82 protein-coding genes, 1 tRNA gene and 2 rRNA genes (1 of these 85 running past the window's edge) are annotated in these 115,343 nt (G+C 36.6%); 49 read left to right on the top strand and 36 right to left on the bottom strand.

The window, feature by feature from the left end; all coding sequences use genetic code 11:
• The 8 genes from ilvC to ilvA form a co-directional block, all read left to right on the top strand.
• A protein-coding gene (ilvC, locus tag LUA91_RS06080; RefSeq protein WP_231425128.1) for a ketol-acid reductoisomerase crosses the window boundary here: on the top strand, nt 1-1,016 show its 3' portion. The gene continues 466 nt to the left of window position 1, outside the view; only the last 1,016 of its 1,482 coding nucleotides appear in the window; the start codon falls outside the window, past its left edge; its stop codon occupies nt 1,014-1,016.
• Between the two features lie 99 nt (nt 1,017-1,115).
• Complete coding sequence (gene leuC, locus LUA91_RS06075) at nt 1,116-2,528, top strand: 3-isopropylmalate dehydratase large subunit (RefSeq protein ID WP_231425126.1); 1,413 nt, start codon at nt 1,116-1,118, stop codon at nt 2,526-2,528.
• 121 nt (nt 2,529-2,649) lie between these two features.
• On the top strand, nt 2,650-3,456 hold the full coding sequence (locus tag LUA91_RS06070) for a trans-aconitate 2-methyltransferase (RefSeq protein WP_231425125.1): 807 nt from the start codon (nt 2,650-2,652) through the stop codon (nt 3,454-3,456).
• 65 nt (nt 3,457-3,521) lie between these two features.
• Nucleotides 3,522-4,103, top strand: a complete 582-nt coding sequence (gene leuD / locus LUA91_RS06065) for a 3-isopropylmalate dehydratase small subunit (protein WP_231425124.1) — start codon at nt 3,522-3,524, stop codon at nt 4,101-4,103.
• Between the two features lie 124 nt (nt 4,104-4,227).
• Nucleotides 4,228-5,697, top strand: coding sequence for an ATP-binding cassette domain-containing protein (locus LUA91_RS06060; RefSeq protein WP_231425123.1), 1,470 nt, complete (start codon nt 4,228-4,230; stop codon nt 5,695-5,697).
• Between the two features lie 101 nt (nt 5,698-5,798).
• Entirely contained in the window at nt 5,799-6,899 is a 1,101-nt protein-coding gene (gene leuB, locus LUA91_RS06055) for a 3-isopropylmalate dehydrogenase (protein WP_231425122.1), read from the top strand.
• Entirely contained in the window at nt 6,896-8,401 is a 1,506-nt protein-coding gene (locus LUA91_RS06050; protein WP_231425121.1) for a 2-isopropylmalate synthase, read from the top strand. Before leuB ends, LUA91_RS06050 begins: the two co-directional genes overlap by 4 nt.
• A gap of 564 nt (nt 8,402-8,965) precedes the next feature.
• A complete protein-coding gene (ilvA, locus tag LUA91_RS06045; protein ID WP_231425120.1) occupies nt 8,966-10,216 on the top strand; it encodes a threonine ammonia-lyase IlvA in 1,251 nt (416 codons plus the stop codon).
• A 39-nt stretch (nt 10,217-10,255) separates the two neighbouring features.
• Here ilvA and hemA read toward each other — a convergent pair whose 3' ends face one another.
• Nucleotides 10,256-11,482 carry a glutamyl-tRNA reductase gene (hemA, locus tag LUA91_RS06040; RefSeq protein ID WP_231425119.1) on the bottom strand — a complete coding sequence of 409 codons (1,227 nt, stop codon included), beginning with the start codon at nt 11,480-11,482 and terminating at the stop codon, nt 10,256-10,258.
• A gap of 437 nt (nt 11,483-11,919) precedes the next feature.
• On the opposite strand from hemA, the gene LUA91_RS06035 reads away from it, so the two are divergent.
• Nucleotides 11,920-12,726 (top strand): S9 family peptidase, encoded by an 807-nt coding sequence (locus tag LUA91_RS06035; RefSeq protein ID WP_231425118.1) that lies wholly within the window; start codon nt 11,920-11,922, stop codon nt 12,724-12,726.
• 121 nt (nt 12,727-12,847) lie between these two features.
• Here the strand turns inward: LUA91_RS06035 and LUA91_RS06030 are convergent, their stop codons facing one another.
• The 6 genes from LUA91_RS06030 to LUA91_RS06005 form a co-directional block, all read right to left on the bottom strand.
• On the bottom strand, nt 12,848-14,122 hold the full coding sequence (locus tag LUA91_RS06030) for a mechanosensitive ion channel family protein (protein WP_231425117.1): 1,275 nt from the start codon (nt 14,120-14,122) through the stop codon (nt 12,848-12,850).
• A gap of 390 nt (nt 14,123-14,512) precedes the next feature.
• Complete coding sequence (gene ispG / locus LUA91_RS06025; RefSeq protein ID WP_231425116.1) at nt 14,513-16,495, bottom strand: (E)-4-hydroxy-3-methylbut-2-enyl-diphosphate synthase; 1,983 nt, start codon at nt 16,493-16,495, stop codon at nt 14,513-14,515.
• A 65-nt stretch (nt 16,496-16,560) separates the two neighbouring features.
• Nucleotides 16,561-17,163, bottom strand: a complete 603-nt coding sequence (locus LUA91_RS06020) for an RDD family protein (RefSeq protein ID WP_231425115.1) — start codon at nt 17,161-17,163, stop codon at nt 16,561-16,563.
• A gap of 129 nt (nt 17,164-17,292) precedes the next feature.
• Nucleotides 17,293-18,276 (bottom strand): LiaI-LiaF-like domain-containing protein, encoded by a 984-nt coding sequence (locus tag LUA91_RS06015; RefSeq protein WP_231425113.1) that lies wholly within the window; start codon nt 18,274-18,276, stop codon nt 17,293-17,295.
• Between the two features lie 4 nt (nt 18,277-18,280).
• Nucleotides 18,281-18,973, bottom strand: coding sequence for a PspC domain-containing protein (locus LUA91_RS06010; protein WP_231425112.1), 693 nt, complete (start codon nt 18,971-18,973; stop codon nt 18,281-18,283).
• Between the two features lie 25 nt (nt 18,974-18,998).
• Entirely contained in the window at nt 18,999-19,688 is a 690-nt protein-coding gene (locus LUA91_RS06005) for an SDR family oxidoreductase (protein ID WP_231425111.1), read from the bottom strand.
• Nucleotides 19,689-19,834: 146 nt separating this feature from the next.
• Between LUA91_RS06005 and LUA91_RS06000 the strand changes: the two genes are divergently transcribed.
• The 5 genes from LUA91_RS06000 (at nt 19,835) to LUA91_RS05980 (ending at nt 24,835) form a co-directional block, all read left to right on the top strand.
• Nucleotides 19,835-20,569 (top strand): ABC transporter permease, encoded by a 735-nt coding sequence (locus LUA91_RS06000; protein WP_132403625.1) that lies wholly within the window; start codon nt 19,835-19,837, stop codon nt 20,567-20,569.
• The gene (locus LUA91_RS05995; RefSeq protein WP_231425110.1) at nt 20,569-21,321 is read left to right on the top strand and encodes an ABC transporter ATP-binding protein; all 753 of its coding nucleotides are present in this window, start codon (nt 20,569-20,571) and stop codon (nt 21,319-21,321) included. The genes LUA91_RS06000 and LUA91_RS05995 overlap by 1 nt, the downstream gene beginning before the upstream one ends.
• Nucleotides 21,322-21,418: 97 nt before the next feature.
• Nucleotides 21,419-22,300, top strand: a complete 882-nt coding sequence (locus LUA91_RS05990) for a class I SAM-dependent methyltransferase (protein WP_231425109.1) — start codon at nt 21,419-21,421, stop codon at nt 22,298-22,300.
• A gap of 98 nt (nt 22,301-22,398) precedes the next feature.
• Nucleotides 22,399-23,442, top strand: coding sequence for a hypothetical protein (locus LUA91_RS05985; protein ID WP_231425108.1), 1,044 nt, complete (start codon nt 22,399-22,401; stop codon nt 23,440-23,442).
• 58 nt (nt 23,443-23,500) lie between these two features.
• On the top strand, nt 23,501-24,835 hold the full coding sequence (locus tag LUA91_RS05980; protein ID WP_231425107.1) for a hypothetical protein: 1,335 nt from the start codon (nt 23,501-23,503) through the stop codon (nt 24,833-24,835).
• A gap of 10 nt (nt 24,836-24,845) precedes the next feature.
• Here LUA91_RS05980 and LUA91_RS05975 read toward each other — a convergent pair whose 3' ends face one another.
• Nucleotides 24,846-25,934, bottom strand: coding sequence for an acyl-CoA dehydrogenase family protein (locus LUA91_RS05975; RefSeq protein ID WP_231425106.1), 1,089 nt, complete (start codon nt 25,932-25,934; stop codon nt 24,846-24,848).
• A 35-nt stretch (nt 25,935-25,969) separates the two neighbouring features.
• Entirely contained in the window at nt 25,970-26,590 is a 621-nt protein-coding gene (pnuC, locus tag LUA91_RS05970) for a nicotinamide riboside transporter PnuC (RefSeq protein WP_231425105.1), read from the bottom strand.
• 420 nt (nt 26,591-27,010) lie between these two features.
• Here pnuC and LUA91_RS05965 point away from each other — a divergent pair, with 420 nt between their 5' ends.
• The 7 genes from LUA91_RS05965 (at nt 27,011) to LUA91_RS20690 (ending at nt 38,231) form a co-directional block, all read left to right on the top strand.
• Nucleotides 27,011-30,034: a two-component regulator propeller domain-containing protein gene (locus LUA91_RS05965; RefSeq protein WP_231425104.1), complete on the top strand. Its 3,024-nt coding sequence runs from the start codon at nt 27,011-27,013 to the stop codon at nt 30,032-30,034.
• Nucleotides 30,024-30,674: a response regulator transcription factor gene (locus LUA91_RS05960; protein WP_231425102.1), complete on the top strand. Its 651-nt coding sequence runs from the start codon at nt 30,024-30,026 to the stop codon at nt 30,672-30,674. The genes LUA91_RS05965 and LUA91_RS05960 overlap by 11 nt, the downstream gene beginning before the upstream one ends.
• A 184-nt stretch (nt 30,675-30,858) precedes the next feature.
• Entirely contained in the window at nt 30,859-31,350 is a 492-nt protein-coding gene (locus LUA91_RS05955; protein WP_231425100.1) for a T9SS type A sorting domain-containing protein, read from the top strand.
• Nucleotides 31,351-31,380: 30 nt separating this feature from the next.
• On the top strand, nt 31,381-32,523 hold the full coding sequence (gene porV, locus LUA91_RS05950) for a type IX secretion system outer membrane channel protein PorV (protein ID WP_231425099.1): 1,143 nt from the start codon (nt 31,381-31,383) through the stop codon (nt 32,521-32,523).
• A gap of 32 nt (nt 32,524-32,555) precedes the next feature.
• Nucleotides 32,556-32,900: a hypothetical protein gene (locus LUA91_RS05945; protein ID WP_231425098.1), complete on the top strand. Its 345-nt coding sequence runs from the start codon at nt 32,556-32,558 to the stop codon at nt 32,898-32,900.
• 33 nt (nt 32,901-32,933) lie between these two features.
• Entirely contained in the window at nt 32,934-35,897 is a 2,964-nt protein-coding gene (locus LUA91_RS05940; protein WP_231425097.1) for a collagen-like protein, read from the top strand.
• A gap of 126 nt (nt 35,898-36,023) precedes the next feature.
• The gene (locus LUA91_RS20690) at nt 36,024-38,231 is read left to right on the top strand and encodes a tail fiber domain-containing protein (RefSeq protein ID WP_304622633.1); all 2,208 of its coding nucleotides are present in this window, start codon (nt 36,024-36,026) and stop codon (nt 38,229-38,231) included.
• A 79-nt stretch (nt 38,232-38,310) separates the two neighbouring features.
• Here LUA91_RS20690 and LUA91_RS05930 read toward each other — a convergent pair whose 3' ends face one another.
• The 3 genes from LUA91_RS05930 to LUA91_RS05920 all read right to left on the bottom strand — a co-directional run bounded on the left by LUA91_RS05930 (nt 38,311) and on the right by LUA91_RS05920 (nt 45,010).
• A complete protein-coding gene (locus tag LUA91_RS05930; RefSeq protein ID WP_231425096.1) occupies nt 38,311-41,235 on the bottom strand; it encodes a DNA gyrase/topoisomerase IV subunit A in 2,925 nt (974 codons plus the stop codon).
• A gap of 530 nt (nt 41,236-41,765) precedes the next feature.
• A complete protein-coding gene (locus LUA91_RS05925) occupies nt 41,766-42,194 on the bottom strand; it encodes an EamA family transporter (protein ID WP_231425095.1) in 429 nt (142 codons plus the stop codon).
• Between the two features lie 65 nt (nt 42,195-42,259).
• The gene (locus LUA91_RS05920; RefSeq protein WP_231425094.1) at nt 42,260-45,010 is read right to left on the bottom strand and encodes a DUF5695 domain-containing protein; all 2,751 of its coding nucleotides are present in this window, start codon (nt 45,008-45,010) and stop codon (nt 42,260-42,262) included.
• Nucleotides 45,011-45,154: 144 nt separating this feature from the next.
• On the opposite strand from LUA91_RS05920, the gene LUA91_RS05915 reads away from it, so the two are divergent.
• On the top strand, nt 45,155-48,199 hold the full coding sequence (locus LUA91_RS05915; RefSeq protein WP_231425093.1) for a beta-L-arabinofuranosidase domain-containing protein: 3,045 nt from the start codon (nt 45,155-45,157) through the stop codon (nt 48,197-48,199).
• 246 nt (nt 48,200-48,445) lie between these two features.
• On the opposite strand, the gene LUA91_RS05910 is transcribed toward LUA91_RS05915, so the two are convergent.
• Nucleotides 48,446-48,940, bottom strand: coding sequence for a cytidine deaminase (locus LUA91_RS05910; protein ID WP_231425092.1), 495 nt, complete (start codon nt 48,938-48,940; stop codon nt 48,446-48,448).
• 146 nt (nt 48,941-49,086) lie between these two features.
• Here LUA91_RS05910 and LUA91_RS05905 point away from each other — a divergent pair, with 146 nt between their 5' ends.
• From LUA91_RS05905 to LUA91_RS05895, 3 genes are read left to right on the top strand one after another with little or no spacing between them, the layout of a single operon-like run.
• Complete coding sequence (locus LUA91_RS05905; RefSeq protein WP_231425091.1) at nt 49,087-54,078, top strand: translocation/assembly module TamB; 4,992 nt, start codon at nt 49,087-49,089, stop codon at nt 54,076-54,078.
• The gene (locus LUA91_RS05900) at nt 54,062-56,377 is read left to right on the top strand and encodes a BamA/TamA family outer membrane protein (protein WP_231425090.1); all 2,316 of its coding nucleotides are present in this window, start codon (nt 54,062-54,064) and stop codon (nt 56,375-56,377) included. Before LUA91_RS05905 ends, LUA91_RS05900 begins: the two co-directional genes overlap by 17 nt.
• A gap of 8 nt (nt 56,378-56,385) precedes the next feature.
• Nucleotides 56,386-57,417 carry a YihY/virulence factor BrkB family protein gene (locus LUA91_RS05895; RefSeq protein WP_231425089.1) on the top strand — a complete coding sequence of 344 codons (1,032 nt, stop codon included), beginning with the start codon at nt 56,386-56,388 and terminating at the stop codon, nt 57,415-57,417.
• A gap of 66 nt (nt 57,418-57,483) precedes the next feature.
• On the opposite strand, the gene LUA91_RS05890 is transcribed toward LUA91_RS05895, so the two are convergent.
• From LUA91_RS05890 to LUA91_RS05875, 4 genes are all read right to left on the bottom strand, one after another.
• Nucleotides 57,484-58,683, bottom strand: coding sequence for a hybrid sensor histidine kinase/response regulator (locus tag LUA91_RS05890; RefSeq protein ID WP_231425088.1), 1,200 nt, complete (start codon nt 58,681-58,683; stop codon nt 57,484-57,486).
• On the bottom strand, nt 58,658-58,972 hold the full coding sequence (locus LUA91_RS05885) for a hypothetical protein (RefSeq protein WP_231425087.1): 315 nt from the start codon (nt 58,970-58,972) through the stop codon (nt 58,658-58,660). Before LUA91_RS05885 ends, LUA91_RS05890 begins: the two co-directional genes overlap by 26 nt.
• Nucleotides 58,973-59,178: 206 nt before the next feature.
• Nucleotides 59,179-59,421, bottom strand: a complete 243-nt coding sequence (locus tag LUA91_RS05880) for a hypothetical protein (RefSeq protein ID WP_231425086.1) — start codon at nt 59,419-59,421, stop codon at nt 59,179-59,181.
• Nucleotides 59,422-59,668: 247 nt separating this feature from the next.
• Nucleotides 59,669-61,537 carry a DNA topoisomerase IV subunit B gene (locus tag LUA91_RS05875; RefSeq protein WP_231425085.1) on the bottom strand — a complete coding sequence of 623 codons (1,869 nt, stop codon included), beginning with the start codon at nt 61,535-61,537 and terminating at the stop codon, nt 59,669-59,671.
• A gap of 260 nt (nt 61,538-61,797) precedes the next feature.
• Here LUA91_RS05875 and LUA91_RS05870 point away from each other — a divergent pair, with 260 nt between their 5' ends.
• The 3 genes from LUA91_RS05870 (at nt 61,798) to LUA91_RS05860 (ending at nt 66,587) form a co-directional block, all read left to right on the top strand.
• Entirely contained in the window at nt 61,798-63,243 is a 1,446-nt protein-coding gene (locus LUA91_RS05870) for an APC family permease (RefSeq protein WP_231425084.1), read from the top strand.
• Nucleotides 63,244-63,657: 414 nt separating this feature from the next.
• Nucleotides 63,658-64,992 (top strand): MFS transporter, encoded by a 1,335-nt coding sequence (locus LUA91_RS05865; RefSeq protein WP_231425083.1) that lies wholly within the window; start codon nt 63,658-63,660, stop codon nt 64,990-64,992.
• A 293-nt stretch (nt 64,993-65,285) separates the two neighbouring features.
• The gene (locus LUA91_RS05860) at nt 65,286-66,587 is read left to right on the top strand and encodes a DEAD/DEAH box helicase (RefSeq protein ID WP_231425082.1); all 1,302 of its coding nucleotides are present in this window, start codon (nt 65,286-65,288) and stop codon (nt 66,585-66,587) included.
• A gap of 471 nt (nt 66,588-67,058) precedes the next feature.
• Here the strand turns inward: LUA91_RS05860 and leuS are convergent, their stop codons facing one another.
• Nucleotides 67,059-69,884 carry a leucine--tRNA ligase gene (gene leuS / locus LUA91_RS05855; protein ID WP_231425081.1) on the bottom strand — a complete coding sequence of 942 codons (2,826 nt, stop codon included), beginning with the start codon at nt 69,882-69,884 and terminating at the stop codon, nt 67,059-67,061.
• 257 nt (nt 69,885-70,141) lie between these two features.
• The gene (locus LUA91_RS05850) at nt 70,142-70,588 is read right to left on the bottom strand and encodes a hypothetical protein (protein WP_231425080.1); all 447 of its coding nucleotides are present in this window, start codon (nt 70,586-70,588) and stop codon (nt 70,142-70,144) included.
• A gap of 181 nt (nt 70,589-70,769) precedes the next feature.
• On the opposite strand from LUA91_RS05850, the gene LUA91_RS05845 reads away from it, so the two are divergent.
• The 8 genes from LUA91_RS05845 (at nt 70,770) to LUA91_RS05810 (ending at nt 79,391) form a co-directional block, all read left to right on the top strand.
• On the top strand, nt 70,770-71,648 hold the full coding sequence (locus tag LUA91_RS05845; protein ID WP_231425079.1) for an ABC transporter permease: 879 nt from the start codon (nt 70,770-70,772) through the stop codon (nt 71,646-71,648).
• Entirely contained in the window at nt 71,648-71,878 is a 231-nt protein-coding gene (locus LUA91_RS05840; RefSeq protein ID WP_231425078.1) for a DUF3098 domain-containing protein, read from the top strand. Before LUA91_RS05845 ends, LUA91_RS05840 begins: the two co-directional genes overlap by 1 nt.
• A 79-nt stretch (nt 71,879-71,957) precedes the next feature.
• On the top strand, nt 71,958-72,752 hold the full coding sequence (locus LUA91_RS05835; protein ID WP_231425077.1) for an undecaprenyl-diphosphate phosphatase: 795 nt from the start codon (nt 71,958-71,960) through the stop codon (nt 72,750-72,752).
• Between the two features lie 26 nt (nt 72,753-72,778).
• A complete protein-coding gene (gene truB, locus LUA91_RS05830) occupies nt 72,779-73,510 on the top strand; it encodes a tRNA pseudouridine(55) synthase TruB (RefSeq protein ID WP_231425076.1) in 732 nt (243 codons plus the stop codon).
• Nucleotides 73,507-74,367: a YitT family protein gene (locus LUA91_RS05825; RefSeq protein WP_231425075.1), complete on the top strand. Its 861-nt coding sequence runs from the start codon at nt 73,507-73,509 to the stop codon at nt 74,365-74,367. Before truB ends, LUA91_RS05825 begins: the two co-directional genes overlap by 4 nt.
• A gap of 180 nt (nt 74,368-74,547) precedes the next feature.
• A complete protein-coding gene (locus tag LUA91_RS05820) occupies nt 74,548-75,558 on the top strand; it encodes a bifunctional riboflavin kinase/FAD synthetase (protein WP_231425074.1) in 1,011 nt (336 codons plus the stop codon).
• 450 nt (nt 75,559-76,008) lie between these two features.
• Nucleotides 76,009-78,255 carry a cation:proton antiporter gene (locus LUA91_RS05815; protein WP_370633602.1) on the top strand — a complete coding sequence of 749 codons (2,247 nt, stop codon included), beginning with the start codon at nt 76,009-76,011 and terminating at the stop codon, nt 78,253-78,255.
• 101 nt (nt 78,256-78,356) lie between these two features.
• A complete protein-coding gene (locus tag LUA91_RS05810; RefSeq protein ID WP_231425073.1) occupies nt 78,357-79,391 on the top strand; it encodes a DUF2157 domain-containing protein in 1,035 nt (344 codons plus the stop codon).
• Between the two features lie 66 nt (nt 79,392-79,457).
• Here LUA91_RS05810 and LUA91_RS05805 read toward each other — a convergent pair whose 3' ends face one another.
• Nucleotides 79,458-80,111, bottom strand: a complete 654-nt coding sequence (locus LUA91_RS05805; RefSeq protein ID WP_231425072.1) for a LysE family transporter — start codon at nt 80,109-80,111, stop codon at nt 79,458-79,460.
• 8 nt (nt 80,112-80,119) lie between these two features.
• Nucleotides 80,120-82,933, bottom strand: a complete 2,814-nt coding sequence (gene uvrA, locus LUA91_RS05800) for an excinuclease ABC subunit UvrA (protein ID WP_231425071.1) — start codon at nt 82,931-82,933, stop codon at nt 80,120-80,122.
• A gap of 257 nt (nt 82,934-83,190) precedes the next feature.
• On the opposite strand from uvrA, the gene LUA91_RS05795 reads away from it, so the two are divergent.
• From LUA91_RS05795 to recA, 6 genes are all read left to right on the top strand, one after another.
• Nucleotides 83,191-83,775, top strand: a complete 585-nt coding sequence (locus LUA91_RS05795) for an RNA polymerase sigma factor (protein WP_231425070.1) — start codon at nt 83,191-83,193, stop codon at nt 83,773-83,775.
• 89 nt (nt 83,776-83,864) lie between these two features.
• On the top strand, nt 83,865-84,059 hold the full coding sequence (locus LUA91_RS05790; protein ID WP_231425069.1) for a hypothetical protein: 195 nt from the start codon (nt 83,865-83,867) through the stop codon (nt 84,057-84,059).
• Between the two features lie 339 nt (nt 84,060-84,398).
• Complete coding sequence (locus tag LUA91_RS05785) at nt 84,399-84,722, top strand: hypothetical protein (protein ID WP_231425068.1); 324 nt, start codon at nt 84,399-84,401, stop codon at nt 84,720-84,722.
• Between the two features lie 216 nt (nt 84,723-84,938).
• A complete protein-coding gene (locus LUA91_RS05780) occupies nt 84,939-86,135 on the top strand; it encodes an MFS transporter (RefSeq protein WP_231425067.1) in 1,197 nt (398 codons plus the stop codon).
• A gap of 216 nt (nt 86,136-86,351) precedes the next feature.
• Complete coding sequence (gene nth / locus LUA91_RS05775) at nt 86,352-87,017, top strand: endonuclease III (protein ID WP_231425066.1); 666 nt, start codon at nt 86,352-86,354, stop codon at nt 87,015-87,017.
• A gap of 134 nt (nt 87,018-87,151) precedes the next feature.
• Nucleotides 87,152-88,165: a recombinase RecA gene (gene recA, locus LUA91_RS05770; protein WP_056094982.1), complete on the top strand. Its 1,014-nt coding sequence runs from the start codon at nt 87,152-87,154 to the stop codon at nt 88,163-88,165.
• 72 nt (nt 88,166-88,237) lie between these two features.
• Here recA and LUA91_RS05765 read toward each other — a convergent pair whose 3' ends face one another.
• Nucleotides 88,238-88,435, bottom strand: a complete 198-nt coding sequence (locus LUA91_RS05765; RefSeq protein WP_231425065.1) for a hypothetical protein — start codon at nt 88,433-88,435, stop codon at nt 88,238-88,240.
• A gap of 41 nt (nt 88,436-88,476) precedes the next feature.
• Nucleotides 88,477-89,478 carry a tRNA (adenosine(37)-N6)-threonylcarbamoyltransferase complex transferase subunit TsaD gene (gene tsaD / locus LUA91_RS05760; RefSeq protein WP_231425064.1) on the bottom strand — a complete coding sequence of 334 codons (1,002 nt, stop codon included), beginning with the start codon at nt 89,476-89,478 and terminating at the stop codon, nt 88,477-88,479.
• 152 nt (nt 89,479-89,630) lie between these two features.
• On the opposite strand from tsaD, the gene LUA91_RS05755 reads away from it, so the two are divergent.
• The gene (locus tag LUA91_RS05755) at nt 89,631-93,998 is read left to right on the top strand and encodes a translocation/assembly module TamB domain-containing protein (RefSeq protein ID WP_231425063.1); all 4,368 of its coding nucleotides are present in this window, start codon (nt 89,631-89,633) and stop codon (nt 93,996-93,998) included.
• Nucleotides 93,999-94,096: 98 nt separating this feature from the next.
• Here LUA91_RS05755 and LUA91_RS05750 read toward each other — a convergent pair whose 3' ends face one another.
• The 3 genes from LUA91_RS05750 to LUA91_RS05740 form a co-directional block, all read right to left on the bottom strand.
• Entirely contained in the window at nt 94,097-95,308 is a 1,212-nt protein-coding gene (locus LUA91_RS05750) for a bifunctional 3,4-dihydroxy-2-butanone-4-phosphate synthase/GTP cyclohydrolase II (protein ID WP_231425062.1), read from the bottom strand.
• 140 nt (nt 95,309-95,448) lie between these two features.
• Nucleotides 95,449-96,873: an LptF/LptG family permease gene (locus tag LUA91_RS05745; protein ID WP_231425061.1), complete on the bottom strand. Its 1,425-nt coding sequence runs from the start codon at nt 96,871-96,873 to the stop codon at nt 95,449-95,451.
• Between the two features lie 29 nt (nt 96,874-96,902).
• Complete coding sequence (locus LUA91_RS05740) at nt 96,903-97,283, bottom strand: START-like domain-containing protein (protein WP_029284154.1); 381 nt, start codon at nt 97,281-97,283, stop codon at nt 96,903-96,905.
• 136 nt (nt 97,284-97,419) lie between these two features.
• On the opposite strand from LUA91_RS05740, the gene LUA91_RS05735 reads away from it, so the two are divergent.
• A tRNA-Met gene (locus LUA91_RS05735) sits at nt 97,420-97,496 on the top strand.
• A gap of 151 nt (nt 97,497-97,647) precedes the next feature.
• Here the strand turns inward: LUA91_RS05735 and LUA91_RS05730 are convergent.
• Together LUA91_RS05730 and LUA91_RS05725 are read right to left on the bottom strand one after the other, a co-directional pair.
• Nucleotides 97,648-97,851, bottom strand: coding sequence for a hypothetical protein (locus tag LUA91_RS05730; RefSeq protein WP_231425060.1), 204 nt, complete (start codon nt 97,849-97,851; stop codon nt 97,648-97,650).
• 17 nt (nt 97,852-97,868) lie between these two features.
• The gene (locus LUA91_RS05725) at nt 97,869-99,323 is read right to left on the bottom strand and encodes a recombinase family protein (RefSeq protein WP_231425059.1); all 1,455 of its coding nucleotides are present in this window, start codon (nt 99,321-99,323) and stop codon (nt 97,869-97,871) included.
• Nucleotides 99,324-100,158: 835 nt separating this feature from the next.
• On the opposite strand from LUA91_RS05725, the gene LUA91_RS05720 reads away from it, so the two are divergent.
• Nucleotides 100,159-100,704 (top strand): restriction endonuclease, encoded by a 546-nt coding sequence (locus LUA91_RS05720; protein ID WP_231425058.1) that lies wholly within the window; start codon nt 100,159-100,161, stop codon nt 100,702-100,704.
• A gap of 92 nt (nt 100,705-100,796) precedes the next feature.
• On the opposite strand, the gene LUA91_RS05715 is transcribed toward LUA91_RS05720, so the two are convergent.
• From LUA91_RS05715 to LUA91_RS05695, 5 genes are all read right to left on the bottom strand, one after another.
• Entirely contained in the window at nt 100,797-101,918 is a 1,122-nt protein-coding gene (locus LUA91_RS05715) for a PIN domain-containing protein (RefSeq protein ID WP_231425057.1), read from the bottom strand.
• A gap of 346 nt (nt 101,919-102,264) precedes the next feature.
• Complete coding sequence (locus LUA91_RS05710; RefSeq protein ID WP_231425056.1) at nt 102,265-102,453, bottom strand: hypothetical protein; 189 nt, start codon at nt 102,451-102,453, stop codon at nt 102,265-102,267.
• A gap of 154 nt (nt 102,454-102,607) precedes the next feature.
• A complete protein-coding gene (locus tag LUA91_RS05705; protein WP_231425055.1) occupies nt 102,608-103,561 on the bottom strand; it encodes a hypothetical protein in 954 nt (317 codons plus the stop codon).
• Between the two features lie 1,009 nt (nt 103,562-104,570).
• Nucleotides 104,571-106,949 carry an outer membrane beta-barrel protein gene (locus LUA91_RS05700; protein WP_231425054.1) on the bottom strand — a complete coding sequence of 793 codons (2,379 nt, stop codon included), beginning with the start codon at nt 106,947-106,949 and terminating at the stop codon, nt 104,571-104,573.
• Nucleotides 106,950-107,233: 284 nt separating this feature from the next.
• Entirely contained in the window at nt 107,234-108,625 is a 1,392-nt protein-coding gene (locus LUA91_RS05695) for a DASH family cryptochrome (protein WP_231425053.1), read from the bottom strand.
• A gap of 218 nt (nt 108,626-108,843) precedes the next feature.
• Between LUA91_RS05695 and LUA91_RS05690 the strand changes: the two genes are divergently transcribed.
• The 4 genes from LUA91_RS05690 to LUA91_RS05675 all read left to right on the top strand — a co-directional run bounded on the left by LUA91_RS05690 (nt 108,844) and on the right by LUA91_RS05675 (nt 112,611).
• A complete protein-coding gene (locus tag LUA91_RS05690; RefSeq protein ID WP_231425052.1) occupies nt 108,844-109,656 on the top strand; it encodes an MOSC domain-containing protein in 813 nt (270 codons plus the stop codon).
• A gap of 62 nt (nt 109,657-109,718) precedes the next feature.
• Nucleotides 109,719-110,903, top strand: a complete 1,185-nt coding sequence (locus tag LUA91_RS05685; protein WP_231425051.1) for a glycosyltransferase family 87 protein — start codon at nt 109,719-109,721, stop codon at nt 110,901-110,903.
• Complete coding sequence (locus tag LUA91_RS05680) at nt 110,900-111,832, top strand: glycosyltransferase family 2 protein (RefSeq protein WP_231425050.1); 933 nt, start codon at nt 110,900-110,902, stop codon at nt 111,830-111,832. The genes LUA91_RS05685 and LUA91_RS05680 overlap by 4 nt, the downstream gene beginning before the upstream one ends.
• Nucleotides 111,832-112,611 carry a polysaccharide deacetylase family protein gene (locus LUA91_RS05675; RefSeq protein WP_231425049.1) on the top strand — a complete coding sequence of 260 codons (780 nt, stop codon included), beginning with the start codon at nt 111,832-111,834 and terminating at the stop codon, nt 112,609-112,611. Before LUA91_RS05680 ends, LUA91_RS05675 begins: the two co-directional genes overlap by 1 nt.
• A 29-nt stretch (nt 112,612-112,640) precedes the next feature.
• On the opposite strand, the gene LUA91_RS05670 is transcribed toward LUA91_RS05675, so the two are convergent.
• The 3 genes from LUA91_RS05670 to LUA91_RS05660 form a co-directional block, all read right to left on the bottom strand.
• Complete coding sequence (locus tag LUA91_RS05670; RefSeq protein WP_231425048.1) at nt 112,641-114,407, bottom strand: S8 family serine peptidase; 1,767 nt, start codon at nt 114,405-114,407, stop codon at nt 112,641-112,643.
• Between the two features lie 559 nt (nt 114,408-114,966).
• A 5S ribosomal RNA gene (gene rrf, locus LUA91_RS05665) occupies nt 114,967-115,078 on the bottom strand.
• Nucleotides 115,079-115,218: 140 nt separating this feature from the next.
• A 23S ribosomal RNA gene (locus LUA91_RS05660) occupies nt 115,219-115,343 on the bottom strand; the annotation flags it as partial.

Genomic DNA, 115,343 nt, shown 5'->3' with positions numbered 1-115,343 from the left:
GCCCAGGTAGTGAAGTTAGAGCAGAATATGTTCGTGGCTTTGGTGTACCGACTTTAATTGCTGTACACCCAGAAAACGACCCTCAAGGTAAAGGACTAGCGCAGGCAAAAGCTTATGCTGTTGGTACGGGCGGTCACAGAGCTGGTGTTTTAAAATCTTCTTTCGTTGCTGAGGTTAAATCTGATTTAATGGGCGAGCAAACCATTCTTTGTGGTTTATTGCAAACGGGTTCTATCCTATCTTTCGATAAAATGGTAGAGAAAGGAATCGATGCGGGTTACGCTTCGAAACTTGTTCAATATGGTGTTGAGGTAATTACCGAAGCGTTAAAGCAAGGTGGTATTACGGCAATGGTTGATCGACTGAGCAATGTTGCTAAAATTAAGGCTTTCGAAATTTCGGAAGAATTGAAAGATATTATGCGTCCGTTATTCCAAAAACACCAGGACGATATTATGAGTGGCGAATTTAGTCGCATCATGATGGAAGATTGGGCAAATGGCGATAAAAACCTTTTGGCTTGGAGAGCTGAAACTGGCGAAACCGCTTTCGAAAAAACGCCAGCTGGCGATGTTAAAATCGGCGAGCAAGAATATTTCGACAACTATTTATTGATGGTTGCTTTCGTACGTGCAGGTGTTGAATTGGCTTTTGAAACGATGGTTCAGGCGGGTATTAAACCAGAATCTGCTTACTATGAATCGTTACACGAAACACCACTTATTGCAAACACCATTGCCCGTAAGAAATTATTCGAAATGAACCGTGTAATTTCTGATACAGCTGAGTATGGTTGTTATTTATTCGACCAAGCTTGTAAACCTCTATTGGCTGATTTCATGAAAAAAGTGGATACTGATTTAGTTGGTAAAAACTTTAACGAAGGCAAAGATGGTGGTGTTGATAACAGAAAATTAATTGATGTTAACGAGGCTATCCGCTCGCACGAAGTAGAACAAATTGGTGCTACTTTACGCAAAGCGATGACGGCTATGAAGGCGATTAAAACTGCATAGAATAAAAAGAATGTCATCCTGAGCTTGTCGAAGGAATTCTTTTTATTCGTTAAAAGGTCTTCGACAAACTCAGACTGACAACATTAAATACAAAACAAAATGTCAAAAACATTAGTAGAAAAAATTTGGGATGCACACGTTGTAAAAAGTGAAGAAGGGTTTCCTGATATTTTATACATTGATACACACTTAATACATGAGGTTACTTCTCCGCAGGCTTTTGATGGTTTGCGCAAAAGAGGTTTGCCTGTTTTTCGTCCGCAGCAAACAGTGGCTACGGCCGACCATAACGTACCAACTTTAAACCAGTTATTGCCAATTAAAGAAGAGCTTTCTCGCTACCAAGTGGATATGCTGACTAAAAATTGTGCTGAATTTGGAATTGAGCTTTATGGCTTAGGTCATCCTTTTCAGGGGATTGTTCACGTAATCGGCCCTGAATTGGGTATTACCTTACCAGGAAAAACGATGGTTTGTGGCGATAGTCATACTTCTACGCATGGTGCTTTTGGTGCAATTGCTTTTGGTATCGGAACATCGCAGGTAGAGCAGGTTTTCGCAACACAATGTTTATTGCAATCGAAGCCTAAAACCATGAAAATTGAAGTTAACGGCGAACTTGGCAAAGGTGTTGGTGCGAAAGACATTATTCTTTACATCATCGCTCAGATTTCTGCAGCTGGTGGCACAGGATATTTCATTGAATACGCAGGTTCGGCAATTGAGAGTTTAAGCATGGAAGCTCGAATGACTATCTGTAACATGAGTATCGAAATGGGTGCAAGAGGCGGCTTAATTGCTCCAGACCAAATCACTTTCGATTACATTAAAGGTAGAGAGTTTGCGCCAGCAGGTGAAGAGTGGGATAAATCTTTAGCTTATTGGAAAACATTATACAGCGATGCTGATGCCACATTTGATAGCGTTTTAACTTTCGATGCGGCAGATATTGCACCAATGATTACTTACGGAACCAACCCGGGAATGGGAATGGGTATCCAGGAAAATATCCCTGCAACTAGTGCACAACCTGAGAAAGAGAAACTTTCTTATCAAAAGGCGTTGGATTATATGGGTTTTGATGATGATGCATCATTAATCGGCAAACCGGTTGATTATGTTTTCATTGGAAGCTGTACCAACTCTCGTATTGAAGATTTACGTGAAGTGGCTGATTTTGTAAAGGATAAACGCAAAGCGGATAACGTTACGGTCTGGATTGTTCCGGGTTCGAAACAAGTGGAGCAACAAGCTAAAAACGAAGGTTTGGATAAAATTTTCGAAGCAGCTGGTTTCCAATTACGTGAGCCGGGTTGCAGTGCTTGTTTGGGAATGAATGAAGATAAAATCCCAGCAGGAAAATACTGTGTTTCTACATCGAACAGAAATTTTGAAGGTAGACAAGGACAAAATGCAAGAACTTTATTGGCTAGTCCGTTAACAGCGGCAGCGGCGGCTGTTACAGGTGTGATTACGGATGTGAGGGAAATGCTTTTGCAAGAACAAAGATAAAGGAACAAAGATTAAAGACTTCTTGACCTTTACCACTCATCATTGCGAGGCACGAAGCAATCTCACTTATAAAATATATTGCTTCGTACCTCGCAATGACGATAACGCAAAAAAATCTTAGATGACCTTAGGTATCTTAGATGGTAAAAAATTAAAACAAATAAAAATGCCAGAAATAGTTTGGGATGCAACATTATACGACAAGCAACACCACTTCGTATCTGATTACGGAGCGGATGTTTTGCAATGGTTAGCGCCCAAAGCCGACGAACACATTTTAGATGTGGGTTGCGGCACTGGTCAGCTGGCTGCGCAAATTGCCGAAAGTGGTGCAGTTGTTTTAGGCACTGATGCATCGGCAGATATGATTGCCAATGCAAAAGTGGCTTACCCAAATTTAAACTTCGAAGTGGTGGATGGAACGCAACTTCCTTACTATGAAAAGTTTGATGCAATTTTCAGTAATGCGACTTTCCATTGGATTGAAAACCAAAATGCTTTGGCTCAGGCATTATTTAAAAGCCTTAAAACTGGCGGAAGATTGGTTGCGGAGTTTGGCGGCAAAGGCAATGTTAAAAGCATAACCGATGTGATAAAATCTGCCGCTGAACAATTAGGCTTTGCAGATAAAGTGCTGACTAATTTTTGGTTCTTTCCATCAATTAGTGCTTACGCTACGCTTTTAGAATCGAAAGGTTTTGAAGTAGAACAAATTTGGTTATTCGACAGACCAACCAAACTGATTGGCGAGGAAGGAATGTATGTTTGGATTAATCAATTTGCACAACATGCATTTAAAAACTTAACAGAAGAACAAGCTGAATCTATTAAAAATTTAGCTGTAGAAATACTGAAACCCAATTACTTCATCAACGGAGAATGGGTAGCAGATTATAGAAGATTGCGAGTGAAAGCGAAAAAAGAGTAATAAGTTTTAGGTTATACGTTGTAAGTCTAAACAACCAACAAACCAAAGAACAAAAAAACGACACAATGAAAAAATTCACAAAATTAACATCGGCAGTAGTGCCTTTAAATATAGAAAACATAGATACCGACCAGATTATTCCTGCTAGGTTTTTAAAAGCGACAACTCGTGAGGGTTTTGGTGAAAACTTATTCCGCGATTGGCGATACGAAAATGATAATCAACCTAAAGCTGATTTCGTTTTGAACAATCCAACGTACAGCGGTCAGGTTTTAGTCGCTGGCAAAAACTTTGGTTGCGGCAGTAGTCGTGAGCATGCAGCCTGGGCTATTCAGGATGCAGGTTTTGATGCCGTAATCAGTAGTTTCTTCGCCGACATTTTTAAAGGTAATGCCTTAAACAATGGATTATTACCAATCCAAGTGAGTGAAGATTTCCTGGCTCAAATTTTTAAAGCAGTAGAAAACAATGCTAAATCTCCTTTAGAAGTTGATTTAGAAAACCAAACGGTAACTATTATTGAAACAGGCGCTCAGGAATCTTTCGAGATTAATGCATATAAGAAATCATGCTTAATTAATGGTTATGATGATATCGATTTCATCCTTGCCCAGAAAGGTTTGATTGAGGAATTTGAGAAAAGGTAGCACACTCGTCATTGCGAGGTACGAAGCAATCTTAAAGCTATAGATTGCTTCGTACCTCGCAATGACGACCGCCAATAAAAATCATTAAAATCAATGTAATCATCCCGAAGGGAAAAATAAAAGCATGAGAGAAAGTTTCGTCAGTATCCAAGATTTAACCTTAAAATACCAACAAAAATCGGTGTTAAAGAATTTGAACTGGACAATAAATACTGGTGAACAATATGTTTTATTTGGTGAAAGCGGAAGCGGAAAAACTTCTTTAGCTAAAATAATTGCTGGCTTACAAAGTGCCATTGGCGAAGTAAAAATCAACTTTAGTAATGAAAGCGATTTACCAGCTGAAGTTTTATTTGTAGAAAGCTGGTATCAATTTAAAAATTTAGAAGGTGTTGCAAATTTCTATTATCAGCAACGTTACACCAGTCAACAAGCCAAGGACACCTTAACTGTTCATGCAGAATTGGTGAGTTATGGCAAAGAAAAAGGACTTCATTTAGATCAGGTTGAACATATTTTAGAAGCTTTAAATTTTTCTTCTTTTGCCAGTTCGCAATTGATTGAATTATCAAGCGGAGAACACAAAAAACTGCAATTGGTTAAGGCTTTGTGGCTAAAACCACAACTGTTAATCATCGATCAACCTTACACAGGTTTAGATGCAGCTTCACGCAGAAATTTAAACATTTTATTAGATGAGGTTGCTGAATCAGGCGTTCAGTTGATTTTAATTTCTAACGATACTGAATTGCCAAATTCAGTTAATCGCTTTGCGGAGATAAAAGATGGTAAAATCAGCGTTTCAGATTCAAGAGTTGTAACATCAGTTTCTGCTGAAAAACATCTAAAGGAAATTCCAGATTTTTTAAAAGAATCGCCAGTTTATTCTTCGCAAGACATTGTGAAAATGGTTGATGTAAACATCATCTATGGTGAAAAACAGGTTTTAAAAAATATTAACTGGGAAGTTAAAGCAGGCGAAAAATGGTTGTTGCAAGGACATAATGGTTCTGGAAAATCAACTTTATTAAGTCTGGTAAATGGCGACCATCCGCAATCTTACGCCAACGAACTTTACTTATTTGGCAACAGACGTGGAAGTGGCGAAAGCATTTGGGATATTAAACAGCACATCGGTTTAATTTCTCCCGAATTCCATTGGTATTTTGATGCTTCGGCAACTGTTTGGCAAAGTATTGCTTCTGGTTTTTATGATACTGTTGGATTATTTCAACAATTGCCTTACAGCAAAAGCCAGCAGGTTGATGAATTGGTAGCATATTTTGGATTAACCGAAAATAAAAACGAATTGTTAATCTCACTTCCATTAGGGAAACAGCGCCTGGTTTTACTAGCCAGAACAATCATTAAAAATCCTGAACTATTGATTCTGGATGAACCTTGTCAGGGTTTAGACCAACAGCAAACACAACATTTTAACCAATTGGTTGATGAGTTGTGCAGCAATGGAATGACTTTAATTTATGTTGGCCATTTTGAATCGCAGCTGCCAACCTGCATCGAAAAAAGAATATTATTAGAAAAAGGCGAGGTAAAAGCCGTCGAAAATTTGAATATAGAAATACTAAGCTAAAACATAATTGCCACGGAAACACAGAATACACGGAATCAATTTTTTCCCAATTTCCGAGTCTCCGCGGCAAATGATTAGCCGAAAAACAATAGAAGTCGAAAATGAAGAAGAACATTTTAGTAATACCCGGAGATGGTATTGGACCAGAAGTAACCACCTGGGGAAAAGCAGCATTAGAAAAAATTGCAGAAATTTTCGGTCATGAATTTGTATTTGATGAAGCTTTAATGGGCCACGCTGCTATTGAAGTTACAGGCGAACCTTTGCCAGACGAAACTTTAGAGAAAGCAAGAAAAAGCGATGCCATCCTCTTTGGAGCCATCGGCCATGCCAAATACGACAACGACCCAAGTTTGAAAGTTAGACCTGAGCAAGGTTTATTAAAAATCCGTAAGGAACTTGGTTTATTTGCAAACCTCCGCCCGATACTATTATTTGATGAACTTCTTCAGGCATCAAGCATTAAACCTGAAATATTGAGAGGAACAGATATCTTGTTCTTCCGCGAATTAACTGGCGATGTTTATTTCGGCGAAAAAACACGTTCGGAAGATAGAAATACGGCTTCTGATTTGATGATTTACCACCGTTACGAAGTAGAGCGTATTGCACACAAAGCTTATCAGGCAGCTCAACAACGTAGCAAAAGGTTATGTTCTGTTGATAAAGCAAACGTTTTAGAAAGTTCTCGTTTATGGCGTGAAACTGTCCAGGAAATTGCCAAACAATATCCTGATGTAGAAACCGAACACATGTTTATTGATAACGCTGCGATGCAATTAATCAAAAACCCAAAGAAATTTGATGTGGTTTTAACTGCAAATTTATTTGGCGATATCTTAACTGATGAAGCTTCACAAATTGCAGGTTCAATGGGTATGCTGGCTTCGGCATCTGTTGGCGAAAGCACAGGCTTCTTTGAGCCTATTCATGGTTCAGCACACGATATTACAGGTAAAGATTTAGCAAATCCTCTCGCTTCTGTCCTATCAGCAGCGCTGATGTTAGAAATTGGTTTCGGACTAAAAGAGGAAGCTAAATTACTGGTTGATACCATTGATGAAGTTTTGAAAGAAGGTTTTAGAACACACGATATTGCCGACCAAACCACCAACCGATTTAAAGTTTTAGGCACAGCCGAAATGGGCAAATTGGTATTAAAATTTTTATCCCAAAAAACATCTACAACACAAGAATCATGATACACGACCCAAATAAAGTCTATATTTTCGACACCACTTTACGCGATGGAGAGCAGGTTCCAGGCTGCCAATTGGATACTAACCAGAAAATTGAGATTGCTAAAGCACTTGAATTACTTGGTGTTGATGTGATTGAAGCTGGTTTTCCAATTTCGAGTCCGGGAGATTTTCAAAGCGTTGTTGAATTATCAAAAGCAATTAAAAACCCTACCATTTGTGCCTTAACAAGGGCGATTAAAGGAGATATTGATGTTGCTGCTGAATCTTTACAATATGCGAAACACCCACGAATTCATACCGGTATTGGTGCATCTGATATGCACATTCAATACAAGTTTAACAGTACCCGCGAAAAGATTTTAGAAAGAGCTGTTGAAGCGGTAAAGTATGCCAAAAAATTTATAGAAGATGTAGAATTTTATGCTGAAGATGCAGGCAGAGCAGATAATGCCTTTTTAGCACAAATGATTGAAGCAGTAATTGCAGCAGGCGCAACTGTAGTAAATATTCCTGATACAAATGGCTACTGTTTGCCCGACCAATACGGCTCAAAAATTCTTTACTTAAAAGAAAACGTGAAGAATATAGACCATGCTATTATTTCGGTTCACTGCCATAACGATTTAGGTGTTGCAACCGCAAACAGTATTGCTGGTGTTTTAAATGGTGCCCGTCAAATTGAATGTACCATTAACGGAATCGGCGAAAGGGCTGGAAACACCGCCTTAGAAGAAGTTTCGATGATTTTGAAAACACATGCTTTAGGTTTACATACGGGAATCAACAGTAAGCATTTTACCGAAATCAGTGGAATGGTGAGCAGAATGATGCACATGCCTGTGCAACCGAACAAAGCAATTATAGGTAAAAATGCTTTTGCCCATAGCTCTGGTATTCATCAAGATGGATTTTTGAAACACCGCGAAAACTACGAAATCATCAATCCTGAAGATGTTGGTTTAAACAGTGCTGATATTATTTTAACGGCTCGAAGCGGCCGTCATGCTTTAAAACATCATTTGGAGCGTTTAGATTACGACATTGATAAAATTAATATTGATGATGTTTATGAGCGTTTCTTGGTTTTAGCTGATGAGAAAAAAGACATTACAGATGACGACTTGCTTTTCTTAATGAGTAATGGCGAAACTCCATCGTACTTAAATGGCTATAAATTGAATTTACTTCAAGTGGTTTGTGGTGATTTAGTTAGTCCTACTGCTACCATTAAACTTCAATATAACAACGAGGAAAAAGAGGCTAAGGCAGAAGGTAACGGACCAGTTGATGCTACCATAAATGCGATTTCGAGCCTAATTGATAAAGATATCGCATTAAAAGAATTTACCATTCAAGCCATGCATGGTGGAAGTGATGATGTGAGCAAGGTAAATATGAAAGTAGATTACAATGGAAAATCTTTTGTCGGCTTTGGTTTCAGCACTGATATTGTTAAGGCATCTGCTAATGCTTATTTAGACGCGATTAATAAGTTTTTGTAATAGAGCGGAAATCTTAAAGTTGAAAGTGGAAAGTTTAAAGTGGAGAGTTTAAAGTTAAAAGTTTAAAGCAAAATCGTCGTTGCGAGGCACGAAGCAATCTCTTTTGTTAAAAATAATATTTCGAATGAGATTGCTTCAATCGATGAAAAATCGATTTCGCAATGACGGGCATAGGGCAGAATATAATCATGAGCTTCACGAAGTATCAGGACAAGTTGTCGAAGGACAACAATTTTGCTTCTCGATTATAGAATGGTCTTCGACAGGCTCAGACTGACAAAACGCAGATTTGCCACTTAGATATTGAAAACTTTGAGGGACAACTTCTCCGGATTTTTATCGGGAGGTTGAGGGTTGGTTTTTTACTTTCCTGCACAGACCAAAGTTTTTTATACTGATAGCAGTGAAAATACTTTTTGTTACGGGTCTTCGACAAGCTCAGACTGACAATCGCAAAAAGATTGCAACGAATAGCAGGGCTACAATAACCGATTAGCATTAAACTTGCTTTTCAAAAAAATGTACACAATATTAAAAGCCCCTTTAGGGGTTTGGGGTTAAAAAATGAACAATACAATAAAAAATACTTTCGATTTTGAAAATGCTTTTAAGACTTTGGAGGGCGTTGTAAAACGTACGCCGCTGGAGTTCAATGAGGGATTATCGTTAAAATATAATGCAAATATCTATCTTAAAAGAGAAGATCTACAAATTGTACGTTCCTATAAATTGCGTGGCGCTTATAATAAAATCAGTGCGCTAAACGCTAATGCTTTACAAAATGGAATCGTGTGTGCCAGCGCAGGCAATCATGCGCAAGGAGTTGCTTACTCATGTAAAAAACTCGGCATTAAAGGTGTTATTTTTATGCCCGAAATTACGCCCAAACAGAAGATTAAACAGGTAAACATGTTTGGTGGTGATAATATTGAGATTGTTTTGGTTGGCGATACCTTTGATGATTGTTTAAAAGAAGCCTTGGTTTATTGCGAAGAAAAATCATCTACATTTATTCCCCCTTTTGATGACGAAAAAGTAATTGAAGGACAAGCCACCGTTGCGATGGAAGTTTTTCAGGATTTACCAGAGCTCGATGCTATCATTGTACCTGTTGGTGGTGGTGGTTTAGCATCGGGTGTAAGTTCCTATCTTCAAACGGTAAAGCCTGATGTTAAGATTTTTGGGGTTGAGCCAATGGGTGCTCCATCGTTAAGCGAAGCACTTAAAAATGGCGGCCCAATAACAGTTGAAAAAATTGAACGCTTTGTTGATGGTGCAGCTGTGAAAAGGATGGGTTGGATCACCTATAAATATTGTAAAGAGCTTTTGAGTTCTACATACCTAATTCCTGAAGGACAAATTTGCACCACAATTTTAAAGCTTTATAACGAAGATGCCATTGTGGTAGAACCTGCTGGTGCATTATCGGTTGCCGCTTTAGAGCAATTAAAAGATCAAATTAAAGGTAAAACTGTTGTTTGTATTGTTAGCGGTGGCAATAACGATATCGAGCGTATGCAAGAAATTAAAGAGAAATCTTTACTTTTTGAGGGCTTGAAACATTATTTCATTGTTCGTTTTCCGCAAAGACCAGGTGCGCTAAAGTTATTCGTAAATGAAGTTTTAGGTCCGCATGATGATATCACCCGTTTTGAATTTATCAAAAAAACCAACAAAGAAAATGGTCCGGCCTTAGTGGGTATCGAATTAACCGATAAGGATGATTATGCGAGCCTATTGCAACGCATGAAAGATTTTAAATTCGAAATTATCGAGTTGAACCAGGATCAAACTTTGTTTGAATATCTGGTTTAAGAATTAACTGCTCCGAAGAAATTCTTTGGAGCGGTTGAATTAAGATTCTTTAACTAAAATTTCTTTAGCCATAATCATGGGAACGCTAATACATTTTTTTTCCATGTAGTTCATTACGCGTTCCAAAACCTCCCGAGAAGCCTCGTCCATTTGACTAATCTCATCGGCAAAAACACCATTCAGAGCTGTGTTTTTAATTTCTTTTATTTTGCGTGGAACTTCTTGCATCGCCAATTCAATACGGCGCTGTTTTAAAACGGTGAAGAACTCAGTAATGTTGTTGTTGATAATATCTTCGGCATGAACCAGTTCATTATAGCGCTCCTGAATGTTTTTGCGGGCAACTTCTTTTAATGATTCTACTTCAATGTAATGAATCAGATTGTTATGAATAACCGCAGGTTCTACATCATTAGGTATTGCCAAATCAACAATCACCTTTTTGCCTGCATCGCCATTAAGTAATTTAGCATATAATTCTTCATTAATAATGGCTTCGGTGGAACCTGTACAAGTGATAATTACATCAAAACCTTCAGAAAAATTTTCTAATTCGGTAAGTGGATAAGCTTTACCATTCAATTCCTCTGCCAAAGCTTCGGCTTTTGAAAGTGTACGGTTAAAAATTGAAAAGTTGGAATATTTATGCTTATTAAGGTATTTTGCAATGTTCTGATTGGTTTCACCGGCACCAATAATTAAAACGCGTGAGTTGCCACACATATTTAATTCTTTAAGTTTGCGGTAGGCCAAAGAAACTACAGAAACAGGGTTTTTTGAAATGTTGGTGTGTGTGTAAACCTCTTTCGCAGTCTTCACTACCCTATCCATAATCATACGCATGTAATCGCCGGTAAAACCTGCATCGCGACAGTTTTCATAAGCTTTGCGTATTTGAGCAAGAATTTCCTTTTCGCCGACAACCAAACTTTCTAAAGAGCAAGAAGTTCTTAATAAATGATTAAAAGCTTCTTCGTTTTCGTAAACCGTTACATTATCGAGAAAACGTTCCATAAATTCTGCAGGCAAGCCCATGTCAAGCACTGTTAAAAATTTAGTTACAAATTCTTTATCGGTTTTTTCTTTGGTGAGGAAAACGAATTCGACACGGTTACATGTGCCAATGTAAAATATTTCGCTAACCGGAAGCTCTGCTTGAAGATTCTTCAATCTGCTATCTAAACTCTGATCACATATTACCAACTTCCCTAAAGATTTCAGGTCGATGTGATGGTGCGTAAAAGCTATTACCTTTAAATATTCCAAGTGCTCCGTTATTAACTATTATCGGGAAACAAAAGTAACATGGTTAGCGGTTGCGAACGTCATTAATCTGTAATTTACATCAATTTAGAACGGTTTTAAATAGACGTATTTAGCTGACAAAATCTGAAATTGGTTTTTGAAAAGCAAGGCAATGTTTCATTTTAATGTTCGTCCTGCTTTCCCCACAAGCACAATAAAACCTGTGATGACTGCAAGCATACCTTAAATAAATAAAAACAGATGCTTAAATTATGGCTTTTCGTTCAATCATGTTTAGATAATATAGCTCAGTGCATATAAATTAAAACTACCTCGCTATGCAAGGCATACCTACCTGAAAAATAAGTAGCTGAGTTTCATCATCGCTCAAATACTTAGATTGAAATATAACAAAAACATATTTCGTAGGTTTATAAATTGTACCAATTCCTTAAATAATGATTACACAAAATGATTTTAGCCTTAGCGGTTCAGATGGAAAATTAATTATTGGCGACATTACCTTCGATGATAAAAACCCAAATACACCTATTGTACTTTTTATCCATGGCTTTAAAGGTTTTAAAGATTGGGGCGCACATAATTTAGTTGCCCGATATTTTGCCGCGAACGGTTATCGTTATATTAAATTTAATTTATCGCATAGCGGTGTATCAACTGATCATCCAAATGATGTAAACGATTTAGAAACTTTTGCTAACAATACGTTTTCGAGAGAGCTATTTGATATAAACGCGGTACTAGATTTTATTGAAAAATCTTATGGCAGGCAAATCGAAGTGAATGTAATCGGGCACAGCAGAGGTGGCGGTTTAGCAATTATTGAGGCTGCAAATGATTTACGAATCAATAAATTGATTACCTGGAGTGCCATTTCGAGTTTTAATAGTTTGTGGAAAAAAGAGCAGGAAGCAGAATGGAAAACTACGGGAAAAATATATGTTACCAATGCTCGAACTAAGGAACAAATGCCCCTAAACGTTAACCTACTAAATGATTTTGAAGAAAATGCCGAAACACTTAATATAATTGAGGCGGCAAAACGCATCAATATTCCTTGGTTAATTGTTCAGGGAGATGATGATGTTAATGTTCCTTTTGATAATGCCCAAAAACTGGCTGATGCCAATCCAAACAGCAAGCTTATTAAAATTGAGGGCGCAAATCATGTTTATGGCGCATCTCAACCTTATGAAAAAGAAACCATACCACCACTTTTATTTAAAGTGTGCGAAAGGTTTTAACGTTTTTGGGGGAATAATAAATCCTCTGGCTTCACCATTTAAGGGATTGAAGATAATTTAATAAAAACGTGCTTATTGCTCCTAAATTCCTTTATGGTAAAGTTTTATGTTAGCAACAAATTTAATCATTGCCCCTACGCACAAACCCACGCATGTCGCTACCACTAGGACTCTGGAAAATTTCCAAATCAAAATAAGGAACCGCAGCAAGTAAATGATCAAAAATATCTGCTGCTACTTCTTCAAATTTTTTCAATCCTTTTTCTTTGGAAAACACATAAATCTCTATTGGTAATCCGTTTTCTGTAGCTTGTAACTGCCGAACCATAAAAGTTAAATCGGTATTGATATAAGGATTGCTTTCTAAGTATTTTTCTGCATAAACCCTAAAAGTTCCAATATTGGTCATGTGCCTTCCATTTACCAAATTGTTTGGATTTACCGTATTCTCTGCATTAAATGTTTCGATCTGGAGTTGGGTTTCCTTTAAATAATCTTTTAAGAAATCGATACTTTTCAGTCGGTTAATCAACTCTTCATCACAAAATTTAATACTCGAAATTTTAATATTGATGTGGCGTTTTATCCTTCTCCCCTCACTTTCTTCCATGGCCCGCCAATTTTTAAATGATTCACTAACAATGGCATAACTCGGTACAATGGTTACGGTTTTATCCCAATTACGAACTTTTATGGTGGTTAAATTAATTTCGGTTACTTCGCCATCAGCACCGTACTTTTCTACAGTAATCCAATCGCCCACCCGAACCAAATCAATGGCACTCATTTGCACTGATGCCACAAAGCCTAGAATGGGATCGCGAAATACCAATATAAAAACTGCCGTTACCGCACCAAAACCTCCAAAAATATATAAAGGTGATTGATTTAAAATAATGGATAAAATCAATACAAAACCAACAATATAAAATACAATTTTGGCTACCTGCTTGTAACTTCTGATGGGTTTATCAGCATATTTTCTGGAGGCTTCCATAATAGAAACCAATGCATTTAAAAAAGCATTTACGGCAAACATTACGGCAAGTACGATGTAGATTTTAGCTATGATTAATGCATAAAAAAGCCAAAGTTTGAAATCGATAAAGACAAATGGAACAACATTATAAATAATATATGCGCCAAAAATTAATGCAAAAGCCCTGAAAACACGAAATTCATAAAGTGCACTTTGCCAATTTGATTTTGTTTTAGCGCTTTTAACAACAGCAATAAACACCTGTCGGGTAACAAAAATGGTAATGAAAAGGAATAGCGTAACACCAATTAAACCGATAAAAAAATAGGCATAAATCAATTCGCCACCTGTCAATCCATTGCTTAACAACCAGTTTCTAAGTTCACTAAAAATATATTGAAATTCAGGAATGTTCATGGGAGGTAATTTAGATTTTATTAGTTAGTTATTAGATAATGTGTAATGTCGAAGAGATAATTAAGCAATTAGTTATTTTCGATTTGCCTTTCCACTTGGCTAAGCCTAAGCATTACATCTTCGTTCTACTTAAATCGGCCTAACAAATTTTTGGGCAATCATTATCCCTGTCACAGCACAAACTTTAAAACAAAATTTTAAGCCGACACTTTTGTGTTTTCACTAGTTTAAGTTTTTTAAATGTGTTCAAGCTTGCTTTGCAGGTCTTTTGGTGCCAAAAGAAAAAAGCCTGTCTGGCAAAGACAAATAAAAACTTTGTCCTCACACAACAAAATTAATTGAGGTATTAATGGTCTGTGAGGACACAAACCATGAGATAATCGAAAAAAGTTAACTTTTCTCTACCCAATTTCCATCACCCTTAATAATATCAATCAATTCATCTAAAGCAAAAGCAGTATTTACATTTTTCTTTACTACTTCTTGCCCACGATAAAGCGTAATTTTATCTGGCCCGGTTCCTACGTAACCATAATCAGCATCGGCCATTTCGCCAGGACCATTTACGATACAGCCCATAATGCCTATTTTTAAACCTTTTAAATGATCGGTACGCGAACGGATTAATTGAGTGGTTTCCTGCAAATCGAAAAGTGTTCTTCCACAACTCGGACAAGAAATATATTCCGTTTTGCTGATTCGTGTTCTCGTTGCTTGCAAAATCCCAAAACTGGTGGCATTTAATAATGCTAAATTTTGTCCCTGGGCATCAATCCAAATTCCATCGCCGAAGCCATCTGTAAAAAGTGCACCTAAATCTGTCGCCGCATAAAGCTGCAAATGATCAGCATCCAAGTCAGAGTAAGTTCTTCTAATAATTACCGGAGTTTGAATGTTTTTTTCTTGTAAGGCAACGAAGAATGCCCGTTGCTCAGCCATGCCGTGGTTTGCAGTGGTATTTAAAATAAAAACAACATTTATTAACTGATGAAGTGATAAATGATTAAACTGGGTAGCATCAATTTCTACGAAATTTAAATGTTCATCTTTAATAGTTGTATTATTAAATTCATCTAAAGAAAATACAGGATGGCAATTGTTTTTATCCTTTAAACCTAACCAGTTTTGGTAATTATAAATTTGCTTTAAGTTTCCAGGGAAAGAGAATGAGGGCAAGTTATCACCTAAGAAAACCAAATCACAAGCTTGATCTGCTAGATTGTATTTATCTAAACCAGCGCTGTAATTATAGCCCACAGCATTTAAAAAGTATGGATCTTTAAGGTTTTCCTTTGATACATCAATCATCACCACTGGATGATGGTGGCCGCCAATGTGCTGAACAGGCTCTGTTGTTCTACGGGAATATTGGTATGGACTGTAAGTTGGTGATTGTCCTTCGACAAGCTCAGGATGACATACGATAGTATTGCTTTCAACTTTCAACTTTTGACTTTCAACTCTATTCACATATCTATCAGCCAATGCTTTCGCCACAGGTGCTTCAAATTCTGGGTCTTCTGTTAACGAAACACGAATGGTATCGCCCAAACCATCTTCCAATAAAGTTCCAATGCCGACAGCTGATTTAATCCGACCATCTTCGCCATCGCCTGCTTCGGTTACGCCTAAATGCAAAGGATAATTCATACCCTCTTTTACCATCGTTTCAACCAATAATCTATAAGCCTGAACCATTACCTGGGTATTGCTGGCTTTCATAGAGATAACCAAATTGTAATAATTTTCAGCTTCGCACATGCGGATAAATTCCATTGCCGACTCCACCATTCCACGCGGTGTATCGCCATAATGGCTCATGATGCGGTCAGATAAAGAGCCATGGTTAGTACCTATACGCATAGCAGTGCCGTATTCTTTACAAATTTTAATTAGTGGAATGAATTTTTTATTGATTCGTTCTAATTCTGCTGTATAAGCATCTTGGGTATATTCCAGGTTTTCAAATTTCTTTTTATCAGCGTAATTGCCCGGATTTACACGAACCTTTTCTACTATTCTTGCTGCCATTTCCGCAGCGTTCGGAGTAAAATGTATATCGGCAATTAACGGAACATCGTATCCGCGGTAACGCAGTTCTTTTTTAATATTGGCTAAATTTTCGGCTTCTTTAATACTTGGAGCGGTAATACGAACGTATTCGCAACCAGATTCGACCATGCGAATGGTTTGTTCAACAGTTCCAATGGTATCCATGGTATCGGTAGTGGTCATTGATTGGATGCGAATGGGATTATGCCCACCCAAAGCAATGTCGCCAATCTTAACTTCGCGTGTTAGAAACCTTGAATAAGTGGTTAAACTATTACAATAACCACCTGCTAAATCATGCTTTACCGATAAATTTTCCATGCAATTGCAAAGATATAGATAGAATTTTGAATGAGAGAATTTTGAATAACAGAATGACTTTAAATCTATATCAACCTATCCTTTATTACCAGCGAATCTGCAGCAATATCGTGCCAACATTGATTTTTTTTGTTGAGGAAGCTGTACAAATAGCCGAAAAAAACAGGAATTACAGAGAAGATTTTAGATAGGTTTCTAGCCAAAGACCGACCAAATGATACCCTAGATCCTTCCAGATCTGTTACTTTAATATTGAGTAGTTTTTTACCAATTGTAGCTTGCGCTGTTGATGATTCGGCAATACTTCCGTATAAAAGTTTGAAAGCAAAAATAGAAGGAAATGGAATTAAAAAAGCCATTATGCGCTGATCTTTTCCTTCAATAAAAACAAAACTACATAAAATGATAACTGAATAAATACCAAAAATAATAAAGTGATCTATTACAGAAGCCAATAACCGCTGATCAAATGCGGCGAAATATTGCGGCGCTGTTTTTTGATATTTAAAACCCAAAAGCTCACGCAATTCTGGTATTGCGTGAGCTTCTTTATAATCATCCATTCCTGGTTTACGAATGAATGTATTTGGTTTAATTTCTAAATCTTTAAGTTGAGCTAAACTATATGGACCTTGCGGCTTTCCGTTAATTACAACTGTATATTCCATTGGTAGTAAGTTTTACGTGATAAGTTTCAAGTTGTAAGTTTGTAAAATTAAGATGCTTTGTTGATAAACTTACCAGATACTCTAATCTGTCAAATCTGCATCTTTAACTTATAACGTAAAACTTATAACTTAATACCTTGATACCTCAAAGCTACTCAATCCACCATCTAAATTGATAAAAATTTTATTGGTTGATGTTTTATAGTTTGATGTTTCATAAACGCCATCGCTTAATTTTTCAAAGCCGTCAAAATCTTTCGCAGATAAACCTGTTTTCGTTTTAATTCGACAACCAGAATTTGTTGGCACTTTAATTTTAACATCAGCTACGCCTGATTTTACGATCACATCGGTAATTGGTAGCAAATCTCCGAATTTGATATCCAACGCTGCTGCACCACCATCAAAGCGGAAGGTACGAACTTTGTAATCTGCAAAATCGAAGTTTGCTTCACCAGCGCCTAATTTCATCAATATATCCCAGTTGGCGGCTTTGTTTAATTTAAAATCTACATCATTGCCATTTTCGCCAAATTTCCATTTGCTTTTTCTATCATCCATGCTAAATGTTAGCACCGTAGCCGAATCAGTAATGAGTTTTTTCAGAGAGAAGTTACCATGTCTTTTTTTAACGTGAGCATTAATCAATTCAGAAGTTTCACCATCCAGATTGAATGAAATCCCTCCTCCTGATATATTCAAAACTGTTTTCTTGGCATTTTCTGCTGCCACGAATGGTTCGGTTAACTTTAAACTATTAAAGGCTGTATCATTATTATCGCTATCCTCATCGTTGTCATTGTCGTTATCATCAATGTTTATATCAACATCGTTTTTGAATTTATGTCCCCACCATCCATTTTTATTGGGCTCTTGCTGGCCTTTGTAAAATAAAAATGCCAATGCTACAACCAAAACACCAATAGAAACCATGCTGCCCATTTGCGAATTATTTCTGTTGAATAAAATATTTACACCAGCAATAATTAGGAATACAGGCCAAAAACCCCATACGTTTCTCCAGTAAAAATCAATGATTCCAAAGTTTTCCAATAGAAGTACACCGCCAATAAAAAGCAGTAAAATACCCCAAATTAATCTATCTAATTTCATAATGTTATGCTTGAGGGTGAGTGGTTGGTGTAGAATTGTTATCGTTTTTAGGTTCTTCTTCTACCACATTTGTTTCAGTAAAATCGGCAGCTTTTTTCTGTTCTTCCTGCGCTTGCTGGTTTTGGAATGCTGCCCATTCATTTTTCCTTTTAGATTTAGCGATAATGCCAATACCCAAAGCAATAAAAATTAGTGGCCACATGAACTTAAAGAAGTTACGTATGGTAAACCAATCGGGAATAAAATCAAGCTCCCGCATCAAAAAGATGCAGCCAATTACCAATAGAAGTAATCCCGCAACTGTTCTTCCTGCATCATTTGGCTTATTTATTTTACCAAAATCGGGCTGGGTTTCAAAAGGTTTTTTTTCACTTTCGTTTATTGGTTGAGACCAATTGGCATTACCTGCGCCTGTTGTTCCTCCAAAGGGATTTGCATTTCCAAATGGCGGCGTATTCGGATTATTTTTGTTGAAATAATCGTTAAATTTTGTGAATCTAACCGATGGGTCATTATTAACCGGAACGATAATCCACATCACGATATAAGCAATTAAACCAGCTCCTGCCATAAAGATGGTTGATAATACGAATAATAGCCTCACTATGGTAACCTCTACCTGCATATAATCTGCAAGTCCAGAAGCTACACCGGCAATCATCTTATCGTGTTCGTTTCTAAAAAGCTTCTTTTCCATAACGCTGTTCATTTTGTGTGTGTGTTTAAAAATTCAGCGGGGTAATTAAAACCTCATCAACATTTACCCCTTTACTTAAGTTTAAAATGGTGTATAAAGTTTCCGCAATATCTTCGGGTTGAACAAATTTTTCATCCGGAATAGTTGTTCCTTCCCATGATGAAGTTTTGGTTGAACCCGGCAAAAAAGCTGTTACTTTAACGTTGTGTGGTGCTAACTCTTGCCGCAATACATTGTTAAGACTTAACATCGCTGCTTTTGTTACACTATAGCTTCCACCATTTTCAACAGGCGTTTTACTGGCAACAGAACAGATGTTAAATATATGCCCATGCTGCGCTGTACGCATTAATTTACCAAAAAACTTACTCATGTAATAACAGGCATTAACATTTAGCAACTGCTGTTTTTCAAAAGTTTCATCAGCTTCATCCAACAGACTTCCGGGCAAATAAGTACCCACATTATTAACCAAAACATCCGTAAAACCAAAATCAGATTCTATTTCATTTAAAAACTGATAAACCGCATCCTTATCCGAACAATCTACAGCATATATTAAAACTGTTCTTCCAGTAATAAACAGTTCATCACGAAGTTCTTTAAGTTCTTTTAAACCTCTTGCCACTAGCGCCAAATGATAACCTTCTTGCCAAAGCTTAATGGCAATAGCCCTACCAATTCCTTTTGTTGCACCTGTTATTACAGCTTTCATAGTTTATTAATTAATTTTTGTTGACAAAAAACCATATTTATATTCGAAACCACGAATATTTTTGCAATTATCAAAGCGCTCCAACTTTTTTATCGTTTCTTTGTAGTATTATATAATGATCATTTAAATTAAGCAATACATACGGAATGAATTTTACCAATTTCGGCAGATACATCCTGCTACTTAAGTCTGTATTCAGAAAGCCGGAAAAACTGAAAATATATCTTAAAGAAATCGCCAAGCAAATGGATTATGTTGGTGTAGGTTCTTTAGGCCTTATTGCTATCATCTCTACATTCATTGGCGCTGTAATGACTTTACAAATTGCTTTCCAGCTCGTTAGTGATTTCATTCCAAAAACCATTATTGGTTCCGTAAACCGAGATTCGAGTATTTTAGAATTAAGCCCAACCATTAGCGCAATTGTTTTAGCAGGTAAAATCGGATCTGCCATTTCATCTGAAATTGGATCCATGCGTGTTACAGAGCAGATTGATGCTTTGGAAATTATGGGAATCAATGCACCCGGCTACCTCATTCTTCCTAAAATCATTTCAGGCATTACGATGGTACCTATGTTGGTAATCATTTCGATGTTTTTAAGTATCTCTGGTGGTTATATTGGCGGATCAATTTCTGGAGCTGTTACGCCTGCTGAATACATTCAAGGTATTACAACAGACTTTAATCCATATACTATTGTTGTGGCTTTGGTTAAGGCGTTTGTTTTTGGGTTCATTATTACATCTGTTCCGGCATACGAAGGTTTTTATGTTCGTGGTGGTGCACTCGAAGTTTCTCAAGCCAGTACAAGAGCAGTTGTAATCAGCTGTATTTCTATTCTTGTTTGCGATTATTTAGTTACTCAATTGTTATTGTAATGATCGAAGTTAAAGATATATACAAATCATTCTCCGGAAATGATGTTTTAAAAGGCATTTCTGGCAAGTTTGAAGAAGGTGTTACGAATTTAATTATTGGTGGATCTGGATCAGGAAAAACAACTCTGTTGAAATGTATGGTGGGTTTACACCAGCCAGATTCAGGATCGGTTTTATATGATGGGCGTGACTTTACCCCAATGACATACGAACAGCGTATTGAAGTGCGTAAGGAAATTGGAATGTTATTTCAGGGGTCGGCATTATTTGATAGCATGACAGTGGAGGATAATATTATGTTCCCCTTAAATATGTTTACCGATCAAACCAGGGCAGAGAAAATTGAACGCGTAAATTTTTGTTTGGAGCGTGTAAATCTGGCAGGCAAGAACAAACTGTTTCCGGCAGAACTTTCAGGTGGAATGAAAAAACGTGTGGGTATTGCCCGTGCCATTTCCATGAACCCTAAATATTTGTTCTGCGATGAGCCCAACTCAGGTTTGGATCCTAAAACATCCATCGTTATTGATGAATTGATTCAAGAATTAACAGAGGAATTCAAAACTACAACTATTGTGGTAACCCACGATATGAACTCTGTAATGGGTATTGGCGATTACATCCTGTTTTTACACGAAGGAAAGAAATTTTGGGAAGGCAGTAACAAAGAAATTGCCCATACTGATATTAAAGAATTAAACGATTTCGTTTTTGCCAGCCGCTTCATGAAGGCTGCAAAAGATAAGTTTTAAATATAATCGTCATTGCGAGGCACGAAGCAATCTCATTTGGATAATAATTTAATTAGATTGCTTCGTGCCTCGCAATGACGTACTACACAAAAAACACATGATACAATTATTAGCCCCAACTCATTGGAAAGATTATGAACTGATTGATTGCGGGGATTTTGAAAAACTAGAGCGTTTTGGAAATGCAATATTAATTCGCCCTGAACCACAAGCCGTTTGGAAAAAAACATTATCAGAACAGGAATGGAAAAAAACGGCAAATATCACTTTCAGAGGTCGCTCTGCAACTTCAGGTGAGTGGGTTAAAAAAAATCAAGCCATTCCAGATCGTTGGCATGTAGAATATAAAAATAATGAGGTGGCTATCAAACTTCGTTTGGGTTTAACTTCATTTAAACATGTTGGCGTTTTCCCCGAGCAGGCTGTAAACTGGGATTTTATTTCTTCATCGATCAAAAAATTTAAAACTCCACAACCAAAAGTATTAAACCTTTTTGCATATACTGGTGCTGCATCATTAATAGCAAATGCTGCTGGTGCAGAAACTACCCACGTAGATTCGATTAAACAGGTGGTAACTTGGGCAAATGAAAATCAGGAACTATCTGGATTAAAAAATACCCGCTGGATGGTAGAAGATGCATTGAAATTTGTTAAGAAAGAGCTCAAACGCGGCAAGAAATACAACGGAATTATTCTCGATCCACCAGCTTATGGACATGGGCCTAATGGCGAGAAGTGGAAACTAGAAGATCACATTCAGGAAATGATGCAAGATGTTGTTCAGCTCTTAGATGAAAAAGAACATTTTTTGATCTTAAATACTTATTCTTTAGGATTTTCTTCCGTAATTGTAGAAAATTTGATTCGCACATCATTCCCTAGCGTTAAAAATTTAGAAACCGGAGAACTTTATTTGCAAGCTACTGCAGGTGTTAAATTACCTTTAGGGGTTTTTGGCAAATTCTGTAATGTGTAAATGTTGATTACTTTATTTTAAACTATCCGTTTTCCATCCTACTTTCATGCACAACAGATTCGGAAAAACTGTCTAAACTTTAATACTTTATAATATCTATGAAATTTCCTCAATTAGCGGGTACTCTAATCCTTGGTTTTGCCGCAATCAGCTTATTTGCCAACTGTAATGCAGATGGTAAAGGTGGTAGTGGTACAGGCTCAAGCACCGACACTTCCAAAAAGAAAACAGATACTACAGTTAACATCATGAAACCTGTTGACAGAAAACTGTACGATTCATTGGATAAAAAATTAGCTAATGGCGACACAACAGGCAGGTGGCCAGTTAAAAATCAGCCAACTCCATTGGCGGGGGCAATTCTACCTTTTAAACGCATTGTGGTTTATTACGGAAATTTACACTCTAAAAAAATGGGCGCTCTTGGTGAATATGCACCTAAAGAAATGTGGCAACGCTTAAATACCGAAGTTAAAAAATGGGAAAAAGCCGATCCAAGCACTCCTGTTCAACCTGGTTTACATTATATTGCAGCCGTAGCAAGTGGTACAGCTGGTAAAGACGGAAAATACATCAACCGTATGGGCAATAAACAGATCGATTCAGTTTTGAAAATTTCTAAAATGCAGCCTAATACGATTGTATTTTTAGATCTTCAGGTAGCTTTAAGTACAATTAAAGCTGAATTACCTCACATTGAGAAATATTTGCAATTGCCATATGTACACTTAGGTATCGATCCAGAGTTTTCGATGAAAGATGGTTCTCTTCCCGGTAAAAGAATTGGAACCTATGATGCGACGGATATTAACTATGTAACGGGTTATTTAGCAGATTTGGTTAAAAAATATAACCTGCCTCCAAAGGTTTTCGTTTTGCACCGTTTCACTAAAAAAATGGTCACCAACTCACAAAACATTAAATTACGTCCTGAAGTACAAGTGGTTATGCACATGGATGGATGGGGAGAACCAGAATTGAAAAAAGGAACTTACAGGCACTTCATTCAAAGTGAGCCAGTTCAGTTTACAGGTTTCAAATTATTTTATAAAAACGATTTAAAGAAAGCACCAAACAGATTAATGACTCCAGAAGAGTTGCTGAAACTGACGCCAAAACCAATTTACATTCAATATCAATAATATTAAAGCCCGTAGCTTATTGTTACGGGCTTTTACTTTAAATCATGTATCGCTTCTCATGAAAAATCTTCTATTGACGCTCGTTATTTTGATAACTTTTCATTTCACAAGTTATAGCCAAAGAATAAAGACCGCCAGAACATTACAAGCTGCATTTGAAACATCTGCACAGCAAAACAAGCCCCTGATGTTGATAATTCACCATGCGGTGGTAAAAGGAAATCTTGTTAAAAATTATAATCAACCAAGCTTAGTTTATACTAATATTCGTAGTGAAGATTTAACAGAACGCCTAAATAATAATTACATTAACTACACTACTCATAGTGCTGACAGCAATCTTAAGACAATTTCTTCAGAAATTGAAGTTAAGTCGTTTCCAGTATATCTTTTCTTCCGTCCTAATAAGAATTTATATTTCCGTAGTTATGGATATATTAAAGATAAACCTACATACATGAAAATGCTTGATGAAGTTGATCAAGCTTATAAGAAAGAATCGATTGCCGATCTTGAGCAAGTCTATTTATCCGATCAAACGAATAACAATCTTATTCGTAAACTTATTGATCAAAGAAAATCTTTGGGCTATACCAATAATTCAAAATATATTGACAGCTACGCCACCAATTTAAATGTAAGAGACTTTAACGATTATCAAACGGTGCTCTACATCTTGGAAGCATCCCCTTACTCCAACGGTAAGGCGATAAAATTAGCTTATTTAAACAAAGCTATTATTGATAGTATATTTAAATACGAACCAATTAGTAAAAGATTGGATTTAAATGGTCGAATTATTAGGAATACCATGAACGAAGCCATAAGAACAAAAGATCTAGGCATGGCACAATCGGCTGCAAATTTTAGCAGATATAGTTGGAATAAAGATTACGAAAAAGCTTCTCGTGCTTATGCAACTGAAATGTTAAGGTTTTATTCCGAAACTAAGGATACATCTAATTATTTTAAGCTTGCTACGCCTTATTATGATAGACAATATATGATTATCAAGCCAGATTCATTAAAAAAACTCATTGCATATTCATCCAGTAATAGCTCTAATATAAATAAAGATAGCATTTCTAATATTTTAAAAAATCATTCATTATCATATTCAAATGATTTAGCATTTGTCGCGATGAAATTTGATCATTCAGGCACTAAAAACACCAGCTACATTAATAAAGCGATTGCTTGGTGTAATAGGGCTATAGAAGTTAATGCTTTTGGAAGTTATTACAATACCTTAGCGCAACTCCAATATAAAATTGGGAGCTATACCGATGCAATTAAAAATGAACAAATAGCGATAAGACTTATAAAAAAGGATAGGCTTAATACACGTTATTTTGAATCACAACTTAAAAAAATGATTGATAGAACATTGTAAACACCAAACTTTATTCAATAAAAGTCAACAGGGCATGCTGACTAGCCGTATGGATATCTCTCCAAACCCTGTTAATTTCGCTCTCCTTTTTGGCGGCTTCAAGTCCACAATATGGAAATAAGGTATCACTCGCTCGTCGGCATGCATGAGCGAGTTTTCTACTGATTAAGCTTACTTCAGTCAATAAATTTTCATCGATTTCTTCATGATCAAGCAGCTGATTCCAAGATTGATCAAAAGTTTTATAAAATTGATTTCTTAAATCTAAAACCTCGTTTTTACATTGTTCCAATTCTCTTTGGAAAAATAAAACCTGTTTTTCATTATATCTCTTTAAGCCAGAACGCGTAGTAAAAGCTTCTTCTACAAGTGCTATAAAATGTTTGGCCATTCCCAGGCTATTTACTGCCAAAGTAGTTTCCGCCAATTGCAAAAATGGATAGTCAAATCCTTTATCGGCTACTGCGATATTACTATTAATTGTAAATGTTCTATTTGCCGGGACTTCTAAATCAGCGACTTCAAAAGCATGGCTACCTGTAGCAATTAACCCAAAATAAGACCATCCAGCTAAAATTTTTACCTCACCTTTTTTAAGAATAAAAGATTTGATTATTGGTTTACCCTCTGGATCTAAAATATCTGACCCATCAGCATTTTTAAGCATACAGTTGGCGGTAAAAATAGTAGCATGCAAAGCACCACTAGCATATTTCCAATGGCCGTTTATTAAATAACCATAGTCGGTTTTTACCGCTATTCCTCCAACTGCTCCACTACCGGCAAAACAAACTTCACGATTGGCAAATACTTCTTTTGCCAATTCAGGATTTAAGAAACCCGCAAACCAAGCGGCTCCTGCACACAAAGTAATGTTCCAGCCTAAGCTTCCATCAGCTTCGGCAAGCTGTTCTTCCAATCTCAATATTTCTGGAAGTTTTTTTCCAGCGCCACCATAAACCTCAGGCACAAAAAGTTTAAACCAATTCTCTTGATAAGCAAGTTCTAAAATCTCTGGATGCAATTCGCCCAACTGTTCGGATGCAGCTGCAAAGCTCTTTACCTTATCCTGCCAAGTGTCTGTTACAATATTTTCCATAAGGATGGTCTACTTTTAATAATTAAACAAATGGATTAGGTTGTTCTCAAACTCCTTTTACCGATAATTTTCTTCCAATCGATAAAACCAAAAATGGCAACTACGAACAAGAAAATAGTTAAGCAAGCCATTAAAGGCAGCTTTTTATGGAACAGTAGCGGAATGGCCACAATATTTGAGATATTAAGGAAAATCCAATTTTCGATTTTACGCTTTGCCAAAAGCCACATTCCAGCCCAAGCTGTAGAAGATACAAAAGCATCGAGCAATGGAACATCAGAATCAGTATGATTTCTCAAAACAAAATAAAACACAAAAAAGCCAATTACTGAAATGAGAACCGCTATAAGTAATTGATTATTGGTACTCCATGCTACTTGATTTTCACCATCAACTTTTCGTTTTTTCCAAATGATCCAACCATAAATACTCATTATTAAATAGTAAATACTCAGTAGCATTTCGGCATAAAGTTTAACATTTAACAACAAATACATGGAAAGCAAAATAGAGATGATCCCTGTTGGATAAAGCCAAATGTTGTTTCTCTTTGCCAGCAATACCTCCGATACACCAAAACCTACAGCAATCCATTCAATTAAGGAGGTGTGTAAAATTTGCTCTTGAAAAAGCCTAATCCACTCTTGAAAATTCATTAACAATAATTTTGTGTCTTCCGACAAATAAAAAATAATTGAAAACTGCTTTCAGGGCGAAACAGCATGATGGTTAACCTCTTCCCTACGTCGGCATTATCCGAATCAGGTGCATTTAAGTTGAATGTTTAGTGTTAAAGTTGAAAGCTAGAACTTTCGACTTTGGACTTTTTACTTTCCACTTAAAATGGGTGTAATCTCAGCCTTTTAAATGCAAAAGAAATTGCAAAATCAAAAAGCACCCCTTTGAGTAAGGCAAATATAGTTTTATTTTTTTCCATGTTTGATAATAAAATTCCAATTCAGGGCAAGTAGCTGATTATTAATCCATAAATAGTATTTTATTTTATATATTTAGAATAGAAACCGATCAAATAATTTAATATGCGATTTAAAAACGCTCTATCCAAATTAAATTTGATGATATATGTCAGCATCTTTTCCCTTGTTATTTGGGACTTAAACTGCTATTCACAAACAAAACCTACGCTCTTATTTAAACACATAACGCTTGAAGACGGACTAAGCGACCCCGCCATTAGAGCTTTACATATTGATAAAAATGGCTTTTTGTGGATTGGGACTGAGAATGGCTTAAACCGCTTTGATGGTACAAATTGCTATACTTACAAGAATAAAAACAATACTAAAAACTTTCCTGGCAATTACATTACCAATATTATTGAAGACAGTGCCGGTGATTTAATTATAGGTTCACAAAGTAATCTGGTTAAATACAACAGGCAGTTGGATAGTTTTAGCAGTTATAGTTTTACTAAAAACCCCAACCTTAGCGATAACTATTATTCCTTCCCATTTTACATCGATCAGCAAAAGGATTTGTGGGTTTATCTCGCCGGAAACATTTACAAGTACCGCAATAAAGATAAAACCACCCAATATGTTACCACTTACTCTAACGGTTATCAATTTGTTCCAATTCCATTTTACCAGAAGTTAAATTGGTTTATAAGCCGTGGGGTGAAGGGAATTTATATCAACAAAGCTGATGATATTAAAGAAAAAAATGTTCAGGAATTCTTTATGAACAGTAGCTCCAAAGCATTAAACAGCCACGTAGAAGCGGTACATATTGAGTCTGATTCATCACTGTGGCTTGGAACTGATAATGGCTTGGTTCACCTCAATCCAAAAACGAAAAACCATCAAGTATTTAGCGATTGCAAAACCAGCAAAAATATTTCAGTAACTGCGGTTGCTAAATATCCTAAGCAACCTTGGTTACTCATTGGTACTCGAAACAACGGTTTGCTTTTATTTAATCTAATATCCAAAAAATTTTTCGCCGAGTATAGCCATGAATCTGATAATTCATTGAGTCTTTCGGGCAATTATATTAGAAGAATTTATATCGATCAAAAACAAAACCTATTTATTGGAATAGATGGTCATGGCTTAGACTATACCAATTTAAATAAAGTAATATTTACACGTTTTTTAGAGAAATCGAATAATGCTTATATAGGATTTGATAATGACGTAGTTGCCATGTTAAAGCTTAAAAATAATCAGCTTTGGTGTGGCACAAAAAATGGAGGTTTGTTAATTTATCAATCAGATTTAAGGAAACCAATTAAGCATGAATTTGCAAAAATGGGCATTTCGAAACTCGTTGAAATAAATGAAGGAAATGTATTGGTAGAACTTGCCGACGGACATTTTTTTCTTTACGACAATAAAATCGATGCATTTTTTCCGCTTAGCTTAAAGTTTTCAGAAAAGCAAAATGGTAAGGTCCAAATCAACCAAATTTTAAAAATCAACAACGATCTATTTGCCGCTACTGAATATGGTGTTGCAAAGCTTTTCATTAATAAAAATGAACTTTCATTCGTAATGGACAAGGGTTTTAACAACTCGATTACATGGCCCAATATTCAAAGAATTATTGCTTTTAACAACGATGAGGCATTAATTCAAACTTATTACACTTCAATTTATCTGGCTAAATTAAAAAACAATCGATTCATTTTAGAAAAGAAACTGGCTCCAAGCCCTTTTGGTATTAATGGAAACATCACTATTGATCAAAACATTTACCTTGGAACCACTTCTGGACTAATTAAATTTAATGTGGTAAATAAAACGTTAGATCGAACTGCTTTACTGGATGCCAATTGCACTTCAATACTTGCCGATCAGAACCAAAATTTATGGCTTGGCACCAATCATGGCCTATATTTTTATGAGCCCAAAAAACGAAATCAAATACGTTATGTTACTGCCGATGGTTTGCAAAGCATGGTTTTTAATCCAAATGCGGCATCACCATGCAACAGCGGCTTATTATATTTTGGAGGAATTAACGGGATAAACATCGTCAATCCTTCAAAAGCCAATATTTATACCAGTTCTGCAAAACCACAAGTTACGTCGATATTAATAAACGATAAAATGTATGCTTCTATCGGCAATCCTGTAACCACATCAAAACTAAACCTCAGGCATAACGAAAATACCATTACAATTGCTTTTAGTCCGATGGATTTTATTAATCCAAAACAAAGGAAAATTGTTTATCAAATGATAGGTTATGATGACAAAAAGATTAGTGTTTTGGGTAGTAACAGCATTCGTTTCCCAAACATGCCATCAGGAAAATTTAAACTCGTTTTAACTGATGTTTTTAGCAATAAAAAAACCGAGCTAACCATCTTTATTAATGCTCCGTTCTGGCAAAAATGGTGGTTTTGGGCGCTTTGCTTTTTTAGCTTAGTAATTTTTTCGATTATAGGCTTTATCATTTATTTAAGGTGGATAAAACACCTGCAAGTGCTACAATTGCGCCAAATGATTAATTTTCAAAAAGCTGATAGGAAACGAATTGCAGATGATCTTCATGATGATGTTGGCCTTCGCTTATCTTCCCTAAAACACTACCTATTGGCAGGCGATATTAATAAAATGATTGATAGCGGAGCACTTCGCCAACTTTCATCAGAATATATTGATCAAGCGGTAAGTGTATTGCGATCTACACTGATAAATTTAAGTCCTAAAACAATTGATGAGCATGGATTAATAACTGCGCTCGAAGATTTAATTGCAAACATTAACAAACTGAAAATCATAAACATCCATTTTGATCATGCAGGATTTAATATCGCACTTAAAAGCACACAACAATATTCGCTCTATCGCATTTGCCAGGAGTTAATTAACAATACAATTAAACATGCTGAAGCCAAAAACATTTATATCGCCATTATCAACAGAGATGAAAAATTAATTATTTTGTATGAGGATGACGGAATTGGTTATGATTCTATGCTAGTAAAGAGAGGTTATGGCTTATATAATATCGAAGCACATATTAAAGCAATAAAGGCTGATCTCGCTATTGATACGCAAACAGGAAAAGGGGTTGCCGTAACCATTACCATTAATTTGAAACAAGTTTTAAAATATAAAAATGGCAGTTAAAATTTTAATAGCAGATGATCATAAAGTATTGATTAATGGGCTAAAGCTCATTTTGGCAGTGAGGAAAGACTTTAGCGTAATCGCGATTGCCAACAATGGAATAGAGGTGATTGATTTATTACACAATGAAAATCCAGACCTCATTCTGTTGGATATTAATATGCCAATGTTAAATGGTTATCAAACCATCAAGATAATTAAAACAGATTACCCCACAATAAAAGTTATTGTTTTATCCATGCTAAATGATAAACGTAGCGTACTCAATATGTTAGAAGCTGGTGCAAATGGATTTCTTTTCAAAGATACTGATGATAAACATCTTTTTAAGGCAATTGATTGCGTAATGGATGGAAAATATTATGTTTCAGAAAGCTTAAATGATATTTTAGAAGAGTTTTTAAATAACCTTCGACATAAAAAAACCAAAACAAAGCATACCCTATCGGCAAGGGAAATGGAAATTGTAAATTTAATCGTTGAGGGAAATACAAATGTACAAATAGCCGATATTCTTTTTTTGAGTACGAGAACCGTGGATACGCATAGAAAAAACATATTCCACAAGCTTGATTTAAATAATACCGCATCACTAGTTAAATATGCCATTGAAAATAAAATGTTTTTGGGTTATGAGTGATTTGTAGCCCAAAAAATACCGTAAAAAGCGTATTGAATTAACAAATTGATTTATGTCAATTTGTATAGTTCCATCATTAACGCTCCTCTTAAAGTTCTTAAAATAGATAGAGAAAATAGTGATTGGAAAAAATAAGATCAGCAATTGATTTTATACAAATTAACTAATCAAACTCTTACGCTCTATGAAAAAGGTAATTTTACTTTTGCTATTTCTATCTATTTTTATTTTTACAACGAAGGCACAAACTACACTCACCCGTAATGTAATAGCCAGCACTGGCGGCAGTGCACAAGTAGGCAATGTGCTTGTTCAGTATACGGTAGGCGAAGTAGCCATACTCACACAACAAACTGCAGGTATTTTATTAACGCAAGGTTTTCAACAACCTGAATTTACCATTTCTAATATTATCGTTCCTGCTGTAGGCAATATGAGGGTGTATCCTAACCCAGCTGTTGGCAGAACAAAAGTAGATTTTGATTTATTTAGCGATACCAAAGTTCTGATCAATCTGGTAAATAACGCCGGACAAATTGTTCATTCCAGTACGGTATCAAGTTTAGCCGGCAAAGTAGAATACATTATTCCGCTGAATGGACTGGCCTCGGGGATGTACCACGTAGTACTTTATGCCAATTTCAGAACTTATTCTGAAAAGCTTGTGATCCAATAAGATTCTAATCAACCTTCTTAAATACTTTCCATGAAAACGCTTATCAAAAACTCATCTGTTTTGCTGCTCTTGCTTTGTTCGGCAATTTACGGTAATGCTCAGGTTCAAAACCAATATCGCACAGTTACTACCGCAGCATCATTTCTTTTGATTAGTCCGGATGCCCGAAATACTGGTGTAGCAGAAGCTGGTACAGGACTAATTAGTGATGCAAACTCAAACTATGTTAATGGCGCCAAGCTTTCTTTCGCTGATAAAACCGGTATAAGCGTGTCTTATGTTCCGTGGATGCGTGAGGTGGATAAAAACCTGCATCTTGGTAACTTAAGTGCTTATCATAAATTCAGCGATAAAGATGTAATTGGACTTTCGCTAAAATATTTTGACTTGGGAACCATCAATTTTAGAAATGATATTGGAGGATTGCTGCAACAGTACCAAGCGAGCGAATTTGCTATTGATGGAACCTATTCCAGAAAATTCGGGAACGATTTAGCCATTGCGCTGGCAGCACGATACATTAGAAGTGACTTAGGTAATGGAATGTTTAATGGCATGGAGGTAAATGCTGTAAATGGATATTCGGCTGATATCAGTATTTATTCTGAGAAAACTTTAACTAATTCAAGATATGCCTGGGGTGTTAGTTTAACCAACATTGGAACTAAACTAAAATATTCATCGGTATCTGCCGGAGAATCATTTTTACCAATGAACTTACGCATTGGAGGTGGCTATACCATACTTAAGAATCAATCAAACAGCATTACATTTTTAGTAGACATAAATAAATTGATGGTACCTACAGCACCCCGATACAAATTGGATGCAAATGGAATGGCAACAGCAGAAATAGAAAAAGGCAAAGATCCAAACAGAAGTGTACCAAGCGCTTTATTCACCTCATTGTTCGATGCTCCAGGAGGATTTCGAGAAGAAATATCAGAATTTACCATTGCTGGAGGTATAGAGTTTTCTTATCAAAATCAATTTTTCGTACGTACTGGATATTTTTATGAAGATCCTGAAAAAGGCAACAGGCAACACTTTGCACTTGGTTTAGGCCTAAAATTAAAACCCGTGCAATTCGACATGAGTTATATAGCGCCCACAGCTAAAAGATATGTACTTAGAAACGGAATAAAATTCACTTTAAGTTACGCCATTGATTAATCTATAACACTCCACCATAAAAATTCAAAGAAATGAAAGAATTATCATTCTTGCTTTTACTGATTGTTTTCAGTGTAGCAAATGCAAACGCTCAATCAATACCTAGCAGCACGCCTGTTCAAAAAAATACGGAAGTAAAACTTGCAAAGGCATTGGTTCAGCCTACAGCAACAACAGTTGGCAATAATTTAACGTCCGATCAGTCAAACCCTGCTATTATTCAAAAAGCGGGAAAAAAGGATATTTCAGCTACCAAAATGCCAGCAATTAGTAAGGAGCAATCACTTAATGCATCGCCAACTTTGATAAATGAAAAGAAAAAAGAGGTAAAGACTAAAATGCCACCGATGCAAAATTTAGACTCTGGTAAACAGTAAGCATTTAATTATCACTCTTTAATAATGATCAGTATGAAAAATTTTACTTATCTATTAGCCATAACACTAACCCTATTTATTGGAAATGTATGGGCACAAAGTGGCCTAACCGGAATAAATTATCAGGCTGTTGCTCGAAATAATGATGGAACTGTTCTTGCCAGACAAAATGTTAAGGTAAGAATTTCAATATTAGGAGGTAGTGCAACCGGAAATGTACAATATTTAGAAAACCACGATCTAACTACAAATAATTTAGGTCTTTTCACCTTGCAAATCGGACGTGGTACACTTTCAACAGGAACACTGGCTGGTGTACCTTGGCAAAATGCAAACCAATACTTAAAAGTTGAATTAGCCATTGGTGGCGGAAGTTTTACAGATCTTGGCGCTACACAATTAATGAGCGTTCCATTTGCTTTATATGCAGCAAGTGGTAATCCGGGTCCAATAGGCCTTACCGGACCCATTGGACCTACTGGTGCTCAAGGTCCAATGGGTCCACAAGGACTAACAGGTGCTTCAGGCCCCATAGGTCTAACTGGTCCAGCTGGCCCGGTTGGTGCTACAGGTCCACAAGGAGCAACAGGTGTATCAGGTGCCGTAGGTCCAGCTGGTCCTATTGGAGCAACCGGAACGCAAGGGCCTATTGGGCCTGTTGGTCCAGCAGGTGCTTCTGGATCTCAAGGACCTGTAGGTGCAACAGGTCCCGCTGGTCCAATAGGTCTGGCAGGCCCAGCTGGAACATTAACTGGAGCTGCTGGCGGAGATTTAGGAGGCAACTATCCTAATCCAAATGTTAAAGGAATTCAAAATGTTGCTGTTGATGCTATCGTACCATTAAACGGACAAGTGCTAAAATTTAATGGCACCAGATGGGCACCAGCTGCTGATGCGGCAGGCGGTTTTACATTACCTTATCTAACTGTAGAGAATTCTCCAAGTACATTATTATCTATCGCTAACAATGGCGATGGCACCTCGATTGAAGCAGTAAATAATACCACAACTTCAAGCGTAACACCACTTCGAGGCATTATAAATTCCACATCTCCAGGTGGTTTTTCGGCTGGGGTTCGAGGCATCAATAATGGAACGGGCGGATTGGGCATTGGCGTATGGGGAAGTCAGGCAGGAAGTGGATGGGGCGTATATGGCGTAACTCCAACAGGTATTGGCGTATATGGAAATTCAACAGGAGCTGGTTATGGTGTATTCGGCAATAGTTCTTCTGGAACTGGAATATACAGTACGAGTAATACAGGTACGCCTGCTGAATTTTTGATCACGAATAGTGCCAATGCAAATTCAGTGCTTAGTGCTTCTACAAATGGTGATGGAGCTGCTGTTGAAGGGACAACATCATCAACTACCTCTAGTATTGCGGCTGTAAAAGGTACAATATCTTCAACTACACCTGGTGGATTTTCTTCTGCTGTAAGGGGAATCAACAACGGAACGGGCGGTCTTGGCATTGGAGTTTGGGGATCTCAAGCTGGAAGTGGATGGGGCGTTTATGGCGTAACTCCAACAGGATTAGGTGTGTACGGAAATTCTTCAGGGGCAGGAACAGGAGTTTTTGCCAATAGTAGTTCAGGAACTGGACTATATGCCACAAGCAATACAGGAATTGCTGCAAACATTATAATTAACAACAATGCAAATTCAAATGCTGCACTCACCACTAGCACATTAGGCACCGGACGCGGAATAGAAGTTTCTTTACCCAATTCAAGCAGTGGATCTGATGGTGTTAATGTAGACATTACAGGCACTGGACGTGGTGTATTTGCTACATCCGCAGGCGGAACTGCTTTAGAAGGAATTACACAAACCATATCAGGTGCTGGCGTTATTGGCAGAAATGCTACTGGCGAAGCCGTTGTCGGAATTTCTTCCGGTGCATCGGGTGTTGGTGCCGTTGTTGGTAGAAATGATGGAACTGGTTATGGCGTTCGGGGCTTCAACACTAAAGCTGGTATTGGTGTATTGGGTCAGGCAGGTATTTCGGGAGGTACAGGTATAGCCGGACGATTTGAAAACGTAAGTGCAGCAAATAATTCAAATACTTTAGAAGTAAATACAAATGGTGTTGGCAATGGCATTAATATTAATCTCAGCAATTCATCTAATTCTTCCCGTGGAATAAGTGTATCTCAAGCCGGCGTTGGCCCGGGGGTATTTTCTACATCAACTGGTGGCAATGCGGTGTGGGGTATTACCTCATCAATTAGTGCTGCAGGTGTTATTGGCGATAATGCATCGGGTGAAGCAATAGTGGGTAGAAGCCAGGGCGGATCAGGTATTGGTGCGGTAGTAGGCCGCAATGATAATGCTGGCTATGGTGTTCGTGGCTTTAATACCCAGGCCGGTATTGGTGTATTAGGTCAAGCAGGTATTTCGGGAGGTACAGGTCGTGCTGCCCGTTTCGAAAATGTAAACTCAGCAAATAATTCGAATACATTAGAAGTATCCACTAATGGCAATGGAAACCTTGCAGTATTTATAAAAGGCGGAAATGTTGCCCGTATAGATGTTACAGGCAGAGGATTTTTTAACGGAGGAACTCAAGCCAGCGGTGCCGATGTGGCCGAAGCTTTTGATGTATCTGGAGATGTTAAAGATTTCGAACCCGGCGATATTCTAATTATATCAGTTGATAGGGATAGGGCTGTAGAAAAATCAAATGCTGCTTATTCGAGTTTGGTAGCAGGTGTTTATGCAACCAAACCAGGGGTTTTATTAACTGAAGAACATATCGATTCAGAGCTTTTGGATAAGGTTCCAATGGGAGTAATTGGCGTTATTCCAACCAAAGTTTGTTTAGAAGGCGGATCCATTAAACGAGGCGATATGTTGGTTACATCATCGAAAAATGGCGTCGCCATGAAAGCCGATTTGAACAAAGTAAAAGTTGGTCAGGTTTTAGGCAAGGCCCTTCAGGATTATGATCAGAATATGATTGGTAAAATCAAAGTATTGGTCAGTATCAAATAACCATCAATGATACCAATTCAAAAATGCACCACCTATTTCATGTTCATTTTTTGAATTGAGCAGTTTAGTTTTTAAGTGTTCGTAGAATTATAAAATAAAATTACCATCTATCTAAATTTTAGCAAAATGAAAAAATTTACGCTTATCCTCGCCATTACATTCTTTTTATGCATAGGGAAAATATTTGCTCAAAGCGGTCTCACAGGAATAAATTATCAAGCAGTTGCTCGAAATAATGATGGAACAGTTCTGGCTAAACAAAATGTAAGAGTACGGATATCCATTCTTAGTGGAAGCACAAATGGAACTATACAATATCTTGAAAACCACGATTTAAATACAAACGCACTGGGACTTTTTACTTTACAAATTGGTAAAGGAACACCTGCTCAGGGAACGTTTGCTGGAGTGCCCTGGCAAAATGCGAATCAGTATCTGAAAGTTGAATTAGCCATTGGAGGTGGGAGTTACACTGATTTAGGCACCACTCAATTAATGAGCGTACCTTATGCATTATATTCTGCAAATGGAACACCTGGTCCTGCCGGGCCTGCCGGACCGATTGGGCCAACAGGCGCACAAGGTCCAATAGGATTAACAGGGCCAGCTGGCGCAACCGGTACAACTGGTGCACAAGGACCGATAGGATTAACAGGCTCAACCGGACCAATTGGTATTCAGGGACCGATAGGATTGACAGGCACTACCGGTGCACAAGGATCTATCGGATTAACAGGGCCAGCAGGACCAATTGGAATTCAGGGCCCAGCAGGATCAGCAGGTGCTACCGGTACACAAGGACCAATTGGATTAACAGGCCCGGCGGGACCAATCGGAATACCTGGAATACCAGGGGCTATTGGCCCACAAGGTCCGGTCGGCGCTACAGGTCCTGCAGGGCCCGTTGGACCACAGGGTATTCCAGGATCCATTACTGCATCACCTGCTGGTGGAGACCTCAGTGGAAATTACCCGAATCCTGTTGTATCAAAAATTCAATCAATTGCGGTAGCCAATACTGCACCAACTGCAGGGCAGGTACTTAAATTTGATGGAACAAACTGGAAACCTGATAGTGGAGCGGGAGATGATTTTGGCAACCATACTGCTACAACTGCAATTAAATTGAGCAATCAAGCCATTACTAATAATGGCACAAATGGATTGACACTGGAAGATAATGGTGCTTTAACGCTTAAAACTACTATAAACAATACTATCAATACAGCTAAATTCGATAATTCAGGAGGGCTTGTACTACCTGGTAAATATTCAATGGGCACAATTCCAGTAGAAGGACCAGGTCTTCGTTTCATGTGGTATCCTAAAAAAGGTGCACTACGAGTTGGTAATGCTGCTGCAACGGAATGGGATGATTTAAATATTAAAGACTATTCTTATGCTTTTGGAAATCAGGTAACTTCCAGCGGATATGGATCTGTTGCTTTTGGCGACCAAGTTAAAGTATCATCAACAGTTGGCGTAGGATTTGGTTCTGGAGTAACAGTTACTGGAACTGCAGGTTTTTCTGTGGGAGCGAGCAATAATGTTGGTGGATTTTGTGGGGTAGCTTTAGGTTATACCAATATAGCAAACGGCCAAGGAACAGTAGCTTTGGGCTATAGGTTAGAAGCACGAGAAGATTATTCAGTTGCTATAGGTTACAGAGGGCGAGCGATACATGAAGGAGCCTTAGTATTGTCTGATGCTTCTAGTCTCAGTGCCACTTTATCTTCCTATACCACTTCATCTGCTGCGAACCAATTCACTGCTCGTTATGCTGGAGGCTTTAGATTATTCACAAATGATGATATGAATGTGGGTGTTTCTTTAACACCAGGTGATAATTCTTGGAATATTATTTCCGATTCAACCAAAAAGGAAAGATTTGTAACTTCCAATGGAGAAGATATGTTATTAAAATTGAGGCCAATGAGTTTAGGATCTTGGAACTACAAAGTTCAGCGTGGATCCAATCATCGCCATTACGGACCAATGGCACAAGATTTTTATGCCGCGTTTGGTAAAGATAAATATGGTACTATTGGCAGTGACACTACAATTGCCCAAGCAGATATGGAGGGTGTTTTAATGATTATGGTGAAGGCCCTTGAGAAAAGAACTGCCGAACAATCATTAGAAATTTCAAAACTAAAAACCCAAAATCAAGAACTTTCAATGGCACTTTTGGAAGTTAAAAAATTAAATGAAGAATGGAATTTGTTAAAAACAGTTTTAAGTAAACAATTAGAGAATAAGGATTTAACAGAAAAACTAAAGGCGATTAATATTGAATCTAAAAAAAATAAGCCAGAAATAGCTAAGAGTAAATAGTTCATTTTACTTTCACCAAAAACAGCCGCTTAATTTTTAAATAAGCAGCTGTTTTTAGTTTGTTATCTCAGGGATATAATTAAAATAAACCCAACTGTCCTTTTTCATCAATTTCGATATCATCAGGATTTGTGATTTCAAAATCAACTTTTTTAAGCGGCTTATCTTCTGCTTTTGGTTTCTCTACTTCTGCGATTGGCAAATCTTTAATAGGTTCAGTTTTAGCTTTCTCGACTGGTTTTTCTACACTTTTCTTTTCAACGATTTCGTTCTTTACAGTAGGTTCTTGAGTCACAGGTTTTTCCACAACTGTTGGCTTTTCTGCATCTACAACATCTGGCTTACGTTCAAATTTTGGTTTTGGCTTTTCTGCTGGAGCAACTTCTGCAACACGATTAGCTATTTCTTCCGTAGCAATTTCGTTAGTAGCAACCGCCTGTTCTTCACCTTCAACTTCATCAATTACAATCACATTATCTAGTTCTGAATAATCATCCTCTTCAACCACATCAAAATCTTCAAAACTAATTTGCTGAACATCATGAGGCGACAAACGATTACCATTTGCCTTCAAGCCTTTTACATCAATTAAATCAAAAAGTATTGATTCTATTTTTTCTGGCACTTGCGTTTTGCCCTTTAATATATCAATAATGATTTTTGCAGCTGGGTTAGCCGTTAAATAAATCAGTTTCGATTTTTGTTCTTCGCTGATGAAAATTGTTTTTCTACCGATAGACTGCAACTCGAAAATGAATCTTTTAATAAAATAATTTTGAGCTTTCCCATCAAAATGTACAGCAGCAAAAACTTTTTCAGGATCAAACTTATCAATTAAAATCAAGCCATCATCAAAGTGATTACTCAGCTCAAAAGAACTTAATTCGTAATAGCCATCTTTATGCACCTGCAAAATACGGTCGTCGCCATCAAATTCGCCCAGATAATTTCCTCTGCCATCAACATTTAAACGTTTCAGCAAATCATCATACCATATTTTTAATCCTGATAAGGTTGAAACACCTTTACTCTTCAGCAATATTTTCTTAACCGGATATTTCGAAATAATGTTCCCTTGCGAACCACGGCCTTTAATCGCCACTTCAGCAAAATCCTGATCAAACTGAAGCTTACGTAATTTAGAGTGTGGCTTAAGCGCAACATTGATTACTTCAGCCTCGCCATTAGGGTTAGCCGTGAAATATAAAACTTTTGAGCCTTTCGATCCTTTGGTAAGATCATATTCTTTATCGCGGGTTACGCCAACAACTGCAAAACGTTTAATGTAAGCTGTTCCGGAAGAACCATCTTTATAAATCATATTGTAAATGGTACGCTCGTCGTTTTTCTTAAAAACCTGCGCATGAATAATACCTTTGCCAACAAATGTTTTATCAGCTACTTTGGTAATCATACACTTTCCATCCTCACGAAATACAATTACCTCATCAATATCCGAGCAATCGGCAATAAATTCATCTTTACGTAATCCTGTACCAATAAAACCATCTTCACGATTCATGTACAATTTTACGTTTGCCAAAGCCACTTTCGAGGCCTCTACCCTATCAAACAATCGGATTTCAGTTTTACGCTCTCTGCCTTTGCTGTATTTATCCTTTAGCTTTTGAAACCATGCAATGGCATAATCTGTTAAATGTTTCAAGTGATTTTTAACCACTTTAATTTCATCTTCCAGATTTTTCATCTGCTCATCGGCCTTTTTCACATCAAACCGGGTGATGCTACTCATCGGCTTATCGATTAGCTTTTTAAGATCTTCTGGTAAAATTTCACGATAAAGTGATGGCTTAAAAGGATCGAATAACAAATGTAAAACCTCTACTACGGTATCGAAATTGGCAGAATTTTCATATTCAGGATTTTTGTACATTCCCTCCTGAATGAATATTTTAAGTAGTGAACTGAAGAAAATTTTCTCCTGCAACTCGTGCAAGCGAATCTCCAATTCTCTTTTTAATAAACTTTTGGTGTGCTTTGTGTTCTCAATCAAAATATCATTCACACTTAAAAAATGTGGTTTATCATCTTGAATGATACAGGTATTTGGAGAAATGGAAACCTCGCAGGCGGTAAAGGCATAGAGTGCATCGATTGTAACATCAGGTGAAATACCTGGTGCCAAATGCACTATAATTTCTACATGTGCAGCGGTGCTATCTTCAATCTTTTTAATTTTGATTTTGCCTTTATCATTGGCAGCCAAAATACTATCGATGATGGAACTGGTTGTTGTACTATATGGCACTTCGGTTATGACCAAAGTTTTTTTATCCTTCTCAGTTATTTTAGCACGAACACGGATTTTCCCACCACGCTGACCCTCGTTATAATTTGAAAAATCGGCCATTCCACCCGTAAAAAAGTCGGGTAAAATGTTTGGCCTAACGCCTTTTAAGCATTCAATTGAGGCATCTAAAAGCTCAATAAAATTATGCGGCATTACTTTCGTGGCCAAACCCACCGCAATACCTTCTGCCCCTTGTGCCAATAACAATGGGAATTTAACAGGTAAAGTAATCGGTTCATTGTTACGTCCATCGTAACTTAATTGCCATTCGGTGGTGTCTGGATTGAAAACCACCTCGTTTGCAAATTTCGATAAACGGGCTTCGATGTATCGTGGTGCCGCAGCACTATCGCCGGTAATGGGGTCGCCCCAGTTACCCTGCATATCAATCAGTAAATCTTTCTGACCAATTTGCACCATCGCATCGCCAATAGAGGCGTCACCATGTGGATGGTATTTCATCGTATTGCCAATAACATTTGCTGCTTTGTTGAAACGTCCGTCGTCCATTTCTTTAAGCGAGTGCATAATACGACGCTGAACAGGCTTCAATCCATCATGAATATGTGGAACTGCTCGGTCCAGAATTACATAAGACGCATAATCGAGGAACCAATTTTCGTATAAACCGTTTATTGGGGTAATAGTATGTTTATGTTCTTCGTTTATGTTTGGGTCTAATTCTTCACTCATTTATCTACAGAAATTGGCAGCCGTAAATATAATAAAAATGATTGCACAGTGTAAACAGAGGTTATTCACATTTACCAGTTGAAAATAGCTGTAATAAAATTTAGAAAGCAGGTGCAGATGATAATTTGAAAGTTTGTTCCTGCTTTCCGCTGTATCTTTTAGCCATTCTTTCGCTACGCTCAGAATTATGGCTAAAAGGATGCCGCTGCAATCAGGTTTATTTAACTAAGAGTATTGCTACTAGCGATAATCAAACCACCCCCTTACCCCTCCTTGAAAATAAGGAGGGGAGTTTGGACCGTGGTAAACAATTTAGATTATGGAGTTTGTACGATATAGGGCTTAAAGCAAATAGCCCATTGAATATGAACAAGTTTTGCCAAAGCAGAAACTACTCCCCTCCCAATTTAGGAGGGGCGAGGGGTGGTTAAGACCTAACCTAGCTCTTCGAGATATTCTGAAAGATATATCGAAGACTCAATAACCGAGATTTTTAATGCCGTTATTACAAGATTTCTTCAGTATCAAAATTATTCGCTTGGGTCAGATAGTGCGATCAACACTGCTCCTGCGATCATTACCGTACCGCCTACCACAATTTGCCAGGTAATTTTTTCTTTTAAAAAAATGATTGATAACACAATTGCGATAACCAATGAGGTCCGTTCAATTGTTGCCACGTAAGATGCTGGCCCCATAGATAAGGCTTTATAAGAAAATAGCGTTGATAAAGATGTAAATACACCTGCCGAAAGCAAAAATATCCAGGCATTTTTTTCTATCCCCTTCCAGTCGCTAAAATTACCTTGATAAAATACAACGCCCCAGGTAATGAGTAAAATCAATACCGCCTGAATAGCAAAAGCTAAACTCGAATCTACATTTTTTAAACCCGCTTTTGTTAATACAATTACCAGTGCTGCTGATATTGCCGCTAGAATCGCCCATAAAATCCACATAGTTATCTTTTTAAAAGGTTAACAGCTAAAAAGGCAAATGGATTGTAACAAAACACAATACCCCGCTAGTTAATTACAATTTGTGTAGTATCGTGGTTTGAAAGCTTGATTGATGTAGCTCCTCTTTCTTTAATATGGTTTCCTTTTATTTGATAGGTTCGTATTCCTGAAATTTTAGCAGGTTGAGATAGCCTAATGGTTGCTGACTGCGTAAAATCATCAGTTTTTTGCAAGGTTAATTTTACGTCTCCTGAGATCGTATCGTATTGAACAGACTGGATTTTACCAGCATCAAGTGTGATCCATAAACCTATTGGCGCTAGATAAATAGCTGATTTTGCAGCTGTTGTTAAATCTATATTGACAACATTTTTATTTGTAATGATGTTCCCTCCAAAAGCAAGCCATCCAAACTCTTTGTGTTTGATTAGGTAAGTTGCCGTATTAATGGCATAGCCAAAAAATCCTGATCCATAATCGCCACTAATTCCATCATTTTTTAAAGTGGATGGATAGGAATGAAATGCAGCAGGTGCAAAACCATCTTGAGTAATATTAGAGATAGTGCCTAATAAGCCGCCGTAACCTGTTCGCAACAAATAAAAGTTATCAGGATTTTTGCGGTAATCCATCAATACCGGAATGGCATTTAAGCCAGAGCCATAATGATGAATCATGCGTTCGATACGTTGCAGTTTTCCACCGTATAAAAAATCCCAGTAACGACGGGCATTGCCATTATATGCCCAATGTGGCACAACTGGCATATAAGCTAAAATTGCATCGAGCGTTACTTTGGCTTTATCCTCATATCCAAAATAAGTCGACCAAACATAAACTTCTTCCTGCCCGGTAGAATCCCATGGCATTTCGCTGCCAAACGGATAGGCTAATGATCGCCAATGATTCGCCCGGTTTTTCATAGCTAGCTCTAACTTATTCGTCTCCTCAACCAACCCTTCATTTTTTAAATCATTTAGGATCAAGTAAAAAACAGTGCCCTCCATTTGTCCGAATTGCGCATATTCAGGGGCTAGATTAACCATTGCTAAACCCGTTTCATAGGCATTGATAAGATGCGCTTTCCAAGCAGAGGCTTCTGCCAATCCTTTATAGTTTCTGGCCAGGCGATACATTACCCAATGTGCAGCAGCTACGTGTGGATAATTGTATGATCGCCCCAAATTATCAGCTTCTTTTTTTGGCCAAGCCGACCAAGTTTTAAAATTAAGATCTGCTGAATAAGTATTTTTAGGCATCGAATCTGGTTCATAATAAAACAAACTTTTCTTTACGCCATACTTTTCAGGTCCATCTTTAAGCTGTATTTGGCCAAACATAACGGTATCAATAAATTGTTTCAATTTATCTATTTCCAACTTATTGGGCTGCACCAATTGTTTCATCATAGCGCCTAACCATGCACCTGCTCCACCTTCATCACTTAAGCCAGCAATCCAGGCCCTATTGTCTTGCGTTACTTTTTGTTGCTTTTCATAATCGTAAGTAATTGGCGATGGCGATCGTTTGAAAACATCATTGCGATCATTAAACCATTGTTTGGACGTAAGAAAATTTCCATAGTTGGCTATCACTTCGTTTTCTGGTGCAATAATTTTGTATTGAATAGTTTGCTCTAATCCATCAGTATAGGTAATCGATAATTTTGCCCGACCCCACGTATTCCCCTTTATCGCATAGCTGTACCAGCCATTTTTTGTGTTTGGCAAAGTTGAAATACTTAATGCCTCGTTAGGATAGGATTTTATAGATTTAACTTTCTTCGCATATTTAAGGAACAACTTCGAATCAACATTTCGCGGCAATACATAACCTGGAGCGGAAATGGCTACTGGAATATTATTTTCTATTAATTTTTGCTCTGTATCTTGTGCAGTTCCAGACAGGATGAATTGAAGCGCATAGATTTTTACCTCACCAGGTTTTAATATTACAAATGAAGGCGTATTCCACTGATCGGCTGACTTCCATTCGTTTTCTGCATAAGCTTTGCTGTGAACCATCCATTCATAAAATCCTTCAAAAGCAATTCCTCTTGGCGTAGGATCATCATTTAGCGGGTTGTAGGCTTCGAATGGGGTTTTATTTATTGGGGCAACAATTAATGAGGGTGCATGTCCGCTCAATCTGGTTACTTGCAAGTAACCTGCATCATTTCCAATATAAGGATCGTAAAAAACATTTTTTGCGTGTGCCTGCTCAAGGGTTCTCCCATCTAAAATATTATCAAAAATCATTGGGATACCTAGCGCACCAATTTCTACATCTTTTTCAGTGCTATTTCTGATCTCGAACTTTAATGATAGCTTTCCCTTATAAATTTCCCACATTCTATGGATTCGTAATGGAATATCGGCTGGCAATGTAGCTGATAGATCTGCCGCAGCCAATACACTGCCTTTTATGGGTAATGATTTTACTGCTTGACGCTTTGCCGCGGTGCTATAATTCTGCCAAGCGTTTTTACCTTCAATCCTTAAACGGATGTTAATATCCCCAAGGTGATACAATCCATCAGCGCTCCGAACCTTTAAACTATCACTGGGTATAAAATCAAAATCCTTTATATTCTTAGGTTGAAGACCTGCAACCGTTTGTGATGATTTTACGAGTTTTAAATTAAAGCCGCCAACATCAAAAGATAGAAATCCATTGTTTAAATTTAAAGTGGATGGCTTGCCTGCCAGCTTTACCCAGGGAGATTGCGCAAAAACTACATCTGGAAAACATCCATATACTAGAAATAGAAATACAACTGTTTTTACGGTACGATAAAAAAATAGAGATGCATGCATGGGATTAGACGAAGTTGAGATAAACAATGATCAAACTTCAGCAAAAAACTTCACTATTAAAACGAAAAAGAATGGAATAAAATTCAGGTTGTAAATTTTTATCCCGAATTTTCCAGCTATAAATAATGTCAATCTCCTGTTGTTATGAAGATATCTAAAATTCTTGTTTGCATTTTAATTATTGCCTGTTCTTTAGCAACATTTAACCCGGTTAAAGCACAAAGCGGCGATCAGATATTAGATGGCATTGGCGAAACCGCATTAAGTGCAAGGTATTTATTTAGTGGAGATACAAAAGATTGGTCGCGAAACCACTTTAATGCCAATGGAAACCAAGTTACATTTGCTAACGATGATCGATTTGGTAAAGTACTTTCATTATCTGGTGATGATCTTTCTTTCATCACAATTCCGATACAGGCTGTAGCAAATTTAGAGTCGTTTAGTTTTACAAGTTGGATATACCTTAAATCCGATAAGGCTGGTCAGCATTATTTCGACCTAGGGACAAATGAAACAAATCATTTGTTTGCAGCACCGTTCGGAACCTTATTAAAACCTGGTTTTCAAGTGATGATGACTTCCAAATTAAATGAAGAATCTGGTGCAACTTCCAAACCTGTAGAAACGAACAAATGGATCCATTTGGCAATAGTTGTTGATGTTTCTTCAAAATCTATTACCACATTTATTCATGGAAGGCCTGTTGCACGGGGAAAATATTCACCAGAAGCTTTAACACAGATCGTGAGCGGTAAACCTGACGAGAAAAAATTTTTTATTGGAAAATCAATATCAAAAGGGAATCCCAATTTAAAGGCAAACATTCACGATTTTCGTATTTACCGCATTGCCCTAAATGAAAAACAGGTTGCTGCAATCTCAGGAAATTTAAGTAATAATCAGGTTAATACGACGGCAAAACCCGCGGAGGATTTACCACATTTTTCTTCAGTTACGCCACAGCTATACAATCAATACCTAATCAGTGTTGAAGATATTTCGATCAATACAACTGTTGGTAACCTACCACGATTGCCTGGCCATGTAAAAGGTTATTATAAAAGTGGAATCACAGGCCCTGATGTGAGGGTGTTATGGCCTTCGCCAACTGATATTATTGCTGTTTCAAAACCTGGCACTTACACCATAACTGGAAATATTCCGGGAACGAATTTCAAACCAAAAGTTAAGGTAACTGTGATAGAATCGGCCAGCGAAATCAGACCGCAGTTGAAACTGAAATCTTTCCCGTTAAATCAAGTTATACTAACCAATGATGAGAACGGACGCAAAACGAAGTTTATCGAAAATCGAGATAAATTTTTAAATGTTTTGGCGCAAACTGATCCGAATTCTTTCCTATATATGTTTCGCCATGCCTACGGACAAAAGCAACCTGAAGGCGCAAAATCATTGGGCGGCTGGGATACTGAAGACACCAAACTGCGGGGGCATGCAACTGGTCATTATCTCTCGGCAATTGCGCAAGCTTATAAAAGCACAAGTTATAACAAACCACTCCAGGCTAATTTTGAGCGCAAAATTACTTACATGGTAAACACGCTTTATGATCTCTCGCAATTATCAGGAAAACCAGCAAAGGGCAGCAAGGTTCATCAATCCAATCCTAAAGCCGTACCAATGGGCCCAGGAAAAAAAGCTTTCGATTCTGATTTAAGTACAGAGGGCATAAGAACCGATTACTGGAATTGGGGTGAGGGATTTATAAGCGCCTATCCACCAGATCAATTTATTATGTTGGAGAGCGGCGCTAAATATGGCGGACAAAAAAATCAAATTTGGGCACCATATTACACTTTACATAAAATTTTAGCGGGCTTGATCGACGTTTATGAGGCCACCGGAAATAAAAAAGCGCTAATGGTAGCAACAAATATGGGCGATTGGGTTTATCATCGTTTAAATAGTTTGCCCCAAGAAACGCTGATTAAAATGTGGAACACCTACATTGCCGGTGAATACGGAGGAATGAATGAATCGATGGCTCGATTGTATGGAATTACTAAAAACCCTAACTTCTTAAAAACTGCTAAACTGTTTGATAATATTAAAGTTTTTTATGGTGATACGGCTCATAACAGCGGGCTTGCTAAAAATGTTGATATATTCCGTGGCTTGCATGCCAACCAGCATATCCCTCAAATTGTAGGCAGCATTGAAATGTATCAGGTATCTCAAATTCCCGAATATTATAAAATTGCCGATAATTTCTGGCATAAAATGATCGACGATTATAGTTACAGCATTGGCGGAGTGGCAGGCGCTCGCAACCCTGCAAATGCAGAATGCTTTATTGCCCAACCCGCATCACTTTACGCAAACGGGTTTTCTCCCGAAGGCCAAAATGAAACATGTGCCACTTATAATATGCTTAAATTAACTGGTGATCTTTTTCTTTTCGATCAACGTGGAGAACTGATGGATTACTATGAGCGTGGATTGTACAATCACATATTGGCATCGGTGGCAGAAAATTCACCTGCTAATACTTATCATGTTCCTTTAAACCCTGGCGCAGTAAAACAATTTGAAAATGCAGATATGACGGGTTTTACGTGCTGTAACGGTACGGCTATAGAAAGCAGCACCAAATTGCAAAATTCGATTTACTTTAAAACCAATAATAATGATGGACTTTATGTAAATCTATATATTCCATCAATACTAAACTGGAATGAAAAAAATATAACCATAAAGCAAACCACAGATTTTCCCAAAAGTGATGAAACCAAGCTCAGCATTAATGGAAATGGCAAATTTGATGTTAACCTACGTGTGCCAAGCTGGGCAACTAATGGTTTTTATATAAAGATAAATGGCAAATCGCAAAACTTGGATGCAATACCGGGTACTTACCTTAAACTAAATCGCTTATGGAAAAACCGCGATGTGATTGAAATAAAAATGCCTTTTACTTTTCATTTGGATCCAGTAATGGACCAGCAAAATATTGCTAGCTTATTTTATGGACCAATACTTCTTGCCGCTCAAGAACCTGAAGCCCGAAAGGAATGGCGTAAAATTACACTTAATGCAGGTGATATTAGCAGATCAATTAATGGTGATCCTAAAGAATTGTTATTTACAATTGATGGTGTTACTTTTAAACCCTTTTACGATTCTTACGGTCGCCATTCAGTTTATTTGGATGTTACTTTAAAATAATCACGGTTAAGGATTTTAAATGAACTTTATATTAATATTTAGCTTTTTTAATCAAGACTATGTAATATGGTGACGTAAGCATTTTCAATCTTCCCAAAAATTTCTGTATTAAGTACCTAAACCTGATAAAGCGGAAAGCCCGCAGCGAAGAAAAGCATTTTCTGCTTTTATGACAGCGAGGACTTGCAGCGATAGCAGGGCTGAAATTGCCGAAGAGCTGCAAACCGTACATTTTCAAATAAAAAATTAAGCTTTGGCAGCCAATCGATCTTCAACAAAAGAAAACGGCAGTAAACTTTGTACGCTTGGTACTTTCAAAACTTCTCCATTTAAACAATAAAAAATAACTTCGATTGGGCTGCCTTGCTTGCGCTCAAACTCGGCCATTACCTGTAAACAACCTCCGCAAGAAGTTACGGGTTTCAAAATTTCAAAAGCATCGGTTTGTGCTGTAATGGCCATACTTTCGATAACCGCGTTTGGATATGCAGAACCAATTGAAAAGAGCGCAACGCGTTCGGCACACAAACCAGATGGATAGGCTAAATTTTCTTGGTTGCTGCCCAATATGATTTCGCCTGAAGCTAAGCGAATGGCTGTACCTACCCTAAATTTAGAATAAGGAGAATAGGAACTTGCCAAAGCAGTTTCGGCATTTTGGCAAAGTGCTAAGTCTTGCCCACTTAATTCTTCAACGCCAGTGTATTGCTCGAAGGTTATATTTAAGTTTAATAATTTCATTTTTATTGCTTTAACAAACCGCCAATGTTAAATTTTTATAGCGGGCGAACAATTTAGTTTATTTTTTGTATTAAATATAAAATCTGCCTTAAAATTAATTTTAATGGCACGCTTTTAGTATTTGACAACCACCAAACATAATCGCTTTGAATAAATACGTACGTAAAAGTTTAAAAATTCTTCTTTGGGTAATTGCCTCCATCATTATTTTAATTGTGGGTATTGCCCTATCGTTAAATATCCCAGCCGTTCAAAACTTTGTAAAGGGAAAAGCGATTAACTACCTCAAAACCAAAACAAAGACTGAAGTTAGTTTAGAAAGTATTAAAATCGCCTTGCCAAAAGATGTGGTTTTGAATAAGTTTTATATAGAAGATTTAAAAGGTGATACATTGTTATATGCCGAAAAATTGGCTGTAGATATCAGCTTATTTAAATTGTTGGATAATACTGTTGAGATTAATAATGTTGAACTAAAAAATATACGTGCTAACGTAAAAAGAATTGCACCCGATACTACTTTTAATTTTTCTTTTTTGGTGGATGCTTTTATGAGCGACCAGAAAAAACCTAAAGAAAAAGTTGATAAGGATACAACTTCAACAATGAAATTTTCTGTAGATAAAGTTTCTTTTGAAGATATTGGCATAAACTACCGCGATGATGTTGCCGGTAATGATGCAAAGATTTATTTGGGTGCGTTTAAAGCAAAGCTTAAAACTTTCGATTTAGCTGGACAACACTACGTAATTCGTGATCTTAGCCTAAATAACACATCATTAAAATATCTCCAGCAAAAACCTTTGGTAGAGTTGGTGCAACACATTACCAATAGTGTAGATAGTAGCCAAAAAGAAGCTGGGAAACTACCATTGATTGAAGTTGAAAATTTTGCTTTTAATAATGTAAAAGTCAATTACGATGATCAGATATCTACTACCAAAGCGGTAGCCGATGTTAATGAATTGGGTTTGGTTAATTTAAAAGTGGATTTAACAAACAGCAAATATTCAGTTGATGACGCCAAATTGAATAAATCGAATATCCTTTTCGCTTTTAAACCAGCACCTTCAAACAACCTAAAAAAGGTAAAAGATACTGTTGTTCCAGAAAAATCGCCTTTGGGCTTAACCATCAGGAACATCAGTTTAGCAGATAATAATATCCAGTTTGATAATTTGGGTGCAAAAGCTGCCCCAAAGGGGATGGATTTTAATCATTTAAAAATTACTGGTTTAAATTTTGGTGCTGGCGATGTGAGCTACAGTGCCGATGGCATAAAGGCAAATGTTAAAAATGGATCGTTAAAAGAGAAAAGTGGCTTCGCATTAAATGAATTAAAAGGAAATGCGGTTTACAACGACAAGCAAATCAAATTAAGCAACTTCGTTTTAAAAACGCCAAATACCACCATCGAAAACGCAACGGAATTAAACTTTACTTCGATGGATGATTTAACTAAACATCCGGAAAGAGTGAAATTGGCTTTAAGCTTAAAAAACACAACTATTGGTTTAAAGGATGCTGGTTATTTCAGCGATGCCATTCCGGCAAATTACCGAAATGAAAAAATTAAGATAAACGCTGATGTTAATGGATATTTAAATAACCTGAACATCCCACGTTTGCAGATTACTGGTTTAAAAAACACTCAAATCGATATTAGCGGAACGGCTAAAGGGTTGCCAGATATCAATAAAACTTTTCTTGACTTAAATATCAAAAAACTTTACATAACAAAGAGTGATATTTTGGTTGCCGTACCACGCAAATCGCTACCTCCAAGCATTGAGCTGCCAAATGTGATCAATGCCAAAGGTAAATTTACAGGTTCAATGACGGATTTTAACACCAATATGAATATCCAAACGGATTTGGGTGGTGCCATTTTAACCGCAGCCATGAAAGGCCCAAAAGGGAGAGAAAGTTATAAAGCCGATGTTTCATTAAACAATTTTAATGTTGGCAGATTATTAAAAATGCAACCCAAATTAGGTAGGGTTTCTGTAAAAGCTAATGTTGCTGGAACAGGTTTAGATCCAAAAAAGATCAATGCAAAATTCAATGCACGTGTTTTAAGTGCATATTATAACAAATACACCTACCGTAATTTAAATCTTTCTGGCACCTACGCCAATCAAAATGTAGCCATAAAAGGTAGCATGCCAGATAGTAATGCAAACTTTGTACTTGATGCTAAAGCCAGTTTAGCAGGAAAATATCCGGCAGTAAAAGCAGATTTAAACCTAAAACAATTAAATCTTCAGGCTTTGAATTTTAGTCCGACTGTTTTAAGTGCAGCAGGTTTGGTAAAAGTTGATCTGGCTACAGCTGATGCCGATTATTTAAATGGAACAGTTGATATTACAGGGTTGCAATTGGTAAAGGATGTACAAAGAATTAATGTTGATACCATTTCGATTAAAGCAAAAACCACTGAATCGGAAAATGAACTTACACTTAAATCTGAAATCTTATCAGCAAAAATTGATGGAAAATATCAGTTAACTAAAATTGGAAGCGCATTTATTAACGAAATAAATAAATACTATGCCTTTGGTACGGTAACCAAAATCCCTGATCAGAGAATGCGGTTTGCAGTTCAAATCTATGATTCAAAATTATTGAAGCAGTTTGTTCCAGAATTAACCGTTTTTAAACCATCGCAGTTTTACGGATTAATTGATACGCAAAAAGATAGCTTGCAGATTAAAGGAAATTTCCCACAGGTGGTTTATGGCGATTTTAAGATTGACACAACCGTTATCAATATTAATAACGACAACAATAAAATAGATTATGCTTTAACGGTTAAAAGTTTGCAGAGTCCATCAATTGCTTTATTTAATACGGAGGTAAGTGGCGAAGCTGCAAATAATGCTTTGGGTTTAAATGTGTTTTTACGCGATAGGCAACGTAAAGATAAATACGTAATTGGGGGAACTTTTCAATCGATTAATAAAGATTTTAAATTTAGTTTAGATCCTCAAAAACTATTCCTTGATTACCAGAAATGGGTGGTTGCACAAGATAATTATATTCAGTTTGGTCAATCGGGTATATTGGTTAATCAATTCGCCATTAGTAATAACGGCCAGTCGTTATCAATCAATAGCAACCCAACACAACCCAACGCACCATTAAATGTTGAGTTTAAGGATTTCCAATTGGAAACATTAACCAAATTTGCTGAAACTGATACTACATTGGTTGGAGGCCGCTTAAATGGTACGGCTAACGTGAAAGATTTGGCATCAACCCCGAAGTTTGAGGCTAACTTAACCATTGATCAGCTTCGCTATCAAAAAGATCAACTCGGTACTTTGCGAGTGGCTGTTAATAACAACACTCAAAACGCTTTTGAAGTTAATGTTGCGCTTACTGGCGTTCATGATTTAAGGGTAAATGGTTTTTATTACACAGCACCTCAAAGCGCCCTCGATTTAACGGTTAATATCGATAAAATTGAGATGAAAAATATCGAAAGTTTATCTCAAGGTCAATTGAAAAATGGAACAGGAACCTTAACAGGCGCCTTAACGGTTAAAGGTGCTTTAACTGCCCCAAAAATATTGGGCGATTTAACCTTCAATAATGCTGGAATAAATGTGGCTTATGTAAATTCTTATTTCCGAATGCCGAACGAAAAAATATCGTTTACTAATGAGGGAATAGCTTTCAACAATTTTACGTTGATTGATTCACTGAATCAAAAAGCCACAATCAATGGGAAGGTTTTAACAACCGATTATAAAAATTATCGCTTCGGATTGGATATCAAAATGAACAATTTTAGAGCGATTAATTCTACAGCTGCTGATAACGATATGATTTACGGTACGGTTTTCTTAACAAGCGATATTAAAGTTCGTGGAGATTTAAACCAGCCCGATGTTAATATGAACATCACGGTAAATAAAGGCACAAAATTCTTTTTCGCATTGCCTTCAAATGATCCATCGATAATTGATCAGGATGGAATTGTTCAATTTATTGATGCAGATGCACCACCTTTTAACGGGCAAAAAGCATTGAAAGTGGATAGCATTAGCAAAGCACCCATTAAAGGTTTAAATTTAGTTGCAGCTGTAAAAATAGATCCGGAAGCAGAACTGAACGTAGTGGTAGACCCATCAAGTGGCGATAACTTAAATGTTAGAGGCGACGCTGACTTAAATGTAACCATGGACCCAAGTGGTAAAATTAGCATGACTGGTAGGTACGAAATTGTTGATGGATCGTACAATTTAACGCTAGCTGTTGTTAAAAAAGAATTTAAGCTGGTAAAAGGAAGTACCATCATCTGGACTGGCGAGCCTACATCGGCCAATGCAAATCTTACTGCACTGTATGAAGTAAATGCCGCCCCTATTGATTTATTGAATCAACCTGACCTCTACGAAGCCAGAACTAAATTACCTTTTCAGGTTTATTTAATGATGAAAGGTGAATTATTAAAACCAACCATTTCATTTAAGCTCGATTTACCCGAAAATGAAAGAGGTGCATTAAATGGGCAGGTTTACACCAAATTAATCAACGTTAACAGAGATGAAAGCGAGTTGAATAAACAGGTTTTCGCTTTATTGGCATTAAACAGATTCATTGCCAATAATCCTTTCGAGAGTTTAGCAGGAGGTGGCGGTGGCGCTTCTACCCTCGCCCGCTCTAGTGTAAGCCGTTTATTAACGGAGCAGTTAAATAATTTAACTTCCGATTTGATTCAAGGTGTTGATCTGAATTTTGGAGTGAATTCATCAGAAGATTATTCAACTGGATCGATGCAGCAGAAAACAGATTTAGAAGTTGGTTTATCTAAAAAATTATTGAACGACAGGTTAACCGTAACCGTTGGAAGTTCATTTGCTTTAGAAGGACCACAGGCTCCAGGCGAAAAATCAACTGATATCGCAGGAAATGTGAATGTTGAATACGCATTATCTGCCGATGGAAGATACCGTTTAAGGGCTTATAGAAGAAACCAAAATGATGTTATTGTACAGGGCCAGATTATTGAAACCGGATTAGGTTTTACTTTGGTAGTAGATTACAACAAATTCAGAGAAATATTCCAGAAGAAACGCAATAGAAGAACAAGAAACATTGAACAGAAAGCACAAGATGAGAAAACTAACTAGACCTATTTTATTTGTATTGGCCTGTTTAGTTTATGCAGGTTGCAGTAGTACGAAATCATTAAAACCTGGACAAATTTTATATACCGGCGCTGAAGTAAAAATCAATCCCGACTCTGCAGGTAAAATTGAAAATGAAAAACAAATAAAGGCCGATTTAGAAACTAAAACACGCCCACGCCCTAATAAATCATTTTTAGGAATAAAATTTAAATTGGGTATTTACAACCTGGCTGGCGAACCAAAAAAACCAAAAGGTTTACGGAATTGGATTAGAAAGCAAGGCGAACCACCAGTTTTGCTAAGCGAGGTAAAATTAAAATATAACAATGATGTACTCACCAGCTACTTATTAAGTGAAGGATATTTGCAAGCAGCAGTTACTGGAGATACCGTTGTAAAAGACAAAAAAGGAAAAGCCATTTATACTGCCGTTACTGGTGAAAGGTATAAGATTAACAAAATTACTTTCCCACCTGATTCGGGTGTATTAACTAAAATCATCAATGCCAATAAAGATAAAACCTTATTAAAAGTTGGAGATTATTATGATTTAGATGTTTATAAAAATGAACGTGTTAGAATTGATAACGATTTAAAAGAAAACGGATATTTTTATTTTAGTCCTGATTACCTGATTATGCAGGTAGACAGTACAATTGGCAAAAACTTGGTAAACGTTACAGTAAAAGTTAAAGATATTGCTCCCGATGCAGGATTAAAACCTTACACCATTAAAAATATCAATATCTATCCAAATTATTCATTACGTAGAGATACCATACTTCGTAAATTAAAACCTTTGGAGTATCATGATTTTAATATCTATGATGATCGCAATACTTTTAAACCAAGATTATTTGACCGTTTAGTTTTCTTTCAAAAGGGCGAATTTTACAACCGTAAAGATCATAACCAATCTTTAAACAGAATGGTAAATATTGGAGCTTTTCAAGATGTGAGAGCTGAGTTTTTGCCGGTTGATAGTTTTAAAAATAATCAGTTGGATTTGAACATTTACCTCACACCGTTAAAGAAAAATTCACTTACCTTTTCAGTTACCGGAACGAGTAAATCAAACAACTTTGTTGGTTCTGAAGTAAAAGTTACCCAAACCACCAGAAATCTATTTAGAGGTGCAGAGCAATTGGATGTAAGTGTAAGTGGTGGTTTCGAAACGCAAACCAGAGGAACAGCTTTGGGTAGAAATTCGCTGTCGATGACTGCAGAAGGTAAATTAACTTTCCCAAGATTTATTGTGCCATTTTATAAACCGAATAGTACAACAGCCTTTATTCCAAAAACAATTGCATCATTGTCTTATCAAATGTTGAACAGAGGTTCAGAATATACACTACATGCTTTTAAAGGTGAATTTGGTTACAATTTCAAGGAAAACCTTTACAAAGAGCATAATTTAAATCCGATTTCGGTAAGTTATGTTTCAACGACTTTTCCATCCGATACAACAAGAAATAGATTATTTGCTGAAAATCCATTATTAAGAACAACTTTAGAAAATCAATTTATTATTGGAAGTAGCTATAATTTTACCTACACCAACCAAATGGAAACCAACCGCAGGAATAATACGTTTTTCTACGGCGCACTAGAAACAGGTGGTAACTTATGGGGAACGTTTATACCAAAAGATGATGAAGGTAAACGTTCTATTTTTAATGTTCCCTTATCACAGTTTGTAAGGGTTGAAGCTGATTTAAGAGATTATTACAAAATCACCAGAAATTTAACCTGGGCCAACAGATTAAATCTTGGCTATGGTTATGCATACGGAAACAGTACATCATTACCATTTGTTAGACAGTTTTTTGCAGGTGGAAGTAATGATATCAGGGCATTTCCAGCTAGAACTTTAGGACCAGGTACTTATAAAGTCCCGGATGATGCACTTTTTGCAGATCAGGGTGGCGACATTAAGTTGATGCTGAATTCAGAGTTGCGATTTAAAATTGTAAGTATCTTATATGGCGCATTATTTGTTGATGCCGGTAATATTTGGTTGCGCAAAGAAGATACAGGAATTCCCGGAACAACAAATAATGGTAGGCCAGGATCGGAATTCAAGTTCAAGAATGTGCTTAATGAATTGGCTGTAGGTACTGGAGCAGGTCTGCGTGTTGATGCGTCTATTTTTGTAGTGCGCTTAGATGTGGCGTTTCCTGTGCGTAAACCATACCTTGCGGAAGGTCAGCGTTGGGTATTTGATGATATCGCCTTCGGAAACAAAGATTGGCGTAGACAGAATTTAATTTTTAATATCGGGATAGGTTATCCTTTTTAATTTTTTCAATGAAATTAATCAAGAAGATCAAGCAGTTTTTTATTGCACTATATCATTTATTTATTGCAGCAGGGAAGGGATTTATTGAAGATCGCATTACAAAATTAAGTGCATCACTTGCTTATTACACGATATTCTCTCTCACACCACTTATTATCATTGTTTTATCAGCGGCAACTTTGTTTTTCGGCGATAAGATGAATACTGATACGCGACACAAGTTTTTCGAACAGGTTAGTGATATGGTAGGACCTGAAGCTACTTTACAGATTCAAAGTTTTGTTGAAAATGCGAACAAATCTGGTCAATCTACAATGGGCTTAATTATTGGTATTGCAGTTTTAATAGTCGGCTCAACTGCTATTTTTATTGAGATACAAGATAGTATTAATATGATTTGGAAAGTTAAGGCAATTCCAAAAAAAGGTTGGTTAAAAATGCTAACAAACCGACTTCTCTCCTTTTCACTTATCGTTTCAATGGGGTTTTTATTATTGGTTTCTCTGGTAATCAATAGTGTAGTTGTGGGTTTAGGCGATAAACTTGTCTCGCTACTTTCAGAAACTGAAATCGATAAAGTTGTTCCGGTTGCCGATGATACCATGGCACTTATCATTTATATCTTAAACAATGTGATTACATTAGCTGCTGTTACTGCAGTTTTTACTGTAATTTTTAAGGTACTTCCAGATGTGGTAATTAAATGGAGATCGGCCATTATTGGTGCGTTATTTACAGCGGTGTTATTTAGTTTGGGTAAATATCTAATTGGCATCTACATTGAAAAAGGCAATCCAGGTTCTGCATTTGGAGCAGCAAGTTCAATTATTGTGATTTTGTTATGGATTTATTATACCTCTATCATTCTATATTTTGGTGCAGAATTTACGCAAGCCTATGCCGAAAAATACGACGGTGGAATAGCCCCTAGCAAATATGCGGTATTTACAAAAATTACAATTGTAGAGAAAAAGGTTGATGTATTACCCCCGCAACATCCTGAAAACACAGTTAATGAACCTGAGAAGAAGGATGCCTAGTATCTAGTATCTAATATCTAATATCTAATATCTAGTAAAAATGCAATCCGTTGCTTAAGGTTTTAATTATTTGCGAATAAACTTCAGGATTTTCTCTAATAATTCTTGCTCCAAAAATAGTTTGAGCACCAGTTCGTCCATTCCGGAGGCCAGGTATTTTTTACGATCTTCCTGCATTACGTTTGCTGTAACACCCAATATCGATATAGAATTTTTGCTTTTATCTTCACAGCTTCTAATTTTCTGTGTAAGTTCAATCCCACCCATTTCAGGCATTTGAATATCTGTTAATACCAGATCGTAATTATTTTCGTAAAATAAATCTAAAGCTTCCCTCCCATTATAAGCGGCATCAAATGTTACTTTGTACTTTCTTAAAATGGTGCTGGCAAGTAAGATATTCAACATATTGTCATCAGCCAAAAGAACCCGTTTTCCTGCCAATACTTGTGCTTCAATTTCTAATTTGGATACAGGCAATTCTTGGTTAACGGGTTTATTTGTTATTTGATAAGGCAATTCAAATGTGAAAGTAAAATCTTTTCGCTCAATACTTTTCACCTCGATGGTTCCGCCCTGAAACTCTACTATTTTTTTACAAATGGCTAAACCTAGCCCGGTGCCTTGTTGCTTTTCTTTTGTTGAAGCGTAATATACTTGTGCAAACTCATCAAAAATAATTTTCTGATCAACCGGATTGATACCCAAACCTGTATCAGAAATACTTACTTTCAACCTCGTATTGTTGCTTTCAAGGTTTTGTAATGCGGCATTTAGACTTTCTTTACCTTCGGCAGTGAACTTAATCGCATTACTTAACAAATTCATCACTACCTGCTTCAGCCTTAACGGATCGCCTAAAATGTACAGGTCTTTATCAATTTCCATATTTAAATGGAAACCAATTTTCTTTTTTTCAGCCTGAATTTTCATACTGTCGAAAACGTCATGGATGGCAACGTAAGGAGAAAAAGGAATTTGTTCTAGCGTAACTTTCCCGGTTTCGTACTTCGAAAAATCTAAGATATCGTTCACAACATCCAATAGCATTACCGATGAATTTCTAATTGCCCCTACTTGTTCCTTCTGTTCTGCCTGTAAATCTACCTGCGTTAGTTGCTCTGAAAATCCAACTATCGAATTTAAAGGCGTTATGATTTCATGGCTCATATTAGCTAAAAACCGACTTTTTGATAAGGCATATAAAGCAGCCTTATTGCTGTAATCAATCAGCGCCTTTTCATTTTTGTAAAACTGATAAATCATGTAAAAAAACAAAAAGCAGTAATCCACCAGCTAAAGCAAATAATACCCATGTAAATTTGTCCATATTTTCTACCGTATTAAAGGCCGTAACGCTAATAATCTGTTGTACAGATGAATAATAATCCTTTTCTGTTGATTTATATTTCTTTAATCCTTCAACAATGGTAGAGATTAACCGATGATTTACATCAAGTAGCTGTTTTTCTTTGTCTTTAAGTTTTTTATTGGTGCGATAGAGTCGTAAATAGTAATCGTTAATGGCTTTTAACTGCAGCTTATTGTAAGCCACATTGAGTGATGAGGTATCGGCAGTAATGATGGTTTTAATAAATGTTGATTTCGAGCTATCGACACCTTTTTTACCCTTTTCGTTGATAGCGGCAAGAATGCGTCCGAAAAATTTCTTCTTTGGTTGTGCTACTATAGTCGGCTTTATAGTATCTATTTTAACAATGCTTTTGAATTGTCTTGCGGTAAATAATTTGCTTTGAGGATTTATTTTTCTACATCTTTATCTACTGCAACCGAAAAATTGATTAAACTATCAGAAAGCCTTTTTAGCTGTATAAATTGAGCGGTGCGAAGTTTTTTCTGTAATATGAGTTTATCGAAACTATCAGAACTGAAAGCTCTTTCATTATTATTTTGTTGCTCAATAGAATCCATGATCAGGGAAATTTCCCCGATCTCTCTTACAAATTGTTTGTAATAGCTTCGTTCGCCACTAACCACATACATTCTGCAGCTATTTTCTGCATTGTAAAGTTTAAAAATACAGCTATCAAGTTTTGTAAAATCGCTTTGTACCTGGGCAATTTTATTTACAGATTTTAGAAGTGGTATTTTAGAGAAATTAACGAATAAACCTGCCGTTATTCCGAAAATGACTTATATTAAAAATACAACTATTAAATACTTTCCTGCTGAACTTTTAGAAGGTTTCACTTGCGTTGATTTAATTTCATGATTAAATTAACGCCGAATTTTATGCTACTTCATCAATAACTTTGGGTTCTTCCTGTACCTCGTCTTTTTCTACACGCAAATTTCTAATGATGTGCTGCTGCCTATCAGGAGTGTTTTTACCCATGTAATATTCCAGCAAACTTTTGATGGTTTGATCTTTTAAAATAACAGGGTCGAGCCTGATATCCTTACCAATAAACAAACCAAATTCATCAGGAGAAATTTCTCCCAATCCTTTAAAACGAGTGATTTCAGGTTTATTCCCTAATTTTTCAATGGCATTTCGGCGCTCTTCATCACTATAACAATAAATGGTTTCTTTTTTATTTCGAACCCTGAATAATGGGGTTTGTAAAATGTAAACATGTCCTGCTTTTACTAAATCAGGGAAAAACTGAAGAAAGAAAGTCATCATCAATAACCTGATGTGCATTCCATCCACATCTGCATCAGTAGCAATTACGATATTATTGTAGTGCAATCCTTCCAAACCATCTTCAATGTTTAAGGCATGCTGTAAAAGGTTAAATTCTTCATTTTCATACACCACTTTTTTTGTTAGCTCATAACAATTAAGCGGCTTACCTTTTAAACTGAAAACAGCTTGGCAATCTACATCACGAGATTTTGTAATCGAACCTGAAGCAGAATCGCCCTCGGTAATAAATAAGGTTGTTTCGTATCGTTTTTCGTGAGTAGAGTTAAAATGAACTTTGCAATCGCGAAGCTTTTTATTATGCAGCGAAGCTTTTTTCGCCCGGTCGTTCGCTAATTTTTTGATACCAGCAATATCCTTGCGCTCTCTTTCCGATTGATTGATACGTTTTAAAAGTGCATCAGCAACATCTGGGTTTTTATGCAGATAATCATCTAATTCCTTTTTAACGAAATCGTTGATGAAAGTTGCAACCGACGGTCCTTCAGGCCCCATGTTTTGTGAACCTAGTTTTGTTTTCGTTTGCGATTCGAAAACAGGTTCCTGAACACGCACAGAAATGGCGGCAATAATTGATGAACGAACATCGGCGGCATCAAATTCTTTTTTGAAAAACTCCCGAACGGTTTTCACAACCGCAGCCCTAAAAGCAGCCTGGTGCGTTCCGCCCTGAGTAGTATGTTGCCCATTAACAAATGAATGGTAATCTTCGCCATACTGCTGCCCATGAGTCATTGCAATTTCGATATCATTACCAATCATGTGAATGATCGGGTAACGGATTTCTTCTGGCTTATTAAATTTTGAAAGCAAATCGTAAAGACCTCTTTCCGAGAAATATTTTTGATTATTGAAATTTACAGTCAAACCTGTATTCAGGAACACATAGTTCCAAACCATACTTTCTACAAAATCAGGAATGTAATGATAGTTTCTGAAAATGGTTTCATCAGGATAAAAGGTAATGGCAGTACCGTTTCGCTGTGTGGTATCTATTACTGGCTGCTCGTTTACAATTTCCCCTTTCGAAAACTCAACTTTTTTAGTTTTACCATCGCGGTAAGATTGTACAACAAAACTAGTAGATAAGGCATTTACTGCTTTAGTACCCACCCCATTTAATCCAACAGATTTTTGGAATGCATTACTGTCGTATTTTCCGCCTGTATTTATTTTACTTACGCAATCTATAACTTTCCCTAACGGAATACCCCTACCATAATCACGAACATTAATTTTCTGTTCTGAAACGGTAATTTCGATGGTTTTTCCAGTACCCATCACAAACTCATCGATAGAGTTATCTACAATTTCCTTTAACAAAACATAAATACCATCATCTTGTGCAGAGCCATCACCAAGCTTACCAATATACATACCGGGGCGTAGTCTGATGTGTTCTTTCCAGTCTAATGAGCGAATGCTGTCGTCGTTATAAATTACTTCTGCCATAAATTTTGTTATTTGTTGTCAGGTCGATTGAGCTTTGCATTTAACACAAAGCAGCCATACCGAGGGATGTTCGGAGTGAGCTTTAACATTCAACATGACAAGTATTTAGGGATGATTTGATATTGAAATTTTTTGAAGAAACAGTTGTTTGGTTTCGCAAATCTCGAATAGCAAAAATTATTATACAATAATAGATTTATTCTGCGAGGCTAGCAAAAGAAAATTTCAACAAAAAGGATATGTAAAATGTAAAAGGTAAAATGGATGATGGAGAAACTGCAACCCATTCCGCATTTCCCATTTTACATCTTCACCAAACGGCATCCATAATTTCCTTATCTTCAACCCATCAATTTATTATTCCCTTAATGCAACAGAAAAAGCAACTTTCGCTCTTCGATTTATCCATGATTGTGGTCAGTTTGGTAATTGGAATGGGCATATTCCGTACGCCGGTAAATGTGGCTGCAAAAGCCCAAATCCCAGAATTATTTTATATGGCCTGGTTTATTGGTGGTTTTGTAGCTTTTTGTGGCGCTTTAACTTATGCCGAAATTGGCTCACGTTATCCGGTTACAGGTGGTTATTACAAAATTTTCTCCAAGGCTTATCATCCATCGGTTGCCTTTGCCATTAATTGCATTGTACTTATTTCAAGTGCTGCATCGGTTGCAGCTATTTCTATAATTGGTGCAGAATATTTAAGTAAAATTATTCTGCCAACAGAAATGCAGAATGAAACTTATCGTGTTGTAATTGCTATAGCTACCATTTTGGTTTTCTACCTGATTAATTTATTAGGCTTAAAAGCCAGTTCCAAAACCCAGAATGTATTAACAGTTATAAAAATTGTTCTTATTTTAACTTTAATCTGTGCAGTATTTTTTGGCGAACAAACACAAACTACCACACCAATATTTAAAACAACTATTGGTGCTTTACCCAGCTGGACCGATTATGGAAAAGCATTAGGCTTATGCCTTATTGCTGTTTCATTTTCTTATGCGGGTTATGCCCAAACCATTAATTTCGGTGGAGAAGTGAAGGAAGCTAAACAGGTAATTCCACGTTCCATAATCATAGGCTTAACCATAATTGTAGCGTTATACATCATCCTTAATTATGTTTATGTAAAAGTAATTGGATTCGAGGAATTAAAAACAGCAGAAAGCATTGCTGCCATTTTAGCCTCAAAAATTTTCGGCCCAGCAGGGTATAATATGTTTTCGGTTATTATTTTTATTTCCGTAATGGGTTACGTAAATGTGAATTTATTGAGCAATCCGAGGGCGATGTTTGCCATGGGCGAAGAGGGCGCTTTACCAAAAATATTCAGTAAAATGAATAAAAAAACCGAAGTAATTACCTGGAGTTTAACCATTTTTACAGTGGTTGCAGTTGTGATTATTTTTTATGCGAAAACTTTTGATAAGATTTTAAACTATACTATCTTTCTGGAAAGCATCAGCATGGCCAGTTCGGCAGCAACCATTTTTATTCTTCGAAAAAGAACTGCACATCTTGATAAAAAAACCATTTACACAGTTCCGTTATATCCTATATTGCCAATAATATTTATTGCAGCTTACACATTCGTTGCATTAAGCATTTATGCCGACGATCCAAATGCAGCACTAAACGGATTGTATATTTTTGTGGGTTTTTTAATCATTTATTTTATCGGTAGATTGATCAATAAGAAATAATTTAAAATATTTTAAAAGCAAATGCAGTGCTAATCGGTTTCGATAGTTCTCCCCAAAAATGTTGGGGACTATAATCTTTTTTTTAAACTATTGTCATTTTTAGCTACGAAGAATCTGTTTTATCTCTTGCAGATTCTTCGTTCCTCAAAATGACAGCATATTCGAAGTTACGACAACTAAAAAAAGTATTTCGCTCCTGTCGGGTTTAATGGGCAAATTTGCTACCTTAACAAGCGCAACTTTACTCGGCAACAAACTTAAATATTTATGTTATCCCGAGTAAAATAAACCTGATTGGAGTGAACACGGAGGCCAATTTTTCTTTGGCCAGAATAAAACGAAAAGCAGGACTTTCGGAACCGATTTGGCAGGAAATTGCTTTCCAAATAGAAAATATAACCGTTGAAATAATTAATGAATAAAACACTCTCACTAAAACAAGAAATTGCTTATGCAGCAGGCATGATTGGCTGGAGCACGATGACAAATATCATCATCGTAATGCTTCCCTATTTCTATTTACCACCAAGCAATGCTGGCTTACCACCTTTAGTACCACAACTTGTTTTTTTAGGTGCATTTAATATTCTTTCCATTATTGCAGCATCAGGCCGATTAGTTGATGCCATTTTCGATCCTTTTATTGCATCAAGAAGTGATGCCAGTAAAAACCCAAACGGCCGCCGGATGCCGTTTATGAAATGGGCAATTGTGCCTGCAATGATTTTCTGTGCATTGGTTTTTTATCCCATTCAAAAAGGAGAAAGCCTACATAATGCCTGGTGGTTAACCATTACGCTCTGCTTGTTTTTTGTTTCTGTAACTACCTACATCATTCCTTATAATGCTTTATTGGCAGAAGTGACCAATACGCCAAGGCAGAAAGTGAAGTTATCAAGCTATCAGCAAGTTGGCTTTGTTATTGGAATTATTTTATCAGCCTGCACCAATAATTTTGCAGATTTAGTACAAAATAATTTTGTGGTTGCAAACCGTAGCGAGGCTGTTCAAATTGCCATTTGGGGCTTGTGTATTTTATCAGGAATTGTGATGTTGCTACCCATTTTCTTTATCAACGAAAAAGAATTTTCTGTGGCAAAACCAACCCATATTCCCCTATGGCCAGCAATTAAGAATACTTTTAAAAACAGTAATTTTAAATATTACCTTATTTCAGATTTTGCTTTTTACACGGCTTTAAGCATTATCTCTAGCGGCTTATTATTCTTTTGTACCGTACTTCTGGGCTTACCAGAATCAGAAGGCGGGAAATTTATGGGCGCTATGGTAATGGCTTCTTTGTTATTTTATCCTTTGGTAAATTTTGGTTCGGCAAAAATTGGTAAAAAACCATTTGTACTGCTGGCATTTGGTGTACTGTGCTTAATATTTGTAACCATTTTCTTTTTAGGGAAATTGCCATTTGGTCCGCATACCCAAATTTATATTTTGGTTTTATCAGCCTCTTTTCCGTTGGCTGCGTTAGGGATTTTACCAACCGCAATTTTAGCAGATATTGCTCAAAAAGATACACTTGAAACTGGCGAAAACCACGAGGGCATGTTTTTCGCGGTAAAATATTTATTTGTTAAACTTGGGCAAACTTTGGGAATTGCAATTTTTGCCATGCTCACCATTTACGGTAAAGATCCTGGAAATGATTTCGGACTCCGCCTTAATGGAATCGTGGGTTTTGGATTATGTTTAATTGCGCTATTGTTTTTTAGCAGATTTAAGGAAGAGAAGTAGTGCCAGGATTTTAAAGATTAAAGGATTTTAGGATGGAGAAGGCTCACAACTTTTTAGCATCGAATTTCCGATATTTCTATTTCACCTCTATTCCCCATTTACTATTTTTTATTTGCCATCTTCCATTTTCCCCTCTTATATTCTCCCTTTTCCCTCTTCCATATATTATTCGTATCTTTGCCGCTGAAGCAGGAATAAGGGCTTGTCAATCTATTGGCATATTCTCTCCGCAAGTTAGTCCTTCAACAATTGATTGTTCTAGCTTCTTCGATAAATATTACAAAAAAACATACATGTTATTCAAAGAATTAAACCTCATTGAGCCAATTTTAAAGGCTCTTGAGAAAGAAGGTTATACACAACCTACACCAATACAGGAGCAATCCATCCCAACGATTTTAAAAGGAAAAGATTTATTAGGTTGCGCACAAACAGGAACGGGTAAAACTGCTGCTTTTGCTATCCCGATGTTGCAATTGTTGCACGAAAAACACATCAATACTAAAGCCACAAAAAACATAAAAGCTTTAGTTTTAACACCAACACGTGAGCTTGCCATCCAAATTGAAGAAAGTTTTAAAGCTTACGGAAGTAACTTAAATTTACGCCGTTTGGTAATTTTTGGTGGTGTAAACCAACACTCACAAGTTGAAGCGCTAAGAAAAGGCGTTGATATTTTAGTGGCTACACCTGGTCGTTTATTAGATTTAATGAACCAAGGTTTCATTAGCTTAAACACCATCGAACTTTTTGTTTTAGATGAGGCCGACCGTATGTTGGATATGGGTTTTATCCACGATGTAAAAAGAGTGGTGGCTAAGTTACCAGCAAAACGCCAGACATTATTTTTCTCGGCAACCATGCCTGATGAAATTCAAAAGCTAGCGAATACTATTTTATCTAGTCCTACGAAAGTGGAGGTTACACCAGTTTCTTCAACGGCTGAAACCATTAACCAATCTATTTATTTTGTAGATAAACCAGATAAAAAGAAACTTTTAATTCACTTATTGGAAGATAAAGCGATTGAAACGGCTTTGGTTTTTACCCGTACAAAACATGGAGCAGATCGAATTGTAAAGGATTTAGCACACGCTGGGATCAAGGCTGCTGCCATTCACGGAAATAAATCACAAAATGCCCGTCAGAGAGCTTTAACAGATTTTAAAGACAGGAAAATTCGTGTTTTAGTCGCTACTGATATTGCTGCCCGTGGTATAGATATCGACCAGTTATCTCACGTTTTCAATTACGAATTACCGAATATCCCTGAATCTTATGTGCACAGGATTGGTCGTACGGGCCGTGCGGGTGCAAATGGTATTGCCATTTCATTCTGTGATGCTGAGGAGAACGAATATTTATTAGATATTCAGAAACTGATTAAAATAACGTTGCCTGTTGTTGATAACCATCCTTACCCTTTAACCTGGGAAAGTATGTTGGCAAAAAACCAGGTGAAACGTAAACCACAAGCGCAATCGAAAGGTGGTGGTGGCGGCAAAAGAGGCGGTGGTGATGGAAACATGAGCGGTAAGCCTCGTAATGCCAGTAACAACCGTAGATTTGGTGGAAATAGAAACAAGGCGAAGTAAGCTTTTAGCTGAAAGACTAAAGCTCAAAAGATAAAGCTTCTTTGCAAATGATAAAAACCCGGGTTGTAAAAATTACAACCCGGGTTTTTTATGCGACGGCTGAAGCCAGGCGGCCATGAAATTGCAAAGTCCTTTAATAGATTTAATAAGAATGGTCGTCACCCTGAATTTATTTCAGGGTCTTAACTGCAAATAGATGAATTAAATTCAGCAGGACGAAGTGCATAAAAGAATTTTGATAATAAACTTTGCATAAACGGTCGTCATTGCGAGGCACAGTTTATCCCGACCATTCAGGAAAGCAATCTTAATGCGCTCGCTATGAAAACCCTATAGTTGAAGATTGCTTCGTGCCTCGCAATGACGGAAAGCATAAAAAACCCCGAATTGATTTTCTCAACTCGGGGTTTCTTTTTATAAAAATCGTTAGAAAGCTTTCTGCTTTAGTCTTTAACCTTTCAGCTTAAAAACTTAAACCACTACATTAATAATCTTCCCTTTTACGAAAATGATTTTCTTAGGCAACTTCCCATCTAAATATTTAGTGAACTGTTCATCTGCTAACAAAATAGCCTCTGCCTCTGCCTGAGCCAATGTTAAACTCAAATTCAAATTCATTTTCATTTTTCCGTTGATGGAAACAGGATAAGCAAATTCATCTTCTACCAGGTGTTCTGGATTGAAAGTTGGAAATGCTGTGTAAGATAAACTTCCAGCTCCGTTACCCAATTGAACCCAAAGTTCTTCGCAGATGTGTGGCGCATAAGATGAAAGTAAAATCACCATATCCTGCAAGATACTGCGTTTGTTGCATTTCAAATCCGTTAGCTCATTAACCGCAATCATAAAACTGGAAACCGAAGTATTGAAAGAAAACCGTTCAATATCATCTTGTACTTTTTTAATGATTTTATGTAAGGTCTTTAATTCTGCCTTGGTTGGTTCCGCATCAGAAACGCTAAATTCCCAGGCTTCATTATGAAATAACCTCCAGAATTTACGCAAGAACTTAAATACGCCCTCAATACCATTTGTATTCCAGGGTTTGCTTTGTTCCAGCGGACCTAAAAACATTTCGTACATACGTAACGTATCGGCTCCATAACGCTCAATCAAATCATCAGGATTAACCACATTGAATTTTGATTTCGACATTTTTTCTACCTCAACACCACAGATGTATTTTCCACCTTCCAGAATGAATTCTGCGTTTGCATATTCTTCTCTCCAGGCTTTGAATTTATTTAAATCTAAAGTATCGTTTTCTACAATGTTAACATCAACGTGTAATGCCGAAGTTTTGTATTCTTTTCTTAATCCGGCAGAAACGTAAGTATTTGTCGGTTTGCCATCCGCATCATTAATCCTATAAACAAAATTACTTCTGCCCTGAATCATGCCTTGATTAATGAGTTTTTTGAAAGGTTCTTCTTCTTTGATATAACCCAAATCTTTCAAAAATTTGTTCCAGAAACGGCTGTACAATAAATGACCAGTTGCATGTTCAGACCCACCAATATACAAATCAACATCTTTCCAGTATTCAACAGCTTCTTTCGAAGCAAAATCTGCGTTATTTTCTGCATCCATATAGCGGTACCAATACCAGCTACTACCTGCCCAACCCGGCATGGTGCTTAACTCGTAATGGTCACCATCTTTTGGCTGCCATCCTTCAGCCCTCGCTAAAGGTGGCTCTCCTGTTTCAGTTGGTAAATATTTATCAATCTCAGGCAAAATTAAAGGCAACTCCTCTTCGTTGATTAAGTAAGGTAATCCATCTTTAAAATATACTGGAATCGGTTCTCCCCAATAACGCTGGCGACCAAAAATCGCATCACGTTGGCGGAAATTAACCTTTGCTTTACCAACTTTTTTCTCTTCTAACCAATTATTCAAGAATGGAACAGCTTCTTTATAAGTTAAACCATTGATGAAACCAGAATTGATGTATTTTCCCTCTTTTGTAGGGTCGGCTTGTGTTTCAATATCTTTTTGGCCATCCAAAATTTGGATAATCGGTAGGTTGAAATGCGTGGCGAACAACCAATCGCGTTGGTCGCCGCTCGGCACACCCATAACCGCACCTGTACCGTAACCCGCAAGTACGTAGTCGGCAATCCATAATTGAACGCGTTCGCCATTTACGGGATTAATAACATAAGTACCTGTAAAAGCTCCTGAAACGGTTTTCGTATCCGCCATGCGGTCTAATTCCGATTTCTTTTTAGTTTGAGCAATGTAATTCTTAATATCTTGTTTTTGCGCTGGCGTGGTTAATTCAGAAACCCATTCATGTTCTGGTGCTAACACTAAATAGGAAACGCCAAAAATGGTATCAACACGTGTGGTGAAAACTTCGATAAAGTCAGGAGTCGGAAGTCCGGAGTCCGAAGATTCATCTTTCAACTTTGAACTTTCAACTTTGAACTTAACAGATGCACCAACACTTTTCCCAATCCAGTTGCGTTGCATTTCCTTAATCGGTTCAGGCCAATCGATGGTATCCAAACCTTGCAATAATCTATCAGAATATGCCGTGATTCTCATGCTCCATTGCATCATTTTCTTTTGCTCAACAGGAAAACCACCACGTTCAGAAAAACCATCTTTTACCTCATCGTTTGCTAAAACCGTTCCCAAAGCCGGGCACCAGTTTACAGTACTTTCCCGAAGGTAAGTCATGCGGTATTTCAACAACTCGATTTGTTTTTCTTCTTCAGTAAAAGTTGCCCAATCGCTTGGCAAGAAAGATTTCACATCTTCGTCGCAAACCGCTTTAACATCGGTTGTGCCTGAAGCGTTAAATTTTTCGATTAGTGTAGTGATATCTTCTGCCCTATCGTTTTCGATGTTATACCACGAATTGAACAATTGCATAAAAATCCACTGTGTCCACTTGTAATAAGATGGTTCGCTGGTACGCACCTCACGACTCCAATCGAAAGAAAAACCTATTTGGTCTAACTGGCGACGATAAGTTGCAATGTTTGCATCGGTTGTAATTGCCGGGTGTTGACCGGTTTGAATAGCATATTGTTCTGCAGGTAAACCAAATGAATCGTAACCCATTGGATGCAAAACGTTAAAGCCTTTAAGGCGTTTGTATCTCGAAAAAATATCTGATGCAATGTAACCCAGTGGATGACCAACATGTAAACCTGCTCCCGATGGATAAGGGAACATATCTAATACATAGTATTTTGGTTTTTCAGAATTACTTTCAGCTTTAAATGTTTGATGATCGGCCCAAAATTTCTGCCACTTTTGTTCTATTTCTTTGAATTGGTAATCCATTGCAAGTATTAAATTTTTAAAGGTGCGAAATTACGGAAATTAAGGGGTTTAGTAAAACATAATTTTCGCTATGGAAACACAGATTTTCACTGAATTAGGATTTACATGTTTGTTCGATAGATCGTCATTGCGAGGCACGAAGCAATCCACTATTTCTTTAAAAATTGCTTCGTGCCTCGCAATGACGAAAGACTTAAAAAAATGCGCCATTGATTATGATAACCAATGGCGCAAATAAATATTTATTATTTAAATTTTTATCTCGTTAAATAAAAAACCTTAACCACATTTGTTTTATCGAGTTTTGCTGTAATCTGTAATTTGTTGCTTGTAAGTACATCAACTATACAATAAAAATTACCTTCTGCAAAGCTCATGTTTATTGTTTCAACCGCGTCCTGTCCTATTTTTGCATAAGTTCCGATATAGGTTCCAATTGTTCTATTGCCCTTAATACTCAATTCTACCTGGTCATCGTTATCAGCTTTGAAATCCATATAATCGCCACTTAAACCGGTAATTGTACCATTAACTTTACTAGGATCTGATTGGGTATCGGCTGTAGTGTAGCCAGAAACATCTATTTTAGTAACGCTCCATCTTCCGGTTACACGAGCTTTAACTGAAGAATCGTCTTTCTTACAAGAAAAAAGCACAGCGGTAAATACCAGTAATAAACTAAGCAGAGTAATTTGTTTTTTCATTTGAATTTTAATTGGGTTATTAAGATAACGCCGTTTCAACAAATTTCGTACCGCACTATTAAAAAGCCAAAAATTTTTAATTTATTAAAAAAACTAAATTTTCACTATGGCCGTTTATGTTGATTATATTGGTGTTTATCAGGTATAATTTATATTTTCGCAAAAACAAAAGTAAAAATACATGGAAGAATTCGAAGTAAGTGACGCATCTAAGAAAACCAAAACCGTATATATCTCTACGATTATCAGTATTGCATTGGTTTTATTAATGCTAGGGCTGCTTGGGTTGGTACTTGTACATGCCAAAAACCTATCGAACTACGTTAAAGAAAATATCGTTTTAAATATTATTGTTGATGAAGGTGCTAAAGAAACTGACGTTTTGGCTTTCCAAAAAGAGTTGAATTTAAACCGGGCAGTAAAACAAACTCAATATGTTAACAAAGAGTTGGCGGCTAGAAACCTGACTCAAGATTTAGGAGAAGATTTTGTTAACTTTTTAGGCTATAACCCGTTAACTTCAACTTTCGATGTGTATTTAAAAGCAGAATATGCAAATAATAAAAGTATTGACGCATTAAAAGTTGCGATTTCTAAAAACCCTGTTGTTAAAGAGGTAGTTTACCAAAGCTCGCTGATCGATATGGTAAATAAAAATATAAACACCATCGGATTAATTATTCTTGCTTTTGCGGCATTATTGTTAATAATTTCTATTGCACTGATTAACAATACTATACGCCTGGCAATTTATTCTCAAAGATTTTTAATTAAAAGTATGCAGCTGGTTGGTGCAACGAAAAATTTTATCAGACGTCCTTTCTTATTATTTGCGGCATTACACGGTTTAATTGCAGCTTTTATTGCAATTATTATCCTGTTAGCTACATTAATTTATGCCCGTAAAGAAGTTCCTGAAATTATCATCTTAAACAATTACAAAGAATTTGGTTTTGTATTTGTGGCTTTGGTAATCATCGGGATATTTATTACAGGCATTAGTACATGGTTTGCAGTAAGCAGATATTTACGTTTAAAATCTTATAATCTTTACAGATAATGGCATTAGAAAAAAAGACCGTTCCAATTGTTAAGGACGTTAAAAGCGAATTGGTATTTACTAAAAAAAACTATCAATTATTGTTGATTAGCATGGCTATTGTTGCCCTTGGTTTTATCTTAATGATGGGAACAACCGGCGATATTTATGATTTCAGAAGAACCTTGTTGGCACCATTAGTGGTATTATTCGGCTTTGCATTTGGAATATACGCCATTTTAAAAAAGTAAATTTTCCATAACGGAATCCGATATAGAAAACGCTTAACTTAAATTAGGCGTTTTCTATGTTTCTACGCCATTTATATCTATGAACTATTTTCAAGCCATTATCCTAGCCATCATTGAAGGATTAACTGAATTTTTACCCGTTTCAAGTACCGGACACATGATTATCGGCTCTTCATTCATGGGCATTGCCAGTGATCCCTTCGTGAAACTATTTACTGTAGCCATTCAGCTAGGGGCAATTTTATCGGTTGTGGTTTTATATTTTAAACGCTTCTTTAAATCAATAAACTTCTATTTTAAACTGATAGTTGCATTTATTCCTGCAGCTGTTTTTGGCCTTTTGCTGAGTAAAAAAATCGATGAGCTATTAGAAAGCCCAATGGCAGTTGGAATATCATTATTGGTAGGCGGTATCATTTTGCTTTTTGTTGATAAATGGTTTGATAAACCAACCATTAATGAAGAAGAACAGATTTCATATCTCACCGCCTTAAAAATTGGTTTCTTTCAATGTATTGCGATGATTCCTGGAGTTTCACGATCTGGAGCTACAATTGTGGGTGGTATGACTCAGAAATTAAGCAGAAAATTGGCTGCAGAATTTTCATTCTTTTTGGCTGTGCCAACTATGTTTGCCGCTACTGGAAAAAAACTTTTAGATTTTTATAAAGATGGTCACACCATTACACCCGAACAAACAAATTTGTTAATTATTGGAAATGTAGTGGCATTTATTGTGGCTTTGTTGGCAATAAAAAGTTTTATTGGCTACTTAAATAAACATGGTTTCAAAATGTTTGGCTGGTATAGAATTGTTGCAGGTTTAATCATCATCATCCTATTGATGACAGGCCATAACTTACAAATAATTTAATCTGTATCTTTGCGGAAAAAAGATTTGTGAGTACAGAAAATTCAAAGTTTAAAGATTTTAATTTTGCCGAAGGCGAACTGCTGTTAATTAATAAACCATACAAGTGGACTTCTTTTGATGTGGTGGGTAAAATCCGAAACTCTTTAAAACCCTTAAAACTTAAAGTTGGTCATGCTGGTACATTAGATCCATTGGCAACTGGATTATTGATCATTTGCACTGGCAAGCTTACTAAGCAAATTGATACTTTTCAAGCAGAAGAAAAAGAATATACAGGCACCATGATTTTGGGCGCCACTACTCCATCTTTCGATATGGAGACTAAAATTGATAAAACTTTCGATATCAGCAAAATTACCAATGAAGAAATTTATGCTTCCTGTAAGCCATTTATTGGCGATATAGAACAATATCCGCCAGCACATTCAGCTGTAAAGGTTAATGGCGAACGTTTGTACGTTAAAGCAAGGTTAGGCGAAGAAGTTGAATTGCGAAAACGGTTTGTTAGTGTTCCAGAGTTCGAAATTACCAGAATCGAATTACCCGAAATTGATTTTAGAATTGTGTGTAGTAAAGGCACTTACATTCGTTCACTCGTTTCCGATTTCGGTAAACAATTAAATAATGGGGCTTATTTATCAAAACTTACACGTACCCGAAGCGGAAACTTTTTGCTTTCCAATTCGTTTGAGGTTTTAGAACTCGTTAACTATATTCGCAGTAAGAAGGAAGAGTCTAAATCCGAACCTCAACTATGAACAACATTAAAAACCGAAACACTCGATTTGTAAAAGAATTTTTTCTAATCATTGCGGGTGTAACTTCAGCCTGTTTTGGATTGAAGAGCTTTTTAATGCCAAACGAATTTATCGACGGTGGAGTTACTGGGATTTCACTCCTCGTAAGTACTTTAACCAAGTGGAATTTATCATACCTGATTGCCATTATTAACATCCCATTTGTAATTTTAGGATATAAACAAATAGGCAAAGGCTTTGCCATTAAAACAGCAATAGCTATTGCAACTTTAGCCGTAGCGCTCATTTTTGTTCCCTTTCAGCCTATTACACACGATAAATTATTGATTGCATTTTTTGGCGGTTTGTTTTTAGGTGGTGGAATTGGTTTAGCTATGAGAGGTGGTTGCGTAATTGATGGTACAGAGGTATTGGCACTATACATCAGTAAAAATAGCATTTTAACAGTGGGCAATATCATCCTGATTTTAAATATTATCATCTTTGCTTTTGCCGCCTATTTTCTAAACATCGAAACTGCCTTGTACGCAATTTTAACCTACCTTTCTGCTTCCAGCACCATCGATTTCATTGTGAATGGTTTGGAGCAATACACTGGTGTTACCATTATTTCCGAAAATCAGGAAGAAATTAAAGCATATATCATTAACGATATGAAACGTGGTGTTACCATTTACAAAGGTGAAGGTGGCTATGGTGAAAAAAAGGATCTCGATATTATTTTTACCGTGGTTACAAAACTGGAGATGAGCAAACTGCAATCAGCCATTAGGCAAATTGATGCTGATGCTTTTGTTATTCAACAACAAATTGCCGATTTAAAAGGCGGCGTAGTTAAACGTCATGCTTTGCATTAACAATTTAAATAAAAATTTGGGCATGCCCGCAAGCTACACAAGAGGTCGGGCTGTACGCTAAATTACCGATGAAACCTAAGAAACAAGCAAGCATGCCTTCAAAATAATAAACAACAATGATTAAATCGGGTGATAACGCTTCCATCCCTCCTGCAAAACCCAATAATATAAAAATTACCCTTGAAAATATATAATAACCTTTCCGAGTTTAAGAAATTAGATAACGCCATTGTCACCATAGGTACTTTTGATGGTGTACATTTCGGACATCAAAAAATAATTAAACAATTGGTTGCCAAGGCCAAGGCAGATAATGGTGAAAGTGTAATCTTAACCTTCTTCCCGCACCCTAGAATGATCATCGATCCTGAAAACCAAGATCTTAAGATGATTAATACCATCAATGAGAAAGCAGAAATTTTAAAAAGTTTAGGTGTAGACCATTTAATTATTACCCCCTTTACAAGAGATTTTTCCAACCAGATTCCCGAAGAATATATTAAGAATACGCTGGTAGAAAATATTGGCACAAAACACATTATTATCGGTTACGATCATCGCTTTGGAAAAGATCGTTCAGGAAATTTAGCTGATTTAAAGGCAGCTGGCTTACATTTTGGTTTTACAGTAGAAGAAATTAAAGAGCAGGATATTCACGATGTGGCAGTAAGTTCAACCAAAATACGCCAAGCTCTTTTAGCTGGTGATGTGGGTTTGGCAGCGGATTACTTAGGCTATCCATTTTCTATTTTTGGCAGGGTAATTAAAGGCGATAAAATAGGCAGAACCATTGGTTTCCCAACTGCAAACCTATTTGTAGAAGAAACTTACAAGCTTATTCCTGGTGATGGAATTTATGCGGTTACTGTCGAAATGAATTTAGAAAGCGAAAAACTTGAAGATCAAGGTTCAAATGAAGATCTAAAACTTTCAACCTTAAGCCTTGAACTTTCAACTTTTAGAGGCATGGCTTACATTGGTCAACGTCCAACTATAAACGGAATGACCAGAAATATTGAAGTGAACATTTTCGATTTTAATCAGGAAATTTACGGTCAGGATATAAAAATGAACTTCCTTAAGTTTTTAAGGCACGATGTTAAATTTACAGGATTGGATGCTTTGACAATACAACTCCAAGAAGACAAAGAAGCAACACTTGCATTTTTTGCATCATCAACAAGCCATTAAAAAAAATCTTCCTTATAAAAAGCTTCAAATTCGTTATATTAGCGGCAATGAGGCTTTTTTACATCATTCTATTTTTAAGCATACCCTACTGTTTTGTGAGCAACGCATCACAAATAAGAACTGAGTCTGCCATAAATAAAAAGGCTACTTATAGTTTTTTTTCCGCCAGAAAACTATTAAAATTATCTGCAGAAAATGATTTAGGAAGCGAGAGCTTTGAAAGAGATTTAGTATCCAATACTTCACAAAAGATTTCTTCCAGCTTCTTTTTGTTTTCAGTTTTTTCTACTGTATTTCTGAAATACAACTTTATAAATTCGAAAACGATAGTAAAAATATTAAAGCATAATTATTGGTGTTCGTTTAAAATGCTTTATCCAAAACATTTTTTTTGGTAAGCCGTTGGCAGCTTATTGGCTGCAATTTTAACAATCAAGTTCAGCAAAACTTGTGGAATTATTTTACCCATTACCATCATTATCAATGCATTTACCAGATCTAATTGCCGATTTAGGATTAATTCTTGCCGCCGCAGGAATAACCACACTCATATTTAAAAGAATAAAGCAACCTTTAGTTTTAGGCTATATCTTAGCCGGATTATTGGTTGGCCCTCACCTCGATTTTTTTCCATCGGTAACCGACACCAAAAGCATTAACATTTGGGGCGAAATTGGGGTAATATTCTTATTGTTCAGTTTAGGGTTAGAATTCAGCTTTAAAAAATTGGTAAAAGTTGGTGGCTCCGCTTCTATAACCGCCGTTGTAGAAGTTGTTTTTATGTTGCTAATTGGTTTTGCTGCTGGTAAATTAATGAGTTGGAAAACCATGGATAGTATATTTCTCGGCGGTATTCTTTCCGTATCATCAACAACAATTATCATTAGGGCTTTTGAAGAGCTTGGAGTAAAGCATAAAAAGTTTGCGGGTCTGGTTTTCGGTGTACTTATCGTAGAAGATTTAGTGGCAATTCTATTATTGGTTTTACTATCAACCCTAGCGGTTAGTCAGCAATTTGCCGGAAGCGAAATGCTGATCTCTATATTAAAACTTGCTTTCTTTTTGGTGCTTTGGTTTTTAGGTGGAATATTTTTAATTCCTACTTTTTTAAAGGCAACCAGAAAATTAATGAACGATGAAACCATGCTCATAGTTTCATTAGCATTATGCTTAATAATGGTTTTACTTGCAGTTAAGGTAGGATTTTCTCCTGCTTTGGGAGCTTTTATCATGGGTTCTATTTTAGCAGAAACCACACAGGCTGAAAAAATTGAGCATTTAACAAAATCGGTAAAGGATCTGTTTGCTGCAGTTTTCTTTGTATCGGTAGGTATGTTAATCGACCCGAAAATTCTAGTGGATTATGCTTTACCAATCGTAATTGTAACATTAGCTACAATTTTGGGTAAATTTTTAAGTTCCAGCTTAGGTGCATTATTATCTGGCCAACCTTTAAAAACTTCAGTACAAGCTGGAATGAGTTTGGCACAAATTGGTGAATTTTCTTTTATCATTGCCACTTTGGGGCTCACCTTAAAAGTAACCAGCGATTTTCTATACCCTATTGCAGTAGCTGCATCAGCCATAACAACATTTACAACGCCTTACCTTATTAAACTATCCGAACCTTTTTATAATTATTTAAACAGAATATTGCCAAAAAAATGGATTGATGGAATAGCCAGATACAGCTCCAGTACTGCTGGAATAACCACCTTAAGCGACTGGAAAATCCTGTTGCGTAGTTATGCCTTTAATACCATTATTCACTCTGTTATTATAATTGCGGTTATCTTTTTGGCTTCACGTTATGTACAGCCATTTATAGCCAAAAATGTGGTTAACGGTTTAAAGTCTACCATCATTAGTTTAATTGCATCATTTATTTTAATGGCGCCCTTTTTATGGGCACTATCCATTAGGAGAATACAAAAAACAGCCTACTCCCACCTATGGTTGAACAAAAAGTTTACCAGAGGCCCACTGATTGCCATTGAAGTGTTCAGGATAGCGCTTGGTATATTTTTCGTCGGCTTTTTAATGTATGAGTTCTTTGATACCTGGGTTGCCGCCGGAATTGCATTGGGTTTAATCGTTTTGGTAATGGTTATTTTCTCTAGAAAACTACAGGCTTTTTATAACAAACTCGAAAAGCGTTTTATGTTGAACTTAAATGCCAGGGAAAACCAAAAGCCCGACATTTTACCATGGGATACCCACTTAACTGAAATTAAGGTTTCTCCAGAATCTGATGTTGTTGGAAAGACACTTGCGGAGTTAATGATAAGAGAAAAATACGGTGTAAATATCGCTTTAATCGAACGTGGTCGAAATAATATTCCAACCCCAGGACGGGATGAGCGGTTATATCCCAATGATAATTTGCTGCTTATTGGAGCTGATGATCAATTGGCCTCGGTAAAAGCACTTTTAGAAGTCGATTTACCTGATACAGAGCAGGAAAAATCCTTCCCTGATAAGGAAATGACGCTGCAGAAAGTAGTGGTAAGCACAGAATCGCCTGTCTATGGATTAAGCATTAGGAATGCCGGCATCAGGGAAAAAGCTCAGGCATTAATTGTGGGAATTGAACGTGGTGCAGAGCGAATTTTAAATCCTTCTTCTGATTTTATTTTTGATAGTGGTGATGTAATTTGGATTGTTGGAAATAATAAAAAGATTAAAGAAGTAATCTAAAGTCTTGAACTTAATAGTCTGTTTTTAATATAATAATTTCCTAATCAGACTTCCGACTCTATACTACAGACTTTTTTCTATATTCGTACATAACCAAACCTATGAAAGTAGATAGAGAAAAGAGTGAATTTCTTGATGATATGATTGAGCAGTGGCAAACCAGCGGCTTAATTACGGAAGAAACCGGCGGCAAACTTCGAAAAAGCTATGAAGCTAAAAATTTCGATTGGTTACGCCTGGCTCAATATGCATTTTGGGTTGCGCTGGCCTGTGGATTTATCGCACTTGGTTCGCTTTTAATTGATAATTCTATCCTAAACTATCTTAAGCGAGTTTATAATACGCCTAACATAGTTATTGCAATTGTTTCTGGAGGTTTGGCAGCATGGCTCTATATTCTAGGTTTCCGAAGAAAAAAGAAAGTGGCACACTTAAAATTTAGCAATGAGGCCATTGTATTCTCCGCAATATTACTTACTGCAAATGCCATTGCTTACTTCGGAAAAGCGATGGATAATGGCTCTGGCAATTTCTCAATCCTTATCCTGATATCTGTTTTTATTTACGGTGCATTAGGGTATATTTTTAATTCACGGCTGATCTGGGTTTTCGCATTGATATCTTTAGGCGCATGGTTCGGAACAGAAACCGGCTATTTAAGTCGATGGAATTACTATTTTTTAGGAATGAATTATCCTTTGCGCTTTGTTGTTTTTGGTGCAGTTTTAACCGCAGCGTCATTTATTATGAAAGCCCTTCCAAAAACACAACATTTTTTTCAGGTAACTTACATAGCCGGTATGGTTTATTTATTCATTTCACTGTGGGCTTTATCTGTTTTTGGAAATTTTGCCAGCTTAGAAGAATGGTATTCTGTTAGGCAGTTAAGCCTATTTTATTGGGCACTCATTTCGGCTACAGTTTGTATAGTAAGCACTTTATTCGGATTAAAATATCATGATGATATTGCCCGTGAATTTGGGATCACTTTTCTGTTCATTAACCTTTACACTCGCTATTTTGAATACTTTTGGGATAGCTGGCACAAAGCACTTTTCTTTTCTGTTCTTGCTGCATCGTTTTGGTTAATTGGCAGAAAAGCCGAGAAGATTTGGAATGTAGAGTTTTTAAAGTAAATCTGGTTTCTTAAAATAGAAAAGCCGCAGATTAATAATCTGCGGCTTTATAATAAGCTATATATTCTACAACAAAATCACCAATTGCTTTATAATTAAATATGCCGCTAAAACATATAAAAAAATTGCTATTGATTTATTAATAATCAAGCTGCTTAATGCGAACTTCTCTTGAATAAAAGTAGCAAAATGTGCATAAACATATAGCGCTAGCGCCGAACCAACGCCAGAACCAAGACTAAAAACAACTAACGAAAGATAGTCTGTTTCAATCCACTCGTGTAGAATAACATAATTACCAAAAAATAACCAGAATGGAATTTGTACCGGGTTTAAAACCCCAAGTATTAATCCATAAAGTACGCTGCCACTACGCTTATCATCCTTTTTACTACTGGTTTTAGGCGCCTTCTTACGATTGATCCAAGTAATTGTACCCATCGTAATGAACATTAAAATCATGAAGCTATCAACCAGTGTTCCTAATCTTACTTCGCTTACGGCCTCATTCGGATTTATGTCGCTCATAGCCCAACGGGCAAAACGCATCATACCAAACGTAAAAAATACTTCTACGCATGAGAAAGAAATGATGAAATACCACACTTGGCGCATGCCTTTATTTATGGCAAGCTGCGCTACAGTAAGGTTAATATTGCCAGGAGGAATGTACCCCATGGCATTGAGAATGATGCCTATAAAAAACGTTAGAAAAAGCATTGCCGAAATTATGGATTTAAATTCAAATGCGATGCTAAATATTTTCCGGTATAAGAAATTTTCTCTTTGATTAAATCTTCAGGTATACCTTCAAAAACGACTTTACCGCCTCCGTCGCCACCTTCAGGACCAATATCAATTACCCAATCGGCACATTTAATCATATCCATATTGTGCTCAATCACCAAAATGGTATTTCCCTGCTCAATTAATGTATTCAGTGCTTTTAATAATTTTTTGATATCGTGAAAGTGTAAACCAGTTGTAGGTTCATCAAAAATAAAGAGTGTTTTACTTGCATTATTCCCTTTAATCAAGAATGAAGCTAACTTTATACGTTGCGCCTCTCCTCCTGATAATGTATTTGATGATTGACCAAGATGAACGTAACCCAATCCAACATCAACCAATGGATTTAATTTATTTAGGATTTTTTGCTCGTCTTTAAAGAAATCAACTGCTTCATCAATAGTCATGTCCAATATTTCAGAAACGTTTTTCTCTTTATACGTTACATCTAAAACCTGTTGTTTAAAGCGTTTACCTCCACAGGCTTCACATGGCAAATAAATATCGGCCATGAATTGCATTTCAATTTTAACTTCTCCCTCGCCCTGGCAAACATCGCAACGCCCACCTTCTACATTAAACGAAAAGGCAGCTGGTTTTAATCCCGCTGCTTTGGCCGAAGCTAATCCAGAAAATAAAGCACGAATATCATCCCAGGCCTTTACATAGGTTACAGGATTGGAGCGACTGGAACGGCCAATTGGATTTTGATCGACCATTTCGACGGCGCTGATTAAATCATAATTACCAAAAATGCCATCGTAAGCACCAGTTTGTTCGCCGGCATAATTACCAATGGCCTTTTGTAAAGCAGGATATAAAATCTTTTTAACCAAACTTGTTTTACCAGAACCAGAAACTCCACTTACGGCAGTAAAAACACCTAAAGGAAATTTAACATCGACATTTTGAAGGTTATTTTCGCGAGCACCTTTAATCAGAATATGATCCTTCCATTTTCTGCGCTTTTCGGGTATAGCAATTTTTTCTATTCCTGATAAATACCTTCCTGTTAAACTGTTTTTATCTTTTAAAATTTCCTCATAATTTCCGCTAAAAACCAAATTACCACCATGTGTTCCAGCTTCCGGACCAATATCGATAATGTAATCAGCTGCCCGCATCATTTCTTCTTCATGCTCCACCACTAATACGGTATTGCCTACATTTCTTAAAGAAATTAATACTTCAATCAATTTGTTGGTATCACGCGGATGCAATCCAATACTGGGTTCATCCAAAACATAAATAGAACCAACCAAACTACTTCCTAAAGAGGTTGCCAAGTTAATACGCTGTGATTCACCTCCAGATAAGGTATTGGATAGGCGATTGAGTGTTAAATAACCCAAACCAACGTTATTCAAATAAAGAAACCGGTTATCTATTTCTGCCAATAAGCGCTTGGCAACTTTAGCATCAGTTGCATTTAATTTTAATTCGTTAAAGAAAACCAAGGCTTTTGCCAAAGGCATTAGCACTACATCAATTATTGATTTTTCTGCTATTTTAACATATGATGCATCTTTACGCAATCGCGATCCTTTACATTCAGGACAAGTGGTTTTACCGCGATAACGAGATAACATTACCCTATACTGAATTTTATAGGTTTGCTCTTCCAGTTCCTTGAAAAAAGTATCTAAACCGGCAAAATATTTATTGCCTTTCCAAAGCAACTGTTGCTCTATTTCTGTTAACTGACTGAACGGACGGTGAATTGGAAAATCGAATTTTGGCGATGCCTTAACAAAGTTTTGCAACCAAACCCCCATCTTCTCTCCTCTCCAAGGCGCAATGGCATTATCAAAAACACTTTTGCTTTTATCAGGAATAACCAAATCCTCATCAATACCAATTACATTTCCATAACCTTCGCAACGTTTACAGGCACCATAAGGATTATTAAAAGAAAAGAAATTGGGCGTGGGCTCTTCGAATTTTATTCCATCTAGCTCAAAACGATCACTAAAATGTTTTGTCTTGCCTTCTGCTTCAACATAACAATCGCCCTTGCCTTCAAAAAATGCGGTTTGAACTGAATCAGCCAATCGGCTTAATGTTTCTTCTTCTTTGTTGGTTACAATTCTATCAATTAAAATCTGAACCGTTTTGTCATCTGTTAATTCGGCATCCTTAAAATCGGCATCATCTAAAACAGATTCTATTTTTAAAACTTTATTTTCTATTAAAACCCTTAAAAATCCTTTTTGTAATAAAATGGCAAGCTCTTCTTTTATTGTGCGGTTATTGTGTGGGTATAATGGGCAAAAAATAGTTACAGTGGTGTCTTCCGGCAAGGCATTTACATAATCAACCACAGTTGTAACTGAATCTTTTTTTACTTCCTTGCCAGAAACTGGAGAAATGGTTTTTCCAATTCTAGAAAATAGAAGCTTTAGGTAATCATAAATCTCTGTAGAAGTACCAACTGTTGATCTAGGATTTGAAGTAATAACTTTCTGTTCAATGGCTATTGCAGGAGCAATTCCCTTTATGTAATCTACATCAGGCTTATTCATCCTACCCATAAACTGGCGTGCATATGATGATAAACTCTCAACATATCGACGTTGTCCTTCAGCATATAAAGTATCAAAAGCCAGAGAAGATTTTCCAGAACCCGACATTCCCGTTACTACTACCAATTTATTTTTTGGAATGGCAACATCGATGTTTTTTAAGTTGTGCACACGAGCACCTTTTATGATAATATTTTTATGCGGATCTTTTTCGGCTTCTTTTTTGCTCATGTATTGTTAAGATTTTAAATATAACCCGATTAAAACTATTGGGTTTTTAAAACATACAAAAATAGGGTACTGGGACGGTTAATTTATTTTTTAACATTTTATTTTTTGTTTTTTGATAAAAAAATAACTTTCTTTGAATATTAACAACCTCAGAACCAAACTAACATAATCAAAAAACATAGGAGAGAAGCTATAGAAATTAAACATCTACAAATTAATTTTTAGCAAACAGTACGGGATTTAGTGTAGGTAAACCTATGAATTTACAATCATATAGTGATCAGGACCTTGTAAAGTTATATATTACAGGAGATGAGAATGGGCTGCAAGAACTTTTACGAAGGCACAAAAGTAAAATTTATACTTCTATCTACTTATTGGTAAAAGACCAATACTTGGCAGAAGATATTTTTCAGGATGCTTTTATAAAAGTAATTAATACGCTTCGTTCAGGGCGATATAATGAGGAGGGCAAGTTCTTACCTTGGGTGATGCGTATTGCGCATAATTTAGTTATCGATTATTTTCGAAAAGAAAAAAGAACTCCGATCATAACGAGTTCTGATGGGATGGATGTATTCAATATGCTACACTTTTATGATGAAAGCGCAGAGGATAGGATGTTGAGAGATCAAACCCATAAAGACCTTAAGGAAATGATTCATTTGTTGCCTGATGAGCAAAAAGAAGTACTTCTGATGCGCCATTACGCTGATTTGAGTTTTAAGGAAATTGCCGATTTAACTGATGTGAGCATTAATACTGCCCTGGGCCGTATGCGGTATGCATTAAGCAACCTGCGCAAGATGCTCAAGACAAAAGAGATGACCTACAAAGGGTAATAAAAAAGTTACATTAAATATTTTAGGGTTTGAAATAAAGCATCTGAACTATCGTTAAGTTTATAAAACTTATAACAATTTAGTTGCTTATGACAAAAACCTCTACATCAAAAACTAATGTAAATTTACCTACCAACAGTATGTTTCAGCCAAAAACTGATAATGAATCTGATGCAGAAATCGACTTATTTTACGATCAAATCAAAAGTAAGTTAGATCGCCTGGCTAAAAATCCACAAGATGAAACCATCAATAAGATTTTAGCATATAGCAGATCTAAGTAAATTCTACATTTGCCAAAAAGCTGCTTTAAAATAAGGCAGCTTTTTTTATTTGCTTTTTATGAGCTTATTCCATTTAAGGCATACTATTAAAATCAGCTATACTATTCCTAGTGTTGTTTAAAGAGAAAGCATCATTGATCGTGATTTCTTACTATCAAAACTCCAACACTAAATATCAAACATCGTCTATCTGCCTACGTGTATCAAGTTAAAATAAGCGAATATAATTCGGCTATCATAGCCGTAAAACTTTAGTATTAATTTAGGAATGAAGTTAGTTTTCAGGACCATTCTCCAATTTATGACTGAAACATTTTTATTTACCTAAAATTTAATAACATGAAAAATTTACTAATTGCCTTGGTTTTAATATTTACTGGAACCAGTACTTACGCAGCCAATATGAGCCACATTAAATCAACGCCAGTATCATCATTGATATCAGAAATTACAACATCAAACGAGATTAAAGTATCGTTAAAAGAAAATAAGAATATTGCATTATTTAGAAGGCAGATGTGCTTCACCTTTACCGATTTATGTGGGCAAACCTTACAAGTATGGGTGTCGGGCCCAAGTAGTGCTTCAAATTATGATCTGTGGCACACTGCACTTGATTACTCGCACAGTCCAAGTGCAATGAGTTGGGGTTGCTTTAAATAATAGACCTATTGGAGAGTGGTCTTTAATCTTTTTTCAAATAATACCCATCACAGTTTTAAGTGTTTTTAACATCTTCTTCTCAAAACGATGCTTTATATTTATTTAAAATAGCCAATGCTTATTTATCATTCTTTTGCCATCATCTAAATGATTTCCACAATATTTTAGATAAAAACGCATACCTTTACATAGTGTAATTTTAACACTAAGCAAGGCATGAATAAGAACTTACTTCCACTTACTCTAGGTGGCTTAGGTATCGGAATAACAGAATTTGTTATGATGGGCCTACTCCCGGATATCGCAAAAGATTTAGCTGTAACCATTCCTCAAGCAGGATATTTAATATCTGCTTATGCATTAGGTGTGGTTATTGGTGCCCCCTTATTAATTATGATTGCTGGTAAATATCCACCAAAGAAAATATTAATTGCTTTAATGGTAATGTTCACCGTTTTCAATGCATTCTCTGCTTTTGCGCCAACATTTAATACCTTATTTATTGCTCGTTTACTTTCCGGATTACCACATGGCGCATTTTTCGGTGTTGGCTCTGTTGTAGCCAGCCGCATTGCTGAGAAAGGCAAAGCTGCACAAGCGGTTTCACTAATGTTTATGGGATTAACCATCGCCAACATTCTTGGAGTGCCGCTAGGTACTTTTATTGGTCACAATTTTTCGTGGCGAATTTCTTTTGCAGTGGTTGTTTTTGTGGGTTTGGTTACGCTATTAAGTTTAAAACTTTGGTTGCCTGCGCTCGAAGCTACCAAAAACCGCGACTTGAAATCTGAATTAAGTTTTTTTAAGAAAAGAGAAGCCTGGATTATCATATTCATGATTTCAATTGGTACAGGTGGCCTATTTACCTGGTACAGCTATATTGCTCCACTCATGACAGAAGTTGCCGGTTTTTCGGCAGATGCTGTAACTTACATATTAATGCTCGCTGGTTTTGGAATGTTGGTTGGTAATTACATTGGTGGGATATTGGCCGATAAATTTTCGCCAGCAAAAGCATCAGCATCTTTGCTTTTGGCTATGGTGGTAACTTTAACCATCGTTCATTTTGTATCTTTCAGTCAACCCTTGGCTTTAATTATGACGTTTATTACAGGGGCAGTTTCATTTGCTTTGGCCGCACCGATCCAAATGTTAATGATTCAATCAGCCAAAGGTTCTGAAATGCTGGCTGCATCAGCAAGTCAGGCCAGTTTTAACATTGGCAATGCATTGGGTGCCTTTTTTGGCGGACTACCATTGGTTTATGGTTTCGATTACACTTCTCCCGCTTATGTTGGCGCTGCGATGGCTCTAATTGGTGCAGGCTTTGCTTTTTGGTTGATTAAAAGTAATGCTTCTAAACCAGTTGTTCAGGATGCGGCGATCAAAGAAAAATATGTAGTGATGCATTAAAATTTTAATCTGAATTTTTTGAATGATTTAGAATTTGCAATTAAGTCAACGTTTTAATAGCGAAATACAGATACGTTGCCGATTATTTTCTATTTTACATTACATACATATCTGATCATATACCTAGCAATAGTTTCGAGATAATTGAAATGCCTTTCATCGGCAGAATTTCTCCTGTTTTATAAAACCATATTAATCTAAAACATATATTTGCCGATGCTAAAAAAAGAACGTTATAAACTTTTTGTAGAACACTTTTCGGCTAAGCAGCCCGATGCGGAAACAGAATTGCATTACCACAACCCCTATCAACTTTTGGTTGCGGTAATTCTTTCTGCCCAATGCACCGATAAAAGAGTAAATATGGTTACCCCCGCACTTTTTCAGCGCTTTCCGAATGCGAAATCTCTTTCAGAAGCTACCCCGGATATAGTTTTTGATTACATCAGAAGCATTAGCTACCCAAACAATAAAGCCAAACATCTCGTGGGCATGGCTCAAATATTGGTAAATGAATTTAATGATATTGTTCCATCAGGCATTGATGATTTACAGAAAATGCCTGGAGTAGGGCGTAAAACGGCAAATGTGATCGCATCGGTTATTTACAATGCACCAGCAATGGCTGTTGATACGCATGTTTTTCGAGTGGCGAACAGACTAGGATTAACCAATGGCAAAACGCCTTTAGCGGTGGAAAGGGATTTGGTAAAAAATCTTCCAAAACATGATATTCATATTGCGCACCATTGGCTAATTCTGCATGGACGTTATGTTTGCGTGGCTCGAAGTCCAAAATGTGATGTTTGTGAAATTACTTACATGTGCAGGTATTTTGAAAAATTGACTGCAACAAATAAGCGTGAAAAACACGAAGCTTAAAATATTTTTAAAATACTATTGACATTAGCTAAAAAAGATTTAACTTAGCTAAATATTTTAGTAAATTAGTTATAAACATTACAAGCATATTAGCTCACAATTCAATTATATTTACGAAATCAAATCACAAGAAAATGGCAAGCGCAAATCCTGACAAATTAAAAGCTCTACAGCTAACATTAGATAAATTAGAAAAATCTTATGGTAAAGGTACCATAATGAAACTTGGCGATACCGCTATTGAACCTATAGATTTTATATCAACAGGATCTATCAGTTTAGATATTGCTTTGGGTATTGGTGGTATTCCAAAAGGAAGAGTAATCGAAATTTATGGTCCTGAATCTTCAGGTAAAACAACTTTAGCTACTCACATCATTGCAGAAGCACAGAAAAAAGGTGGTATAGCTGCATTTATTGATGCAGAACATGCTTTCGATCAGTTTTATGCTAAAAAATTAGGGGTTGATACCGACAATCTTTTAATTTCTCAACCAGATAATGGTGAACAAGCATTGGAGATTGCTGATAATTTAATTCGCTCTGGCGCAATTGACGTAATTGTAATTGACTCTGTTGCCGCATTGGTTCCTAAAAGTGAAATTGAAGGCGAAATGGGCGACAGTAAAATGGGTTTGCATGCCCGTTTAATGAGTCAGGCATTACGTAAGCTGACAGGAACAATATCTAAAACGGGATGTTGCTGTATTTTCATCAACCAGCTGCGTGATAAAATTGGTGTAATGTTCGGCAACCCGGAAACTACAACTGGAGGTAATGCATTAAAATTTTATGCATCTGTTCGTTTAGATATCCGTCGTATTTCGCAAATTAAAGATTCTGATGAGGTTTCAGGTAACCGCGTTAAAGTTAAAATTGTTAAAAATAAAGTTGCGCCTCCTTTCCGTATTGCCGAATTTGATGTGATGTTTGGAGAAGGCATCTCGAAAAATGGCGAGATTGTAGATTTAGGGGTTGATTTCGGAATCATTAAAAAAGCAGGATCTTGGTATTCGTACGGAGATACTAAGTTGGGCCAGGGAAGAGATGCTGTGAAACAACTATTAAGCGATAATCCAGAATTGGCAGAAGAACTGGAGATTAAAATTAAAGCCGAAGTAACTGGCGATAAATTAGAAGAAAAATAGATCCAGGATTATAAAAATCTAAAAACGCCTTTGTTAGCAAAACTAACAAAGGCATTTTTTTTAATGCAATCTTTAACCTTGGCTAAAAATGGCATTAAAATCTTTAGTTACATAAACAATTACCAGGAGCGCTGCTATTACCAAAGCACCCAAAATAATTACGCCCCAACTCCCACTTAATTTATTTTTATCTTTTCGGATTAAATAATATAAAAGTCCAATAAGCGGTACTGCACAAACAATCCAAAATATTAATGATGCTCCGGTCATGAAAAAAGTTATAAATTAAAAATTCAAGGTTAATTCGTTTGTTAAAATTCCATTCTCGCTTTTGGCGAAACTTCTTGTCCTACAAAATCATTGGCTAAAAATTTCTGATATCCAGCAATCGCGATCATTCCAGCATTGTCTGTACAGTACTGAAATGCAGGAATATAGATTTTCCAACCTAATTCATCTGCTGTTTCCTGCAAACCATTTCTTAATCCAGAGTTTGCAGATACGCCACCAGCAATTGCAATTTGGTTAATATTAAACTGCTTTGCCGCCTTCCTAAGTTTATTCAATAATATTTGTACAATACTATGCTGAACTGAGGCACAAATATCATCTAAATTTTCTGCAATAAAGTTAGGATTTTCTACTTCCTGCTTTCTAATAAAATATAGAATGGAAGTTTTAAAACCACTAAAGCTAAAATTTAAATCAGCAATTTGAGGCTCAGCAAATTTGTATGCTTTTGGATTTCCGTTTTTAGCATGTTTATCAATCAATGGTCCGCCTGGATATGGTAAAGCTAAGATTTTAGCTGTTTTATCAAAGGCTTCGCCAGCGGCGTCATCTAATGTTTCGCCTACAATTTCCATATCGAAATATCCTTTAACCAATACAATTTGTGTATGTCCACCGGAAACGGTTAAACATAAAAATGGAAATTCGGGTTTAGGATCATCAATGAAATGCGCCAATATGTGAGCATGCATGTGATTGACAGAAATTAAGGGTATATTTAAACCCAATGCAAACGATTTGGCAAAGGAAACGCCAACCAAAAGTGAACCTAAAAGACCAGGACCTTGTGTAAATGCAACCGCACTTATGTCCTGTTTTGTAACCTGTGCATTTTTTAAAGCTTGCTCAATGGTAGGCACAATATTTTGTTGATGTACCCTAGATGCTAATTCAGGGATTACACCACCATAATTTTCATGAATTGTTTGGTTTGCAATAACATTGGCCGTAATTTTGCCGTTGTTACATATAGCGACTGAAGTATCATCGCAAGAAGATTCGATAGCAAGTATAACAGACAAATTATTTAATTTTAAGCTGCAAAATTATTAAAAAACTATTTAAAATACTCCTTTGGGTAATTGCATCAATAATTTTGCTGCTGGCGCTTATTATTTTTTCACTACAGTTTAAGCCTGTTCAAACTTTCGTTGCCCAAAAAGCAGCCGCATATTTGTCTAAAGAGCTTAACACTACGGTATCAATTAAAAGCCTTTACATCAAACCTTTCAAATCAGTTGTTTTGGAAGAATTATTGGTGCTCGATCTTCAAAAGGATACTTTATTGAGTACTCCAGAGTTCATGGTTGATATTAATCTGCTATCAATTGATAAGAAGATTATAGATATCAATACCATCCAAATTAATAATGGTCAATTTTTCCTAAAGGATTTCAAAGATAAGTCTTCTAATCTCGATTTCATTATTAACTATTTTGATTCTGGTAAACCTACTGTAAAGAAACCAAAAAGTAAGCCATACGATATCAATATCGGCAGGATAATTTTAAACAAATTTGCCTTCAGATATAAAAATTTTGCTGCAAAAGATACCGTTCAAGGTAAGAATGTAAATTTTGATAATGTTGATGTTAAAGAATTGAGCGGAATTTTTGAAGGACTCGACACCAAAAACCACTTGGTTAAAACCAATATCAAAAATTTAACGCTAAAAGAAACAAGCGGTTTTTATTTAAAAAACTTAACTGCCGAAACCACTATAGATAGCAATGCCATAGAGTTGAAAAAATTGCTGCTGGTAACTGAAAACAGCCGCTTAACAGATTACTATCAAATGAAGTTTAAAACCTATAGAGATTTTAACCATTATGTTGATAGTGTACGGATGAAGGCAATTTTCAAAGAAAGTCATCTTTCCTCCAAAGATGTTGCTTTTTTTGCTCCAGAGTTAAATTCAATGAAAATTGAAATTGATGTAGATGGCCAAATTACAGGCTTGGTTAATAATTTGAGGGCTAAGAAACTTTCAATTCGATCTGGCAAAGCCACGCACATTAAGGGTGATTTTATTATAAAAGGACTTCCAAATTGGAAAGAAACTTTTATGGATCTGAATATCGAAATGGCAGGTACCAATAAAAAAGATCTTGATGAGGTGCTTGCAGGGATAACGGGAAGTAAGAAACCAATGATTCCAGGCATTGTAAATAAGTTTGGAAATATTAATTTCAATGGAAATTTTACGGGTTTCCAAAATGATTTTATTGCATACGGAGAATTTAAAACCAAACTAGGTAGAATTGTTTCTGATGTGAACATGAAAATTGATAAAAATGATGTTCCATCTTACACTGGTAATGTAAAGACATTTGATTTCAACATCGGAAATTTATTAGATGAAAAAAGTTTAGGCCGAATCTCCTCTTCATTATATGTTAAGGGACGTGGAACCGAGTTGAAAGAGTTAACCGAAAAGCTTAGTGGAGACATTGAATATGTCGATTTCAATAACTACAGGTACAGGAATGTTAAAATTGATGGAACTTTTGAGAAGAAAAATTTCGACGGAAAATTAAGCATCAACGATAAGAACCTCAAATTAATCTTTGATGGTGGGGTAAATTTAAATCCAAAACTTCCGGTATTTGCGTTTAATGCTACCATTTCTAAAGCGAGGCTTAAAGCATTAAATTTACTTAAAGATTCTTTATTGGTTGATGCGAAATTCAGCACCAACTTTTCTGGAACGAACTTAAATAACATCGAAGGCCAGTTACTGATTCAAGAAATCAGGCTTCAAAATCCGAAAGGCATTTACCATGTAGATTCGGTTCAACTGATGGCTAAAGGTACTGGTGTTGATCGTACATTGGATATTCGCTCCGATATTTTGGATGCCAGTATTCAAGGTGAATATGACTTGAATTCGATTGGATCATATTATAAAGCCATCGCAAAAACCTACGTTCCATCGCTTAGGGCTGATATTTTTAAGTTCAAAAATCAAATATTCAAATTCAACTTACAAGTAAAGAAATTTGAGCCTTTGGCACAGTTTATTTCTCCGGGTTTGGAAATGGAAGAAGGCGCTACACTCATCGGTGATTTCGATTCGAGAAACAATACAGCAACCCTGAACGGTTTTGTGCGAAAATTAAAATATAACGGTGTAGTGGTAAACAATATTATTTTGGATGAAAACACTACCAAAGAACAGCTACAACTTATTATTACATCCGATCGTGTTCAATTGAATGATAGTTTGTTTATCAAAGATGTGAATATTTCTAATATTCTTAGAAATGATAGTCTATCTTTCAACGTAAAAATGTCGAATTCTGATGAAGCCAATCAGCTGGACTTAAACGGACTGGTAGAATTTACCAAAAATCAGGATACAATTGCCCGTTTGAGTATTTTACCTTCTATCCTAAAAATTAATAGTGAAGAATGGCGCATTCAGGAGAAAGTTCGCATTGCACTAAATAATGGCAAAACATTAATCAGCAACTTCGATTTAACAAACGGTATTCAGCAGTTAACTATTGATGGTTTAATTTCTGATGATCAAAAAGACTTATTACAAGTTGGCTTTAAAGATTTCAATCTGAAAACGCTTAACCCTTTTACGAAAGGTTTTGGAGTTAAATTAAGTGGAAATGTAAACGGGATGACGAATCTTTATGGCATCCTAAAAGCACCAAAGGTAAATGATGACCTTAAAATAGACTCGCTAACATTTAACGATATCTACATCGGAACATTGACTGACACATCATCTTTTGATAATGAAAGCAATAAAGTAAATGTTTTCACCAGAATAATGGCAGATAATTCAGAAACATTTAAGCTCACCGGAAATCTTGATTTAAAAGAGAAACTGATCGATTTGGATGTTAAAATGAACGACAGCAAATTAACCATTCTGGAACCTTTTGTAAAACAGCTCGTATCTAATCTTAAAGGTGATATTTCTGCTGAATTAACAGTAAAAGGAAAGCTGGATAAGCCAGAAATTAATGGTCGAGTTGCTTTTAATAAAGGGCAATTGATGGTTAATTACCTTAAAACAACGTATGTGATTACCGATGAGGTGAAAATAGAGAACAGCGTGGTTTTATTGGACAACGACTCATCGGAAGGTTTTAAGTTGGCTGATTTAGAAGGTCATGAAGCCATCGCTACCGGTACAGTTGATTTAAATAATTTAGATGATCCTACGTTAAATGTTGTGGTAAATGCGAACAGTTTAATGGCTTTGAATACAACATCAAAAGACAATTCAGTTTATTTTGGTAAAGCTTATGGATCGGGTGTTTTCAAGTTTACTGGTCCTACGAGTAAAATGAAGATTGACATCAAGGCCAAAACCGAAAAAGGTACGGTTTTCAATTTACCATTAAATAGTTCTGAAACGGTTTCGGATAAAGATTTCATTAATTTCATTAGCAGAGATTCGAGTAAAGTAGTAAAGAAAACCACTAATTTTGATGGTTTGACGTTAACATTTAAATTAACCATCGATCCAAATACCACTGCAAATATTTACACCACTTTGGGTAATTTAAGCGGTAAGGGTAATGCGGAGTTAAACCTAAACATCAACAGTTTGGGCGACTTCGAAATGTCGGGAGATTACATTATAGAAACGGGAAGTTTTGATTTTACGGCTCAGGAAGTAATCAATAAAAAATTCGAGATCAGACAAGGTGGAACCATCCGTTGGACGGGAAATCCAACTGCCGCACAAATAAACCTCAAAGCTGTTTACGCCCTACGTGCGAACTTAAACGAATTGTTCAAAGCAGCTAATCGCGATGCCAGTAGTAATGCCAACCAAAGGGTGAATACAGAGGTAGAAATGGGTTTAACTGGCTTATTATTACAACCAGATATTAAGTTAGATATCTTCTTTCCGGCGCAACCTGCCATTAAAGAAGAACTTCAAACTTATTTTAGCGATCAAAATAACCTGAACTTACAAGCCTTTAGCTTAATTATCAGAAGAAGTTTTGCACCAGGAAATGGTGGAGAATCAATTGGTAATCAGTTAAGTTCAACCGCTACAAGCACTGCAACCGAATTGGTTTTCAATCAATTTAATAATGTACTTTCCTCTTTAAATCTAAACTTTGTCGATTTAAACGTTCGTTCGTTAAGTGAAGCGAGTGCATCAGTTAAACTGTTTAATGATCGATTAATTATCAATGCAGGTATTGTAGATCGAAATAGCTTGAATGATTTTACCATCATCGATTTTAACCGAAGCAATGTTGGTGGTGAGGTAGAAGGACTATTCCTGATTAAAAAAGATGGAAGTTTGTTAGGGAAAGTAGCCAATAAACCTCCAACCATTCAAAGTATATTTGCTAATCCGGGGATTGACCAAAACCGAAACGTTACTTCTTTTGGTTTAGTTTATACTCAACAGTTCGACACATTTAAGGAGTTTATTCAAAAGATCTCTGGTGCTTATCGTAGGAATTTGAAAAGGAAACAGGAAGGAAATCCTGTAAAAACAAATAAATCAATTAATAAAGAGGCAATTATTAATCAGAGTAAGGGAACTCCAAGGCGGTAGATATCAGCTGATAATTTTGAGTTCGCAGCAAAGAACTGTTAAATTGGATTTGTTAAGTTGGCAATTTTAATTAAATAAAATTGCCAACTAACACTAAACTATCCTTTCATAATGGAATGACCCATTTTATCCCTTTTGGTTAACAAATAACGCTCATTGTGAACATTGCTTTCAATTTCGATTGGAATATTTTCCACTGCTTCCAAGCCATATCCAATAAGTCCTGCTCTTTTTGTAGGATTGTTTGTCATTAAACGCATTTTGGTTACGCCTTCTGATCTTAAAATTTGTGCACCTACTCCGTAATCGCGTTCATCACCTTTAAAACCTAATTTAATGTTTGCCTCAACCGTATCAAAACCTGCATCCTGCAAATTATAAGAGCGAAGTTTATTGATCAATCCAATACCTCTCCCCTCTTGATTCATATAAACAACGATCCCTTTACCTTCTGTCTGGATCATCTCCAGAGCTTTATGTAACTGTGGTCCACAATCGCAACGGCAAGAACCAAAAATATCGCCTGTAACGCATGAACTATGTACACGAGCAAGAATCGGTTCGTCAGCTCCCCACTCTCCTTTTGAAATTGCCAAGTGCGTAGCGTTATTATCCAACTGAGTGTATGCGGTCATTTTAAAATCGCCCCAAGCGGTTGGCAAATCAATTGTTACTTCTTTTTTAATTAAGCTATCGATGTTTAAGCGGTAAGCAATTAAATCTTCAATCGAAATAATTTTTAATTGATGTTGCTCGGCAATTTTGAATAAATCTGGAAGTCTGGCCATTTCGCCATCTTCTTTCAAAATTTCTACCAATAAACCAGCCGGTTTCATTCCGGCTAAACGAGCTAAATCTACTGCGGCCTCGGTATGGCCAGCACGGCGAATTACACCACCATCTTTTGCAATTAAAGGAAAAATATGTCCTGGCCTGCCCAATTCTTCGGGATCTATATTAGGGTTTACGAGTGCCAACATTGTTTTGGATCTATCGCTTGCCGATATTCCAGTAGTACAGCCATGACCAACTAAATCTACTGAAACCGTGAAATTGGTTTCGTAAGCGGCGGTATTTTTACCCACCATTAAATCGAGTTTCAGTTCCTTGCAACGCTCTTCAGTAAGCGGTGCACAAATTAAACCTCGCCCATAGGTAGCCATAAAGTTGATTACTTCTGGCGTTGCATTTTCTGCTGCTGTTAAAAAGTCACCTTCATTTTCTCTATTTTCATCATCCACTACGATGATTACTTTACCAGCCTTAATATCAGCTATTGCTTCTTCTATGGTATTTAATTCTGTTTGCATTTTTATAAAAGCATATATATAATTGGCATCAATGAAACTTCATAATCAATGATTTCATTGAATTTGCCAATACAAAGGTACAACCTAAAAGAGCAATTAATTCAATAAAATATCATCTAGAAGTAAATGATATGTGGAGCCTATTTTTGCTTAATTCGCAGCAGTTTATTGAAAAACTGTTTATAATAATTTACATCAAACAAGGCCGAATCTACCGTGGCTTTATAGGTTAAAAATGCAGCCAAAGGCGACAACACAATAACCGCAATCCACATGGCGAATATTGGGTTTAGATTGCCCTCACGAGCTGATTTCTCGGCGACAGTAGTAATGATATGATAAACCAAAAAGAAAGAAATGGCAATTACAACGGGTAAACCCATTCCACCTTTTCTAATGATGGCGCCTAAAGGTGCGCCAATAAAAAACAACAAAATACAGGAAGCTGCAAGTGTAAACTTACGTTGATATTCTACTCTGGTAAAAATAATCTCACCCATTAAATCATCGTACCTCGGTACCGTATTCGAGAGATTCTGCATCATGCCCGAAACTACATTTGCAGCATTATCAACCGCAGTCTTTCGGCTTCCATTCGGAATGGATTTTAAAGTAACTTCTCCAATTGTGATAGGAGCAATTTTAATTTTCGTGTATCCTTTTGTGGTATTAAACTGTTTAAATGTATTGCTTGCTACACGGTTAGATTGCCAGTTCAGGGTATCAAGTTGTTTGGTTAAAGAATCTCTTTTTTTAACAATACCTTTTAAATTGAGCATGGGCGTACTGTTTCCAAAAGCGTTCGGGTCAGTCCTGTTCATTTCAAATGAAGATAAATCAAACTTAGGCTCGGTTTCCTTAAATCTGCTCCGGTATAAAATCTGACGCGGGTTATAAGCTCCACTGGTATTGGATTGCTCCTCATACTGAACACCATCTTTAAGCTGTAGCACCAAAAATTTACCATCCGTAGTTTTATTCATTTGACCTTCTCTGGCCATGATTACTTTTGGGATACCATTGGTTCCTTTATGATCGTAAATCATGATACCATGTAGCGTACCATCTTCATCTTTGGCATCAACACGAATGGAATAATTTGGAATGCTGTTATTGAAAACGCCTGGTTTAATCAAAAAAGCCAACTTCTTGTTTCGAACATCATAGAGCAGGGAGCTAAACTTCAGGTTGGCTTTGGGCAACATATAATTCGAAAACAAAAACGACCCTATGGTAAGCATGATAATTACCACGAAAAGTGGCCGCATGGCCTTTTGAAGCGAAATTCCAGCAGATTTAATGGCAACTAACTCGTAATTTTCGCCAAGGGTACCGAAAGTCATGATGGAGGAAAGAAGCACTGAAAGCGGTAAGGCCATGGCTACGTTGGCAGCAGAAGCGTAACACATTAATTCTAAAATGGTGTACCATTCGAAACCTTTACCTATTAAATCATCAATCCACTTGAAGAGAAAAAACATCAAAAGAATAAACATTACTACAAAAAATGTAGCAAGGAAAGGTCTGATGAATGCTTTTATAAGAAGAAGATGTATTTTTTTCACCCTACAAAGGTAAGCAATGCAGCGGGAAACTATGCACCTAAAACGCTAATCAAATAGTCAATTTGGTTATCCCAAATTAATTTTTTCTCAGCCAATAGGTCATCAGTTGTAAAATCAGTTATGGCGAGAGCAACATCGTTGGTAAGTTCATCCTGTACAATTTCCATTTCGAAATAGCATTGTGGCTCATCATCTAGCCATTTAAACTTTACTAATTTATTCTCTTTGATAGAAACAAGCTTTGCTTTAAGTTGTTCATCATCCCAAGTGAACGTATAAACCTGATCGCGGAAATTTACATCATCGGCAAACCATTGCGACAAGCCATTTGGCTCACTTATAAAGCTATACAAAATTCGTGGTGACGATTTAACCTCGTACTCAAGCGTAAATTTTTTCTTTTCTGCCATGTTAATTCATTACCAGAATATCTCCGGACGTATTTTTTTTATTTTATTTTTCTAAAGAAAGGTAATTTATTCTATATTTGCAACTCCAAAAAATAACCACCTAAATATTTGATAATATAAGCAAATATTTTTACTCGGCGGGGTAGCTCAGATGGTTAGAGCGCAGGATTCATAACCCTGAGGTCGGCAGTTCGATCCTGCTCCCCGCTACCATAAGGAAACAGCATATATTTGTTGTTTCCTTTTTTTATGCCCCTAAAAATCTAGATTACAATTAGTTGCACCTCCCCCAATACCGGTTCGACATTTTCCAATCAGTTAACCTATACCAAAACAAATTTGGGACTAGAAAAACCTATCAAGGCTACGCTAGGTAACTATTTGACTTGTTCGACTTTTCCTTACCGATCTCAACATCCTCCAGTACCATTTTTCTGTTATGGATCTTGGCAATGAGGTATAAGAAACTCAGTATTACCGCAACCTCTTCATCATCAACCTCTATCCCATTTTTGGCAAGCAACGCTATCGCCTTACTCCCAGAAACCTTTCTGTCTATAAAATCCATCTGATTTCCCCATTATACTATTTATAAACCACTACCTTCGAAAGCGCAACATCATGGCCTAAAGACACCTCGCTTTTATTCAAGTCTATTCCAACTGGAGGAAAAAAGCTGACCAATTGCTTTTTATCCGCTGTATCGAGATTATCAAAGCCCCGAAATACATCTATCGAAGTCCGGAAGCCAAGCCGCCGTTGCTCTTCGATTGTCTTTAGTTTGATGGCAACGTCACAAAGCTCCTTCTTTATAACCCCAGTAATCCTCCGAAATTCATTTTTCATTTCGCTATAGTCATCGTATTTCAATATGTTCTCCACAAACAGTTTCCTCGCTCTGGATAGCATTGTCTCCTGCTCGACTAACTGACGTCGAAGTGCTTGTCTTTCGTAAAGAAATCCCGTCTTTTGCGTATCAACATTCCAGTCTGCAAGAATGGCGACGAACAGATCACCTACCATTTCCGATAACTGTAATTTCTGGAGCTGGTCCCTATAGCTGTCATTTAGCTTATCCGCCCTTACCCTTGCCCTACACCCCTTGCGGCAATGATAATAGGCATATTTTCGAGTATTGCCTTGGGAAAAACTTCCCGTAAGCCTCTTGCCGCATAGCGGACAGATCAGAAAACCCGTAAGAAAAAAAGTGGACCTGAAATCGGTCCTTATCGTACTAACCTTCCTTTTGGTATTGATGACATCCTGCACCTCGTAAAAAAGGGCTTCGGGTATCAGTGGCTCGTGTATTCCTTTTATCATAACATTCTCCCCATTTCCTAGCTTAAGCGGAATCAGGCCACAGTAAACTGGGTTACGAATAAGTTTGGAAAAATTTGAGCGTGTACTTCTCAGGCCTTTGTTCACCGCCATCTCGCTTAAGTGCCCAATTTTATAGATATTCTTCGCAAGCTGACGGAAAACCCATCTTATAATCCCGCTTTCAGGCTGTTTTGGCAATATGATCTTGCGGCCATCCAATGATGCCGTGTTCACATATCCCACAGGAGCTTTATTGGGATACCTACCCATTTCCTTGGCCTTTCTGATTCCATTTAAGGTATTCATCGCACGTCTAGTGTTTTCCGCCTCTGGGACTGAGAGGTAGATGGCCAACATCACCGAGCTCTCGGGAACGGAAAGGTCTATCTGCTGATCGATGGCCATTGCTGAAACATTGAGCTTTCTGAGAATGCCCAGCATTTCATACGCATACTGGATATTACGGCTGAACCTGTCCCACTTGATGAAAAAGATATTATTTTCTTCCTTTCCCCTGCCCTTTCTCAATTCGGAAAGTAGCTTCTTCCATTCTGGTCGGTTGAAGTCTTTGGCGGAGAAGTCCTCCCGGTAGACACCCTTTACGCAGATATTGTTCGATTCACAGTATTTGATCAATCGATCTTCCTGTTCGGGCAGAGAATAGCCCCTTCGTTTTTGTTCGTCAGTGCTTACACGCACATATAGATAAGCTGATTTCATAATGTTGGAACATTTGTTTTCAGACTTATAAACAAACCAGAATAGCCTTTAGTGTATTTCGGCCAAAAGCAACCACTCTATTGCGTTCCAAACTGTACAAAGCTCATAGTTATTTTACTTTTTAGCCATTCATTATATTTTTCGGATCAGATACTTCGACTGGATCGGCAAGAGACACTGCTGGCGTATTTTTATTTTGCGCTATTTCTCACGAGGGATAATGCGTAATATTTTTTTGAACAAGGAAAGGGTCGGATTGATTTCCACCCTTTTTTAATGCGCTTTTTTCCTCAATGTGTTTTTGGGGATACCACTACTTTCTATAGTAGAAATGTTTTTTTATCTATACGTTAAAATGGGAATACTCTCCCTTTCTAAAGGTAAGACCATTTTTTTTGGGAGGTTCTAGCGCTGAGCTACGCTTGATTGCTTCAGCCGGTTTGCCTGTCCTTTCGGCATCTTCTACTTGATGGTAGGTTTACCTCAGGTTACGATGAAATCTGAAAATTTTATCTTAGTAATAGACGTGTCTTTAAACATGTCCTTTTCTGGGAAAGGCCTTCTGACTATGTTAGACAATGCTTTTTACAATAATCGAAAATAAAATTCGAAGATTTTATCTATTGATATATAAGACACGAAAGGCCAATAGTGGCCCAAAACAGCTTGTCGTTTACCGTTTGAAAGTGACTTCGGACCTTAGGGAAATTATTGGAAAATTGGGTAGAACAAATACAAATACTAATACGGACTAGGTGAAATAATTGAAAAGCAAAAGCTAAAGAAAGCTTTTACATAATATCTATTAAAACAAGGGAATAAGATAAGAATAAAGATGTCTAAGTTTTCAACCATAAGGATAAAGAAGTTGCTGGAGAAATCCGATGCAGCCAAGCTTCCAGACCACAAGGGCGCAGCCCTTGAGGAGCTGGGATGCTATCTTTTTGGCAAATTGAAAGGTCTGGAACTCTATGCGAAAAATAAATTCAATAAAAGCGGTTCTAGGGAACTTGATATCATCTATAAAAATGACAGGCGAATTTCTGATCTACATTTTCTCGACAGCTTTATTCCAATCGAATGCAAGAACACCACTAAGAAAACCACAAGCGAACAGGTCAACTGGTTTGCCAACAAAGTCAGCGACACCACAGCTAGGTATGGAATACTGTTGACGCTTTCGGGCATTACTGGCAAAGACGAAACGGAGGCTGCTAAATCAGAAATTATCAAGGCTGTACATAAACTTCAAGTAGGGCTCTTGATCATCACAAGAAATGAAATCGAGAACTTGGTTTCAACAGAAGATCTTGCAAAGCTGTTACATCAAAAGTTCTTTGCATTATGCCTCGAGGAAAGAGTTGGTCTCGGATTTGATTGATGGTGTACTTAACTACTTAGAATTTTACGCTATGAAAAAATAATCGTTAATGGATAAAACCAACAGGCAAAGTTTTATCCCAGTGATGCTTGCTAGTGGTTTTTTGACTGATTAAAGAAAAAATCATAGTGCCAGTCGTCAAAAATATCTATGCTTGTCGGACTTACAGCGTCGCTTAATTTTGCATTGGCCTTTCCGGTTTTGGGATCTATGTCAATAGAGACGTAAAAATCTATAGCTTTCTCAGCTTTGATCACGTAGGGGGAATAATCGACACCTATATATCCAAAATCATTTTTGTTCAGGTGGGGCGTACGATTTTCATCCTTTAATATAAAAGTAACGGTATAGGGAACGATAGCTTCGCACTGTAGCTGTGCACCAGAGTCTCCTGTCTGAACAATATTATAGCGATCAAACTTAAAATCGGTCACGCCAAAGGATTCAACATGATCGATTAACATTCCCATTATTTCAGTTTTTGCATTTGCGTCTTCCTCTAGATACTCGGCAAAGTAGATTTTGGCATCATGTTCCAATTGGGATTTGGATGACGTATACACCTCCTCGATCTTCTTAAGAATCCCAAATCTCAATTCGCTTGCCCTGTTGATGACATCTAGTTGTTCTCCTATTTCCTTTATAGGTATAATATATTGAGAAACCGCTTCATCAAAATCGGTGTCATGAGTTACAAAGTAGCACTGCTTTTTACCCAATTTAAAAAATTGGTCTAGTGCATAAAAACTGAAAGCGTCCGGAAACTCCGATTTCTTTTTTGCAGCACCAAAAGGAGGATTGCCCTGAAAATAGTCTTTCATCACTTTTTCGATGGTTTGTCCATCGGTAGGCAGAACTTTTATGTCAGCATTGCTGATCCATTTATCAAATTCTTCTTTGAATTGTCCGGTAAGTTTATTAGTATCTAGTTCGGGCAAGGTAAAATAGGCAGCATAATCGTCAAAATTTTTTAATACCCGAATATGGGATTCGATCGTTTTTTTTACCGAATGAATTTTATTTTCTTCCTCTAGAAGACGTTTTGCGAACCTTGATAAAACTTCCCGGTAGACTATATCAGTGATATAGATCTTTACATAGCCCTTTTTGCCCATATCCCCCAGATTTCTCAGCAGTCTTCCTGCAAGAAAATTCTGTGATTCAATGAAGGAAGTATCCAAAGCAAAATGCCTGATAGGTTCGGTAGATTTCATAATTAGTTGAATAACGGTGATTTCATATCCAAATCTAACTCAAATTGTCGCATTATTCAATTTGTATACCGCTATTGCACCAATCGCAGAGTTTTGGGGTTAAAAACAAAGAGCAACAAATGCTTTTGTCAACAGGCTACATCATCTTTCAGGATGCATAAAATAATTAAGTGCTTCTGAATTTTCCGGAGATGTTTTTTCTCATCTCCGAATGTTGTTTTTTCTTTAGCAATAAAAGCGAGTTAGGGCTGCTGGGTGCCGAAGGACGCTTTCCATGGCGGCAGGAATTTTAAATAGAGAGGTCCGCCAGTTCCAATTTGGTAGTTTATTGTGACTGGCTGCAGCTTCAGTTGGCGGTCAGAACTATGAAATCTTGATCATCTTTCAGATTATCAAAATCCTCTTTGAAGCTGGCCGATTCCCATTTACGCTGGCTATGTTCCTGCCACTTTTTCAACCATTCGATGGATTCCGGTTTGTTGCCCATTAGAGCATAAGCTCTGGCAAGGTCAAAGTTGCCAAGCCCAGGTTGCATTGCTTCAGCTTTATGAAGTCCTGCAGCTGCACGTCCTTGGTCGCCCTAAAATCTATCCCCCTTGATTCAAGCCTTACCTCGCAGGCCGTTCCGCCTATAATAATGTAGTTATCGCTATAGTCGGCAAAATATGTCCTTAATCGTTCTAATTCTTTTACCATTGTATGTTATCGATCATTTGTTCTAATGCAGTTTTTATTCTTTCATCCTCTTCATTTCTCATGCTGAGGTATAAAGAAAGAGGATCTACGATGTGGGATTTTGAAAATGCCAATGGGCCGTATGCCCATATCTCTACTCGGGATCTGCCGTATTGCCCTAGTTGCAGGCCCTTGCTTTCATCCAGTTGGTCAACCTGATTGCGGGCAATTGCATAGGCCGGCTGGCTTCCTTCAGAAAGCTCAGAGTATTTGGCCAGAGCACTGTCATAGCTGGGTACTGCCAAAGGTTCTCCGTCCAAAGGATAATCTGTGTAGAAAACTTTTTTCACCGGCGAGACCATAAGCTCCTGCACCCTTTCCCAGATTTGTCTTTTTGCCCGTAGAACAAAATGCATCTGCTTTTCCTTGGTACCTTGGATAGTGATAATGTTATGCTGCTCGAGTTCCTTGGCAATCCTGGATACTGACATAGCGCTGGTAACAAAAAGTTTCGCAACTTCGCCAAGGGGCATGCCCTCTATGGAGCCTACAAGTAGGTGATAGAGTACGGCGCATTGCGAGGGATAGCCAAGTGTAGCCCCTTTAGGTTCAGCCTTGTTGGGGCTGCGCAGATCGCTTAGGTTCACCAAAAGTTCCGGCACATAGAGCTGCTTTCCAGGTTGGCAGAATGCAATCTTGTTTTCTACAAGACGTTTGCGAAAATATGGCTCAAGATCCTCCAGCACAAAAACTATGATACCCTGTAAAATTTCCTTCAACTGGAATTGCTGTTTTTCTAGTTGAGAGGGAGTAAAATCATTCCCTTTGGGCTTGGCGAAAAGCAGCTTTACCCCATCAAGATCAGCCTGCTGTATCTCATAACCGCCTTTTAGGTATAGCGGCAGCCTTCGCTGCTCCGCCTGGCCGAGCGGTGAGAGTCTTATCGATAGCCCAAAGCTTTCTTCCAAATATCGCTGTATGTTTAACATAACAGCACAATAATAACAAAAAAAAGTATTCTAACAAAATAATTGTTAGAATGCGAAATAATGTTATTATCGAATGTTTTTCAGTAGCGAAACCCAGATACATCTCTTGCTATGGAATTATCGTCCGTTATAGGAGGGGATTAATATTATCCATCCTTTGTTACTCTGGCCATTCCAGTTAGGAACAAAGGAGGCACGAAATAAATTCGTATTCTATTATCCGAAAGCTGATACCATTCATAGCACATATAAATATCAATTCCCTCATCAAGCCTATTGACCCTAAAAACTAAAAACATATCTAAATTCATTATCTTTAAGGCAGAAAGAAATCTAAAACAACGATACTTTAAGATAGTGCTGGCGAAAACCAGTCTGGTCTTCACAAGCTGCGGTGGTTTTCTTCCAATCGTTCTACTCGTATTAACACTAATAATAATGAAATATTTATTGATTAAACCAAGAAAGGAGAATATTATGGAGGCAAATAAAATGTAAAAAAAACACAACTGGGAGTAAATGCAATACTTGAAACCGGGTGGGCGATTGGAACATCCATTGCAGCGAGTGCTGCGCCTCTTAGCAAAAATTCTTTGTTTTCCTTAAAGCATGAAGGATAAAATATACCCATCATGTAAATCTTAAAATTCCTCACTGAAGGATCTTGTCCTACTATCGTTTGTCAACAGCCCGATACTTAAAAGCACTACAATAATTTCTTTTTCCTATACTGCCCCTCAATTTTGTTTTTCACCATTTTTTCAAAATTTACCACAGCTTCGCAATGCTCATAAAAGTTCGACATATTGCAGCTCGACTCTACTGATTAAAGCTCATCGAAAGATGGGCTTTTTTTGTTAAATAGTAATCTTTTATTTGATCTCAGCTTCGGCTAAGTTTTAAACCCTGATTTACAGCTTTTCCTATTTCTTTTTAAAAAAGCTCGGGAAATCTTTCTTTATATATTACTACCATAGAATATTCATCTTTAATTGCTCCTTCCCTGCTCCTCAATAGAACCTGAAGTTCTTCTACGGATTTTTATCTGGCTGTTACCAAAGTTATAGGTAAAGTTCAACTTCACATTCCTGCTATCATACTTGCTATAGGTATTGTAATCTACATTTCCATAGCGTGTTTCGCTACGGTTAACGCTACCGTAATAAATATCATTTAAGGTCAAGCTTATGTTGGCCTTACCTTTCAAAATGCTTTTTCCGGCAGCGAGGTTGAGGTAAGAAAACGGCAAATTAATTTGGTTCCCATAAGTTACCCGCGTCTGACCATAAAGAAAAGCGGTGATCCACCAGCCTTTATTTAAACTAAAACGATTATCAAGTGAGTATGTAAAAGAAGTTTGTGCAATGGAAACAACATTATTTTGATAATTAAAACGATAATGGCTGTTAGATAGCCCAATAGAAAGGCCAATATCCCATAGCTTAAACCACTTATTATAGTAACCCAGGTTTGTAGCATAATTCTGGTTTTCAGAAAGATTTGCTTTGGTATTTATAGTTATCTTGCTTGGATTATCTACACTGCTTAAATCTGTAATTACATTCTGTGCCCCGCGGTAGCTAACTGAAAAAGTATATTTCCCCCTAAAACTGTAACCTAAACGGATATTATCAGTAAATGATGGCAAAAGATAGGGATTACCTTGTGTAATAGAATAGGCACTCCTTACAATACTGAATGGATTAAGATAACTATAGTTCGGTCGCCCAATTCGACGGGAATAGGAAGCCGAAAATGAGTGGCTCTTGATCTTATAACCCAATGCCACATTCGGAAAAAGATTTAAATAATTTCTTTTAATTGTACTGTCGATAGTTGGAGAATAACTTTGTGTAAAGGTATACTCTGTTCTAAGTCCGGGTTGCAAAATTATTTTTCCAAGTTCAATCTTTACATTAGCGTATGCGGCAGCTATGCTTTCCTTGTAATTAAAATCGTTACTGCCGTTGTCGAAACTATTATCCGCATCATTTTTTCGAAGTGAAATAAAAATATTTTCTATATCCACCCGACTCATTTTTATACCAGTTTCAAAGGTAGTTTTGTTTACTTTCTGTGTGTAATCAGTTTTAAAGCTTAGTATGTTGGTTAAAGTATTTCCATCCTGCAACAAATTATAGGGTTGTCCTATAATTGCTCCGCCTGCACTCAAAAGTTCCAAAGCAAGATAATTATCATCCTGATAATCAAAGCGCCCCAAATCAGCATCAATAATAATTTCCTGCTGTTTTGCCGAATCGATTGTTAATTTATAATTAAAGTTGATATTAAAACCTTTGCTGATGCGGTTATTCAGGCTCATCGATTTTCTTGTAGAATCAATTTGCGCTAAATGCGTAAAAATTTGTGTACTGGTTTCTCGTGTAGAGTTGCTGGCGTTATAGTTACCTGTTACAAGTACACCGAAAATACTATTTTTATTAAAATAATGATCATATCCAAACCTTAAGTTCTGACTTGTGTAGGGACTTTTATAAATTGCCGAATCCAATAATTGCTGACCAATATCTATAATACGGCTATCGGTTTGAATTTCCTGATATTGCTTTCCTTTACTAATGCCATATGATAGGTAAAAATAATCGTTCTGCTTTCGATAGTTTAATGATAGTGCCGCGTTATTACCTGTAAGATATTTCCAGCCATGACCTCCTGTAAGGCTTAGATTGCCATCATAGCCAGGCTTTAAACGCTTTAGTGTTTTAATATTCAGAATTCCGCCCTCACCCTGTGCATCGTATTTTGAAGATGGATTATAAAGCACTTCAACCTTCGAAATGTTGCGGCTGCTGGTGGAATTTAACAGATTGATCAAATCATTACTACTCAACCGTATTGGTTTATCATCTATCATAATAGTAATTCCCTTTCCTTCAAAACGGATATCGTTTCCATTTAAAATTGTTAATCCAGGAATTCTACGAATTACTTCTACTGCATTGATCCCTGCTTTAGCATCACCGTCTACATTTAGAACCGTTCGATCAAACTGAAGTTCTATGAGAGGCTTTGATCCCTTTACAGTAACTTCATTCAAATTATTTTCATCTCGCTTCAGCACAATACTTAAAACTGCTCCGGCATTAGTATTCGAACGGAAATTCAAATAGCCCAGGTGGCTCGCCTGTATTATATCTTCAGGCATTACTGAAATGCTAAACTTTCCATTGCTATCCGTAAACGCACTGGCATAAGGCTTGGTTTCTTTTTGATGGTAAACCTGAATAGTTGCATTAATAATGGCTTCCTTATATTCGTTAGTAACCGTTCCGGTTATCGTTTTTAGTTGGGCAAAAATTTGTAAGGAAATTGCGAGTTGAATAAGCGTTAACAGCGTTTTTTTCATTGTGAGGGATGTATGTTTGATGATTTGATAAAATGTTAACTGGATTTCAGTTTTCATCTTTTCAAAACGACGTAACAAAACACACAACGTTGCACAGATTGAGCATTTACTGCACTAAATGGTTTTTTTATAACCATCACCTGCGTCTTCTAAACAATCAGAAGCTTGAGCTAATTATTAAAATTGATCGAGTGAAAATAAAAGTTTGCTGATAAAATCAGGAGATTATTGAAAAAGTGAGCTTTTTTTATGCTTTTAATATTTTCAAAACTTTAATCTAGCGATCAAACCTTCAATTTTTCTATTAAGCCAATTGCCCTATTCCACTTTTTATAAACCTCTATCGGTTTTACATATTCTGGTATGTCATATTCCCAAGGAATCAAAACTTCGATATCATTTTTCTTAGAAAGTTCGGGAATCCATTTGCGAATAAAATCCTGTGCTTTGTATTTATTGGATTGATGCACAGGGTTGGTGTACCAAATTTCAAATGCCTGCATGTGCCAGTTCATCCAATTTGAGCTTACATCATAATCGATCAATTTTGATTCGAAATAGGCTGCACCCCAGGTCCAATCAATTTTTAAATCATGCACAAAATAACTGGCGCAATTTACCCGGCCACGATTGCTCATGTATCCTGTTTCGTTTAATTGTCTCATGTGTGCATCGATGAAAGGAATCCCAGTAGTACCGTTACACCATTTTTCAAACTTCGACGGATCATTTTCCCAATCGATTTTTTTGTTTTTGTAGCCTTTAGATTTGTAAATTTTATTTCCAAAACGCATGGCCTTGAATGTAAAATAATCTCTCCAAACCAACTCAAAAACAAGCCACCAGGTACTTTGATTTTTCTTGATTTTCGATTCGTAATCTTGAATCTTCTCATATATTTCACGGGCTGAGATACAGCCCAATGCCAGATAAGGAGAAAATTTTGAACTGTAATCCAAGCCATCCGATTTATTTCGGCTCCATCGGTATCCGGTTAACAGTTCCGATTTGAAAGTATAATATTCCAATCTTTCTAAAGCTGCTGATTCACCACCATTTACAAATGGCTTTGCGTAGTCATATTCTTTTTTAGTGAAACCAAGTGATGTGTAGGAAGGAAATTTACTTTTTTCGACTTTTTCAATGGATTTTACTTTGGTAGGGCGACTAAATGTTGGCCTTGGTTCGGCTTGCTTTCCAGCCGGAATTCGATAGGCTTTACTGGTGAGCGGAATTTTAGCAATCTCAAAAGGAATGTCATCCATGTGATAAAGTGTTTTGCCCCAATAAAAATGAAAGTTCACGTTTGGCAAAGCATCAGTTACCAGATCAATAAGATTAAGTTCATATTCGGCATATTCCTTTTCAGCATAAATGTCAGTGATTTCATATCGCTCAACAATTTTTGGTAAAGTTTCGGCCGCTGTAACCGATCCAATGATTAAATGTCCGCCAATAGTTTTTAGGTTCTTTTCTAAATCTTGAATGGATTGTTCCAGGAATTTGAATCGCACTGCATCAATTCTGCGAAAGCCCAAATCAAGCTTTTCAAAATCCGCCTTTTCCACGCAATAGCAGAAAAGTAGTGCTTCACACTCAGCTACTGCCTTTGTTAAAGCCTCATTATCATGCAATCTCAAATCATTCTTAAACCAAACTAAGCCACGTTTTGCCATTTCTAAACTTATTATGATGCATACTATTCGCTGATATTTATAGCAAATCGATGCTAAAAGAACACTAAGGTTATTTAAAAGTTTTATTGCATATCGACCTGAAAGTGATTAGACAGTATATTCTATTAAACAGATTACATTCATTGCCTTGTAGATTGTTATCATTCAAATTTCCATTTGTTTTAAAAGATAAATTTCTGTTTTGCTATATTTATCCAATGAATAAACTTTATCTGTCTTCCTTACATATTTATCCCATAAAATCTCTGGGAGGAATTAGTTTACCAGAGTCAAAAATTGAAGATAGAGGTTTAGCGTATGACAGAAGATGGATGCTTGTTGATAGTGATGGAACTTTCATTACGCAGCGGAAACACCATCAATTGGCTTTACTTCAGGTAGCGATTGAAGGTGAGCAACTGATTGTTTCTCACAAAAATGATCCTGACATAAAAATTTCTTTTTCTTTAACCGAAGTCAGTACTACAGAAATCGCTGTTAGTGTTTGGGATGACATTTCCAATGGCGTTGAAGTTAACGAACATGTTAGTGCATGGTTCTCCAACTTCATGAATATGGAAGTTAAACTGGTTAAAATGCCTATGAAAGCGGAAAGAAAAGTTGATCCAAAATATGCTATGCAAGGTGAAATTGTAAGTTTTGCTGATGGATATCCTTGTCTAATTATTGGTCAATCTTCGCTAGATAATCTTAATCAAAAACTCGAAGAAACTGTAAATATGGACCGGTTCCGCCCTAACCTTGTTTTTACAGGCGGCGATGCACATATTGAAGATAGCATTAAAACTTTTACCATAAACAATGTTGAATTTCATGGCGTAAAACCATGTGCAAGATGTGTATTGATCACTATTGATCAAATTACAGGAATTAAGGGAATTGAACCATTAAAAACCTTGGCCAACTATCGCAAACAAAACAACAAAATTATGTTCGGACAAAATCTTATTCACAAGGGAGAAGGCATCATTAAAGTTGGAGATGAGTTAATCATACAAGATTGGAAATAATTTAATCATTCCAATGAAAATAAGCTATTCTCGAAAATGCTTATCTTCGGCCAACAATTACAATGGCGGCTTCACAAAACCCAAAACTTAGTAAAATATTTAGTTTTCTGTTAAAGAAGGAATGCATCGTTGCTGTTTATATTATTTTGGCAATTGTAGCTGGTTTAAAGCAATATCAACATCATTCATATAACAACTATCTCATCTTTAAATATGTTTATTATCACACATTAGATTTACAAAACCTTTTTGATAATTATCCGGAATATGGTGATAGTAACCACTACGGCCCTGTCTTTTCGATATTTATAGCCCCATTTGCATTACTGCCAGATGGTTTGGGCATGATTTTATGGAACGTGGCCAATGTAGCAATATTACTTTGGGGAATTTTCAGCTTACCAATATCGATTAATAAACGAAGTATTATTGCGTGGATTTGCGCCCACGAAGCTTTAACCGCATTGTTCAGTTTTCAATTCAACATTGCGCTAACAGGACTTATTATGCTTAGCTTTTCCTATTTGGTAAAGCAAAAGGAAATTCAATCCGCTTTCTTCATCGCCATTGGCACATTAATAAAACTATATGGCATTGTGGGTTTGGCTTTTTTCTTTTTTAGCAGAAATAAAGTCAAGTTTATAATTGCAGGTGTAGTAGCGCTTTGCGTATTATTCGCTTTACCCATGTTGCTATCTTCTCCGTCGTTTGTCGTTCAATCGTATGCTGATTGGTACCATTCATTGGTACATAAGAATTCAACAAATGCCTCACTAACATCTTTTCAGGATATTTCGATAATGGGCATGGCGAGAAGAATTAGTGGAGATGTTAGCCTATCCAATACACCATTTTTGCTAGGTGGATTATTGCTTTTTGGCTTACCTTATTTACGCATTAACCAATATAAATATTTAGCCTTTCGTTTAATGCTGCTGGCTTCAACCTTAATTTTTACTGTAATTTTCAGCAGTGGTTCCGAATCCCCAACATACATTATTGCATTTGCCGGCGTAGCCATTTGGTTCATTGTTCAGCAAAAACCAAAAAACAAATGGATTTTGGCGCTATTTATTTTTGCATTTGTATTAACCAGTCTTTCTCCTACCGATATTTTTCCCAGCGCTATAAAAGAATTTATTCGTCTATATTCGCTCAAAGCCCTACCTTGCGTAGTCATTTGGCTAACCATTATTTTCCAAATGATGAAGGAAGATTTTGAATCTTATTTGATTGCCGATAAATGAGAAAATTAGTTTCAATTGTAATACCAGCTTATAATGAAGCTGATAATGTTTTCGTTATTACAGAAAGTATTAAAAAAGTTTTCGCGTCTATTGATTACAACTATGAAATCATCCTTGTAGATGATGGCAGTGCTGATCATACACTCGAAAAAATTAAGGAGTATGCATCAACTTCCGAAAACATTTTCTTTCTAGAATTTTCTAAAAATTTTGGCCACCAACTGGCTGTGAAAGCCGGTATGGATCATGCCTTTGGCGATTGTGTTATTTCCATGGATTGTGATATGCAACATCCTCCAGAATTGATTCCGACAATGCTCCAAAAATGGGAAGAAGGTTTTGAGGTAGTTTATACCATTAGAGAAGAAGATAAAACCTTATCAAAAAGCAAACGCAGCTCATCAAATTTATTTTATAAAACTTTAAATTGGTTATCCGATATCGATTTAGAACCTGGCGCTGCAGATTTTCGTTTACTTGATCAAAAAGTAGTTAATGTTTTCAGGAATTTCCAGGAGAATGAACCTTTTTTACGTGGTTTAGTTAAATGGCTAGGTTTTAAACAATATGCTATAAAGTATAATCCAGCGGCACGTTTTTCTGGTAAGAGCAAATACACAATTAAAAAAATGTTCCGCCTGGCTTTACATGGCGTTACCTCTTTTAGCATTAAGCCCCTGTATTCTGCAGTTTATTTGGGCTTTATTTTATCGCTGGCTTCCGTGTTATACATACCATATGTAATTTATGCGTTTGTAAACAATGTAGAAGTATCAGGTTGGGCGTCAATGATTATGACGATTGTATTTTTTGGTGGACTACAATTAATCATTTTAGGCATTATCGGCATTTACGTGGGCAAAATGTTTATGCAAACGAAAAATCGCCCAAATTATATCATCCGATCAACTAATATTCCTCAAAAATAATGGTGCTTTTAAGTTTCGATATTGAAGAGTTTGATATGCCTTTTGAATATGGTAAGGATATTTCTTTTGCCGATCAAATCGCAATTTCAAGAGCGGGTACGATTGCTATTTTAGATTTATTGGATAAATACCAGGTGAAAGCTACTTTTTTTTGTACCGTAACTTTTGCAGAAAATATTCCTGACTTAATAAAACGAATTACCGAAGCTGGCCACGAATTAGCCTCTCACGGTTATTATCATTCTGATTTTAAGCCAGAGCATCTGCTTCAATCAAAGTTAAAATTAGAAGAACTTTCTGGCAAGGAAATTACCGGTTACAGAATGGCTAGAATGATGCCTGTGGATGAAAAGGAAATAGAAAAGGCAGGTTACAAGTATAATACTTCCATTAACCCAACATATCTGCCAGGGCGATATAATAATTTCCATATTTCCAGAACTTATTTTACCAACGAAAATGTGTTGCAAATTCCAGCTTCTGTGAGTCCGATAGTAAGATTTCCACTTTTCTGGTTATCTTTTCATAATTTGCCATTGAATATTTACAAAACATTAGCCAGCTGGACTTATAAAAAAGATAAATATCTCAATATTTATTTCCACCCTTGGGAATTTACTGATCTTGATGATTTCGAAAGATTTGGTTTCCCAGCTTATGTACGTAAAAATACAGGTGATAAAATGATTCAAAGAATGGATGAATTTATCAAATGGTTGAAATCAAAAAATTATCCTTTTGGAACCTTTCAACAATTTATAAGTTCAATTGATAAATAATGTGGCAATTAAAATCTATTAACTGATATCTATTTATAGGTTTCTGCCAATTTAAGTGCATTATAAGCATTAACTATTCCACCACTTACACAAATTTCACTAAACATCACTCTAACATTGTCACCTTTCTCATTTTTGTATTTCACTTTGTGCGCCACTTTTGAAACCGATTTCATGATGATTTCTCGTATCTGTGCAGGAGTTAAGTGAGGATAATAGCTTAAAATTAAAGCCGCAAGCCCCGATACTACCGGAGAAGCCATACTTGTTCCATCGGCATCTTCATACTTTCCATCCGGAACGGTAGAATTAATTAAAAATCCAGGAGCAAAAACATCGACATTATATTTTCCATAATTAGAAAAACTTGCTTTTAAGTTTTCATCATCTTTGTATGAACTAGCGCCAACTTCAATCCAATTATTGGCACGAGGAAGAGCAAACTTTGCAGAGTCTAAAGGTATTGCCTTCACCTCTGCGGCTCTTCCAATGGACGGCCTCATCCTCATTCCAGAGTTTTGGTTCGTTCTTACTGGAGGAATAAAATCGGGTTTACTTGGCTTTTTATTAGCCTCTTTATATGCTTCAGCTTCTTTGCTTTCAAAATACTTATTAGGAAAATTTTCTTCAATATCATTATTCTGGTTATCATTACCAGCAGCATGTACCAATAAAACTCCTTTGGTTTCAGCATATTTCACAGCATCATCCACAACTTTTTTATCCCATTTATAGCCTTTTCCAAAACTCATATTGATCACTTTGGCGCCATTATCTACTGCATATCGAATCCCATTTGCAACATCTTTATCTCTTTCATCACCAGTTGGAACCACCCGAATTGCCATAATACTTACATTATTGGACACTCCCATAATGCCCAATGAATTTGTGCGATCGGCCCCAATAATTCCAGAAACATGTGTACCATGAAAAGCATCTGGTCCTTTAACATCGTTATTGCCATAATTGCGTTGATTTGAATTTGAATAATCATCTCCAACCAATTCTGAACGCATATCATACTTAGGATTTAGGTTATACTTAAGCATAGCATCATATTGTTTATAGCCATCTTTTATGCTTTTGTAGAACTTCTCAAAACTTCCATCCTCCTTTGATCCTTTTCTAATAATCGTTTTTATTTGCTCTTCCGTTTCATCATCTGCCTTATATTTCTCAATATCTTCATATGATGGAATTTCCTTTTTATTTATTTTTGAAACAGAATCTAAAACTTTATTAATAGCCAATAACACAGAAAAAGTATTACTGGCATCTTCATACTTCTTTCCAAAATCACCAACCATTTTTTTGTATAACTTAAATTCTTCCTTCTGTGTACTATCTAAAGGAGTAAGATTAGTGGTCGATTGATATTTTGGCGTATAAATTCTTAAAAGCCTAACGAATTCTAAATTATCAAATTCCAGATTACCCTTTTTTGAGCCGATAAAATTCCAGCCATGAATATCATCAATATAACCATTGTCATCATCATCAATACCATTACCTGGAATTTCTCTTTTGTTAGTCCACAATACACCTTTCAAATCAGGATGATTAGTATCTACACCACCATCTATCACAGCAACAATAATGTTTTGCTTAGGCTTTTTATCTTTAAGTAAGTCGCGGTAAGCTTTTTCCGTACTTATTCCGTAATAGCCACTCTCCAATAAATCCAAATTATACCAGTTTGCAGGGAGTTGTACATTCTTAGATTGACTAAAAACATTTAAACTAAATAGGTAAAAAACGGTAAATAAAAATATTTTGTTGGTTATACTATTCATATATGCGATGTACGTAATATTACAATTATACGGTTTTATTGTATCGTGCCTTAGAGATTTTACATTTTTTAACAGATTGATAAAACATAAATTCAGAAAATGTATGTAAGAAGTACTTGTGGATTTCAGTCCTGCTGTCCCTCCAATCTTTTTGCTGAAGGTTTTAATCAGGCCGAAGGTGTGATGGGCCCAAAAAGGATTTCCGTACCATCAGGTTTAGGTGGCAGGTGCCCTGCATTTCCGCAAGAACAGCACAAGGCCCCATATGTCCAGTTATCCTATGGCAACAATGAGCCGATCTAACCCAAGATCCACCCAATGCATCATCCCTTTGCACCTTTCTATATGTCCTAGATCCCTATATGGTTCCCATTCCCTGCGCACAACCGGCCAAAGCCCTGCATGACCTTGTTCAGAACCCTTCCATATCCTGTTGGCGTTCCAGTCCTGTTCACGGCTGCGTTTGTTTTTTAGGGAGGGAGGGAAGGTTGTATAAACGAAGAAACCCCATCAGCTGTTGCTGAGGGGGTTCTTTTAATGCCCTTTATGGGGCTTTAAGATTTGGCACCGACCTACTCTCCCACGTGTTACCGCAGTACCATCGGCTCTGGTGGGCTTAACTTCTCTGTTCGGAATGGGAAGAGGTGGACACCACCGATATAGGCACCTAAATGTTTTTAAATAAGGTTGAGGGAGGGAGGGTCTAAGGGAGGGAGGGTTACCTTCCGCCTATCCACCTTCGGCCTTCCAGCCTTAAATGACATATTATTGAAAGAAGTTAAGTTTTGAAGAACAAACAACGAATGTTGTTGCTTTGAAAGCTTCGGATGATTAGTACTACTCGACTGTGGTGTCGCCACCTTTACATCTGTAGCCTATCAACGTAGTAGTCTTCTACGGTCCTATATGGAATTCTCATCTCGTGGCTAGTTTCGC

The organism is Pedobacter sp. Leaf250 (assembly GCF_920984735.1).
GTDB lineage: Bacteria > Bacteroidota > Bacteroidia > Sphingobacteriales > Sphingobacteriaceae > Pedobacter.
Note: the sequence above shows the minus strand (reverse complement) of the source record. Positions and strands in the feature narration are given on the sequence as shown.

What these genes read in the sequence shown, in the direction of transcription:
- leuC (WP_231425126.1), top strand. Translation starts at nt 1,116, where the DNA reads ATGTCAAAAACATTAGTAGAAAAAATTTGGGATGCACACGTTGTAAAA.
- LUA91_RS06070 (WP_231425125.1), top strand. Translation starts at nt 2,650, where the DNA reads ATGACCTTAGGTATCTTAGATGGTAAAAAATTAAAACAAATAAAAATG.
- leuD (WP_231425124.1), top strand. Translation starts at nt 3,522, where the DNA reads ATGAAAAAATTCACAAAATTAACATCGGCAGTAGTGCCTTTAAATATA.
- LUA91_RS06060 (WP_231425123.1), top strand. Translation starts at nt 4,228, where the DNA reads ATGAGAGAAAGTTTCGTCAGTATCCAAGATTTAACCTTAAAATACCAA.
- leuB (WP_231425122.1), top strand. Translation starts at nt 5,799, where the DNA reads ATGAAGAAGAACATTTTAGTAATACCCGGAGATGGTATTGGACCAGAA.
- LUA91_RS06050 (WP_231425121.1), top strand. Translation starts at nt 6,896, where the DNA reads ATGATACACGACCCAAATAAAGTCTATATTTTCGACACCACTTTACGC.
- ilvA (WP_231425120.1), top strand. Translation starts at nt 8,966, where the DNA reads ATGAACAATACAATAAAAAATACTTTCGATTTTGAAAATGCTTTTAAG.
- LUA91_RS06035 (WP_231425118.1), top strand. Translation starts at nt 11,920, where the DNA reads ATGATTACACAAAATGATTTTAGCCTTAGCGGTTCAGATGGAAAATTA.
- LUA91_RS06030 (WP_231425117.1), bottom strand. Translation starts at nt 14,122, where the DNA reads ATGAACATTCCTGAATTTCAATATATTTTTAGTGAACTTAGAAACTGG.
- ispG (WP_231425116.1), bottom strand. Translation starts at nt 16,495, where the DNA reads ATGGAAAATTTATCGGTAAAGCATGATTTAGCAGGTGGTTATTGTAAT.
- LUA91_RS06020 (WP_231425115.1), bottom strand. Translation starts at nt 17,163, where the DNA reads ATGGAATATACAGTTGTAATTAACGGAAAGCCGCAAGGTCCATATAGT.
- LUA91_RS06015 (WP_231425113.1), bottom strand. Translation starts at nt 18,276, where the DNA reads ATGAAATTAGATAGATTAATTTGGGGTATTTTACTGCTTTTTATTGGC.
- LUA91_RS06010 (WP_231425112.1), bottom strand. Translation starts at nt 18,973, where the DNA reads ATGGAAAAGAAGCTTTTTAGAAACGAACACGATAAGATGATTGCCGGT.
- LUA91_RS06005 (WP_231425111.1), bottom strand. Translation starts at nt 19,688, where the DNA reads ATGAAAGCTGTAATAACAGGTGCAACAAAAGGAATTGGTAGGGCTATT.
- LUA91_RS06000 (WP_132403625.1), top strand. Translation starts at nt 19,835, where the DNA reads ATGAATTTTACCAATTTCGGCAGATACATCCTGCTACTTAAGTCTGTA.
- LUA91_RS05995 (WP_231425110.1), top strand. Translation starts at nt 20,569, where the DNA reads ATGATCGAAGTTAAAGATATATACAAATCATTCTCCGGAAATGATGTT.
- LUA91_RS05990 (WP_231425109.1), top strand. Translation starts at nt 21,419, where the DNA reads ATGATACAATTATTAGCCCCAACTCATTGGAAAGATTATGAACTGATT.
- LUA91_RS05985 (WP_231425108.1), top strand. Translation starts at nt 22,399, where the DNA reads ATGAAATTTCCTCAATTAGCGGGTACTCTAATCCTTGGTTTTGCCGCA.
- LUA91_RS05980 (WP_231425107.1), top strand. Translation starts at nt 23,501, where the DNA reads ATGAAAAATCTTCTATTGACGCTCGTTATTTTGATAACTTTTCATTTC.
- LUA91_RS05975 (WP_231425106.1), bottom strand. Translation starts at nt 25,934, where the DNA reads ATGGAAAATATTGTAACAGACACTTGGCAGGATAAGGTAAAGAGCTTT.
- pnuC (WP_231425105.1), bottom strand. Translation starts at nt 26,590, where the DNA reads ATGAATTTTCAAGAGTGGATTAGGCTTTTTCAAGAGCAAATTTTACAC.
- LUA91_RS05965 (WP_231425104.1), top strand. Translation starts at nt 27,011, where the DNA reads ATGATATATGTCAGCATCTTTTCCCTTGTTATTTGGGACTTAAACTGC.
- LUA91_RS05960 (WP_231425102.1), top strand. Translation starts at nt 30,024, where the DNA reads ATGGCAGTTAAAATTTTAATAGCAGATGATCATAAAGTATTGATTAAT.
- LUA91_RS05955 (WP_231425100.1), top strand. Translation starts at nt 30,859, where the DNA reads ATGAAAAAGGTAATTTTACTTTTGCTATTTCTATCTATTTTTATTTTT.
- porV (WP_231425099.1), top strand. Translation starts at nt 31,381, where the DNA reads ATGAAAACGCTTATCAAAAACTCATCTGTTTTGCTGCTCTTGCTTTGT.
- LUA91_RS05945 (WP_231425098.1), top strand. Translation starts at nt 32,556, where the DNA reads ATGAAAGAATTATCATTCTTGCTTTTACTGATTGTTTTCAGTGTAGCA.
- LUA91_RS05940 (WP_231425097.1), top strand. Translation starts at nt 32,934, where the DNA reads ATGAAAAATTTTACTTATCTATTAGCCATAACACTAACCCTATTTATT.
- LUA91_RS20690 (WP_304622633.1), top strand. Translation starts at nt 36,024, where the DNA reads ATGAAAAAATTTACGCTTATCCTCGCCATTACATTCTTTTTATGCATA.
- LUA91_RS05930 (WP_231425096.1), bottom strand. Translation starts at nt 41,235, where the DNA reads ATGAGTGAAGAATTAGACCCAAACATAAACGAAGAACATAAACATACT.
- LUA91_RS05925 (WP_231425095.1), bottom strand. Translation starts at nt 42,194, where the DNA reads ATGTGGATTTTATGGGCGATTCTAGCGGCAATATCAGCAGCACTGGTA.
- LUA91_RS05920 (WP_231425094.1), bottom strand. Translation starts at nt 45,010, where the DNA reads ATGCATGCATCTCTATTTTTTTATCGTACCGTAAAAACAGTTGTATTT.
- LUA91_RS05915 (WP_231425093.1), top strand. Translation starts at nt 45,155, where the DNA reads ATGAAGATATCTAAAATTCTTGTTTGCATTTTAATTATTGCCTGTTCT.
- LUA91_RS05910 (WP_231425092.1), bottom strand. Translation starts at nt 48,940, where the DNA reads ATGAAATTATTAAACTTAAATATAACCTTCGAGCAATACACTGGCGTT.
- LUA91_RS05900 (WP_231425090.1), top strand. Translation starts at nt 54,062, where the DNA reads ATGAGAAAACTAACTAGACCTATTTTATTTGTATTGGCCTGTTTAGTT.
- LUA91_RS05895 (WP_231425089.1), top strand. Translation starts at nt 56,386, where the DNA reads ATGAAATTAATCAAGAAGATCAAGCAGTTTTTTATTGCACTATATCAT.
- LUA91_RS05890 (WP_231425088.1), bottom strand. Translation starts at nt 58,683, where the DNA reads ATGATTTATCAGTTTTACAAAAATGAAAAGGCGCTGATTGATTACAGC.
- LUA91_RS05880 (WP_231425086.1), bottom strand. Translation starts at nt 59,421, where the DNA reads ATGTATGTGGTTAGTGGCGAACGAAGCTATTACAAACAATTTGTAAGA.
- LUA91_RS05875 (WP_231425085.1), bottom strand. Translation starts at nt 61,537, where the DNA reads ATGGCAGAAGTAATTTATAACGACGACAGCATTCGCTCATTAGACTGG.
- LUA91_RS05870 (WP_231425084.1), top strand. Translation starts at nt 61,798, where the DNA reads ATGGATGATGGAGAAACTGCAACCCATTCCGCATTTCCCATTTTACAT.
- LUA91_RS05865 (WP_231425083.1), top strand. Translation starts at nt 63,658, where the DNA reads ATGAATAAAACACTCTCACTAAAACAAGAAATTGCTTATGCAGCAGGC.
- LUA91_RS05860 (WP_231425082.1), top strand. Translation starts at nt 65,286, where the DNA reads ATGTTATTCAAAGAATTAAACCTCATTGAGCCAATTTTAAAGGCTCTT.
- leuS (WP_231425081.1), bottom strand. Translation starts at nt 69,884, where the DNA reads ATGGATTACCAATTCAAAGAAATAGAACAAAAGTGGCAGAAATTTTGG.
- LUA91_RS05850 (WP_231425080.1), bottom strand. Translation starts at nt 70,588, where the DNA reads ATGAAAAAACAAATTACTCTGCTTAGTTTATTACTGGTATTTACCGCT.
- LUA91_RS05845 (WP_231425079.1), top strand. Translation starts at nt 70,770, where the DNA reads ATGGAAGAATTCGAAGTAAGTGACGCATCTAAGAAAACCAAAACCGTA.
- LUA91_RS05840 (WP_231425078.1), top strand. Translation starts at nt 71,648, where the DNA reads ATGGCATTAGAAAAAAAGACCGTTCCAATTGTTAAGGACGTTAAAAGC.
- LUA91_RS05835 (WP_231425077.1), top strand. Translation starts at nt 71,958, where the DNA reads ATGAACTATTTTCAAGCCATTATCCTAGCCATCATTGAAGGATTAACT.
- LUA91_RS05825 (WP_231425075.1), top strand. Translation starts at nt 73,507, where the DNA reads ATGAACAACATTAAAAACCGAAACACTCGATTTGTAAAAGAATTTTTT.
- LUA91_RS05810 (WP_231425073.1), top strand. Translation starts at nt 78,357, where the DNA reads ATGAAAGTAGATAGAGAAAAGAGTGAATTTCTTGATGATATGATTGAG.
- LUA91_RS05805 (WP_231425072.1), bottom strand. Translation starts at nt 80,111, where the DNA reads ATGCTTTTTCTAACGTTTTTTATAGGCATCATTCTCAATGCCATGGGG.
- uvrA (WP_231425071.1), bottom strand. Translation starts at nt 82,933, where the DNA reads ATGAGCAAAAAAGAAGCCGAAAAAGATCCGCATAAAAATATTATCATA.
- LUA91_RS05795 (WP_231425070.1), top strand. Translation starts at nt 83,191, where the DNA reads ATGAATTTACAATCATATAGTGATCAGGACCTTGTAAAGTTATATATT.
- LUA91_RS05790 (WP_231425069.1), top strand. Translation starts at nt 83,865, where the DNA reads ATGACAAAAACCTCTACATCAAAAACTAATGTAAATTTACCTACCAAC.
- LUA91_RS05785 (WP_231425068.1), top strand. Translation starts at nt 84,399, where the DNA reads ATGAAAAATTTACTAATTGCCTTGGTTTTAATATTTACTGGAACCAGT.
- LUA91_RS05780 (WP_231425067.1), top strand. Translation starts at nt 84,939, where the DNA reads ATGAATAAGAACTTACTTCCACTTACTCTAGGTGGCTTAGGTATCGGA.
- nth (WP_231425066.1), top strand. Translation starts at nt 86,352, where the DNA reads ATGCTAAAAAAAGAACGTTATAAACTTTTTGTAGAACACTTTTCGGCT.
- recA (WP_056094982.1), top strand. Translation starts at nt 87,152, where the DNA reads ATGGCAAGCGCAAATCCTGACAAATTAAAAGCTCTACAGCTAACATTA.
- LUA91_RS05765 (WP_231425065.1), bottom strand. Translation starts at nt 88,435, where the DNA reads ATGACCGGAGCATCATTAATATTTTGGATTGTTTGTGCAGTACCGCTT.
- LUA91_RS05750 (WP_231425062.1), bottom strand. Translation starts at nt 95,308, where the DNA reads ATGCAAACAGAATTAAATACCATAGAAGAAGCAATAGCTGATATTAAG.
- LUA91_RS05740 (WP_029284154.1), bottom strand. Translation starts at nt 97,283, where the DNA reads ATGGCAGAAAAGAAAAAATTTACGCTTGAGTACGAGGTTAAATCGTCA.
- LUA91_RS05730 (WP_231425060.1), bottom strand. Translation starts at nt 97,851, where the DNA reads ATGGATTTTATAGACAGAAAGGTTTCTGGGAGTAAGGCGATAGCGTTG.
- LUA91_RS05725 (WP_231425059.1), bottom strand. Translation starts at nt 99,323, where the DNA reads ATGAAATCAGCTTATCTATATGTGCGTGTAAGCACTGACGAACAAAAA.
- LUA91_RS05720 (WP_231425058.1), top strand. Translation starts at nt 100,159, where the DNA reads ATGTCTAAGTTTTCAACCATAAGGATAAAGAAGTTGCTGGAGAAATCC.
- LUA91_RS05715 (WP_231425057.1), bottom strand. Translation starts at nt 101,918, where the DNA reads ATGAAATCTACCGAACCTATCAGGCATTTTGCTTTGGATACTTCCTTC.
- LUA91_RS05710 (WP_231425056.1), bottom strand. Translation starts at nt 102,453, where the DNA reads ATGCAACCTGGGCTTGGCAACTTTGACCTTGCCAGAGCTTATGCTCTA.
- LUA91_RS05700 (WP_231425054.1), bottom strand. Translation starts at nt 106,949, where the DNA reads ATGAAAAAAACGCTGTTAACGCTTATTCAACTCGCAATTTCCTTACAA.
- LUA91_RS05695 (WP_231425053.1), bottom strand. Translation starts at nt 108,625, where the DNA reads ATGGCAAAACGTGGCTTAGTTTGGTTTAAGAATGATTTGAGATTGCAT.
- LUA91_RS05690 (WP_231425052.1), top strand. Translation starts at nt 108,844, where the DNA reads ATGAATAAACTTTATCTGTCTTCCTTACATATTTATCCCATAAAATCT.
- LUA91_RS05685 (WP_231425051.1), top strand. Translation starts at nt 109,719, where the DNA reads ATGGCGGCTTCACAAAACCCAAAACTTAGTAAAATATTTAGTTTTCTG.
- LUA91_RS05680 (WP_231425050.1), top strand. Translation starts at nt 110,900, where the DNA reads ATGAGAAAATTAGTTTCAATTGTAATACCAGCTTATAATGAAGCTGAT.
- LUA91_RS05675 (WP_231425049.1), top strand. Translation starts at nt 111,832, where the DNA reads ATGGTGCTTTTAAGTTTCGATATTGAAGAGTTTGATATGCCTTTTGAA.
- LUA91_RS05670 (WP_231425048.1), bottom strand. Translation starts at nt 114,407, where the DNA reads ATGAATAGTATAACCAACAAAATATTTTTATTTACCGTTTTTTACCTA.